The organism is Bradyrhizobium sp. BR 1432, from assembly GCF_051547705.1.
In the GTDB taxonomy this organism is placed as follows: domain Bacteria; phylum Pseudomonadota; class Alphaproteobacteria; order Rhizobiales; family Xanthobacteraceae; genus Bradyrhizobium; species Bradyrhizobium zhanjiangense.
On record NZ_JBPUGF010000003.1, the window covers coordinates 980,415 to 1,092,551 of the forward strand.

Annotated in this window: 110 protein-coding genes, 1 tRNA gene and 11 pseudogenes; 42 read left to right on the top strand and 80 right to left on the bottom strand. The window is 58.4% G+C overall.

All coding sequences use genetic code 11. The features are described 5' to 3' along the window. Positions 1-453: 453 nt before the first annotated feature. The 6 genes and pseudogenes from ACSKB8_RS04660 to ACSKB8_RS04685 form a co-directional block, all read right to left on the bottom strand. Complete coding sequence (locus ACSKB8_RS04660; RefSeq protein WP_438102839.1) at positions 454-1,179, bottom strand: FkbM family methyltransferase; 726 nt, start codon at positions 1,177-1,179, stop codon at positions 454-456. Between the two features lie 631 nt (positions 1,180-1,810). After that, positions 1,811-3,427: a hypothetical protein gene (locus ACSKB8_RS04665; RefSeq protein ID WP_438102841.1), complete on the bottom strand. Its 1,617-nt coding sequence runs from the start codon at positions 3,425-3,427 to the stop codon at positions 1,811-1,813. Positions 3,428-4,435: 1,008 nt separating this feature from the next. Continuing rightward, positions 4,436-6,496 (bottom strand): NEL-type E3 ubiquitin ligase domain-containing protein, encoded by a 2,061-nt coding sequence (locus tag ACSKB8_RS04670; RefSeq protein ID WP_438102843.1) that lies wholly within the window; start codon positions 6,494-6,496, stop codon positions 4,436-4,438. 310 nt (positions 6,497-6,806) lie between these two features. Beyond that, positions 6,807-7,061, bottom strand: a complete 255-nt coding sequence (locus tag ACSKB8_RS04675) for a hypothetical protein (RefSeq protein WP_438102845.1) — start codon at positions 7,059-7,061, stop codon at positions 6,807-6,809. A gap of 295 nt (positions 7,062-7,356) precedes the next feature. Beyond that, a pseudogene (locus ACSKB8_RS04680) lies at positions 7,357-7,663 on the bottom strand (DUF302 domain-containing protein); the annotation flags it as partial. A 120-nt stretch (positions 7,664-7,783) separates the two neighbouring features. Then, a pseudogene (locus ACSKB8_RS04685) lies at positions 7,784-8,005 on the bottom strand (alpha/beta fold hydrolase); the annotation flags it as partial. Positions 8,006-9,713: 1,708 nt separating this feature from the next. Here ACSKB8_RS04685 and ACSKB8_RS04690 point away from each other — a divergent pair. The 3 genes from ACSKB8_RS04690 (at position 9,714) to ACSKB8_RS04700 (ending at position 16,858) form a co-directional block, all read left to right on the top strand. Beyond that, entirely contained in the window at positions 9,714-11,045 is a 1,332-nt protein-coding gene (locus tag ACSKB8_RS04690; protein WP_438102847.1) for a hypothetical protein, read from the top strand. Next, positions 11,035-15,840: a XopAD/skwp family type III secretion system effector gene (xopAD, locus tag ACSKB8_RS04695; RefSeq protein ID WP_438110397.1), complete on the top strand. Its 4,806-nt coding sequence runs from the start codon at positions 11,035-11,037 to the stop codon at positions 15,838-15,840. Before ACSKB8_RS04690 ends, xopAD begins: the two co-directional genes overlap by 11 nt. Before the next feature lie 61 nt (positions 15,841-15,901). Next, complete coding sequence (locus tag ACSKB8_RS04700) at positions 15,902-16,858, top strand: shikimate kinase (RefSeq protein WP_438102849.1); 957 nt, start codon at positions 15,902-15,904, stop codon at positions 16,856-16,858. Positions 16,859-17,068: 210 nt separating this feature from the next. Here the strand turns inward: ACSKB8_RS04700 and ACSKB8_RS04705 are convergent. From ACSKB8_RS04705 to ACSKB8_RS04720, 4 genes and pseudogenes are all read right to left on the bottom strand, one after another. Next, positions 17,069-17,449 (bottom strand): annotated as a pseudogene (locus tag ACSKB8_RS04705) (transposase); the annotation flags it as partial. Positions 17,450-17,791: 342 nt separating this feature from the next. After that, a pseudogene (locus tag ACSKB8_RS04710) lies at positions 17,792-17,968 on the bottom strand (IS110 family transposase); the annotation flags it as partial. Between the two features lie 377 nt (positions 17,969-18,345). After that, the gene (locus ACSKB8_RS04715) at positions 18,346-19,296 is read right to left on the bottom strand and encodes an ArdC family protein (protein WP_438102851.1); all 951 of its coding nucleotides are present in this window, start codon (positions 19,294-19,296) and stop codon (positions 18,346-18,348) included. A 651-nt stretch (positions 19,297-19,947) separates the two neighbouring features. Continuing rightward, positions 19,948-21,378 (bottom strand): MATE family efflux transporter, encoded by a 1,431-nt coding sequence (locus ACSKB8_RS04720; protein ID WP_438102853.1) that lies wholly within the window; start codon positions 21,376-21,378, stop codon positions 19,948-19,950. A 1,898-nt stretch (positions 21,379-23,276) separates the two neighbouring features. Here ACSKB8_RS04720 and ACSKB8_RS04725 point away from each other — a divergent pair. Both ACSKB8_RS04725 and ACSKB8_RS04730 read left to right on the top strand, forming a co-directional pair. Continuing rightward, on the top strand, positions 23,277-23,948 hold the full coding sequence (locus tag ACSKB8_RS04725) for a response regulator transcription factor (protein ID WP_438102855.1): 672 nt from the start codon (positions 23,277-23,279) through the stop codon (positions 23,946-23,948). 88 nt (positions 23,949-24,036) lie between these two features. Continuing rightward, complete coding sequence (locus ACSKB8_RS04730) at positions 24,037-24,423, top strand: response regulator transcription factor (RefSeq protein WP_438102856.1); 387 nt, start codon at positions 24,037-24,039, stop codon at positions 24,421-24,423. Positions 24,424-24,582: 159 nt separating this feature from the next. Here the strand turns inward: ACSKB8_RS04730 and ACSKB8_RS04735 are convergent, their stop codons facing one another. Both ACSKB8_RS04735 and ACSKB8_RS04740 read right to left on the bottom strand, forming a co-directional pair. Further along, positions 24,583-24,873 carry a cytochrome P450 gene (locus ACSKB8_RS04735; protein ID WP_438110399.1) on the bottom strand — a complete coding sequence of 97 codons (291 nt, stop codon included), beginning with the start codon at positions 24,871-24,873 and terminating at the stop codon, positions 24,583-24,585. Between the two features lie 280 nt (positions 24,874-25,153). Beyond that, entirely contained in the window at positions 25,154-25,825 is a 672-nt protein-coding gene (locus ACSKB8_RS04740; RefSeq protein WP_438102858.1) for a hypothetical protein, read from the bottom strand. A 1,919-nt stretch (positions 25,826-27,744) separates the two neighbouring features. Here ACSKB8_RS04740 and ACSKB8_RS04745 point away from each other — a divergent pair. The 3 genes from ACSKB8_RS04745 to groL all read left to right on the top strand — a co-directional run bounded on the left by ACSKB8_RS04745 (position 27,745) and on the right by groL (position 30,113). Next, positions 27,745-27,939, top strand: coding sequence for a hypothetical protein (locus ACSKB8_RS04745; protein ID WP_438110401.1), 195 nt, complete (start codon positions 27,745-27,747; stop codon positions 27,937-27,939). A 133-nt stretch (positions 27,940-28,072) separates the two neighbouring features. Beyond that, positions 28,073-28,387, top strand: a complete 315-nt coding sequence (locus ACSKB8_RS04750; RefSeq protein WP_438102860.1) for a co-chaperone GroES — start codon at positions 28,073-28,075, stop codon at positions 28,385-28,387. Positions 28,388-28,472: 85 nt separating this feature from the next. Beyond that, a complete protein-coding gene (gene groL / locus ACSKB8_RS04755) occupies positions 28,473-30,113 on the top strand; it encodes a chaperonin GroEL (protein ID WP_438102862.1) in 1,641 nt (546 codons plus the stop codon). Here groL and ACSKB8_RS04760 read toward each other — a convergent pair. The 4 genes from ACSKB8_RS04760 to ACSKB8_RS04775 form a co-directional block, all read right to left on the bottom strand. Further along, entirely contained in the window at positions 30,110-30,253 is a 144-nt protein-coding gene (locus tag ACSKB8_RS04760; RefSeq protein WP_438102864.1) for a hypothetical protein, read from the bottom strand. The two genes, groL and ACSKB8_RS04760, sit on opposite strands and share 4 nt — an antisense overlap. Positions 30,254-30,390: 137 nt before the next feature. Beyond that, positions 30,391-31,983 carry an RNA polymerase factor sigma-54 gene (gene rpoN, locus ACSKB8_RS04765; protein ID WP_438102866.1) on the bottom strand — a complete coding sequence of 531 codons (1,593 nt, stop codon included), beginning with the start codon at positions 31,981-31,983 and terminating at the stop codon, positions 30,391-30,393. 436 nt (positions 31,984-32,419) lie between these two features. Then, complete coding sequence (locus tag ACSKB8_RS04770) at positions 32,420-32,659, bottom strand: hypothetical protein (protein ID WP_438102867.1); 240 nt, start codon at positions 32,657-32,659, stop codon at positions 32,420-32,422. Between the two features lie 713 nt (positions 32,660-33,372). Further along, positions 33,373-33,900, bottom strand: a complete 528-nt coding sequence (locus tag ACSKB8_RS04775) for a hypothetical protein (RefSeq protein WP_438102869.1) — start codon at positions 33,898-33,900, stop codon at positions 33,373-33,375. A gap of 1,134 nt (positions 33,901-35,034) precedes the next feature. On the opposite strand from ACSKB8_RS04775, the gene ACSKB8_RS04780 reads away from it, so the two are divergent. Both ACSKB8_RS04780 and ACSKB8_RS04785 read left to right on the top strand, forming a co-directional pair. Beyond that, the gene (locus tag ACSKB8_RS04780) at positions 35,035-35,490 is read left to right on the top strand and encodes a hypothetical protein (protein WP_438102871.1); all 456 of its coding nucleotides are present in this window, start codon (positions 35,035-35,037) and stop codon (positions 35,488-35,490) included. Between the two features lie 61 nt (positions 35,491-35,551). Beyond that, positions 35,552-35,715 (top strand): annotated as a pseudogene (locus ACSKB8_RS04785) (CopG family transcriptional regulator); the annotation flags it as partial. Positions 35,716-38,987: 3,272 nt separating this feature from the next. Here ACSKB8_RS04785 and ACSKB8_RS04790 read toward each other — a convergent pair. After that, positions 38,988-39,236: a hypothetical protein gene (locus ACSKB8_RS04790; protein ID WP_438102873.1), complete on the bottom strand. Its 249-nt coding sequence runs from the start codon at positions 39,234-39,236 to the stop codon at positions 38,988-38,990. A gap of 389 nt (positions 39,237-39,625) precedes the next feature. Here ACSKB8_RS04790 and ACSKB8_RS04795 point away from each other — a divergent pair. Further along, positions 39,626-39,702 (top strand) — tRNA-Ile (locus ACSKB8_RS04795). A gap of 191 nt (positions 39,703-39,893) precedes the next feature. On the opposite strand, the pseudogene ACSKB8_RS04800 reads toward ACSKB8_RS04795, so the two are convergent. Both ACSKB8_RS04800 and ACSKB8_RS04805 read right to left on the bottom strand, forming a co-directional pair. Then, positions 39,894-40,394: pseudogene (locus ACSKB8_RS04800) on the bottom strand (tyrosine-type recombinase/integrase); the annotation flags it as partial. A gap of 3 nt (positions 40,395-40,397) precedes the next feature. Beyond that, positions 40,398-40,574: a hypothetical protein gene (locus tag ACSKB8_RS04805; protein WP_438102874.1), complete on the bottom strand. Its 177-nt coding sequence runs from the start codon at positions 40,572-40,574 to the stop codon at positions 40,398-40,400. 214 nt (positions 40,575-40,788) lie between these two features. On the opposite strand from ACSKB8_RS04805, the gene ACSKB8_RS04810 reads away from it, so the two are divergent. Further along, on the top strand, positions 40,789-40,959 hold the full coding sequence (locus ACSKB8_RS04810) for a P63C domain-containing protein (RefSeq protein WP_438110403.1): 171 nt from the start codon (positions 40,789-40,791) through the stop codon (positions 40,957-40,959). Positions 40,960-41,167: 208 nt separating this feature from the next. On the opposite strand, the gene ACSKB8_RS04815 is transcribed toward ACSKB8_RS04810, so the two are convergent. The 9 genes and pseudogenes from ACSKB8_RS04815 to ACSKB8_RS04855 form a co-directional block, all read right to left on the bottom strand. After that, positions 41,168-41,404: a hypothetical protein gene (locus ACSKB8_RS04815; protein WP_438102875.1), complete on the bottom strand. Its 237-nt coding sequence runs from the start codon at positions 41,402-41,404 to the stop codon at positions 41,168-41,170. 486 nt (positions 41,405-41,890) lie between these two features. Further along, positions 41,891-42,049 (bottom strand): hypothetical protein, encoded by a 159-nt coding sequence (locus ACSKB8_RS04820; RefSeq protein WP_438102877.1) that lies wholly within the window; start codon positions 42,047-42,049, stop codon positions 41,891-41,893. A gap of 156 nt (positions 42,050-42,205) precedes the next feature. Continuing rightward, positions 42,206-42,838 carry a hypothetical protein gene (locus ACSKB8_RS04825; RefSeq protein WP_438102878.1) on the bottom strand — a complete coding sequence of 211 codons (633 nt, stop codon included), beginning with the start codon at positions 42,836-42,838 and terminating at the stop codon, positions 42,206-42,208. Then, positions 42,838-43,005, bottom strand: a complete 168-nt coding sequence (locus tag ACSKB8_RS04830) for a hypothetical protein (RefSeq protein ID WP_438102880.1) — start codon at positions 43,003-43,005, stop codon at positions 42,838-42,840. Before ACSKB8_RS04830 ends, ACSKB8_RS04825 begins: the two co-directional genes overlap by 1 nt. Positions 43,006-43,036: 31 nt before the next feature. Next, positions 43,037-43,772, bottom strand: a pseudogene (locus ACSKB8_RS04835) (IS5 family transposase). A gap of 28 nt (positions 43,773-43,800) precedes the next feature. Then, positions 43,801-44,076, bottom strand: coding sequence for a hypothetical protein (locus ACSKB8_RS04840; RefSeq protein ID WP_438102882.1), 276 nt, complete (start codon positions 44,074-44,076; stop codon positions 43,801-43,803). Positions 44,077-44,085: 9 nt separating this feature from the next. Beyond that, the gene (locus ACSKB8_RS04845) at positions 44,086-45,138 is read right to left on the bottom strand and encodes a hypothetical protein (RefSeq protein WP_438102884.1); all 1,053 of its coding nucleotides are present in this window, start codon (positions 45,136-45,138) and stop codon (positions 44,086-44,088) included. 264 nt (positions 45,139-45,402) lie between these two features. Continuing rightward, positions 45,403-45,993, bottom strand: a complete 591-nt coding sequence (locus tag ACSKB8_RS04850) for a hypothetical protein (protein WP_438102886.1) — start codon at positions 45,991-45,993, stop codon at positions 45,403-45,405. Between the two features lie 270 nt (positions 45,994-46,263). Then, on the bottom strand, positions 46,264-46,611 hold the full coding sequence (locus tag ACSKB8_RS04855; protein WP_438102888.1) for a lipocalin-like domain-containing protein: 348 nt from the start codon (positions 46,609-46,611) through the stop codon (positions 46,264-46,266). A gap of 422 nt (positions 46,612-47,033) precedes the next feature. Between ACSKB8_RS04855 and ACSKB8_RS04860 the strand changes: the two genes are divergently transcribed. Then, the gene (locus ACSKB8_RS04860) at positions 47,034-47,345 is read left to right on the top strand and encodes a LysR family transcriptional regulator (protein WP_438102890.1); all 312 of its coding nucleotides are present in this window, start codon (positions 47,034-47,036) and stop codon (positions 47,343-47,345) included. Between the two features lie 11 nt (positions 47,346-47,356). Further along, on the top strand, positions 47,357-47,980 hold the full coding sequence (locus tag ACSKB8_RS04865) for a LysR substrate-binding domain-containing protein (RefSeq protein WP_438110405.1): 624 nt from the start codon (positions 47,357-47,359) through the stop codon (positions 47,978-47,980). Here ACSKB8_RS04865 and ACSKB8_RS04870 read toward each other — a convergent pair. The 17 genes from ACSKB8_RS04870 to ACSKB8_RS04950 all read right to left on the bottom strand — a co-directional run bounded on the left by ACSKB8_RS04870 (position 47,965) and on the right by ACSKB8_RS04950 (position 65,980). After that, positions 47,965-48,696, bottom strand: coding sequence for an ABC transporter ATP-binding protein (locus ACSKB8_RS04870; protein WP_438102892.1), 732 nt, complete (start codon positions 48,694-48,696; stop codon positions 47,965-47,967). The genes ACSKB8_RS04865 and ACSKB8_RS04870 overlap by 16 nt on opposite strands. Continuing rightward, entirely contained in the window at positions 48,686-49,417 is a 732-nt protein-coding gene (locus tag ACSKB8_RS04875; protein ID WP_438102894.1) for an ABC transporter ATP-binding protein, read from the bottom strand. Before ACSKB8_RS04875 ends, ACSKB8_RS04870 begins: the two co-directional genes overlap by 11 nt. Before the next feature lie 144 nt (positions 49,418-49,561). After that, positions 49,562-50,404 (bottom strand): branched-chain amino acid ABC transporter permease, encoded by an 843-nt coding sequence (locus ACSKB8_RS04880; RefSeq protein WP_438102896.1) that lies wholly within the window; start codon positions 50,402-50,404, stop codon positions 49,562-49,564. Continuing rightward, the gene (locus ACSKB8_RS04885; protein ID WP_438102898.1) at positions 50,401-51,273 is read right to left on the bottom strand and encodes a branched-chain amino acid ABC transporter permease; all 873 of its coding nucleotides are present in this window, start codon (positions 51,271-51,273) and stop codon (positions 50,401-50,403) included. The genes ACSKB8_RS04880 and ACSKB8_RS04885 overlap by 4 nt, the downstream gene beginning before the upstream one ends. Positions 51,274-51,338: 65 nt before the next feature. Continuing rightward, positions 51,339-52,568 carry an amino acid ABC transporter substrate-binding protein gene (locus ACSKB8_RS04890; RefSeq protein ID WP_438102900.1) on the bottom strand — a complete coding sequence of 410 codons (1,230 nt, stop codon included), beginning with the start codon at positions 52,566-52,568 and terminating at the stop codon, positions 51,339-51,341. A gap of 78 nt (positions 52,569-52,646) precedes the next feature. Beyond that, positions 52,647-55,013 (bottom strand): xanthine dehydrogenase family protein molybdopterin-binding subunit, encoded by a 2,367-nt coding sequence (locus ACSKB8_RS04895; RefSeq protein WP_438102902.1) that lies wholly within the window; start codon positions 55,011-55,013, stop codon positions 52,647-52,649. After that, on the bottom strand, positions 55,006-55,488 hold the full coding sequence (locus ACSKB8_RS04900; RefSeq protein ID WP_438102904.1) for a (2Fe-2S)-binding protein: 483 nt from the start codon (positions 55,486-55,488) through the stop codon (positions 55,006-55,008). The genes ACSKB8_RS04895 and ACSKB8_RS04900 overlap by 8 nt, the downstream gene beginning before the upstream one ends. An 11-nt stretch (positions 55,489-55,499) precedes the next feature. Beyond that, the gene (locus ACSKB8_RS04905) at positions 55,500-56,375 is read right to left on the bottom strand and encodes an FAD binding domain-containing protein (RefSeq protein WP_438102906.1); all 876 of its coding nucleotides are present in this window, start codon (positions 56,373-56,375) and stop codon (positions 55,500-55,502) included. A 15-nt stretch (positions 56,376-56,390) separates the two neighbouring features. Then, the gene (locus ACSKB8_RS04910) at positions 56,391-57,323 is read right to left on the bottom strand and encodes an alpha/beta hydrolase (RefSeq protein WP_438102908.1); all 933 of its coding nucleotides are present in this window, start codon (positions 57,321-57,323) and stop codon (positions 56,391-56,393) included. Positions 57,324-57,349: 26 nt separating this feature from the next. Next, positions 57,350-57,811 (bottom strand): SRPBCC family protein, encoded by a 462-nt coding sequence (locus tag ACSKB8_RS04915; protein ID WP_438102909.1) that lies wholly within the window; start codon positions 57,809-57,811, stop codon positions 57,350-57,352. Between the two features lie 39 nt (positions 57,812-57,850). Then, positions 57,851-58,624, bottom strand: coding sequence for an SDR family NAD(P)-dependent oxidoreductase (locus tag ACSKB8_RS04920; RefSeq protein ID WP_438102911.1), 774 nt, complete (start codon positions 58,622-58,624; stop codon positions 57,851-57,853). Then, positions 58,621-59,928 carry a histidinol dehydrogenase gene (gene hisD / locus ACSKB8_RS04925; RefSeq protein WP_438102913.1) on the bottom strand — a complete coding sequence of 436 codons (1,308 nt, stop codon included), beginning with the start codon at positions 59,926-59,928 and terminating at the stop codon, positions 58,621-58,623. Before hisD ends, ACSKB8_RS04920 begins: the two co-directional genes overlap by 4 nt. A gap of 70 nt (positions 59,929-59,998) precedes the next feature. Continuing rightward, a complete protein-coding gene (locus ACSKB8_RS04930; protein ID WP_438102915.1) occupies positions 59,999-60,988 on the bottom strand; it encodes a cyclase family protein in 990 nt (329 codons plus the stop codon). A 314-nt stretch (positions 60,989-61,302) separates the two neighbouring features. Next, on the bottom strand, positions 61,303-61,608 hold the full coding sequence (locus ACSKB8_RS04935) for a YdhR family protein (RefSeq protein WP_438102916.1): 306 nt from the start codon (positions 61,606-61,608) through the stop codon (positions 61,303-61,305). 1,143 nt (positions 61,609-62,751) lie between these two features. Next, positions 62,752-64,317 (bottom strand): ATP-binding protein, encoded by a 1,566-nt coding sequence (locus tag ACSKB8_RS04940; protein ID WP_438102918.1) that lies wholly within the window; start codon positions 64,315-64,317, stop codon positions 62,752-62,754. Between the two features lie 627 nt (positions 64,318-64,944). Then, positions 64,945-65,574, bottom strand: a complete 630-nt coding sequence (locus tag ACSKB8_RS04945) for a YbhB/YbcL family Raf kinase inhibitor-like protein (protein ID WP_438102920.1) — start codon at positions 65,572-65,574, stop codon at positions 64,945-64,947. Positions 65,575-65,626: 52 nt separating this feature from the next. After that, complete coding sequence (locus ACSKB8_RS04950) at positions 65,627-65,980, bottom strand: putative quinol monooxygenase (protein ID WP_438102922.1); 354 nt, start codon at positions 65,978-65,980, stop codon at positions 65,627-65,629. Between the two features lie 74 nt (positions 65,981-66,054). Here ACSKB8_RS04950 and ACSKB8_RS04955 point away from each other — a divergent pair, with 74 nt between their 5' ends. The 3 genes from ACSKB8_RS04955 to ACSKB8_RS04965 all read left to right on the top strand — a co-directional run bounded on the left by ACSKB8_RS04955 (position 66,055) and on the right by ACSKB8_RS04965 (position 67,884). Continuing rightward, positions 66,055-66,426, top strand: coding sequence for a hypothetical protein (locus ACSKB8_RS04955; RefSeq protein WP_438102923.1), 372 nt, complete (start codon positions 66,055-66,057; stop codon positions 66,424-66,426). Then, positions 66,420-67,007 carry a GlxA family transcriptional regulator gene (locus ACSKB8_RS04960; RefSeq protein WP_438102925.1) on the top strand — a complete coding sequence of 196 codons (588 nt, stop codon included), beginning with the start codon at positions 66,420-66,422 and terminating at the stop codon, positions 67,005-67,007. Before ACSKB8_RS04955 ends, ACSKB8_RS04960 begins: the two co-directional genes overlap by 7 nt. 454 nt (positions 67,008-67,461) lie before the next feature. After that, complete coding sequence (locus ACSKB8_RS04965) at positions 67,462-67,884, top strand: hypothetical protein (protein ID WP_438102927.1); 423 nt, start codon at positions 67,462-67,464, stop codon at positions 67,882-67,884. Positions 67,885-68,036: 152 nt separating this feature from the next. Here ACSKB8_RS04965 and ACSKB8_RS04970 read toward each other — a convergent pair whose 3' ends face one another. The 5 genes and pseudogenes from ACSKB8_RS04970 to ACSKB8_RS04990 all read right to left on the bottom strand — a co-directional run bounded on the left by ACSKB8_RS04970 (position 68,037) and on the right by ACSKB8_RS04990 (position 70,911). Then, on the bottom strand, positions 68,037-68,357 hold the full coding sequence (locus tag ACSKB8_RS04970) for a hypothetical protein (RefSeq protein WP_438102929.1): 321 nt from the start codon (positions 68,355-68,357) through the stop codon (positions 68,037-68,039). Between the two features lie 84 nt (positions 68,358-68,441). Then, positions 68,442-68,894, bottom strand: coding sequence for an Hsp20 family protein (locus tag ACSKB8_RS04975; RefSeq protein ID WP_438102930.1), 453 nt, complete (start codon positions 68,892-68,894; stop codon positions 68,442-68,444). 203 nt (positions 68,895-69,097) lie between these two features. Beyond that, a pseudogene (locus ACSKB8_RS04980) lies at positions 69,098-69,714 on the bottom strand (cell envelope biogenesis protein TolA). Between the two features lie 25 nt (positions 69,715-69,739). Then, on the bottom strand, positions 69,740-69,964 hold the full coding sequence (locus tag ACSKB8_RS04985) for a hypothetical protein (protein ID WP_438102932.1): 225 nt from the start codon (positions 69,962-69,964) through the stop codon (positions 69,740-69,742). Positions 69,965-69,981: 17 nt separating this feature from the next. After that, positions 69,982-70,911 carry a Ku protein gene (locus ACSKB8_RS04990; protein WP_438102934.1) on the bottom strand — a complete coding sequence of 310 codons (930 nt, stop codon included), beginning with the start codon at positions 70,909-70,911 and terminating at the stop codon, positions 69,982-69,984. 165 nt (positions 70,912-71,076) lie between these two features. Between ACSKB8_RS04990 and ACSKB8_RS04995 the strand changes: the two genes are divergently transcribed. The 4 genes from ACSKB8_RS04995 (at position 71,077) to ACSKB8_RS05010 (ending at position 73,190) form a co-directional block, all read left to right on the top strand. Next, the gene (locus ACSKB8_RS04995; protein ID WP_438102936.1) at positions 71,077-71,289 is read left to right on the top strand and encodes a hypothetical protein; all 213 of its coding nucleotides are present in this window, start codon (positions 71,077-71,079) and stop codon (positions 71,287-71,289) included. A 1-nt stretch (position 71,290) separates the two neighbouring features. Next, positions 71,291-71,569: a hypothetical protein gene (locus ACSKB8_RS05000; RefSeq protein ID WP_438102938.1), complete on the top strand. Its 279-nt coding sequence runs from the start codon at positions 71,291-71,293 to the stop codon at positions 71,567-71,569. 118 nt (positions 71,570-71,687) lie between these two features. After that, positions 71,688-72,326: a hydrolase gene (locus ACSKB8_RS05005; protein WP_438102939.1), complete on the top strand. Its 639-nt coding sequence runs from the start codon at positions 71,688-71,690 to the stop codon at positions 72,324-72,326. Positions 72,327-72,770: 444 nt separating this feature from the next. Continuing rightward, a complete protein-coding gene (locus ACSKB8_RS05010; protein WP_438102941.1) occupies positions 72,771-73,190 on the top strand; it encodes a response regulator transcription factor in 420 nt (139 codons plus the stop codon). A gap of 205 nt (positions 73,191-73,395) precedes the next feature. Here the strand turns inward: ACSKB8_RS05010 and ACSKB8_RS05015 are convergent, their stop codons facing one another. Continuing rightward, a complete protein-coding gene (locus tag ACSKB8_RS05015) occupies positions 73,396-73,713 on the bottom strand; it encodes a hypothetical protein (RefSeq protein WP_438110406.1) in 318 nt (105 codons plus the stop codon). Between the two features lie 25 nt (positions 73,714-73,738). Further along, positions 73,739-74,851, bottom strand: a complete 1,113-nt coding sequence (locus ACSKB8_RS05020) for a DUF1236 domain-containing protein (protein WP_438102943.1) — start codon at positions 74,849-74,851, stop codon at positions 73,739-73,741. Positions 74,852-75,063: 212 nt separating this feature from the next. Here ACSKB8_RS05020 and ACSKB8_RS05025 point away from each other — a divergent pair, with 212 nt between their 5' ends. Next, a complete protein-coding gene (locus ACSKB8_RS05025; protein ID WP_038383553.1) occupies positions 75,064-75,291 on the top strand; it encodes a hypothetical protein in 228 nt (75 codons plus the stop codon). Between the two features lie 268 nt (positions 75,292-75,559). Here the strand turns inward: ACSKB8_RS05025 and ACSKB8_RS05030 are convergent, their stop codons facing one another. The 9 genes and pseudogenes from ACSKB8_RS05030 to ACSKB8_RS05070 form a co-directional block, all read right to left on the bottom strand. Next, positions 75,560-76,075, bottom strand: a complete 516-nt coding sequence (locus tag ACSKB8_RS05030) for a PRC-barrel domain-containing protein (RefSeq protein ID WP_438102945.1) — start codon at positions 76,073-76,075, stop codon at positions 75,560-75,562. A gap of 137 nt (positions 76,076-76,212) precedes the next feature. Next, positions 76,213-76,413 carry a hypothetical protein gene (locus tag ACSKB8_RS05035; protein ID WP_438102947.1) on the bottom strand — a complete coding sequence of 67 codons (201 nt, stop codon included), beginning with the start codon at positions 76,411-76,413 and terminating at the stop codon, positions 76,213-76,215. A gap of 101 nt (positions 76,414-76,514) precedes the next feature. Continuing rightward, positions 76,515-77,556, bottom strand: a pseudogene (locus ACSKB8_RS05040) (glycosyltransferase family 4 protein). Positions 77,557-77,687: 131 nt separating this feature from the next. Next, positions 77,688-77,897, bottom strand: a complete 210-nt coding sequence (locus ACSKB8_RS05045; RefSeq protein ID WP_438102949.1) for a hypothetical protein — start codon at positions 77,895-77,897, stop codon at positions 77,688-77,690. A 166-nt stretch (positions 77,898-78,063) separates the two neighbouring features. After that, positions 78,064-78,455: pseudogene (locus ACSKB8_RS05050) on the bottom strand (hypothetical protein). Between the two features lie 16 nt (positions 78,456-78,471). Beyond that, positions 78,472-78,672 (bottom strand): hypothetical protein, encoded by a 201-nt coding sequence (locus tag ACSKB8_RS05055; protein ID WP_438102951.1) that lies wholly within the window; start codon positions 78,670-78,672, stop codon positions 78,472-78,474. Positions 78,673-78,683: 11 nt separating this feature from the next. Continuing rightward, positions 78,684-79,130 (bottom strand): YybH family protein, encoded by a 447-nt coding sequence (locus ACSKB8_RS05060; protein ID WP_438102953.1) that lies wholly within the window; start codon positions 79,128-79,130, stop codon positions 78,684-78,686. A 242-nt stretch (positions 79,131-79,372) separates the two neighbouring features. Beyond that, positions 79,373-79,618, bottom strand: a complete 246-nt coding sequence (locus tag ACSKB8_RS05065; protein WP_438102955.1) for a hypothetical protein — start codon at positions 79,616-79,618, stop codon at positions 79,373-79,375. Then, positions 79,618-79,800, bottom strand: coding sequence for a hypothetical protein (locus ACSKB8_RS05070; RefSeq protein ID WP_438102957.1), 183 nt, complete (start codon positions 79,798-79,800; stop codon positions 79,618-79,620). Before ACSKB8_RS05070 ends, ACSKB8_RS05065 begins: the two co-directional genes overlap by 1 nt. Positions 79,801-79,993: 193 nt before the next feature. Here ACSKB8_RS05070 and ACSKB8_RS05075 point away from each other — a divergent pair, with 193 nt between their 5' ends. Next, positions 79,994-80,209 (top strand): hypothetical protein, encoded by a 216-nt coding sequence (locus tag ACSKB8_RS05075; protein ID WP_438102959.1) that lies wholly within the window; start codon positions 79,994-79,996, stop codon positions 80,207-80,209. Between the two features lie 691 nt (positions 80,210-80,900). On the opposite strand, the gene ACSKB8_RS05080 is transcribed toward ACSKB8_RS05075, so the two are convergent. Then, a complete protein-coding gene (locus ACSKB8_RS05080) occupies positions 80,901-81,152 on the bottom strand; it encodes a hypothetical protein (protein ID WP_438102961.1) in 252 nt (83 codons plus the stop codon). Between the two features lie 1,751 nt (positions 81,153-82,903). On the opposite strand from ACSKB8_RS05080, the gene ACSKB8_RS05085 reads away from it, so the two are divergent. Beyond that, entirely contained in the window at positions 82,904-83,095 is a 192-nt protein-coding gene (locus ACSKB8_RS05085) for a hypothetical protein (RefSeq protein WP_438102963.1), read from the top strand. 50 nt (positions 83,096-83,145) lie between these two features. On the opposite strand, the gene ACSKB8_RS05090 is transcribed toward ACSKB8_RS05085, so the two are convergent. From ACSKB8_RS05090 to ACSKB8_RS05115, 6 genes are all read right to left on the bottom strand, one after another. After that, positions 83,146-84,033, bottom strand: a complete 888-nt coding sequence (locus ACSKB8_RS05090; RefSeq protein ID WP_438102965.1) for a hypothetical protein — start codon at positions 84,031-84,033, stop codon at positions 83,146-83,148. A gap of 87 nt (positions 84,034-84,120) precedes the next feature. Then, positions 84,121-84,462 carry a hypothetical protein gene (locus tag ACSKB8_RS05095; protein ID WP_438102967.1) on the bottom strand — a complete coding sequence of 114 codons (342 nt, stop codon included), beginning with the start codon at positions 84,460-84,462 and terminating at the stop codon, positions 84,121-84,123. A gap of 29 nt (positions 84,463-84,491) precedes the next feature. Continuing rightward, positions 84,492-84,827: a hypothetical protein gene (locus ACSKB8_RS05100; RefSeq protein WP_438102969.1), complete on the bottom strand. Its 336-nt coding sequence runs from the start codon at positions 84,825-84,827 to the stop codon at positions 84,492-84,494. A 141-nt stretch (positions 84,828-84,968) separates the two neighbouring features. Next, positions 84,969-85,880, bottom strand: coding sequence for a restriction endonuclease (locus ACSKB8_RS05105; protein ID WP_438102970.1), 912 nt, complete (start codon positions 85,878-85,880; stop codon positions 84,969-84,971). 39 nt (positions 85,881-85,919) lie between these two features. Beyond that, entirely contained in the window at positions 85,920-86,504 is a 585-nt protein-coding gene (locus ACSKB8_RS05110) for a hypothetical protein (protein WP_438102972.1), read from the bottom strand. A gap of 976 nt (positions 86,505-87,480) precedes the next feature. Continuing rightward, positions 87,481-87,861, bottom strand: a complete 381-nt coding sequence (locus tag ACSKB8_RS05115) for a hypothetical protein (protein WP_438102974.1) — start codon at positions 87,859-87,861, stop codon at positions 87,481-87,483. Between the two features lie 443 nt (positions 87,862-88,304). Here ACSKB8_RS05115 and ACSKB8_RS05120 point away from each other — a divergent pair, with 443 nt between their 5' ends. Both ACSKB8_RS05120 and ACSKB8_RS05125 read left to right on the top strand, forming a co-directional pair. Next, positions 88,305-88,769 carry a tyrosine-type recombinase/integrase gene (locus ACSKB8_RS05120; protein ID WP_438110408.1) on the top strand — a complete coding sequence of 155 codons (465 nt, stop codon included), beginning with the start codon at positions 88,305-88,307 and terminating at the stop codon, positions 88,767-88,769. Positions 88,770-89,026: 257 nt separating this feature from the next. Further along, entirely contained in the window at positions 89,027-89,530 is a 504-nt protein-coding gene (locus ACSKB8_RS05125) for a hypothetical protein (protein WP_438102976.1), read from the top strand. Positions 89,531-89,725: 195 nt separating this feature from the next. Here the strand turns inward: ACSKB8_RS05125 and ACSKB8_RS05130 are convergent, their stop codons facing one another. Then, on the bottom strand, positions 89,726-90,337 hold the full coding sequence (locus ACSKB8_RS05130) for a hypothetical protein (RefSeq protein ID WP_438102978.1): 612 nt from the start codon (positions 90,335-90,337) through the stop codon (positions 89,726-89,728). A 58-nt stretch (positions 90,338-90,395) separates the two neighbouring features. On the opposite strand from ACSKB8_RS05130, the gene ACSKB8_RS05135 reads away from it, so the two are divergent. The 8 genes from ACSKB8_RS05135 to ACSKB8_RS05170 all read left to right on the top strand — a co-directional run bounded on the left by ACSKB8_RS05135 (position 90,396) and on the right by ACSKB8_RS05170 (position 96,163). After that, positions 90,396-90,635, top strand: coding sequence for a hypothetical protein (locus ACSKB8_RS05135; RefSeq protein ID WP_438102979.1), 240 nt, complete (start codon positions 90,396-90,398; stop codon positions 90,633-90,635). 140 nt (positions 90,636-90,775) lie between these two features. Beyond that, a complete protein-coding gene (locus ACSKB8_RS05140; protein WP_438102981.1) occupies positions 90,776-91,336 on the top strand; it encodes a hypothetical protein in 561 nt (186 codons plus the stop codon). A gap of 171 nt (positions 91,337-91,507) precedes the next feature. After that, on the top strand, positions 91,508-91,885 hold the full coding sequence (locus ACSKB8_RS05145) for a hypothetical protein (protein ID WP_438102983.1): 378 nt from the start codon (positions 91,508-91,510) through the stop codon (positions 91,883-91,885). Between the two features lie 452 nt (positions 91,886-92,337). Continuing rightward, entirely contained in the window at positions 92,338-92,895 is a 558-nt protein-coding gene (locus ACSKB8_RS05150) for a hypothetical protein (RefSeq protein ID WP_438102985.1), read from the top strand. An 11-nt stretch (positions 92,896-92,906) separates the two neighbouring features. Then, the gene (locus tag ACSKB8_RS05155) at positions 92,907-93,791 is read left to right on the top strand and encodes a DUF2971 domain-containing protein (RefSeq protein WP_438102987.1); all 885 of its coding nucleotides are present in this window, start codon (positions 92,907-92,909) and stop codon (positions 93,789-93,791) included. Then, positions 93,788-94,738, top strand: a complete 951-nt coding sequence (locus ACSKB8_RS05160) for a hypothetical protein (protein WP_438102989.1) — start codon at positions 93,788-93,790, stop codon at positions 94,736-94,738. Before ACSKB8_RS05155 ends, ACSKB8_RS05160 begins: the two co-directional genes overlap by 4 nt. 244 nt (positions 94,739-94,982) lie before the next feature. Continuing rightward, the gene (locus ACSKB8_RS05165; protein ID WP_438102991.1) at positions 94,983-95,387 is read left to right on the top strand and encodes a hypothetical protein; all 405 of its coding nucleotides are present in this window, start codon (positions 94,983-94,985) and stop codon (positions 95,385-95,387) included. A 107-nt stretch (positions 95,388-95,494) separates the two neighbouring features. Continuing rightward, positions 95,495-96,163: a hypothetical protein gene (locus ACSKB8_RS05170; protein ID WP_438102993.1), complete on the top strand. Its 669-nt coding sequence runs from the start codon at positions 95,495-95,497 to the stop codon at positions 96,161-96,163. Positions 96,164-96,440: 277 nt separating this feature from the next. Here the strand turns inward: ACSKB8_RS05170 and ACSKB8_RS05175 are convergent, their stop codons facing one another. Beyond that, on the bottom strand, positions 96,441-96,632 hold the full coding sequence (locus tag ACSKB8_RS05175; RefSeq protein ID WP_438102994.1) for a hypothetical protein: 192 nt from the start codon (positions 96,630-96,632) through the stop codon (positions 96,441-96,443). 513 nt (positions 96,633-97,145) lie between these two features. Here ACSKB8_RS05175 and ACSKB8_RS05180 point away from each other — a divergent pair. Beyond that, complete coding sequence (locus ACSKB8_RS05180) at positions 97,146-97,700, top strand: hypothetical protein (RefSeq protein WP_438102995.1); 555 nt, start codon at positions 97,146-97,148, stop codon at positions 97,698-97,700. 259 nt (positions 97,701-97,959) lie between these two features. Here ACSKB8_RS05180 and ACSKB8_RS05185 read toward each other — a convergent pair. Further along, a protein-coding gene (locus tag ACSKB8_RS05185; RefSeq protein ID WP_438101750.1) for an IS630 family transposase occupies positions 97,960-98,902 on the bottom strand; the annotation gives its coding sequence in 2 pieces (ribosomal slippage) (positions 97,960-98,565 and positions 98,567-98,902; 942 coding nt in all). 221 nt (positions 98,903-99,123) lie between these two features. Between ACSKB8_RS05185 and ACSKB8_RS05190 the strand changes: the two genes are divergently transcribed. Then, the gene (locus ACSKB8_RS05190) at positions 99,124-99,438 is read left to right on the top strand and encodes a hypothetical protein (protein ID WP_438102997.1); all 315 of its coding nucleotides are present in this window, start codon (positions 99,124-99,126) and stop codon (positions 99,436-99,438) included. Here the strand turns inward: ACSKB8_RS05190 and ACSKB8_RS05195 are convergent. The 5 genes and pseudogenes from ACSKB8_RS05195 to ACSKB8_RS05215 all read right to left on the bottom strand — a co-directional run bounded on the left by ACSKB8_RS05195 (position 99,425) and on the right by ACSKB8_RS05215 (position 106,171). Next, positions 99,425-100,267, bottom strand: coding sequence for a Wadjet anti-phage system protein JetD domain-containing protein (locus ACSKB8_RS05195; RefSeq protein WP_438102998.1), 843 nt, complete (start codon positions 100,265-100,267; stop codon positions 99,425-99,427). The genes ACSKB8_RS05190 and ACSKB8_RS05195 overlap by 14 nt on opposite strands. 55 nt (positions 100,268-100,322) lie before the next feature. Further along, positions 100,323-100,631: pseudogene (locus ACSKB8_RS05200) on the bottom strand (Wadjet anti-phage system protein JetD domain-containing protein); the annotation flags it as partial. Beyond that, positions 100,628-104,128 carry an SbcC/MukB-like Walker B domain-containing protein gene (locus ACSKB8_RS05205; RefSeq protein ID WP_438103000.1) on the bottom strand — a complete coding sequence of 1,167 codons (3,501 nt, stop codon included), beginning with the start codon at positions 104,126-104,128 and terminating at the stop codon, positions 100,628-100,630. The gene ACSKB8_RS05205 and the pseudogene ACSKB8_RS05200, both read right to left, overlap by 4 nt. After that, a complete protein-coding gene (locus ACSKB8_RS05210; RefSeq protein ID WP_438103001.1) occupies positions 104,125-104,766 on the bottom strand; it encodes a DUF4194 domain-containing protein in 642 nt (213 codons plus the stop codon). The genes ACSKB8_RS05205 and ACSKB8_RS05210 overlap by 4 nt, the downstream gene beginning before the upstream one ends. Next, positions 104,756-106,171: a Wadjet anti-phage system protein JetA family protein gene (locus ACSKB8_RS05215; protein ID WP_438103003.1), complete on the bottom strand. Its 1,416-nt coding sequence runs from the start codon at positions 106,169-106,171 to the stop codon at positions 104,756-104,758. The genes ACSKB8_RS05210 and ACSKB8_RS05215 overlap by 11 nt, the downstream gene beginning before the upstream one ends. Positions 106,172-106,404: 233 nt before the next feature. Here ACSKB8_RS05215 and ACSKB8_RS05220 point away from each other — a divergent pair, with 233 nt between their 5' ends. The 4 genes from ACSKB8_RS05220 to ACSKB8_RS05235 are packed head-to-tail and all read left to right on the top strand — an operon-like array spanning position 106,405 to position 108,683. After that, a complete protein-coding gene (locus ACSKB8_RS05220; RefSeq protein WP_438103004.1) occupies positions 106,405-106,809 on the top strand; it encodes a hypothetical protein in 405 nt (134 codons plus the stop codon). Between the two features lie 10 nt (positions 106,810-106,819). Beyond that, positions 106,820-107,269 carry a hypothetical protein gene (locus tag ACSKB8_RS05225; RefSeq protein WP_438103006.1) on the top strand — a complete coding sequence of 150 codons (450 nt, stop codon included), beginning with the start codon at positions 106,820-106,822 and terminating at the stop codon, positions 107,267-107,269. A 28-nt stretch (positions 107,270-107,297) separates the two neighbouring features. After that, a complete protein-coding gene (locus tag ACSKB8_RS05230; RefSeq protein ID WP_438103008.1) occupies positions 107,298-107,942 on the top strand; it encodes a hypothetical protein in 645 nt (214 codons plus the stop codon). A 12-nt stretch (positions 107,943-107,954) separates the two neighbouring features. Continuing rightward, positions 107,955-108,683, top strand: coding sequence for an SOS response-associated peptidase (locus tag ACSKB8_RS05235; protein ID WP_438103010.1), 729 nt, complete (start codon positions 107,955-107,957; stop codon positions 108,681-108,683). Here ACSKB8_RS05235 and ACSKB8_RS05240 read toward each other — a convergent pair. Beyond that, on the bottom strand, positions 108,680-108,988 hold the full coding sequence (locus ACSKB8_RS05240; RefSeq protein ID WP_438103012.1) for a HigA family addiction module antitoxin: 309 nt from the start codon (positions 108,986-108,988) through the stop codon (positions 108,680-108,682). The two genes, ACSKB8_RS05235 and ACSKB8_RS05240, sit on opposite strands and share 4 nt — an antisense overlap. A 16-nt stretch (positions 108,989-109,004) precedes the next feature. Then, entirely contained in the window at positions 109,005-109,283 is a 279-nt protein-coding gene (locus tag ACSKB8_RS05245; protein ID WP_049831776.1) for a hypothetical protein, read from the bottom strand. A 103-nt stretch (positions 109,284-109,386) separates the two neighbouring features. Between ACSKB8_RS05245 and ACSKB8_RS05250 the strand changes: the two genes are divergently transcribed. After that, positions 109,387-110,034: a hypothetical protein gene (locus ACSKB8_RS05250; protein WP_438103014.1), complete on the top strand. Its 648-nt coding sequence runs from the start codon at positions 109,387-109,389 to the stop codon at positions 110,032-110,034. 552 nt (positions 110,035-110,586) lie between these two features. Continuing rightward, positions 110,587-110,841 carry a hypothetical protein gene (locus tag ACSKB8_RS05255; RefSeq protein WP_438110410.1) on the top strand — a complete coding sequence of 85 codons (255 nt, stop codon included), beginning with the start codon at positions 110,587-110,589 and terminating at the stop codon, positions 110,839-110,841. A gap of 8 nt (positions 110,842-110,849) precedes the next feature. Here ACSKB8_RS05255 and ACSKB8_RS05260 read toward each other — a convergent pair whose 3' ends face one another. After that, positions 110,850-111,101, bottom strand: coding sequence for a hypothetical protein (locus ACSKB8_RS05260; RefSeq protein WP_438103016.1), 252 nt, complete (start codon positions 111,099-111,101; stop codon positions 110,850-110,852). Positions 111,102-111,116: 15 nt separating this feature from the next. Further along, complete coding sequence (locus tag ACSKB8_RS05265; RefSeq protein ID WP_438103017.1) at positions 111,117-112,046, bottom strand: Ku protein; 930 nt, start codon at positions 112,044-112,046, stop codon at positions 111,117-111,119. Positions 112,047-112,137 lie beyond the last annotated feature (91 nt).

Sequence of the window (112,137 nt, forward strand, 5' to 3'; positions counted from 1 at the left end):
CCTCGAAACTCCAGTAGACGAGCAACATCAAGGGAGTGGCTCTGAACTCATTGCTGCACCTCGCATAGACCGCATACGCGAGCTGCGAAGAAGCAAAATCAGCGTTCCTCCAGGCACAGATACAAGCATCTTGACCAAAGTCAGAAATTGCGTCTTGGCGGCGCCGCCGAGGGACGCCCAACGATATTGCCAGAGTGTCGACCACTCTAAGATTCATGACCGCTCCGAGTGGGCCAGATGGGAACAGACCCGGTCAACCGACCGCGTTAACAAGAGTATCATCGCAATGGATGCGCATCTGTCGAAAGCGCCCCTCTTCGGCGGCGGACAGTCATCGCGATCCTGCTCAGCAAATACAGCAATCACTACCAGTTATCCGTGCATAATGCTCGGCAAGCTGGATGTTACGGCGACGCTATCCGTGAGGAGTTGGGGTTTGGCGATACGGCTACGTCACTGCAATCGCTCGAAGATTACGTTGATGTCGGTCATTGCAGCAAGTCGGTATGATCTGCATTCCATCAGATTGATGATCCGTGCCCTGTTGCCTTTTAGAAAATGCTCGCTTGGCTCGCACTGAATGACAGCGGGTCTGATGCGTTCGTAGTCAATGGCTTTGAGCAGATCGTGATCCAGTCCTTCGCAATCGATCGACAAGAAGTCGACGTCGTCGGCATAAGGTCGCACTAGCTCGTTTATGCCGATAGCGCTCACCTCGATGCGGTCTCGTACACCTCCTAAGCCGTCGAAGTCGCCGAAACTTTTAACATGTGCCTCATTTACAGAGGAAAGCTCATGGGCGTTTCCGATGAAGAGCGTGGCAAACGCCTGCGGAGCGGGCAAGACCACGGACGAAATGAGGGTGTCTCTCGGTCGCGCCGTTCGGATCAGTGCCCCCAATTCAGGATTGGGTTCAACCAGAACACCTCGCGCGCCTCTTTGGTACATAAGATAGGTACTCGAGGTAGAGATGGGGTGATTGGCGCCAATCTCGACGTAGAAAACACTGTCCCAAGATCTTTGACTCTTGCAGAGTCTCGCAGCAAAAATTCCTTCCAGAATGACGTCTTCTCCGGCTTGCGCATAGCTAGCCGGGGCATAGTGCTTGATCCGAGAGTGCGGAAGACTAAGCCTATCGATCTCCTGGAGTATGGACTGGTTTTCAAAGTCGGAAAACATGGGCTCGCTCTCCACTGCAGCTGCTATCTTGGGACCCGCAGCTACGACCAGCTTGCACCCGGCAACTCTTTCACATCCCAGCAATCGCTGTGCCACGTTCGGAATATGACGTAGCTTGCTAGGCCTAAGAGAAACGCGCACGCCTGCCGGTATACTCGCTGCAATGGGCCGCGAAACTTGTCGGCTCGCAACGTTGGGGGATCAACCGGCATGCAGGGCACAAGCAAAGTGCGAGCTTCAGATGTGTCCGCCCTCTAAGGAAGTCGAACGTCTGATATGATGAAGTGCGGGCGATCGGCGTCTATGTGTCAAGCCAATACAGTTAAGATCCTATCCAAAACCAGCTGAGGCAACAATGCGGCAGATCGCGAGAAATGCGTTGCATGAAACAGGAATCCTCCGACCTAGAGTTGCGGGATGACCCCGCCTTCACAGACGCACGCCCGCGCTGTTATGAACAGAGCCGATCTCGCTTTGTGGGCCTGGAAGTGCGGGTGCGACAATCCGACGTAATTTATGCGAAGAACGCGGGTTGCCGCAAAGCGGCGTCTGTGGCTCTCGCCGATTCAACTAGCGGCCGTCGGTCCTGACCGCCTCGGGCGCCGCGTGCCACGCAGCGTCGAGGCCACTATCAAAGACTGAGAACGGCTTTCATCGTCTGGTCACAGGCGGGCATTGATTCGGAGCACCGAACATCAGCCAATAATTCGCGCAAGCTCCTCTCGGCTCGCTTTTGGCCAGCAGGGGTTGGCATCTCAAACGTAAAGGGTGACAAATCGAATCCGCTTTGCATCCGAGGCAGCATCGATCTTAGGAGCCGAAACGGCATATACGTTATCGAGGCTGCGCTGATAGATGCCGCAATACTACTTTCGATGGTCTTGAGAACTTCGGGCTCCATTCTATGAAAGCGAAGTCCTTTCTTGCGCTGTTCGGGCGACAATTCTTTCCATATCCGCCAGAATACCAACTCATCTAGTGTTTCGATACCCATGCCGTAGTAGTTCGGAGCCACTATAGGGGGTGAACCGAACGCCCAATGTACGGCTTTGGCACCCGCCGCCAGCAGCATACTCGTGACAGCCTGACTTGTGTCGCCGCGAATGAGGGCCTCATCGACTATTATTATCGTGCTATTCGCAAGTCTATCGCCCGAGGCGCGGTACTTTTGAGCAATACGTGACCTTCGCTCGCTGAATGTACCAATGAGAGTTCGCTGAAGAGATTGCGTTGCGACGACTTCCTCACGTTGGGCGAACACGCCGTGGTCGGCGAGAGATGCAAACAGACCGTCGGCGTACGGACCCCCAGTTCGCGGCATGGAGGAAACGATAGTGGGTGCGGAGCCTGGTTCTGCTTGCAGCCGCGTCGCAACAAGGCCACCAAGGGCAAACCCGATGTTGTAACGCGTCTTGAAAAGTGATTGGCCTTCGATCGATGTGTTCGGATGTCCTAAGTAGAGAGTTTCGTAGGCGCAAAGTTTGGCCCTGTATCGGCGATTGCTCACGGAACGTTCAACCAAACGCCCTGTTTTCCCGTCTACATACTTGATGTGGCCTGGCAAGATTTGCTGATTCCTACCGTCTAGGCCGGCAAAGGCACAATTTTCCGAGGCAAAGAGCACAAAACCATCATCTGTTTGCATTCCTTCCAAGGGTCGCAAACCACATCGATTACGGTACGCAATTAGATTCCCTTCTCCGTCTAGAACAAGGGCGCTAATACCGCCATCAAACCGATTATCAATGTCGCGAAAGACTTTTTCGTAGTTGACGGGAAGACCGGGCCGCCAAAACTCCTTCTCACAAGAGCATTCAATCCACTTGAGCAAGAGCTCAGCATCTGTGTTGCCGCTTAACCTGTGGCCCTGGGCCAACAATTCTGCCCTGAGTTCATGGCCGTTGGCCAATGCTCCATCCATAGAGATTGACAAATGGCGGCTGGTGCCCGCATTTTTGTGAATTGGCTGAAGGTCGCCGCTGATGCCGCGACTTCGGCTATGAATATGCGCGATGGCAACATGTGGTCTAAAATTCAAATCGTCTTCGGGTTCCTCAATGAACACCGAATCGCCCGATGACTGAAGGGCGCTCGCGCATCGAACACCGTCTTTGTGCATAAACGTTGCGACACCGATTCCTCCCTGCCCACGAAGGGCAAGTTTCGGGACCATGTGCTTGAGCTGATGATAAACCGTCATCCGTGAATTGCTTGAAGAGCATAGAAACGCAGCAGCAATACCGGACATGTTTTCAGCCCCTCTTGAGGAACCGATGTTCTTGGGTCCATCACAGGCGAATGTATTTGATCGCCAGCACGTGAAGACGTGGCTCCGTCTCTTGTTAAGCAAGCGCCATACCAGCCATGAGATGACTCGGGTCGCCCCGCCAGAACGACGAGATTAAAGAAAATTTGGCCGTTTTGATCGCAACGATGATTTCGCATGGTTCAATCCTGACACGTTGTCTGAAGCGCGACGCGTTAGTACGAAAAGCTAAGTTCTGGCTGTCGGTCTCGTGCTCCTATGGTCCCGCGGAAAATGTTCGTGATCCAGTTCGCGTGCGACGCGGCCCCTCACACAGCGAGCATGACCGTTGCTGCTCCCATAAGAGTTTCTGATCTGTTGACCGGGTCCTGATCGAGCAGCCGCTTCAAGCCTGCCGGCATTTCAGAGAGGGCCAGGATCGGGATTAGGTGTCCTGGCGGGTGGCAAGCAGTTTTGAACACCGTCGCCTATACCTTCAATTCTGACCGGGAGGCTCCGCGCCAAACTTGCCTATCTCGGTAGGAGCAGAACAAATGATATTGCTGTCCATCGGCGAAGTGTCGTAGCTTTTCGCACCGAAGATCCGGTTTGCATCGCTATCTGTTTTGCCCGGGGCTGGTTTTTTACAGCGATAATCACGACTGCGTCTTCGTCCAGCATCTTGACTGAGGCATCCGCACGTGCACTTGACGGTGCTGTCATTCGGACATGACGGCAAGCGCCTTAACCCCGCAAGGCGGATCTACACGCCTGGCGTGAACGATTTGCTGGCCAACTCCGGCTTCGCGGGGTCGCGGCGGTGCAGAACACTGACGTATGATCTACTGACGTCTGCCAATTTGGCTCGCAAGCGACGTTCAAGGAAGCAGTGCCAGCCTTCTCACTCGAACTCGGCGTTTCCTCGACGCATGGCGGCTATGACACCCTGGGAGCCTTCATGGAGCCGTCAAAATCGGTCCGTGCGGAGGCCTTTGCAACTGGATAGCCGCTTCACAGCTCAACCCCGTGGTCCTCGAGAATCTGACGCGTCAGGGGGCCCTTGATCTCGCGGGCGATCTCATCGCGTATTTGGGCTCCGAGTTGCCGCTCGGCATCGCTGTTGCCGATCAGGTCATGATCGACGAGCCGCTGCTGGAGGCGGTTGTCGAATTGCTCGGCCATCGCGTCCACGAGTCGATCCTGCATCTGCTCATGAGCCTGGGGAGCGATCCGGCGCAACACCGTCTCCCAGGGGTGCCATCGCGTTGCCAGATAATCAGCGAATCCCCTCGTCTCGCCGTCGCGCACCCGCCTCTCGGCCGTGCTGAGGTCATACTCCGTGACCCAGGAGACGCCGAAGAAGCGCATGTCCGGGGCGATGTGCCGCAGCTCCAACCGCTCGCGCAGCTTGACCTGATAGGCGAGATAGACCTCGATCTCATCCACAAAGCGCAAAGAGCTGACCTTCTCGCGGGCGATCTGCTCGAGCGCGTCCAAGCGGAACAAAACGCGGCCCTGTTCGACGAGATCACCGAGCCGATTGTCATAGGCGCCGTCCTCGACGTCAGCGTTCAGACGTGCGGTCTGCATGGCGTTCCAGGTTAAAGTGATGCGATCCTCGCAGCGCTCGCTCGCCCCAAAGGCCAACTGAAAGTACTGCTGGCGCAATTGCGGCCTGCTCGCCGCCTGCCGCAGATCCTCGACCACCGCCTGCCGGAACTGGGGATTGCCATAATTCACGGTGTTTCGCAGCCTGTCGAGGAAGCGCGCGTATTCCGGGGCACCCTCCTCATTGGTGAAATTCTGCCAGTCGGCCAATGACTCGGGTACCTCGTCGAGCCAGTCCGCTACCACTTCAGGCAGCGGCCGCGCGTGAGTTTCCGCCATTCCCTCGTCCATCGAAAAGAAGACCTGAGGACCGACATAGCCTGGAGTATTCAGGGCCGTAGCAAGATTCATCCGCACCCTCTCGGGCAGCGGATTAATCTCCAGATAAGCAATACATCCGGAACCCAGCTGGGTTAGCAGGGACTCCGGCAGGCTGGCCAGCCGGTTGTCGGATGCTTCGAGTACCTGGAGCTCTGCCGGGAGGCTCTCGGGCAAGCTGGTCAGCCTGTTGCCGTGGGCGTTAAGTCTCTGAAGTTCAGGCGGGAGCGTTTCAGGCAGATCAGTCAGCCGATTTTCGCGGACGGAGAGCAACCGCAGCTCGGTGGGGAGGCTCTCAGGCAGGCTAATCAGCCGGTTGCCGTCGGCTTCGAGCCCTTCGAGTTCGGGCGGGAGGGTGTCAGGCAGACTAGTCAGTTGGTTGCGGCTGACGGCAAGTATCTGAAGGCGAGCCGGAAGAGTCTCAGGCAGGCTTGTCAGCCGGTTACCGCTAACATGGAGCTCCTGGAGGTCGGCGGGCAGGGTTTCTGGTAGGCTGGTCAGGTGATTGGCGCCGACCGCGAGGGTCTGAAGGCCCTCCGGAAGTGTTGCGGGCAGGCCGGTCAGCTGGTTGCCGCCAACGTAAAGTATCTGAAGTCGCGCCGGAAGAGTGTCGGGCAGGCTGGTCAGTCGGTTGCCGCGAACATCCAAATCCCGCAGCCCGGCCGGCAAGGTATCTGGTAGGCTGGTCAGGTGATTGAAGCCGACGGCGAGGGTCTGGAGGCGCTCCGGGAGTGTTGCGGGCAGGCTGGTCAGCTGGTTGCGGCCGATGGTGAGATATTGAAGTGCTGGCGGCAGGGTGTCGGGCAGGCTGGTCAGGCGATTGTTGTCTACGTCGAGCGTCCGGAGTTCGGCCGGGAGCGTGTCGGGCAGGTACGTCAACGCGTTGCCGCTGACGTCGAGGGCCCCGAGATCTGGCGGAAGGGCGGGGGGCAAGGTCGTCAGGCGCAGGTCTGATAGCTTCAGCCGCGCATAGAACTCGCCGGCCCAAGCTTTAATTCGTCTTACCGCCTCGTGCCGGTCCTCACCCTCTGTTTGCTCCTCCTCGCCAGCCCAACTGTTCAGGAGCTGGTCAAGCTGCGATTGCCGGAGGACGGGATGTTCAACGTTCGTCGGATTGCCGGCAGGGGAAGCCTGCCGATCACTCAAAACTTCGCCCCACCGCGCGGGGGCCGGCGTGAGCCAGTGCCCTTCTTCTGAAGTATTGCTATCGCCCCCTCGAGGCTCTCGATCGAGGCTCAATGCCCCGGGATTATCCTCCCAAGACAGGCCAGGAGTCGTTGGCCACTCATCATCTGCTTGCTCCCACGAACACTCCTCCTGATCGAGACTATGCGTCGGCAAGTGGACAGCTGAATCCATGCCGTGCCGATAGCCCGTGACATTGAAAGTGCCATCTGGCAACAGTCCACGGCGATTCGCCGCCGCAAAAACCCCATGCTGCTGATTGCGGCCCTGTTCAGAACTCGGCGGGCGGACTTGAGGGCAGCTGCGAGGCGCGCTCCTCGACGAGGTTTAAGCGCTCCGCATCTATGTTCGACACTGCACAAGGGTCGTCGGGGCGGCGTGGACTGCGGGCCGGGAGCTCGCGCAGGTGCAAGTCGTTCAGCTGCTGCTCAAACCCCATTTGGTTCGCTTGGCGGCGCACCTCATCGCGGTCTGTCCGGACGAAATCCGGCGCCTCAAATGGGTGGTCATGGTTCAACCGATCCATCCCATTCTCCTCTGGTCAGATCCGAACAGCTAGGCCGGATCCAGATCGAAAGATTCTGGCTAAGAGACGTAGCTTTCGAGAAGCTGACGAGAAATCAGATTGGGTTTCCGCTGGTCTTTTACCCCGCGGAGACAACCAGTATGTGTGTGGAACTAACCAGGAGACCCGGATCAGTTGCGTCCCAGACGAGAATAACCCATCCACCAGGAAGTCTTGAGGCAAACTCCAGATCGGATCGTGCAATCCTCGATTGTTGAGGATGTCTTTTGCTTGATTCTGATCGCCCGTGGCGGTTGACCATTTCTTCCATGATGAGTGGATTGCCGACTACAAACCGGATGATCTTGGGCGTCTTGGATCCGGATTCGCGACGTAGAATGTCGCCCAGGTCGAATTGCCCGAAGAGCATAAGGTCCGTTCGGACGAGGCCACGTTGCACAACGCGTTGCAAATCCTGGAAGGAATTTGTCGCCCTGGTCTCCTTGAAAAATTCGACAATGTCCGGCTGCCCGACCGCGGCCTTGAAAGCCGGCCACAACAGCGTCGAATGGCTTTGAGCTCGTGAGGCTGCATGGTTAGACCTCGACTTTAGCGATTGTCATTTTGTCCTCTGTAACAACTCTCCTTGGTCCGAGTGCGTCCGATGGCGTCGTAACGCGCCGGGATCATGTAGTCGCGGGCTGCGCTTCCAGGAAGGTCCGGACGTGGCTGACGAACATCTCCTAGTGCTGAAACAGGGCGCCGTGACCTGAATCGAGATAAAGGACGAACTGAGCGTCGCTGAGCTCCTTGAACATCGCGTAGGCATTATTCGCAGGCAGCATGGTGTCTTGACTGCCGCTGACCACAAGAGCGGGCTGACTGATGGCGCGCAGAATGGCGTGTCCGGGATCAGGTGTGGCACACCAGCTAATCAACGCCTTGGCCTGCGGATCGGTGAGGCTGCAGAATTTGTGAAAGCTGCGACGTGTGATGCCCTGACGCCTGATCACACTGTAAAACGTTTCTTCTCTCGCTCCCATGTCCTTCCACGGTCTGCTATCGGCTAATCGCGAATTGCGGTTAGGACAGCAAAAAGCAGCCGATGTGAAGCGGTTGCCATAGGGAATGCTGGAACTGAGCACTCGAGCTTGGCACATGCAAGTGTAACGACAAGCAAGGAGGAGGATTCAACATCAGGCCGCCAAGCGAACTTCCGCCTAAACCTAAGCCAAGTTTGAGCTCTACACGCGAGACTTACTCGAACGAACGCAGCATCAGCCCGCAACCCCGGCGCGGGCATGATTGCTAGTGTCACCGCCTGCTGAACGCCGGCGCCAACAGACCGCGAGAGCGCATTCCTGTTGGGGCAGAGAGGAGACACAACGAAACGAATTCATTTGATGCCGACTTTCGTGAAAAAGCCGGACGGATTTCAGACATAGGCGAGTTTGCTTTCGGACAGAAGCGCGCCCGAGGGTAAGGTGATTTTCTAGTTCGAGCTTTCGCCCTCTGGAGCACTAGCTCAATTTGGGCCGATCCGAGTTGCGCCCAAGCGGGACCTGCTAGTGACGCGATAGCTGGCGGGCTTGAAATCCAGAGTGCCGGCCGGAAGTTCTTCCTACGCCCACGTGTCGCTGACGGCCGCTTCGAAAGCTGCAAGCTCTTCGGCATCCCGCAAGGACCATGGTCGAGCGAACGGGGCCTTCAAACAACCGAAGAAGGTCTTGATTGAGCGCGCGCTGGTTGGTGATTTAGGGGCGGCGTCGGCGGATTCGATCAAAGCGTGGGAGCCGTCCCGTTCTGGCGGGATCAACAACGCCGCCTTGCCGCCAAGCCGAGCTTTTGAACTATGTCGATGTTTTCAGATGTGATGACGCCCGAACGGGCCGGAGGGGTTTCGGGGCGTACACGCGCGCTCAGGGCGATCAGTGTACGTTCGGTCCGACCGCTGCGATCGAGGTTGGTAATGCAATGCAACTACCCCGATCAACCCGAGTGGGGCTGTGCGCTAGTCAGCTTTACGTCAGTTGCAGCGGATATGTCGGATATGTTCGGCACTAGAATGCACAATGTACAAAAATGGCTCGCACGTCAGGATTGTGGCGCTTGACGGCTTGTCGACGCAGCGAAGGGGCTCCGCTCTGGGGTGTCGAAACAAAGCCGTTGAGCCTCCCGCGGGGCCCTCTGTGCCAGCGTGGTAACCGGCGCATTCTTGCTCGCATGGGAGATTGATCTTGACGAGAGCTGACTGGAGAGCGAACGCAGCCGGCGGATCAGACACGCACTGGTCCAGCGCTGAATCAGATCGCGGCGCTGGAAACGATGACTCGACGTTCGGTTCTGTCCTGCAGGGCTTGCGCTCTGACAATCCAGAGTTCGCGGCGGGCTCCGCGCAAAGACCACCTTCGGCCAGCGATGCCCGACGCCGCACGTCAGCCGGTCCTTGCGTGAATACGCATGTCGATGAGCCCGGTTTGCGGTATTTGGCGCATCGCGGCGCGCCAAATTGGGAAGAGAGTTCGTCGCGTTCCGATGTCGAGAGCCGCCGTCCCGATCAGTCCAGGAGTTCACGACAAGGTGCCTCTTCCTCGCACAGGCAACCTGTATCCGACCTGGATCCCGAGCCAAAAAGGCGGCGCGTGGATGTTGTCGCCCCGCAGGGCACGCGGAATGCGATCTCAGAACACCGAATCCAACGCCGCGCTGGACGCGATTTATTTCGCTCGCGGCATTGTTGAATTCTCACGTGCAGTGGTGGAGCACGACAAGCGGCTACAGCAGGCGGGCGAGAGGGGCCATGCGGCCTTCATGCAAAAGGCTGCCGCCCAGTTCAGAAGCCAATTTGTCACCCACTTCGAGGACGATATCCGCCGCGGGAGATCCTGGGGCTACGCCACGGCATGCAACGCTGTAAGTCGCCAGGCCGGCGGTCAGGAAGGCGTCGAAGCTTGCAAGGCGGTGGCAGCTCGCGTGTCGCAGCTCCCTAGTGCGTCAATGCGCGAACTTAAGCCCGATGCTCTTGCGCTGTTCGCGACATCATTCGGTCGGCATCAGCAGTCGAGCACATGCCGCAATGGAACCATCAGAATCGCTGAATTTTGTCGCGATGACGCCAAGGTACTTCGCTCGGCGAATAGTCAAAATCTGTCGCTGCTGGTGAACGGTTTCAGCAAGTGGACGCAGGAGGCGGAAACTCGTGAGGGCACGGAAGCTGTTGCCCGCGTGGTCCGTGGTGCCGGCCGTAGCTGCGAGCTCTCTGATTTTAATCAGAAACACTTGGCCATGCTTGTGAACGGGTTCAGCAAATGGCCGGACGCGCCCGACTGTCGCGACGGCACGTTTGCGATCGCGTCTGAGGTTCTTCGCCGCGCCGCGCGCCGTGAGTTCGGGCTGTCCGATTTTGCCCCGCAGACGCTGGCGAATCTGGTGAACGGCTTCAGCAAGTGGCCGGAAGAGGCGGACTCGCGCGAGGCCACCTTGGCGATCGCGAATGATGTCCTTCGCCGCGACCGCCATGCTCGGCTCTCGGAATTCAATCACCAGAATCTGGCTAACCTGGTGAACGGCTTCAGCAAGTGGCGGGACGCGCCGGAGTGTCGCGATGCCACGTTTGCGATCGCGCGCGAGGTCCTTCGCCGCGCCGAGCTCTTCCATTTTAACCCGCAGGAACTGGCGAATCTGGTGAACGGTTTCACCAAGTGGTCGGACGGGCGGAACTCGCGCGACGCGACGTTTGCGATCGCGGGTGAGGTCCTTCGCCGCGGCGCCCGGCATTTTGAGAACCAGCACTTGGCGATGCTTGTGAACGGCTTCAGCAAATGGCCGGACGCGCGGGATTGTCGTGACGCTACGCTTGCGATCGCGGGTGAGGTCCTTCGCCGCGACCGCTATGCCCGGCTCTCTGAGCTCACTCACCAGCAAGTGGCCAACCTGGTGAACGGCTTTAGCAAGTGGCCGGACGAGGCGGAACTCGCGCGACGCCACTTTTGCGATCGCGGGTGAGGTCCTTCGCCGCGACCGTCATGTCCGACTCTCTGAATTCACCCACCAGGAACTGGCTAACCTGGTGAACGGGCTCAGCAAGTGGGTGGATGCGCCGGACTGTCGCGAGGCCACGTTGGCGATCGCGCGTGAGGTCCTTCGCCGCGGCGCCCGGCTCTCTCATTTTACTCCACAGGAGCTGGGGAACCTGGTGAACGGCTTCAGCAAGTGGCCGGACGCGCCAGACTGTCGCGAGGCCACGTTGGCGATCGCGCATGAGGTCCGCGGCGCCCGGCTCTCTCATTTTACTCCGCAGGAGCTTGGCAACCTGGTGAACGGCTTCAGCAAGTGGCCGGACGCGCCGGACTGTCGCGAGGCCACGTTGGCGATCGCGCATGAAGTCCGCGGCGCCCGGCTCTCTCATTTTACTCCGCAGGAGCTGGCGAACCTCGTGAACGGCTTCAGCAAGTGGCCGGACGCGCTGGACTGTCGCGAGGCCACGTTGGCGATCGCGCATGAGGTTCTTCGCCGCACCGCGCGCGGTGAGTTCGGACTCTCTGGTTTCAATCGTCAGGACTTTGCGAACCTCGTGAACGGTTTCAGCAAATGGCCGGATGCGCCGGACTGTCGAGAGGCCACGTTTGCGATCGCGGGTGAGGTCCTTCGCCGCGGCGCCCGGCATTTTAGCCACCAGCACCTGGCGAATCTGGTGAACGGCTTCAGCAAATTGCCGGATGCGCCGGACTGTCGCGAGGCCACGTTTGCGATCGCGCGTGAGGTCCTTCGCCGCGGCGCCCGGCTCTCTCATTTTACTCCACAGGCACTGGCAAACCTGGTAAACGGGCTCAGCAAGTGGCCGGACGCTCCGGACTGTCGCGACGCCACGTGTGCGATTGCGCATGAGGTCCTTCGCCGCGCCGAACTCTCCGATTTTACCCCGCAGGCATTGGCAAACCTGGTGAACGGCTTCAGCAAATGGCCGGATGCGCCGGACTGTCGCGACGCCACGTTTGCGATCGCGGGCGAGGTCCTTCGCCGCGGCGTCCGGCTCTCCCATCTTACTGAGCAGGGCTTGGCGCACCTGGTAAACGGCTTCAGCAAATGGCCGGAGGGTGAGGATTGTCGCAAAGCCACGATAGCAATCGCCGAGGAAGCCCGTCAGCATCAGCTCTCTAGTTTCCTTCCGCAGGCAGTGGCGAACCTGGTGAACGGATTCAGCAAGTGGCCTGAGGAGGCGATCTGCTGGCAGTCCACCATGGATATCGCGCGCGAATTGGGGGCTGGAGCACAACGATTCGGTGTGTTCACCACGCCTGAGCTGAGTATGCTCGCCAACGCTCTGTCGCGAACGATCATGAGGGCAGAGGAGAGTGGGGAGATTACGGATGCCGCTCTGCCGAAGGATCGGTTGCACAAGCTCGCCCACTATCTGCACTATGATAATGATCGCCTGTTGAAGGCTGACGTTCTGAGCATCACGACCATTTTCAAGGCGCTGGGTAAGGCTGGGCTATTCGATGATCTCGGTTTGCTCGCGCCGACAGGCTTGAATCGGCTCTCTGAACTACGTCCCGCCCCTGGTTTTTCCGCCGAGAACAACCTCGAAACCATGGGCAATCTGTCTGCTGCTCTGCTGCCGCTCGCGCGCAGCCCACAGAAGCCGCTGCGCTGGCACCGCAGGCAGGCCCTCAATGTGCTCAACGATCTTCAGCCGTTGCTCGAGCAAAAGATCAAGGCGCATCTGAACGCGAGCGATGCCGAGCGGAGCCGTGGGCCGCTTGCGAGCCGCCGCCCCGCTCTATCGATCTATCAGACGCTCAAGGCTCGTGCGGCGCTGGAGAGATTGTTCAGGCCCCCCTATGTCGAGGGCAACCGGGCAAATTTACGGACCAGGCAGAAAGAGCTACAGCTTGGCACGAGAGAGGTCCTAACTGGCGCTCGCGACCTGATTCAAGGCGATCTGTCCAGCATGAGCTGGAATCTGATTGCGCAGATCGAGGCGGACAGTCCAGTGGATGCGCTGGACCTATTCATGGAGCAGGATGCGGCGGCGATCCAGGCGCAACATCCTGCGTCGGTGTTCGACGTGCATCACGTATTGCGAGCCATGGACCACGCCCCGAGGTCTCCGCAGGGTGAGGCGGGACTGATGCAGTTGCCGGTCGTGGACATAAATGGGCGGCCGTTGGCCACGGAGCCGGAGACGCGGTATTCGATTTTCCATCGCATGACCTCGGGGGTCCTGCCCGTCGTCGCGGTACAACTGCCCGCAGCCCCGAGCGCCTTCATGCTGGCGCGTACGGTAAATGTGAACGGTGTCCCATACCGGATGGACCTGTTCGGCGGCAGCAAGTTAAAGCCGCCGCGAATGACCGTGTCTCAGATTGCGGCCCGTGCTCCAGGCGAGCAAGCAAAGGTTTCCGGGGGAAAGCTGCTGGCAATTCCCTATGCCGAAACCGCACCGGGCACTGCATTCGAGCAGCTGTCGCGCGCTTGGGCCCCTTTCAAAGAGGCCTACTATTACACTCAGCGCAGGGGTTTTGCGGCGCCTCCGGCGATCAAAGGTCTATCACCCCACGACTGCGCGCTGGAAGGCGCCTTCAAGCTGGCGCTGCTGCCGGACCGTCCTGCCAACGAGGAGCATCCCTTCCGGCTGAGGGGGCCGGACGGACCTATTGCATTGCGACCGCATGACGGCTGCGGCTTCATCCGGGCCTCGCTGGCTAAGCTTATGCCAGCTGTTCGCCGGGCGGGCGAGGAGGAAGGTCCTGACCGGCTGCTTGCCTTTGGTGAGGGAAGGAGAGCATCCTTACCAGCGTCGGCCTTGCAACATTATCCGCGCAGCGAGCAAGTAGCGGATGAGGCCCGGCAGAAGGCGATGAGCTGGCTTGAGAGTCGGGTAAAGCAAGAGCTGACGTCGGAGGAGCTGTTTCGCACCGTAACAGCGGCAAACATCAATGGTCCGGGCGCCGTCGCTATCCCATCTGCTGATGGCTGTCTGCATGTGCCGAGGCTCAAGAGCGAAACATTGAGCGCTGGTGGCGTGCTGATCGGGCGATCGCCTTACGACAAGCCCAACCTGCGCCCGTTCGCTCCCGACCGGGTCAGGTCGGCCGCTGATGGGGACCCGACTGCGGCGTTTCTCGATCAGTGCGTGACCATACAATACAGCTTCAATGTCGCCCAGAAGTCGGGGGAGGAGTTGGCAGCCGACGATCCGACTTTCTTTGCCAAAGGGCTTCTGATCGTGGTGCCCGACGAAATGTGGCCGGCCGACTTCGCCGACCGTGGGCTGGTGATGTCCGCCGAGGACGTCAAGTGCCATTCGAGCTGGACCAAGAGCAAGGACCGCGCAACGGGAGACACGCCGGTCGACTGCGTCGGCATCCTTCAGGCAACCGAGGTGTTTGCCCCAGGCTCGATAGTTGCCGTGCCGCCTAATGAACAGGAGAAGCTGGACGGTGACTTCGACGGAGATACTCTCATCATTATCGGCGACCGGCCGCAGCTTTACGAGCACGTTAGGCAATTCGACCAAGAGGAGCAAGCTCGTGGAAGTCGCTCCCTCAAGCCGCCAAAATCGCATACCCCGGCGATTGAGAAGGATCGCTACAATTTCGGTCGCGCCAGCCAGATTCTCGCCGCCACGCGGAACGTTCTAGAAACCTATACCGGCCTGCAGCGAGGCTTTCTGGCTCAATCACATGAAGCCCGGCAGTGGTTTGCCGAACGTGCCATATTCGGCACGTACGAAGGCATTGACCGAGAGCTCAAGCGAGATATCCGCGGCCTGTTGGAGCAGGAACAGGTTAGTGCTCACGACGTCCGGGACAAGCTCGAGAAGGCGCGGCACGACATCGAGCTGGCACACCATCCGGTCGCGCTCGAGACGGCCGAGTTGCTCCTCACCGAACTCGAGGCGTGGGCGGCAAGTCTGGACGAGCAAGTGCCGCCCGAACTACTCCTGCCCGAAACAGCCGCCACTGCGAGTGAGAGACAGCTCGCAATGAGCCAAGCGCTTTGCGAGCTGTTTCCGCAGCTAGCCGAGACCTATCCGGCAACGGCTCACCCACGGGACCGCGTCCAGCTCCTGGTCGATCGTTACCCTGCGCGCATCGACCCGCGACCGGATGGTTACATTCCGCACGAGGTCGTGCAAAGTGCAAAAAATCTGCTGAGCATCGGCATCAAGGTCGGAACTGACGCCTATAAATCCGACACTGGCGCTTACTCCTTTTTGATCAAGAGCAAGCAGCTCCAGCGCCTGCTGCAACAGACGCCGGGGTTGAAGTCGGTTCCTTACACCAAGAGCTTAGCGGCTACCCTCAACCAAGGTCGGTTCGATGTCGATGCGAGCTTGGAGGATCTTAAGGACAATCCGACACTAGCGGCTTCGGTCATGCAAGCCTCGATCAAGCTTGCTGCCGAGCTGGGCATCCTGCGCGAACCCTCGGCTCCAACGCTTGCTGCTGAGGATGTCGCCACGACAATCACATTGACTCGCGAGGAGGCGGCACAGCGCGCCCGGATGGAGGTTTCCCGCGCTCAAGCCGAAGAGAAGGACATCACCCGGACGGCAATCTCGGTTGCCGAAGCCCTTAGGGCATCCGGCATCGAGGTGAAGATGCCCCATTTGGCTAAGCGTCTGAGATCGGAAAACTCGCTGACAGACGAGCTCACCGGAATGCAGGCTAGCTCTGAGGCCGGCGCCCAGCTGTTCAACAACGCTGTACGCCACGTCTTCGAATTCTCTGATAGGGATTTTACACGTGCCTTCAAGAAGGCCATTCTCAGCGTTCGACGAGAGCGGCTATAGCGAGGTCAGCACGACCAACTGGTTCAGGACGCGATCCCGGACCTTCGCTGGCATCAAGACTGTGCTCGCCACGCAGGGCGGTTACCGTTTTGAGCTGGAGTTTCACACGGCAGACAGCTACAAGGCCAAGCTCGACAATCATGGGACGTACAAGGAGCTGCAGAAGCTCAAACGGCTGCAGCAAGGGAGCGAAGAGCCCCTGGATAAGTCTATAGTCGAGCAACTCCTGGAGCGCGTGCGACGGGCGTGCAACAAGGTTGACATTCCCGAGGGGGCCATAGAGATCCCCCATTGGGAAGCCGAAGCCGGCAGTAGAGTTGGCGCTAGCCCTGCTCGTGTGTTGAACGTGGCCCGGCCGACACGTGCGCCGCGGTCCGCAAGCGCAACAGAGATTGTTGGCGCCCTCGGCAACCGACCGATCGTGCTCGTTGGCATGATGGGGGCCGGGAAATCCGGTGTGGGACCTGCACTTGCAAAGCAGCTGGGGCTGACGTTCGTCGACTCCGATAAAGAGATCGAGGCGAAGGCTGGCAAGTCTATAACCAGGATTTTCGCAGAGGACGGCGAGGCGCACTTCAGGAATCTCGAGGTGAAGGAGATCAGCCGGTTGCTCGATCGGGGGCCGCTGGTGCTCGCAACCGGTGGTGGAGCGTTCATGACCGAAGAAATCCGGCATCGTATCGGCGAGAAAGCGGTCTCGATCTGGCTCAATACCAACGAGGACGTGATCAGGCGCAACCTCCGACACGACACCAACCGTCCAAAAATACAAACCGCAGACCGGGACGAGATGATTACAAACCTGATGAAGCAGCGCAATCCGGTGTATGAGCTTGCCGATCTCATGATTGCCCCACAGGACCGGCGGGAACTCAAGAGCGCGGATGCTTGTGTGAACGAGCTGCACGACTATCTCTGCGCCGGTGACCGGCCAAGCGCTGGGCAATCTGGCTCGGTTCAGGAGGAGCCCGCTGCCTCAAGCGCCCTGAGGGCGCGAGCTTCGGTTGCGCCCAAGTAGCAGATGCCATGACTCGCGTCACTATCGACTGCTACGGCTCGCTGGTCAGATATCCATCGCAGTGTTGGATATGTGCTCGATTTGCGGTCCACACCGCACGATTCGTGATGTTAAACATTTCAATCGGGGCTTTGTACCCGAGAGCCTCAGCCGATGCCGGCTTGTTGCACGGTACCTCCTCGACGACCTCTGGCCGGGCGGACTAAGCGATTAAGCCGCCGCGACCGGAGCTATGTAGACCCCACCGTTGACCATCAAAGCCAAAACGGTGCGAGCCATCTTGTTGGCAAAAGCGACCGCGACAAGCATGGGCGGCCTACGAGCGAGCATGCGCTCCAGCCATGTCCCTTGCGATGCACCGCGTCGGCGAGCCAGCTTCACCACCGCACTCGCCCCCATGATGAGGAGACGCCGTAGCGTTCGCTCACCCATTTTCGATATTTGGCCGAGCTTCTGTTTTCCACCAGTGGAACGTTGTAGCGGCGTTAACCCCAACCCCGCAGCGAAATCCCGGCCACGTTTGAAGTTCTCAGGCTCAGGCGCTAGCGCCATCAGAGCTGTCGTCGTGATTGGGCCGATGACAGGAACGGGTCTTGGCCGTGTAAAAACGGGGCCTTGAACTTGCTCCCATCGATGGCGACGCTCGCCGTCGTGAGAAGACCCATCCCGCGGCAGAGCTCGACAAAACGCGCACAGACCTTACGAAGCCCGACGCTGTTGTCCTTGCGGAAGGATAAGCCGTCGGGCAACTTCCTCTTCTCGGGCTCGTTGCGCGATCTCAATATCGAGCTCCTTGATTTGCGCTTCGAGCACCCGCGGCATCTTGACCAGGATATCGAGCGCTGGGTGCGCCGCCGTTGGCACGCTGCTCCCGGAAGCTTGCGCGTGCTCAACCAGTCCGGCGACATTGGACGACCCCTTTGTGACCTCGCAATGGGCGCTGGCGCAGGCTTCCATCGCTACCAGGCACGCAGGCTGCTGGGCAAAGAAAGCTAGCACTTTGTCACGACGCAGCTGCTTGCGGAAAACAACATCGCCGCCGGCGTCCGCGCCATGTGCCTGAAATACATGTTTCGCCAGGTCTAGCCCAATCGTGCTAACTTCTTTCACGGACGCCTCCTCTTTTGTGACGGTTCAAGACCCTTCACTTTGGCATATCGATGCCGTCAAGGGGCGTCCACCCCATCACAGCAACCGCAACAGAAACAGAAGGGGTTCAAGCCGCGATTCCAGGTTGACCACGCGGCTCGTCCAATGCCAGAGAACCCACACCGGCCAGAACGCCTCGCGGGGCGAGATCAAATCGGAAAGGTGGGCGACATCGTTTCGGAATCCCCGGGCGACTTCGTCGGAATCCGCACCAGTTTGAAGGGAATGCCGCACGACACGATTGAGCGATCTATTGAGCTGTTCAATTCTTCCCAACGGACGTCTGCTTCCAACCGCCAATCCTTCTTACTCGGTTTGCGAAGTCTGAAACAAATAGTTCACGCGGCCTCAGTCCCCTCCGTCGTTGCGGCGATCACCTCATCGGGCAAATAGCCTAGGATGTAGTGCGCTGCCTTGCTGGCCTGGCTTGCGGCGCGAACGATCGCTCGATTGTCCTCACGCATAACTTCTAACCATGAGGCGATGTAGTCTGCGTGTCGTACTGTCGGAACGATGCCGAGCGAAGCACAGGAGAATGCGGCGGACAGCTCCGCTATCAACTCCTCAAAGGCGTACTTCCTGGTACCAAAAGAGCCACTGAGATCGCGGTTGAGCCGTGAAGAATGACCGCTTGCGTGGCCAAGCTCGTGGAGCGCGGTGCGATGCCAATTGATCGGCTCGAAGTAAGCTTGCGGCGGCGGCACCTGTACATAGTCTTCTGTCGGTACATAGAAGGCACGGTCACCTCCAATGCGGAAGTCAATGCCAGTCGCCTTGATCAGGGCTTCGACAGCTGGCTCGACCAATCCCTGCTGCCGAGGAGGCGCAGTAGCCGCGATTTCCGCAGGTAAGCCGTCGCACTGATCCCCATTGAACACTGTAAAGCGCTTCAGGAAGGGAATCGCCAGCGCTTCTTCACCGGCTTCTGCAGCTCGGCGCTTTTCATCGTTCGGTACAAAGCGGTCCGCATAGAGCACTGTCGTACCACGCTCGCCCTTGCGCACATGACCGCCGAGCGATAGCGCCTGGCGGAAGGTCAGCCAGCTCTGACCAGCGAAGCCACGCTCGATAACTGCACCCCAAAGGATCAGGACGTTGATGCCGCTGTAATGCCGTTTGGTCGCGGCGTTGTTTGGCATGGCAAGCGGCGCCTTTGCCGCCACCGTTCCCCAGGGCTGCACCCATGGCACACGGCCGGCCTCGAGCTCGGCAATGATCTTATCGGTAATTTCGTCATAAAGGCCTGGCCGGTTCTGGCCGGTGCCGATGCGAGGATGGCGTTTGGACATCGCGATTCTCCGAGGACGGGCGCCGGCGAGACTCTCTCGCGGCTATGAACCCGTCACCTCGGAGGGACTGCCCTTTCACTCTCGGAACCCCTGCTGAAGAAGTCGCAGATCTGATCGGCTGCGACGTCAGCCCCACAGCCGGCGCACGTGGTTGGTCTATCTGCAAGGCAGCTCAAGAATGACTTCGGCGTCCTATAAACGAAGGCGCTCGATGCGCGGCGGGCGCACCAAAGCTAACCGTAGGAGTCCGCATAACTCCGCCGCCTTGGCGACGCCGGACGTCCCAAGAGAAACGAACGCGCGCCTGCAGCAGTGACCGGATCCGGATCAAAGCAGTTGGCGCGTCATTGACTGCGAGGGATCAAAGTCGCCGACCGGGAGGCGACGGCGCGCGTGCTCGGTTGCCAAGACCTGCCGGCCGACCGGCCAAACTGGGCGGAGGGTTGCCTCGGTGCTTCGATGTGCCACTGTCCGATTGATATATCGAATGTCGGTTTGACAAGGGCCGTTCCGTGTGAACGACACTAGCCCAATGGACGAGATTGTCAGAAAGCAAAACAATCTTTCTGACCGGAGGGCGCGTTTGGGTAAGGGCTTAAGCCAAAACGCGTTGGTAGTCCTGGGGTCTCTGCCTGACCAATATTTCCTAACTTACGAGGTTGCCGGACACCTTCGCACAGCAAACCTGCTCGCCAGCAGCAGGAAACGCGTCACGAGAAAACACGCGTAGATGGTCGTCCCAATTGACAAGCCAATCCAAATACCAATCGCACCAAGTCCGATCTTCAAACCAAGCACGTAGCTAAGGGTAAAACCGAGCCAATTGGCTACGCACGCGAAAAGGAGCGGGATGCGGGTGTCCTTCAGTCCACGCAAGCTGCCCGCCGCAATGTGCTGAGCGGCATCACTGACAAAGAAGCTCGCGCCGACCAAAAGGAGATTGGCCGCCAAGTCTGTCGTCGCGCCGGCACCCTCAGTCGTATCGTCGACAAACAGGCCGGCGATTTCAAAGCGCACGGCGACAACCGCGATAGTTAGTATCGCAGCAGCCATAATGCCAAGCAGTATAGCAATCATCCCTGCTCTTTTGACCCCCGGACCGTCCCGGCGGCCTACCGCGTGACCGACGCGCACCGCCGCCGCCGTGCTGATGCCTATTGGAACCACGAATAGGATCAAGGCGACCTGAAGGGCGATCTGATGGGCAGTAAGCGCTCTGATGCTGACGAGGCCCGCCAGGAGCCCCGCGGCCGAAGAAAGCCCGTATTCCAGCAAAACAATGAGTGAGATCGGAATTCCCATCGCGATCAATCGTCTCATGAACGGCCAATCGAATTGCCACACATGTGCAAGCACTTGATAGTCACGGAAGGGAGGGCGCATTGTGGCGAACCACAACACGGCCAAGAACATCGTAAGGTTCACGAGGCTGCTCGCAAGGCCGGCCCCGAAAAGCCCAAGCGGCAGCAGGCCGAGCTTCCCATTAATAAGCAAATAAGCCATGAGCGCATTGAGAGGGATCGATCCAATCGTAATCCAGAGTACTGGCTGCGGCCGGTGGACCGCAGCCATGAAGTTGCGAAAAACGTGAAAACCTAGTGCCGGCGCCACACCAAAGGCTAGTCCGAACAGGTATTGCTGCGCGAGGCGCGCCACCTCAGGGGCTTGACCGAAAGCGAGCAGTGTTCGTTCTCCCTGGAGCGCAAAGGCAATGATCGGGAGCGATATCAACAGCGCCGCCCAGAGCCCCATGCGCACCGTGCGTCTAACCGCGGCAAGGTTTTTCGCTCCGAACGCCTGCGCTGCCAGCGGCGCGATCGAGGCCAGCAAACCAACGCCGAGGATGAAGCCAACGATGTAGATCACGACACCCAGTGCTGTCGCAGCAAGCGCTTCGAGACCGAGCCCTCCTATCAAGGCAAGATCCGTCGTCATCATCACGACTTGTCCAAGCTGCGTCAGCACCATTGGCCATGCGAGCTTTGCAAGTTCGGCAAGTTCGATAACGAGCTGATGATAATCGCGCGGCGTCGTCCGCTTCTGCTCGAAGACCAGAACTGCTTTTTCTACTCGTTTGCCCATACAACACCGCTGTCCGGTTTTACTTCGCCGACCCCATCATCTCTGCTTTATGGAGAGGAGTATCCGCTTGCCTCGATCCCGGACGGCTGCCGAACCACGCAACGTCAGATCTTGCTCAGTCCAGTTTATGAACAGCTCGCGTGAGCGCGACTGATGCGCTCGGTGCTTGTCCGCAGCTCTCGACTGACGAGAGCAACTAAGTCAACTGCACCAGCGCTCCATCTCTCTTTGTAAGTATGCGGTTGATGGCCCGCACAGAGAGACCGGGATCCCTGGATCCTCATGGAGCGAACTCGGTTGCGACGTGCTCAATCTTGCTGGCAAAATCCCGCAGGAGCGTCGGGCCAGGTGGTGCTGACGTTGAGGATCCCGAAGTTGCGGTCCACGCATACAGCTATCTGATATCGTCGTCACAACTCGGAATCCTCGAGCGGCTGTCCTCAATAAGTCCTGCTATTCAAAGCTCATGCCAACCAAGAGCCTTGAATCGCAAGGCGATCTGCTGCACCGGACGTGTTCTGGGCCTGACAGCAGGTCGCAAATGTGACAGTCAGCATCCGCAACGCTTGTTCTCGACCTAGAAAATCGTTTGGGGCAATCGTTCATGCGCACCTCGAATGCTCGCGGCATCGATCGCTCGGATTCTTAGGTTTTCAAAGATCGCTGCTCGATGCTCGAAGAGATTGAAGCGCTGGCCTTCATGCGTCGGATCTTGGACTAGCTCAGTACACGAAGACTGATGAGATTGGGATGGATCCTCATCGCTCATTTGCTTCGGGTGATCCCCCCGCAATCGCGTCGCGTTTTTCGCGAGGAAGATCCGTGTCACACTCTGTGCTAGCGCGATACTACGGGTCCGGACGCTCTATCTAGCACCTTGCAAGGCAATATCGATCCGTTGAGAATAGAAGATCGACAGCTTCGGTCGTTCGATTCTCCGCGATAAGCGGCCGGGACTTACGCCAGGCCTTCAGCCCCTTGCGGAAATCCACCACTCAGTCTCATTCCGCCCTCAAGCCACGAAGGAGATCATGCAGGATTGCGGGTCCCTACCTTCTGCGGCTCCGTGCGCGCATCCAGCAAAGAGCGAAATGTAATCTGCCGCCTTGCTCGGTTGACACGTGGAGCTGCATGTAGCCAAGAGAATGATGCCCGAGAAGAGGCGCGGCGCTCGGCAACCCACACGGGAGCGCCGCATTCCCCGCCGCGCACCCAGGGGCCGACTGCATCTTTAAGGCGAAAAATGGTCCCCGACGGGACGCGCGCGAAGGCGGACCTCGTCTGGCCTTTGTAGAGCATCATAAATTCTGAGACCTGAAGCATGAGAAAGGCTGCTTTGGCTCCTGTGCTCCGGTAAGAGTACCCTCTTTGGCCGCAAATTCGGCTCTGAATCGGGCATCTACTTCGAGAGTAAAACCGAAGCGGAGTTTTTAAGTGCCCGCGACCATTTCATTCCTTTAACATGCTGGCTGGATCGGGACGGCCGTTAAGCTCTCGAAGCTTTGACCAGCTAGTCGCGCGGGCGACCAGCATCTCTTCCAAAGAGTCAATATCCGCCACGCTTTCCCGCCCTCTTAGAGTCCCGGCTGGTATTACGGATTGGCGCCTCCAAACCGCGGGCGCAATGAGGTCCTGGGGCTTGGGCAGAGCAGCGAGGGCTTCGATCGCCCACAAAACGGGTCGATTCCCGGCCTGCGTCGTCCTTTTGCTGCAAACGAATCGCCCATATAGTCGCAAAATGGGCAGTTTTGCGATCAACACTGACATAGATAATGAAATTTGGAGAATTCGGCCGCATATAAACGTTCTTGGCGGCCTCTCACGGCTTCGTGGGCTTTTAAAAGGGGATGCGGCGTGACATTTCATATGAACCTGCGCGTGCAACAGGAGGGTGCATCATGAGCGAGCCTTCGCAAGCGCCGCAGTCGCGCACAGATACCGATGAACCGATCGTCTTGGTTGTCGACGACGACATTTCGATGCGCAAAGCTCTTACAAATCTATTTGGATCAGTGGGGCTTAGGGTCAAGGTTTTTGGCTCTGCGGCGGAGGTTTTGCAGGCGAACCCGCCCGAGGTACCGAGCTGCCTCGTGCTCGACATCCGCCTACCAGGATCGAGCGGCCTCGATCTGCAGTCCGATCTTGCTGAGGCCAACATCCACACGCCGATCATCTTTATCACAGGTTACGGCGATATTCCCATGACGGTCCAGGCTATGAAGAGCGGTGCGGTCGACTTCCTGACCAAGCCCGTACGCGAGCAGGATCTGCTCGACGCGGTGCGGGCCGCGATTGAACGAGACCGCAAGCGGCGCGAGCTCGAAAAAACAGTTTCTGAACTGCGATCCCGGCTCGAAAGTCTGACCCCGCGTGAGCGCAATGTTCTGGCTCTGGTCGCCTCCGGCCTGTTGAACAAGCAGGTGGCGGGCGAGCTCGGCCTGGCAGAGATTACCGTCAAGATCTATCGCGGGCAGGTCATGCGCAAAATGGGCGCAAAGTCCCTGGCCGACCTCATAAGAATGAGTGAAGCTCTCGGAATTTCTCGACCAAAGGGGAACATACAAACCTAAGTATACCTTTCAATCCTGCTTCGCGCCCCCACCTTCCAATGTCGGCCGCAACCGCTGCGAGCAGTTTCCCGGATTACGAGCGATCAGTTTGTCAAAGCCTTCGGTCATTTCGGTCATCGACGATGATCCATCCGTTCGCGCCGCAACGAGCAACCTTTTGGCATCGTACGGATACTTGGTCTATGCCTTTGCCTCCGCCGAGGAGTTCCTGCGCGCTGCTGCATTGGTCGAGACGTCCTGCGTGATTACCGACGTCCAAATGTCGATGATGAGCGGAATTGACCTGCTGATGCATATGCGAAGCCTCGGTCATCGCATGCCGTTCATCTTCGTCACGGCCTTCCCCGACGATGGGGTGCGCGCTCGAGCGATCAAGGCTGGCGGGATCTGCTTTCTTGCCAAACCCTTTGCCACGGCTGCGTTAATCAAGTGTTTGACCATTGCGCTGTCGGGATCAGGCGGCACACACGCGTAAGGGCCTTGGCTCGCTCCCCACGGCATTCAGTCCCAAAGGATGCTTTGCGAGATTCTCGCAGGTTGCGCAGTCATTTCGCCGTTCCTTTGAAGTGACAAGTAGCCTGATCGCTGACGGCGGCGTGCTCATGAAAATCCGCACCAAAGCTCCACATACCGCTCATGCTGATTGCCATTGTCGGGGCCTCAGCTTGAGCCAAAGACCTGGATGCAATCTCAGCCCAATTAGCCCGCGAGGCTTACACGCGGTCCCATGCACCGAGAAGCGAAACCTCCGGATCATGTAAGCAATCATCATTTGTAAGATTGGAATTGACAGTCCAGATGCGGGACAGATGTGGGGTCCTCCACCGAACGGCACATAGCATCGGGTGTCGTAGGCCGAGCGTTCATCGAACCTTTCCGGCAGAAACTCGCCAGGACGATTCCAATATTTTGCATTACGATGCAGGCGAGTATGCGCAAACCATGACTGCGCTACCCTGAGGAATGTTCATCTCGCCCACGATGTGATTCTTCCGTACGTGTCTGCCTTGCATCCACGCGGGAGGATAGAGTTCGCAAGCTTTCCATCAAGGCTGTCCGGAGCTTGGGAGCTGATTTCAAACTCCGAAAATCACACTCGGGGCCGGCTGCCGCCGCTTCTTCAAACAGGGCCTCCTCGACACGGCTTCCCGCAATAAGCATCAAGGTCCAGGCTATTGAGGTTGCGGATGCGTGGAAGGCATTTATCAGCGTACGAATGATCGTGTACGCGACCAGATCTTCCGGCATTTTGGGCTTCTCGGCGCAACGAGAGAGCTTGATATCCGCGATTTCAAACGCAACGTCCTGAAAAAATTTCTCGCTCTCTTGAATCGCGCTGTCAATTCTATTTCTCTAGGCCAAGAATGGGCATGTTCTACATTCGCTAGCCACTCCTCTATAAAATTTCCTCTCGCGATGAACTCGTCGGCATGGCGGGAGATATCGAAATTGTAAAGCAATTTGGCCATCAGGATCAGCATCCAGCGTTTGATCTCATGTGAGATCTCAACTGTGCTTTGATCTCCGACGAATGGCGCAATACGCTCTTGAAAGCCAGCTGCGCTCTTACTTAGCTCAGCTCGAATTGCATCGTACGGTTTCATAGGACCAGCGGAAATTGCTTTCAGTTTCAACAGTGGGAACGCCGATGGAGCATATGCATTCACAATGTTTCTGTAGTGGTGCTCGCTTATTTCGTAACAATCTGTGTCTTCAAAAAAGCGCTGAACCAATTCAGGAGAGTTGAAAACGAAGAACTGGCGACCGCCTGTTTCGTACCGGTAAAGATCGGTGTGGCTTACTCCCAACATAAAGGCAGCAAAGTCTACCTGATCCTGTATTTTGGGGAACTCCATTTTGTCGTAGAGGACGGTCAATTGCCACAACCCATTTATTCTAGAGCAACCGCGGTTGCCAGCTCCCATAAATGCAAGGCATTGCGGCGCTTCCTCGCCCTGCCGTCAAGGGGCAGGGCGAGGTCAGCGGTACCGCACTTTCGGCCCTGCATAGCCGGGCAGTCGTGCGCCCGATTTCGTCAGCGGCCCTTAGCTGTTTTTGCCGCAGCTTTTGCATCCTGGGGCATAGCCCCAAGACCGCCGCGGCTCGAAGAGCCTCGAACTTCTTTCGTCTTGGTCTGTTCTTGGCTTGGCATCGGCGCTTTCTCTCCGTAAGCCCAAGATCCTGTCGTGCTGCTCATGTTCAGCTCCTTCTGGCCTCGATTGGCCTACTGTGAGAAGGAGCAAGGGCCATGCCAGCGTCCGTCGCGAGCGCTCAGCGCCTGATCGCGCTTCGCAAAGGGTTCGAGAAGGTGCAATAGCACGCGAGTGTTTTGAATCTCACACACTTGTGCGCCCTGTCAGACGTCGAACAAAGATCGAGCGGCTGGCGCAGTCGGATCTTGCCCGCACAGACAAGAACCAGAACTAGATTCGCTCCCGCCTGAACCTTGCTCCGCCCCGCACTCAAGCTAAGAGCTCGGTCACGAGCTCAGGCCAGCGACGAGGGCTCCGGCGCGAAACGCAACCGCGTTTCGGAAGGTTTGGGGTCTCGATCGCCTGACCAGTCTGCCGCAGTCATTTCGATTGGCCAACATGGATAAATCTATGCAACGAGCAGAGAACACCTAGGAGTGCAAAAAGAGGTCAGCTGACGCACTATCGAGATTGACGACCGCATTGAGCGGGGCGGACGAACGGCGAAAATCGAGTCATCGTTGCTGATCGATGGGCTTCGCACCACATCTTTCGCCTTGCCTGCAATTCTCTTTGCCCGTCACTTGCGCCCGTTGTCATGACAGTCGGCATTTCTTCCCTGCGCACGGCCGGAGCACCCGATGACCCGACAGCATACAACCTAACGCTACGGCCGATTCAACCCTCATGCGGGCCATCCTGGTGTGAGATAGTTGCAGTAGCTGCATTATCGGATTGTTTGCTACCTTCAAACTCGCATCACCGACCTCCCAGGGTGATGCGGGGGCGGACTCGGCGTTTGATCCGATCCAGTCGTCGGTGCCGCCCCTCACTCCACTCTTTGTGACCCGTCTTAAGAAGGTGCGGTGAAACCGGGGGCGGCCGCATCTCGCTGCCTCCCGAAGGCCGATCTAATCGCAATGTGGGACACGAAACGCATGCGTATACGATTATCGGCATCACCGCAGAAGAACAGTAGATGAAGCGCGATAGATTTTTGAGTGAGTGCTGATGTCGTCTGATTCAGCTCCCCCGCTCGGCCGAGGCATGAGGCACGGGACGTGCCGATCAGCTTTTACCAGGATTTTGCACCACCTTCCGAGTCCGGAATAACGCGGCCAGGATCACTCAGGCGAGCGCCGTTGCCGCTTTGCGAACTGACAAGCCATAGCGCAAGGCTGTGCACGTGAGGACTTGCTCGTGGTCCCACGATTTACCTTCACCAGCAGAGGCGGCCAGAACCTGTACGATGCTGAAAGCATTGCTTCATTGAGCGACGGTCCGATCGTTGGTTGGTCTCCTGCCACTGAATGCGTTCGAGCCGCGCGTTTGGTTCACTCCTTGAAGAGGTCGCCGCCGGCTCCTGACCGTCAGCTCCAGTCAACTACCAAGGTTAGCGATTGAGCGAGATGAAACGAGGCTCTTATTTTTCACGATCGGCTTGCTTAGAATGAGAGGGCATCACCGAACTTGTTCACGCTCCCTCGCTGTTGCGGACAAGTCGCGGTAACTCGATGAGAATACGATCCAATGAAGCAAGCCCGGCGAACGCCTGTTACGCAGCGCCTTAATCCGCGCTAGGGTTCGCTTCGGCCGGAGCCGGTATCTGCGCAGTCAATGAGACCAAGCTGAGTGGCTTTAGCAGCACTAAGGTTCTCGAGCGTACCAATCTCTGGGCGTTCTTCCAGGCCGAGAGCATCCGCTGCGAAGTCGTTCAGACCTCGGCCGAGCACGGCAATCTCACACTGCGGGCGGATCAGTTAGCTTCGATAAATGATTCTGGCGGAGACGACTTCTGAGTGTGATTTTTTGCTGGCACCTCTTGCTCCCGTAGAAGCCCGTCCTATTTCAGCTGCGCCTGCGCTAGTACTCGCAGGCATCGATTGCTAACAAGATTGAAATCTCAACTCGTGCAAATGTTAGGAGGACTGCATGCACTTCCGTCCGCTTCATGACCGCGTCGTGGTCAAGCGCATCGACGCAGAAGAGAAGACCGCTGGCGGCATCATCATTCCCGATACGGCCAAGGAAAAGCCCTCCCAGGGCGAAGTCATCGCCGTTGGCCCAGGTGGCCGCGACGAGAGCGGCAAGCTGATCCCGATCGATCTCCAGGTCGGTGATCGTGTGCTGTTCGGCAAGTGGTCGGGCACCGAGGTCAAGATCGACGGCCAGGAGCTGTTGATCATGAAGGAAAGCGACGTCATGGGCGTGCTCACCGACGTGTCGGCCAAGAAGAAGGTCGCTTAATCCAACCGCTCGCACTGCTCACCCCTGAGGAGCGCCTGCCGGGCGCCTCGCCAAGGGTGAGATAAGACAACTCAGGGAAATCAATATGTCAGCTAAAGAAGTGAAATTCGGCGTTGACGCCCGCGATCGCATGCTGCGCGGCGTCGACATCCTCGCCAATGCCGTGAACGTCACGCTCGGCCCGAAGGGTCGTAATGTCGTGCTCGACAAGTCGTTCGGCGCGCCCCGCATCACCAAGGACGGCGTCACTGTCGCCAAGGAGATCGAGCTCGACGACAAGTTCGAGAACATGGGCGCCCAGATGGTACGCGAAGTGGCCTCCAAGTCCGCTGATGCTGCCGGCGACGGTACCACCACCGCGACCGTGCTCGCGGCTGCGATCGTCCGTGAAGGCGCCAAGGCCGTTGCCGCTGGCATGAACCCGATGGATCTCAAGCGCGGTATCGACCTCGCCGTAGACGCCGTCGTTGCGGACCTCCAGAATAACTCCAAGAAGGTCACCTCGAACGAGGAGATCGCCCAGGTCGCCACGATTTCGGCCAATGGCGACGCCGAGATCGGCAAGTTCCTCGCCGACGCCATGAAGAAGGTCGGCAACGAGGGTGTCATCACCGTCGAGGAAGCCAAGTCGCTCGAGACCGAGCTCGACGTCGTCGAGGGCATGCAGTTCGACCGCGGCTACATCTCGCCCTACTTCGTCACCAATGCCGACAAGATGCGCGTTGAGATGGACGACGCCTACATTCTCATCAACGAGAAGAAGCTCTCTTCGCTGAACGAGCTGCTGCCGCTGCTCGAGGCCGTGGTGCAGACCGGCAAGCCGCTGGTCATCGTCGCCGAGGACGTCGAAGGCGAAGCCCTTGCGACCCTGGTCGTGAACCGCCTGCGCGGCGGCCTGAAGGTCGCGGCCGTCAAGGCTCCGGGCTTCGGCGATCGCCGCAAGGCCATGCTGCAGGACATCGCGATCCTGACCGGCGGCCAGGCGATCTCGGAAGATCTCGGCATCAAGCTCGAGAACGTCACGCTCAACATGCTTGGTCGCGCCAAGAAGGTGATGATCGACAAGGAGAACACCACGATCGTCAACGGCGCCGGCAAGAAGGCCGACATCGAGGCGCGCGTGGCCCAGATCAAGGCGCAGATCGAGGAGACCACCTCGGACTACGACCGTGAGAAGCTCCAGGAGCGTTTGGCCAAGCTCGCCGGCGGCGTCGCGGTGATCCGCGTCGGCGGCGCGACCGAGGTCGAGGTGAAGGAGCGCAAGGATCGCGTTGATGACGCGATGCATGCGACCCGCGCGGCCGTGGAAGAAGGCATCCTGCCGGGCGGCGGCGTCGCCCTGCTCCGTGCCTCCGAGCAGCTCAAGGGCCTGCGCACCAAGAACGACGACCAGAAGACGGGCGTCGAGATCGTGCGCAAGGCGCTGTCCTGGCCGGCCCGCCAGATCGTGATCAACGCCGGTGAAGACGGCTCGGTGATCGTCGGCAAGATTCTCGAGAAGGATCAGTACGCCTACGGCTTCGACTCGCAGGCCGGCGAGTACGGCAACCTCGTCACCAAGGGCATCATCGACCCGACCAAGGTCGTGCGCACCGCGATCCAGAACGCCTCCTCCGTGGCGGCGCTCTTGATCACCACCGAGGCCATGGTCGCCGAGCTGCCGAAGAAGGCCCCTGCCGGCCCCGCAATGCCCCCGGGCGGCGGCATGGGCGGCATGGATTTTTAAAGTCCGACGCTCTCAATGAAATGCGAAACCCCGGCAGCGATGCCGGGGTTTTGCTTTTCAGCTCGCTTCCTGTGGGTCATTGACCAGAGGATGCGACTGACGCGCCCGATGAGGTTGTCCATGGACACCTCGCCGATCATGGAGCTGTCCGGCGAGTTTGTCCCTATTGTTTACGAATGCTGGCTGGCCGGTGAGACGAGCGTGTTATCGCAATAACCCGTCTCCCAGCTAACTCAACGGCTCGCTTGGTTGATGCCTAGCGTTGAGACGCGCGCAATCAGGCCGGCTGGGTGTTGCGGGAACGATCGGACAAGGCGGTGGAGAGGACGTTGCCAAGAGCGCTCTGCTTGTCGCGGCGGCGTTGTACTGAGGAGGGTATGCGCATGGCTTCGCGGTACTTCGCGACCGTGCGGCGGGCAATATCAATGCCGGAGGCGCGCAACCGTTCCACGATCGCGTCGTCCGACAGGATTGCGGACAGCTCCTCCGAATCGATCAGCTGTCTGATGTGGTGACGGACGGCTTCGGCGGAATGCGCCTCGCCGCCGTCGGCCGAGGCGATCGAAGTCGTGAAGAAATATTTCAGCTCGAACATCCCGCGATTGGTCGCCATGTATTTGTTGGCGGTGACGCGCGACACCGTGGATTCATGCATCTGGATGGCGTCGGCGACGGCCTTGAGACTGAGCGGTCTCAAGTGCGCGACACCATGGGTGAAGAAGCCGTCCTGCTGGCGGACGATCTCGGTAGCGACCTTCAGGATGGTGCGGGCGCGCTGGTCGAGCGCGCGCACCAGCCAGGTCGCGTTCTGGAGCGCATCGGTGAAGTAGGATTTATCGACGTCTTTGCCCATCTTCTTCGACAGCTCGGAGTAATAGGTCTGGTTCACGAGCACGCGCGGCAAGGTGTCGCTGTTGAGCTCCACATGCCAGCCGCCGTCGGGACCCGGGCGGACATAGACCTCCGGCATCATGGTCTGGACGCGCGCAGGGCCAAACCTCATGCCGGGCTTGGGATTAAGGCGGCGGATCTCGCGGATCATGTCGGCGATGTCTTCGTCATCGACGCCGCAAACGTTACGCAAGGCTACGATGTCGCGCTTGGCGAGGAGATCGAGATTCTCGACCAGCGCCTGCATGGCCGGATCGTAGCGGTCGAGTTCACGGAGTTGGATCGCCAGGCATTCGCTCAAATTGCGCGCGCAGATGCCGGGCGGATCGAATTTTTGCAGCACGGCAAGGACGTCCTCGACATCCTGTTGCGATGCGCCGAGACGCTCGGCGGCCTGGCCGAGATCCGGCGGCAGGTAGCCGGCCTCGTCGACGAGGTCGATCAGGTACTGGCCGATCATGCGCGGCGCCGGCGCGGTGAAGGCGACCGAGAGCTGCTCGGCAAGGTGGTCGGCGAGCGTCATCTCGGCGGCGACGAAGGCCTCGAGATTGTAGTCTTCATCTCCGGAGGCGCCGCCGCCCCATTCGGTGTAGACGCTCGCCGCGGCATCCTGGGTATTGCGAACGCCCTCCTCGGCAGCCTCTTCGGAAACAACGTCGTGTTCGATATCGATACGGCTGCCGAGATCAGAGTTGGGCCGTTCTTCCTGGCCGAGCTCAAGCGTTTCGGCGGCCACGCCTAAGGACTCATGGTCTTGGCCTCCGGGTTCCTCGCGCTCCCTGAACCTGGTTTCGTCAGAAACATCACCGGTGGCGAGCTCATTGTGGCCAGCGGGCTCGAGCAGCGGATTGCGTTCAAGCTCTTCCTCGACGAAGGTCGTGAGATCGAGATTAGACAATTGCAGCAGCTTGATCGCCTGCATCAACTGCGGCGTTATTACCAGCGACTGCCGAAACTCAAATCTCTGCGTCAGACTCATAACGCAATCCTTTCAACACTGGTCCAATTCTTGCTTATCATAGAGCGGAAGTAGACGACAAGAACTTCGGTACAGCGGCACGGCCCTCATCACTCTCGGCGCAAGCAGGCTCGCTCGCGGGCGCGCCGTCCGCCAGATCAACCGGGTCCACCGACAATGTGAGGAAGGACTCGCCGTCCGCAAGTGGCGCCGCAAGCTGTGCGAATCCGAGCTTTGATCCCGGTGGGACCGGGCCAACAAGCGCTGGTCGCTTCACTTTCGTCCACGCCGGTTCGGCAGCGGCCGGTACTTCCGCGTCTCAGATTGTCGACAACCTCACCAAGGAATGTCTGGAATCATCCAGTCCGGACGGGCCAAGAACTCACGACGCGTCGTATGGCGTCGCAGGCCAGAAATCATCGAGTCCAACTGTCGCACCGAGGAAGAGCTCCATGGACTAGCGCTTCGTCGAGCTCGACACGTCGATGCAGAACGGCTTCGAGAGTTCAACGGTCCCGCGTGCAGTTGGCTGCCCAATAAGATCCTGTTCTTCGATGTCGAAATCGACCGTGCCACGCTCGCCGAAGGCCTGAGGTTTAGCTAAAGCGAGCACAGATGCGCGCATAAGCGGGGTCACGAAGCCGAACCACACAACGCGTTGCAGGGGAACGCGCCCGCGCGCATTAGCTGCCGCCATTAGGGGCGCGCTTCCCGAACGAACTGCTGCAAAGCTGTTTAGTTTGCATGAAACCCGACGGCTTCGTCTCGTTCGCTCGCGGAGCTGGTCGGAAGCGTACAACGCGAAACATATGCGTATACGATGATCAGCATTTCCGCAGGAGAGTGAGTGGATGAACCGTGATCGAGTTTTCCGCTATGGGCTGGCTCCCGACTTGATTCAACTCCACAGCGTCTGGGCCGAGACACGAATCTTGGCACGGCACGTGCAAACCCGCTCTTGACCGGGATTTTGCATCATCCTCCCGAGTCCGCAAGTAACGCCGTCCGCGACCATTTCAAGCGGGCGGCGTTGCTGCTTCACCAGCCCACCAGCCACAGCGCGAGCGCTACGCACATGAGTATGCTACCACGACAGCAATTCCGAGAAACACGAATTGCTTGTGGTCCATCCCAATTCCCTTGCCGCCCGTTCAATGCCCGAAACGGACAAGCGTCCCTTTATGCGTAGACGCTTCGCCCGAATTGGAACAGAACGGCTTGCGAATGAAAACCGTAATCTCGCAGCCTCCTCTGCGCATCCCCAAAACCCGGCCATTTAACGGCCGAATGCTGCGGTGGCGTCTGCTTCCGGCCGGGAGGCTATGCGCGCCCCTCAGCGAAACGTCCTCGTCGAGGACATGAACGTGTGGCGCTTGCCAAGCGGCGGCTGCAAAAGCTCTCGTCGGCACCTCACCAGCTCTTCCTAAAGTTTGCTGTCAGACTCATGTTCGCCATGCCTTGTGCGGTCTGCCCGATGGCGCTGGAAATCGTGACGCCGTTGAACAGCGTCTGCTCGGCGCCGAACCTACGCAGCCATTTGTCGTCGGTGGTCGACATGCTCTGGCCAACGACAAGGCTCGTGCCGATGCCGGTGATTGTCACTTTGGCCGAGTGATGGGTCGCATAGTTCCGCGTCACCTGCCCGAGCATGCCGAGGAGCGGCATCTGGCCCTTCTGGATCAGGTCGCATTCGATCTGCAATGCCAGCAAATCATCGCTCTGCAGGGGCATCGACTTGATGAGCGAGGCTCCGATCTTGCTACTCTGCTCGCCCGGATCAAAGCGCGCGTCCACCACGGTTTTGTCCCAAATGGAGCCGAGCCCGGGACCGGTGCCTGCAGCCCAGGCGACGCCAGAGGATTGGGGCACGTTACCGCCATTAGCAGCTTTCTCCGCCAGCAAATCTAACGATGTGGTGGGCTCGTGCGCCACGGTCATGTCGGCTCCGATCCAAGTGTCCCAAAACGGAGGGATCGACTTTTTGACGGCGACTGCGGAGGCGCCGTTTGATCTCGTGCTGGACGACCAATTCAGACTCTCGCTGGCAGGCCCAGCTTGCGCGGCGTGTGACTCGGCGACAACTGTCGACGCGAAAACGAACGCGGCCGCCCGGAGCGGCGACTTGGCTCGGGCAACTCCTGTCGTAAGTTCTACAATGTTGCCAGCAGAGGATTCCGCAAGATGCAGAGCGAGAAACTGATTTGTCATTTTTAAGATCTCGTGGCCGGCGTTCTCGCATCTTGTTTACAACCTGACGCCACGCTCGATTCAACCCCTTTCGAATAGGTGCTTTAAATAAACGAGGACCAGAAATCGCTCCATTGAAAGACGGACACAGTTACGTGGTTTAGAGAATCCGTGCGGAGGCCGTCTTGGTTTGACAGAGGTTGGCAGCTTGCTTGACAGCCTTCCTTTCGGCGTAAGTTAGAGTTTCGCAGCCTCCACACAGAGAGCCAGCGAATTGTCCAGACAGAATGGGAGCAGGCTGTATCGCCCGGCCGCCGCCGCAATCAGTGCGGCAAAGTTTAGAACGCTCGCGGCAGGCTGGGTGTGCGAGCTGGGGTGAGATGATCGTAAACGACTTCGCGCTCACATGCCGCTGGGAAGCAATTCGCTCACCGGGCATATTATGGCAAGGCAGCCCAGGACGGCACCTGAAGCGAAAATGGCTAACCGAGGCGTCGCAATTTGTGGAGCGGTCTCCGTACATAGGCCATGCGCGCAACGCCAACCTTGATGCTGCCTACGACTGACTATTTCTTGAATAATTCAAGTTCGATGTACCAGCAAGTTCTGTCGTTCTCCGTTCGGCATAGCGCTTGCTTCATGCACAATACCATTACGGAGCCGTCGCCGTGATGTAGGGGCGGACCCCGCTGTCTGTCTAAACGGCATGGAGTCCGCCCAACCATTTCCGCCTGATTGACGCGAATTTTGAGACCACTGCGGTTGGGCTAGGCTTGTCATCATGCCCTATCTCTCAGTGGTTGTGACTCCTGCCTAGGGGTTCGTCACGAATGGCGACCGCCTCCGGCGCACACATACCCTGAACCCTACGAGCGAGTGTATTCGATGAAGCTATCTCAACCGTTCGCAATGATCGGTTGTCTCATCAACCGGCAAACGATCCCGCGGATCATGGTGATCACCGCATTGGAATGGGTGTTCATGCAGGCCGGCCTGGTCTCGAGCTGGCCTCGACCAGCACATGCCAGCGCTCCGTCGACTGGGATTCTCGGCGATCCGGTCCGGGCTGATGACCTGGATGCAAATTACAGGTCTGTTAACGCTCGGTCATTCCCAGCCGGGCATTGCCACGTCACGGAGCTAGAGCTCGGTGCTATACAGTTCGGCTCACACTACGCAGACGTCGTTTCGGTATTCGGTTGTGCAGGCACTCTCACGGCACGCGAGAATGCGGGGGATATCAAGTTACACCTATTTGCTTGGAACGACGGGCAGGTTTTGGCGATGTTCGCAAACGGCCGGCTATTGATCGCATCGCCGATCTTTTGCAAGGATCCATGATCTTGGTTTGTGAACAGACGTGCTTGCAGCCCAGGTCTCAGCCTATCTCGATCCACTAGTCATGAAGACCTGTCGGCCGATGCCGCCCGGCGTGAACAGCCGATGTCACTCATCGCCATAGCCGCAATCGCGTCCTTTCGCCGCGCGGCTATACTAGGCGTCTCGATCCGCATTGCACGGCTCGGCATCGGGATCTCGGTTGAGACCTTGGCGTTGTTCGTTCGGTGTTGCTCTACCTTCCAGCGCGGAGCGCTTTTGTCGGCGATTAACTTCTGAGCCGAGAGCCATCGTACCCGCCAGTCGGAGCCGCATCCCCAGTACGCCGCAGACTCCACCAGGGACATCTGCCTGGAGGATGAACCAGTTCGTCGTTACCGGCGGCTCGCCGACCCACAGTGCGGCCCGAGGCCACGACGCAGAGGATGGAACACTGAAAACAATCGGGTGAGATTCCCAAGCCTTGTCCCGTAGCCTTAGGATCGCCTCCTTCATGGTCCAGATACGAAAAAAGCTCGTCCGCCACATCCATCGCGGCGCGCACGCGGTTCTGCATTGAGCCGACCGTCAGCTCTATACTTCGTCAATTGGTCACGCCACAATGACGTCGGTTTCGATTGTCTTGTCCCTGAAATCATGACTACCGCTTTGCCCCACCGAAAAACAGATCTTCCGCGAAGCTGAGGATACGATGCTCTTGCTCGCTGGCACACCTCTCAAATGAGGGCGAGAGAGCATTCCGATGCAGGATGTCTTGGTCAACTTCTCTTTCGCCGCCGCTGGGCTACCACTCGTTGGCCCTTGTCGGATTCGAGACGTCGATGTCCGAAGCGTGGCAAGGAGGCCCAGCGATCAACCAGCGCTGCGAGAGGGGCATTGTTTCTCTTCAGAGGAGTTCGGTCTGCCGTGATTGGCACATCGGTTCCTTGAAACGCGGAGGGCCCCGTTTAGGACCATGCCGGTCTTGTGGGAAACCTGTGTGAGAGTTCCGATGCCTTCCGCGATTGATCCAAGTGAGCGCCACGCTGATGCTCACGCATCGGAGGCACGCACATACGTGACGACGGATCTCTTCACCCGATGACCTCTCAATTTCCCGGCGACGGCGGGACTGCTCTGCACCGGCGACACGTCAAAGGAGTTACCCCAAGATATAGCGTGCGATGGCGTGTGCCGCGGCTCGCTCCAGCAGACTGATCTACTCAGCCTAAGCCTGGAGCTGACGCGCAACGATGTGACACCAGCAGCAACAACGGGTGCGGAGCTCTCAAAGTTAAGAGGCAGCGGCACTGCCGTTTGCTCAATTTAGGCAAATACCTGATGCACCTCGAGAGACATTGGCGCAACGAGAAGATCTCAATGCCAAGCTGTTCGGCGGCCTTTTGGCTCGAGCCGTTTCGATTGCCTTAAGCAGCTCGGCGAAAACACGGCGGCAGCCGCTCCTATCCAGCGGCTGATGTCGGGTTGCCCGGGTAAGGTTCGGCCTCTCAAACTCGTCGAGGGCAGTCGCCTCTAGAAGCGCAACCTTCCGTTCGGCATGCCACTTGCTCGGTGCTGACCAGCATCACCGCTCCTCTCGCGGCGATGTAGGGCGGACCCATGGAAGCAATGGCACTCATCGCGCCGGGTCCGCCCGCTCACGATCCATGCCGGTGTGTCGCACAATGAACTCTATATTCGGGCTGATGCGTCGTATTTGCGCATGCCGTCCCGTGACCACGTCTACGATGCAGGAAGCCCACTGTTACACGAGAACCAGTACTTCAGCGGAAGCGGGCGAATGGATACGATTATGACGTCGAGTGTGGCATCAGTTTGCTACCGTGTCGACGGGAACGGGGCGGCGCCGCTTCCAGTTAAGACCGAAGCGCCCTAAGAGGCAATTCGGATTGGATCACGACACCACATCCTACTTCCTGTTGGGAATCAGCTGCGATCTTACACTTCCTCGACACTCTTGTTGTTTTGATCAACGATAAACGTCATTGCCACTTCCGTGGATGCTCCTCAGGCGAAACTATATTCGTATCACGCACCGCGCAGCGATCAACGAGTTCACAATTGTTTCTCTGATGTTTGGAGATAGTATCCACAACGTGTGTCGACTAGATGACAAACTCACACGGCATCGCTCACCTTCTCGAAGATACCTTGTGCTGGCCGTATGCAGTCGCTCGATTTTTGTTCGGCATGATGCTTGCTTTGTCATGGCAATCATCACCGTCCCTCCCAATCACCCGGTGATGTAGGGCGGCCCCGAAGCTTTGGGCTCATCGCGGAGGGGCCGCCCGCCCAATAATGTCTACAGGTGGATGGTAGCTTGAAAGTCATGTTTAGGGCTTCCCCGTGAGCGAACTTAGGGTTTTGTGGCTACTGCCTACAACAAAACAACTCTATCCATGTGCGAGAGGAGCACGATTAAGGGAGCGCAGCCTATTTCGAACTCGATCTTTGAATTTGACTCTCATGTCTACCCGAAAAAGCATCACACGACCGACAAACTACACGTGCGACAGACGAAATGCGTCAGCCGACAATCTCGACGGAGGGTTCGATATCCTTGTGTTAGTCGAGTCAGAAACTCAGTATCGCCGCGCAAGATCGATTCTCAAGGAGGCATTCACTGACGGAGCGGACTTAGAAGGTGACGACAAACTGGACGAGCGATTTCACAGACCTGGCATCGCGCCCTATTTCTTGCTCGTTCGCGGGCAACCCGCAACTGGGGCTGGTTTGATACCGCGAAATGCGATGATGCCACAGTCGATACATGTTCTATACATTGCCATCCGCGCAACCGACCGGGAAGACTAACCTACCCGGACGATGAAGCAATCAATCGCCAAATTGCCGCGGAAAATGGGCGCCCGCAGAATTCTGATGGGGGCAGAAAACCCGAATTGCATGCCACTCGATGATCCCCATCGAAAAGAGCTCATCCGACGTTCGGCTAGGGGAATGTATCTGCTGCAACGGGCTAGGCGCGAGTTTTATCGACGATCCGGCCCGAGCTGCCGTATATACAAGGCCTGCTTTCGATGATGGGCAAAAGGTGAGAACCTCACTTCTCTTGGGCTTTGTGCCTATCGAGCCAGAGCCGGCAAGCTTCTTTAATCCCGATGGCGCTATCGGCAACTTTATCTCGAGCTGATGCAACTTGATTACGAGGCCGAAACGCTCGTATCTCGTCGAGTCAGTTGGCGGCTAGATGATGTCCTGCAATTCGCGATTTGGACGAATGCTTGTCGCGAGGAACGTCGTTAGGTGTCGCTTCATCCCTCGGGATTGCCCAATTAATTATGCGCAAACTTGAGCGACGTGGATCCGACGTCGTTCAACGGAATACGAGTCCGCCCCTTTCACCAATACTCGACAATGATGCTTGCACAAAGAAGCAAGCAGCGTGGCAAACAACGCGGAGCCGGCCGTTCCAAATATCTACCGACCCGCTCGGTCTTTCAAACGACAATTGACCTTGCTCGAAAACCGCCAAAGTTGGTTCAGCATTTACGCGCGCGATCGAAGGTTTGGTCACCTTGCACTTTCTGGAAGTCGGCCGGGTCTTTCGGAAGTGAAAATGTGAGCGGGAAGGTCTCGGCAGAAAGAGAGCTGAGCGCGGCCTGTTCCTCTACAAGGCGTTTCTCGATGAGTTGGCGTTCTACGTCTGACATTTTTGTCGCTATTAGTCGTCGATACCGATGTATGTTGTTGCGGTGAGCACGAATGCGAGCCAAATCTTCATCGAGCATCGTCGTAAATCCTGAAGAGCCAAGCAGCAGAAAAGATTTCGCACCGCGAGACTCTGGCGTCGTTGAGAGTGCACAGTGGGCCGGATCATTGTCTTTTGTGATAGAGTTTGCCGATAGCCTCAGGCCTTAAAATGACTCTCCTCGTCCAAGTCACTTTCGCCGGGGGAGCGCTTGCTTGATACCTGGCTGCTGACGCGATACATAAACTATATCGGGTATCGAATATCACCATGACTTGGGGTCATGGCGCTCGAAACAGGCATTTGAGCCCTTTCCTTGAAGGATTCCTTCATGATAGGTGAGCAGTGGACCGTTGCCGGATATTTGATAAAACAGCCCGTGAAGGCAAGGTGGGGCCCGCTCCACCAGGTTGGGAGCCACTCCCGAGTGGGCCTGTAGCTCAATGGTTAGAGCCGACCGCTCATAACGGTCTGGTTGCAGGTTCGAGTTCCTGCCGGGCCCACCAATATTTTCAAGGGCTTGACCCGGCTTCGCGCGCTTCGTCCTTTCATCAACCAACGAAACAACCAAACCTACGTTCTTGCTCGGTGCCGAGTGCGTTCCGATAGCGTTCGCAGCCCCGCGCAGGTGGTCGGGATGGTGATGGCCGTAGGTTTCTCGTAGCGTCTTCTCACTCATCCCGAGGAAACCGGCGGCTTCCCACATTGGCGCTCCCTGCTGCATCAACCACGTCGCTGCGGTGTGTCGCAGCGTATGCGGCGTCACGTTGCCGATGGAGACGTCCAGCTTGGCAAGATCGACAGCCGAAGCAAACCCCGTCTTCACCGACGCAACAGGCTTGCCGTTCCACTCCACAAAGTGGCTCTTAGCAATACCCCGCCGTGACCACCGACGCAGATGGGCCAGCAATCGGTTTGGCAACGGTGCAGGTGTCTGACGTTTGGTCGTCGCTCGTTTGCCAATAGCCAGCCGATAAAAGATGCCGCTGTCCAAGTCGACGAACGACCTTCCGGGCTCGCGGAAGGGGGATGCACTAGCAATCGCGCCTGCCCTAGTTCCTGTGTAAAGGCCGATCAAAATGAACCGTGCCACGTGCCGCAACGGCCTCTTGTCGGTTTCGATCTTCTGTCCCTTCAGCGCTCCCACGTGGACGGTCTGTGTTTCTCGATATCGCCAGCACATCCAAAGAAGCTTCATCACCTACTCTGACTCCGGCCTTCCGGTGACTTTTTGCGCCGACAAACTAAGTTCGATGTCGTTGATCTGCTCCACAAGCCGCTCAACGATTTGTTCATAGTCCGTTGGCGCCAATACATCCGCGCCCCGCGCCGCCAGCTCATCCTGATGAATCCTTGCCAAGAGAAGCTTGACGCTCATCTGAAAATCCATTCGCGATGAAACAGCTGGCAAAAGCGCAGAAGGCTGAAATCCTAACGCGGGCCCTTGCTCACAGCTGAACGACGAAGCAACTGGCTACGAGAAAATTCGTCCGCAAAACGCGCTTCAAGAATACCTCGCTATCATCGTCCGAAAGGAGCTTGCGGCGTGGGTGAAGAAATTCCCGGATGAGTTCTACGAGAATATCTAGAAACTGAAGGGGTGGGCGTGGCCCGGAATGTCAAAGAACAGATACAGCGTCGTTGGGCATTACACCAATAATCTAGTGTTTGAGCGACTCGCGCCGGGGCTGTTGAGGGACTTGCGTCTAAGACGCCAAGGAAGGAAAACGGGCATAGGCCGAATAAGCTGCATCAGTGGTTGACTGAAGATGTTGGCGATCCACTGCTCGCCCAGCATCTTCACAGCTTAATGATGTTTCAGCGGCTAGCGATAGCTAATGGCTACGGAGGGCAGCGATTCCTACACGTGGTCGATCAGGTATTGCCTAGAAGGGGAGATACTCTGCAACTTCCGTTTGACGATCCAAACTTGGACAAAGAGGCCGCCAACTGAGGCGGCCTCTCCGCTCGTTATTCTACCGTGATTTTTCTGCACCAAACATTTACCCAGCGCTGGCCGTCCGGATCGCGACCTAGTTGGATTCCAGAGACCACTTCGCCAGGGGCATCACAGTGAACTTGTGCGCCGCCGCCGTTGTCTTTTGGTTCCTTACTTTGAATGGGCCCCCTGACTGGGCCCATCTTCACTTCGAAAGCAAAGGCAGCCGTCGATACCATGACAAGCAAGATGGCTAACGCTACACGCATGTAGTCCTCCCCTTTTTGAGGGCGTTCATTCACCGCCCAAATCAGAAGATGGTCAAGTGTATTCGGCTTCCGACGCAACGCCGGAGAGCGCCACATGCAAACTAGGCCACTGCATAGTTCAAAGTAGGCCATTGGGCATTAAAGCAGGCAGAAGCCCGATAAGAACATATTGCGAACAAGAACAAAGATGATACAGTAAAGCCAATGCCAGCTTCCGTCCCAAACCAGCCGAGTGATCCCGACCGCCTCGAAGCGGCGGCCGATCAGGTCATAGAGGCTTGCGGCGGTGATGCGCGGGAAGCAGTCAAGGCTCTGATCGTCGCCAATGAGTTCTTGGAACGGCGATTGGAGGAGCTTGCTTCACCCGGTTACGCGCGCGGGCGAGTCCTGCCGCGCGATAGGCGGGATTGGTACGATTGAGGATAGACAATGATTACTTGCCCAATCTGCGGTTCTGAAGCCGAACCGCTTCCAAAGACAGGAGACTCAGAAGGCTTCGATTGCATCCGGCACGGTAAGTTCAAAGTAGCCGGTACCGTTTTTGCTATCGATACCGGGGGACGATGGGAAAATGCATTGGCCAAAGCGAAGGGTCGGGCCGCCTTTGGCGAACTGCCTTTGATAATGACCTACGATTTCTAACATGATCTGAATTCATGACCCCTTGCGCGTGGAGCGAGGAAGCGACGGCATAGCCGCACTGCTTTCCGCCGAACGGGCCTAGTGAAGCCGCTAAGGCGTTGCGCTGTCCGGTCGGGTTTAGTGTTGAATTCTGGTCAAGCCGAACGATGCCGAGCAGCCTCAGCCGATGTCTTCTGGCTTAAAATACAAGTTGATGGGGGTGTGTCGCACTCGAAAGGGTAGACCGGAGCCTTTGTGGACGTGATGCGTGTTCAAGATCAGCGGATTCGCCGCGCACTGGGAAATCTCTACATCCGGCCTAGCTTCAGATAGCCGCTCGCACCACTTTTTCATCATGCCCAATAGATTCTGGCCGAAGAAGTAAATAATCATCCCACCTGCATCTTGACCGGGCAGCCCCGTGGAATAGCGCGTATCAAGTTGCTGGAACCCTTTCAAAAGCCAATCGTAGGAGTCGTGAATCTTTGCCTCCCCTATCCAGAGGAAGCCATCTCTAGCTTCGATGATGATATCGCAATGTCCGCCATACTGCGTGTCATGGCTTGCCTGAAAGCCAAGAGCCTTCAAGTCGGTTACTATATCAATCGAAAGAGCATCCTCACCCCTACCTTGTCGATGTTGACGGGTCTTGGAGTGTTCAAGCACGATCCAATCAATGGCGCGATTCACCGCAGAAAGCCGGTCGGCATGGGAGGCAGCAAACATCGCGCGAAACCGGATTTGGTCGGGCTCAGAGTTGCCGAAGAGACCATTGAGTTCGGCAAATGATATGCGCCCGTCGTTTTCCATCATCAGGCAGCCTTAAAATTGGCCGATGGCACAAAGAACGGAAATATCTTTGACTCGAAGTCTTCGACGGGCTCCCCCGTTTCCGGGTGAATAAACTCGCCTGCAGAGCGAGCAGAGTTTAGATATTCAAGGGAAATCTCATGTTCCGTGTGATCATCATCCACCAGCATGGCATGCGCATCTAAGGCCTGTTTACAGTCGCTAGTTTGCGAGGAAAGCCGCGACGAGATTGAGGAGGCCGGCAAAGCAGGCGTCTGTCTTTTCGTAGCGAGTTGCGATGCGGCGGAATGCCTTGAGCTGGCAGAAGAAGTTCTCGACCAGGTGGCGCCATTTGTACATTTCGGCGTCGTGCGGGATGCGCCCGGCGCGGTCGGCCTTGGACGGGATGACCGCTGCGGCGCCGCGTTGGTTCAGATTGGCGCGCAGCCAGTTATTATCGAAGGCCTTGTCGCCGATCAGCGCTTCAAAATCGAGGCCAGTGATCAAAGGCTCGACGCCAATGCTGTCGTGACGCTGGCCGGGCAGCAGGACGAAGCGAATGAGATTGCCGAGTGCGTCGACCAGAGCCATGATTTTGGTAGTCAGGCCACCACGCGAGCGGCCTATGGCCTGATTTTGAGTCCCCCTTTGCCCCGGTGCCATGTTGGTGGACCCGGACGAGTGTGCCGTCGATCAGGACATATTCGAAATCGGGATCGTCACAGAGAGCTTTGAAGACCCGCTCCCAGACCCCCTTCTGCGCCCAGCGCCAGAAGCGCGTATACACTGTGAACCACTTGCCGAACGCTTCCGGCAGATCTCGCCACGGCGAGCCCGTGCGCGCAATCCAAAGAACTGCTTCGATAAAGAGCCGGTTGTTACGCCCGGTGCCGCCGGGATCACCGGCTTTGCCAGACAATTCCGGCGCAATCCGCTCCCACTGCGCATCGCTCAACATCAATCGAATCAAGGCTGATCTCCAATTTTCAGCCTTGAATCAATTTTCTACTGATTTGGGAATCCTGTCTGTAAACAGGCCTTAGTGCAGCAACCTTGGAGTTGACGAGAATCGTTATCGCATTGAGCAATTCAGAATCTACGCTTTCCTTCTTTGCAGCGTGCCTGAGGCTCGTAAATGTTAGCAGTTGCAGCTCATTTAGCGGACGCTGCTCCATGTATTCGATAATCGCAAAGCAAGTACTGATGGTTGGCTCATCGCCCCACCCTTTAGCAAGCTCCTCTTTTATTTTCATAATACTCATTGTTTCCATTTAGTTCTTCGGAAGAAAGTGCTCCATTCTCGATTTGACGTAGTCGAAGTCGTCACATCCCATGCAATTCCTAACTACAGCATCGATCAACTCGGGATGCGAATCTGCCGATGCGCGACCGCTGCTGTGCAGGCTCAGTTCTGGTACCGAGTATTTGTCTCTACCAATCTTTCTTCGCCAATGTACGCTTAGCCTATAGGGTTCAATAGGCGTACTTAACGCGGCCTTCCCACCCTTGTGATACGCCTCTTCGCGAAGGCAATGGGCCTTTCTTCGCATCTTCTCATGTTTCGTAGATGCGGTCGTTGTTCCAAACGCCAACTCAACCACCGTGCCTTCCTTCGAAGCGCGATAAATCGCATTGATCAAAGGAAAGAGGTTCACCGCAACGCCCAAGCTATCTTCGAAGTCGATCAGCTTGAAGAACGCATAACGCACGGCGGCTTGGGCAGCTTCGCCAACGTCTCGGTGCATGCCCTGAGGAAAGTCTATACGAATATCGATGACGTTGCCGCTTGAAGGTATCCAGACGACGTCCATTGCTTGATGACGAACGTGCTTGAGACCATATACTTCTTCGTATTCATCGTACAGGCCGTCTCGCAGGTCGTTAGCATCCAATGGCTCGCGCGTGGTCACAATCCGCGCGGATGCCATGACGACCGCAGTTCCGTTTTCTGCCCGCTCGACTGCAACGAGGGTTGGCTTATTTGGCGCGTCGGCTAGTGCGTCTTCATCAAGATAGAGCGGATAGACGTCGCCGAAAACGCTTTCGGGTACCTCAAGACGTTTTACCTTCGCCCGAATTGCGTCTGCCTTGGTAGAGCCGACCTTAAAAACACGAACCAGCTTTTCGCCGCATAGGTGATGCTCCACTAGGGATACGGCGGCAACGTCGAGCTTTTCGGAAAAGTCCATATCTTGGTCGGATAAGGCGGCAATTGTCTTTTCCCATCCCTGTCGCCGTGGTAGTTCAGCTACACTCAAAATACGTTGCGCAACCGGCCATGGCATCCGCTTGCTCATCGTGCGCGCAATTTCAGACATTTCCATCGGACCCCCCAGCAAAAGCATCTTCCTATATCGCCGGAGCAACTGCAACTAGCGAAAAGTTCGGTGGACAACCGCTGAATCGTGAATTGGACGGGAAGACGGCCGAAACGACCGCCCTCCCTTCCCTAGATGATTAAAGTGCTCGCATTTTCTTCGCAGTAGTAACCGTCTTTACAATTGTTCGCGACGCCTTCAGGTCTGCAATCTGTTGCTGAACCCTCGCCAACCCCGCAGCGTCAGCACCACGCGCATCAATGGTGACGTTCACGGGCGCGCTAACGCCGTGTCAGGAACGACACCGTTAGGGTAAATCTTCGAACCCTTTTCGATGTATCGAAGCTGCGGCCCTTTCTCGCCAACGATTGACCAGCCGCCCGGAGCGTTGTCCGGGCCGTCTGCAAACATTGGGAACGAAAGACCGCCAGTACCGGCGCCAAGTCCGCTAGACCATGTCGGGGACGAACTACCTAACCCGAGCAGTCCGAGAAATCCGCTTCCTGTCGTGCCGACGAATGCCTTGCTCCACAAGGAATCCACAGCCATAGACATCAGCTTGTCGGCAATCTTGTTCAGTGCGTTCACACCCGCCTGCTGGAACGAAGACCAAAACGAGTTGCCCGCCTGCATAGCGTGCGTTAGGTCTGTCGCGAATTCGGTAATGTCCTGTCTGGCTTCGTTGCTAAACTCCCTCAGAGCGTTGTTCATCCGCATTTGCGCAGCTTCCGCACTGTTAAGAGCGGTTGTGACGTCCGGGTCGATGTTCTTTAGCGCTGTAGCAATCTGAACGTCTTGCGGCGTCAAGAACGCCGTCTGATTAGAGAAGTTGATTTGGTTCGCAACTTTCGCTTTCTCCAACGCCAAAGCTGCATCACCGGCACTTTGGGCTAACTTCTCGCATCCGGCCCGCCGCTGATCCGTGGTTGCAATCCCCTCGCGCTCCGCAGCCGCCTCTAGTGAGCCATGGCTCTAAGATGCTCGATATTGTCTGCAGTCGTACCCACAGAGTCGGCAGCGGCTTGCTGCGTTTTGATGTGCTTATTGAGCGACTCCGTTGCCCGATCCAGTGAATCATTACTGCCGTTCTTATCTCTACCGGCTACCCGCGATGGAATTGGATTCTCATAATCACTCGCCGTTATCCACCGTCGTGATGAAACGGCCATCTTCCAGGCGATATTTTCCAGAGTACGCATACATGGTGCGGAACGCGGCACTCTGCCCATCGGGCCCTTCGGGCGCCCTGCGATCCTCAGCAGTAATCAGGACAAAGAGACGGTACGACGAGGTGAAAAGAACATAGCCTGCGGGCCGCTCACCGAAGGGCGAGGCCTTTTGTTCCTTTGTATCGTCTCGTGCAGCACCCAGCGTTTCAGCTTCCACGTGCCCACTAGCTTGCTGCTGTCGGCGAAAGCAGGATGAACGATAGAGAGTGCGATCACCATCGCGAGAAACGTGCGCATTGTTAAACTCCATCGCGTGCTTCGGCTCGGCAGACTGGTGTGCAACGGGGCTTCGTCATGCCAGATCGCGCTTCTTGCTCCACCCAATATCAATTTCATCCGTCGCCATGCCGAAAGTGTATGATCGAAGGCGTCAGCAAGATTTTTGGCAGGTCAACTATCGGCCACGATCTAAGTGAATTCGCCCACTCGGCTGCGTCCCGACCGTCATTTCATCTCGGACGACTGTGGGCACAGGTTACTTGGCTCATTTCCCTTGCGCCAACTTGCCGCTATCGCACTGATTTTACAGTAAAAATTATCGTCTAGCCGCATCTAGATCAGCTGCTCAATTTTTTTGCACTTACCGGCCGTCCATCCCTTATCCTGCGGCGAAGGGCGAACCTGAACCAAGGCCCGATTGCAAGGGGAGAAAGCCTTCCAGGTGAGTGAGAAATGAACCTTAGACAGATACGATACTTCCTCAAAATTGCCGAGCTTCGCAGCTTCACGCGCGCGTCCGAAGTCCTCAACATTGCGCAGCCCGCGCTGTCCCGGCAGATCCGCATGCTCGAAGAAGACTTGGGCGAAGCTCTCTTCTCGCGCTCAGGCAAGGGCCTCGCGTTGACCGAGACGGGGCGAGCACTACGAGAGAAGGCGACAGCACTCGTAAATCAGTTTGATAAGCTCCGCGATGAGGTCGTAGACCAATCCGTACCGCGCGGCCATCTGACCGTCGGGCTCCCCCCGCCCTTGGACAGTTCCTGAGCATCGAACTCATCGACGAGTACTGCCGTCGCTATGCCGACGTTCATTTGCATATTCGCGAGGGAATCAGCATCGATCTGATAGGAAATATCCAGGAGAGCAAGCTCGACTGCGCGATAGTGGTATTGGATGATACACCCGGTGTTGACGTTGAGCCTTTGCTCCGGGAAGCCTTGTTTCTGGTCGGTCCGCCCTCGGCAAAGCTTGCACTAGACACACTAGTAAGCCTGCGTGAAGCCGAGAGCCGGCCCCTGATCCTGACAAACAGAATGAACAACTTTCGTATCGCGATCGAAAACGCGTTTGCGCGCGACGGAATCCCGATGCGCATTCTTGCAGACAGTAATTCCACCAGCATGATATCGGGATTAGTGGCGCAAGGAATGGCCTACAGCATCCTGCCGTATTGCGCGATTTGTTCCGCGCTGAGTGAAGGCAGGATCTCCGCGAGTCCGATCAAGGATCTCTACGTCGACTGGGCCTTCATCCATCCTTCGCATGGAGAACTCACCACTCCTGGCAGATTGTTCCGCGATTTGCTATTCGACATGATCCAGCGAAAAGTCGAGAGCGGGAATTGGACCGGTGCGAACACCGCGCCGGTTACTTCGCCGCTCCGTCACGCACCGAGATAGAGTTGTTTGATTAGTTCGCTGTTCCTTAGCTCCGCCGCGTCGTCGGCTGCAAAGGCGACAGCGCCGTGTACCAGAACGTATCCGCGATCGGCTATGCGCATAGCTTCCTGAAAGTTCTGTTCAGCCATGAGCACGGTCAGACCCAGCCGCTGCTTCAACTCGCCGATTTTGGTGATCGCCTGAGTGACCATTATCGGCGCGAGCCCGACGGAAGGCTCATCCACCAGAAGTATCCGAGGCGACGACATTAAAGCGCGAGCCAACGCGAGCATCTGCTGTTGGCCGCCGGACATCGAGCCCGACAGCTGACGGCGTCTTTCCTTCAGAATGGGAAAGGCATCGTAGCAGTATTCCATATTCGTCTCGATTTTTCCTCGTGCGGCCTTCCGGTAGGCGCCTAAGAGGAGATTTTCCTCGACAGTCAGTTGGGGAAACAGGCGGCGGCCCTCCGGCACGATGCTGATCCCCTGATCGACAATCTGTTCGGTGCTCAACTGCGACAAGTCCAGAACCCGACCGTCGATCTCAAGTGTGAGCTTCCCACGCGCGGGACGAACGTCGCCGATGAGGCACTTCATCAGCGTGCTCTTCCCATTACCGTTGGTGCCCAGAAGCGCCACCGTTTCGCCTTCACGGACCTCGATCGACATTCCGTGAAGAACCTGCACCGCGCCATAGCCGGCGTGCAAATCACGGACTGAAATTCTAATTGCCAAGATAGGCCCTCCGTACTTCCGGATTCGACATCGTCTCCTCCGGCAAGCCGTCGCATATGATCCGGCCAGCACTTAGGCATACGATGCGTTGCGAGAATCGCATCACCGCCTGCATGATGTGTTCGACCATGATGATGGTGATGCCTGTCGAATTCAGCTCCAACAGAATATCGAGGATTTCGCTAACTTCCTTAGCCGCCAATCCCGCCATCGCTTCGTCGCAAACAAGTAGTTTCGGTCTCGCCGAAATCGCTCGCGCAAGCTCCAACTTGCGCAATTCGACCTGTGACAGGTCTCCCGCTCGCGCATTCATTCTGTCCGCCAGACGAACGCGACGGAGCGACTCGTGCGCCTCGCTGTAGACGGATTCTACGTTCGCCATATCTATCAGGCCGTGAACGATATATTCGAGCGGAACCATCAAATTGTCGACGACGGACATCGATCGAAAAGGCATCGGTATCTGAAACGTCCGGGCCATGCCTGCCTTCGCTCGGCGATGCGAAGCCAACGCGGAAATATTCTCGCCCTGGAACAAAATAGCCCCGGTGTCGATCTTCAGAACGCCCGAGATGCAGTTGATCAGGGTTGTCTTGCCAGACCCGTTTGGACCGATCAGCCCGATACGTTCCCCGACGGCCACATCTAGACTCACATTGGACAGGGCCGTAAAGCCAAAGAAGCGCTTCGTGACATCCTCGACCTGCAACAGAGATGCCATCAGGTTCTCCACCTTGGCTTGACGTTTTGTATCCCCTTCGCCCACGCAGCCAATCTACGGGCTCGCTGCAACAGGCCCACAAGCCCGTCCGGGGCGGCGATCACGAAACACACCAGAAGCGCTCCGACAATGAACAGATGAAGTTCAGGAACTCGCCGAAGCTGCGAATTGCTGGCTGGTAGCAATCAAGATGGCCCCAAGCACAGGCCCCAGCCAACTCGACATCCCACCGACAACTGCCATAGCCAAGGCCATCACTGAATAGTTCAGGCTGAAGACCGAGTGCGGCTCGACGAAGCTTGAATACAGCGGAAGAGGCGCTCCCGCCGCAGCCATCAGAGCTCCTGATATTGCGCAGGCGACAAGCTTCAGCTTCAAAGTTGGAACTCCAGAACATTCCGCCGCCATTTCTGCGTCACGCACCGCTCGCAGGCCGCGCCCAAGCCAAGATTTTTCAACGAAGCGCGCAACAATGATCGACAGAACGGCCAGGATCGTCATCACGACCAGCAGCATCCGGGTGTAGGTCTCGAATCCAAACGGAACCGCCGGACGAATGATCTGCATACCACTTGCTCCACCGACATAGCGCCAATTCAAAACGAATGTCTCGATGATGATCGCCGCAGCAACCGTCGCGATCGAAAAGAAGATGCCTTTCAAGCGTAACGTTAGAAGTCCGGCTCCCAGTCCCAAAAGTGCGCCGATGGCAGCTGCACCGGCAACCTGCACTGGAAGCGGCGCGTTGAACTTCATGAAGAGCAGCAGCGCCGCGTAGGCACCTACACCAAAGAACGCTCCGGTACCAAAATTTACGTAACCAGCGTAGCCACCCAAAATGTTCCACGCCGTCGCAAGAACAATGTACTGAAGGACAACGTAGCCTACATAGAGGTAGTACTCGTTGAGGCCCCACGCCGGCAGGAAGTAGGCGCACGCGGGAAGCAAGATCGCTGCAGCCCAAGAGGGGACCGAATTAATTTTCATCGCCCGAACAATCCCTGTGGCCGTATGCCGAGCACGAGAAGCAGCAAACCGAGCGCCACCGCGGGCGCCCAGGACGCTCCGAACATGGTGAGCACGATTGACTCGGTGACCCCTAGGATGATGCCGGCCGCCAACGTTCCGCTCATGCTTCCGAGGCCGGCCAGAACCACGACACAAAACGTCCTGCCGATATAGACTCGGTCTAGGCTTGGTTCGATGGGACTAATGATTGCAAGTAGTGCTCCCCCGATCGCAGTTGCCGCAGTGGCAATTCCAAAAGCCCACTGTTTGGTACGAACCGGATCAGCCCCGATTATTCGAAGGGCCCATGCGTCGTGGGCCACCGCGCGAATCGCGCGTCCCTGAAAGGTCCGCAGCAGATACAGCCTCAATCCGACCGTTAGACCGACCGCAACGCAAAGGGCTACGATCAGGCGCCACGGAATTCGCATTTCACCGATACCGAGACTGCTGCCGATGTAAGGAGCGCTGACGTTGCGCTGGTCCAGACCGAATGTCATTGACAGGAAGACCTGCACCATGAAGGCCACGCCGAAAAAGAAGGCGATACCTCGCACCCCCGTCTCCGCGCCGCGCTTCTCGAAGACCTCGTAGTAGAATCGATAGACGATCGCTCCAAGAAAGAAAAACGGCACAAGAATAAGAAGGGCAGCCACCAGCGGATCAAACCCATAGGTGCCGAGGAGATAAGTCATATACGCGGCGAGCACGAGGAACGCGGCATGTGCGATATGAGGAACGTCCAACAAGCCGAAGGCTATAGACAAGCCGATGCTGACGGCTGCATAAAAGCAGCCGACAAGCGCACCGAAGACCAGCGCTTCCAATAACAGCTCAATAGAATGCATCGTTCTCCTCCCTGCTCGAACAGACGGTCGGAGCTGCGGCGCTTCCTCTCGCCGCAGCTCCGAGGCTATCGAGCACGAGCCTTGCTCAGCGGAGCGGTCAAGTCGCCGGTTCGGAAGCGCTCGGGCTCCACGATCACCTGCTTGCCCTCTTGGCGGAACTGTTCGACATTGCCATCCTTGATGTCCTTGAACTGGATCATCACCACTCGGGGCTCAGCCCATTCTCCGTCGGCGCCCCACCGGATCGGCCCCACAATCGTATTGACCTCGTTTTTGCGCAGGTAGTCGGCTAAGACATCATCCTTGAGACTCTTTGTTGCATTCACTGCCTGCTCGAGGATTTGACCGGACGCATAGGAAAATGGCGCGACGTAGTAACCAAGCGTTTCCACATTCGCCGCCACGGCGCGCTTGGCGAAGCGATCGAGGAACTCGTGGATGCCCGGGAATGCCATCGTCTTCTCCGGCACATAAGTGTGGTAGTTGACCACTCCGTTTAGCTGTGAGCCGAGCGCCTGCATGACCGACGCATATTGCAGGCCTACCATGCCACCGCCGAACAGTTTCACGGACGAGCCGATACCAATCTCGTTGACCGCGCGGATGATCCCCGTCGAGTCGGCTGGATAGGAAGCGACGAAAACCATGTCTGGAGACGCTGCTCGGATCGAGCGCACCATCGAAGAGAAGTCCACCGTTGTCGGCGGATAGGTTTGTTCGTAGACCGTCTCGAAACCGGCGTTCTGCGCCAGCTTCTTTGCCCCCGCCAGGATGTTCTGCGCGAACTCCTGATCTGAAGCCAGAAACGCAACCCTCTTCACGCCGACGGATTGTCCGAGCCGGAAATAGCCACCCACCCAGCTCTCGGCGTCGCTCCAAGGCGAGTTGTTGAACCACATGTCGTGCTTCGCCTTGGAATTGATCTGATAGCCGATTTGGCCGACCAGCAGCAGCCGGCGCTCCTTCGCAAGGGGCATTACGGCGGCTGCCGGGACAGTGCCGTAGGGAGCAATCAAGAGATTGACTTTATCCAGATCGACCAGTTTGGAAAATATTCCCGGTGTCTGGGCTGGACTGGCCTGATCGTCGTACGTGACCAGCTCAACCTTGCGCCCCAGCATGCCGCCCCGGGCATTTACGTCTTCCGCCCACATCTGAAGAGCGAGTTGGGATTGCCGTCCTCCACCGGCAAGCGGGCCGGAAAGAGCCATGCTCGTGCCAATCTTGATCGGCGGCTCCTGCGTCCAACCTGTCTGTGGCAAGACCAGCCCCAGGCCGAGGACGATACCGCGCAAGACGTCTCGCTTCGTATGATTCCACATAGCTGCTCCTTCCTACCCTTTGGAAACCTTCTTGCACGCTACTGGCTCTGATCAGATCTCAGCCTGTTCGAGCGCCTCTAAGACACGCTCGGGCGTCATGGGCATATGCCGTACACGGACGCCAACAGCATCGAAAATCGCGTTCGCGATTGCCGGCGCCGTCGGCGATACGGTCGCCTCGGAAAATCCCTTTGCTTGGTACGGGCCGTCGAACTGAGGAATCTCCACAATGTGCGTGGAGACGTGATCGTTGGACGGAACATCCTTCGCTGTGAGAAAGCGATAGGAAGAGAAGTCCGCGTTTCGGATGCTGCCTTCGCTGAGCTGGAACTCTTCGGAAAGCGCCTGCCCCAAACCCATCGAAAGCGCCGCGTGCATCTGTCCTTCGCAGGACATCGGATTGATCGCGCGACCCACGTCGTTTGCGATGGCGATCTTCTCAAGCCTGACCTGGCCGGTCTCGATGTTCACTGCAACCTCAACTGCCTGCGCAGCTCTCGTGCAAAACGAGAAAATCTTCCTAATCCCGTCGTCGGCAGCATGCCCCGTATCCGGATCGATCTTGCTCGACGGAACGGTGAACGTTGCCTTTCCCAGCAATTCGCCACCGCTTGGCAGGAACGAGCCCGTAAAGAACACAGTTCTGAAGAGGTCGCGGACCGCCATGAACCGATCGGGGTTCGCCTTCACGAAGACTCTCATTCCGGCGAGATCGAGTTCTTCGGGATCTGCCTGCATTACTTCCGCGGCCATCTTCAAGATCTGGCCTTTGACGTCCTCGCAAGCCATCAAGACGGCATTGCCCGCGGCAAAGGTGATGCGGCTTGAGCCTGTCAATTGGTCATACGGCGTGACCCATGTATCGACCTCAGCGGTTTTCACTCGCTCCGGATTCACCTTGAAAAATTCAGCTGCAATCTGAATGAGCGTTGTCGAGCTGCCTTGGCCGATATTACCAGCGCTATGGCGGATCTCGACCGTCTCGTCGTTGTGCACCTTGACGATTGCCGAGGAAGCGGAGGGCGCAACACTGTCCTTGTTCGCGAAAGCAATTCCCCGCCCTCGGCGCCACGGACCGTCTACTCGCTCCAGCGGACCATGACGCTCGAGACCTTTCTTAATTTCGTCGAGCAACTCCGCTCCAGCAACTGAATGCTGGACCTCGCCCGCCGCGTTAATCTCGCCCTCGCGAAGAACATTTCTCCTGCGAATTTCGTACGGATCCATGCCAATTTCTCGCGCGAGTTCATCAATGTGGGACTCGAGCGCAAAATGAATCTGCGTGTTGCCAAATCCGCGGTATGCAACGCCTGGTGGCTGATTGGTATAAACAACGTAGTTGTCGAGCTTGAAGTTCGGAAAACGATAGGACCCAAGCGGCCCGTAACTAGCCTGCCGCGTAACCAGGAAGCCGTGTTGCGCGTAAGCCCCGCCATTGACGAGAACGAACATCTCGCATGACGTAATCGTTCCGTCCCTTCGCACACCCGATTTGATCTTCATCTCGAACGGATGCTGAACACCCGCCCAGCATAAAGACTCCTCACGTGTATAGACGACCTTGATCGGGCGATGCCCTGCCGCACGAGAAAGTACTGCACAAAGGCCTTCAGCTTTCATCTCGATCTTGCCACCGAATCCGCCGCCGACGTACTTTGGAATAATCACACGAATGCGCGAATGCGGAACATCGAGCGCCTCACTGATCTGATTGAGCAACGGATATGCGGCTTGGGACGACGACCAGACTGTAACGTTTCCATCGGCGTCCCACCGAGAGATGGAATTGTGCCTCTCCATGGGCGCATGCGCCATCATCGCATTGCTATAAGTTTTCTCGACAACGACGTCCGCTTCACCAAATCCCTTCTCGACATCTCCTGTACGAATTCGATAATAGCCAAATGCGTTCGGATGCTTGGGATTGTACTGCACCGGACCGATGGGAACGCGACGATACTTGGCCTGATCTTCATGAACGACGACAGGAGGATCTGCCTTGAACGCTTCATGAACGTCGAAGACTGCAGGCAACTCCTCGTAATCGACTTCGATGAGGTCACACGCCTGCTCTGCTATGGCTTCGCTTTCGGCAGCGACTGCCGCTACTGGCTCGCCGATGTAGCGGACTTTGCCTCTGGCGAGCAACGGCTCGTCGTAACACCCGAATCCAAAGAGGGTCTGCGGACAGTCCTTGTCAACTATCACTGCATGAACGCCGGGCAGGCTCTGCGCACGACTGATGTCGACATTGATTATCTTGGCATGGGGGCGCGTGCTTCGTTTGATCTTTGCCCAAAGCATGCGCGGCATTTCGAGATCAATCGCATACTTACCGAGTCCGGTTACTTTGCCGTAGCCCTCCTCGCGGATAACATTTTTGCCAAGAACGTTGAACTCGGATTCTTCCTTATGCATTGGCTCCACTCCGCAGTTCTGCCGCAGCCGCAAGAATGGCTTCAATGATCTTCACGTAGCCGGTGCAGCGACAAAAATTTCCTCGGATTGCGTCTCTTACCTCCGCCTCCGACGGATCCGGATTGCTCTCTAGCAGCGCTTTGGCCGTGATGATGAGTCCGGGCGAGCAGAAGCCACACTGAACGGCGCCGTACTCCAAAAATTTTCGCTGCAAGGGGTGCAGCGTCGTCCCGTCTGCCAGCCCTTCAATCGTTGTCACGGACTTGCCGTCAACCTGCATCGCCAGGGTGAGACATGATCGGACGAGTTCATTGCCGACCATCACTGTGCAGGAGCCGCAAATCCCCTCCCCGCACCCCTCCTTCGTGCCGGTCAAGCCGACTTCCATTCTCAACAGATCGAGGAGAAGCGTGTTCGCCTCAATCTCAAGCGCCTGCTTCTTGCCATTGACTTCGAGATTTACCGTTTTGCGCATTGTCATCTCGTTCACTTAGCCCCGCCAACGCGATTTGCCGCGGCACGAAGCGCGTCGCGCACGTAGACGCCGACAAGCCGGCGACGATATTCCGCCGAGGCATAGACATCGCTGTCAGGAGCACAATCTTCCGCGGCAATCGAAGCCGCGTTCTGTATCGCCCGTTCATCCAGCCTGCAGTCGACCAGAGCCTGCTCAGCGCGGCTCAGACGAACCGGCGTTTCCGCCGCTCCAGCCAGAGCGATGCTTGCACCTGTGCACTTGCTCTCACTGCCGGTAAGCGCAACGCCGACGGCAATCAGCGGGGTCTCCATGGCCGCGCGTCCAGCATGCGCGAGATAGGACATCCCGGTCGGCTCCTTTCGTCGCGGGACTCTGATTTCACGTACAAGCTCAGCCTCTTCCAAAGCGGTAGACATATGTCCGGTGAAGAATTCGGCGATTGGAAGGACGCGTTCGCCCGACGGACTTGCGATGACCAATTCGGCGTCAAGCGCGAGCAAGGCAGCGGATGGATCGCTTGCTGTGTGCCCGACACAAATATTGCCGACAACCGTCGCCCAGTTGCGCACCGCTGCGGTAGCGATCCGAGCGATTGCGTGAGAGAGCAAGGGACACTCGCTCGCCACATCCGGTGACTTCAAGACATCGCTCGATGTAGCGGTTGCGCCGATGCGCAACACATCATGGTCGCAAGCGATATAGCGCAAGCCCGGAATCGACTTGACGTCGACCAGAACGTCCGGCGACATGATGCGGAACTTCATGACACGCAGAAGCGACACGCCGCCGGCGATCAGCTTCCCACCGTCGGGATTCGATGCGAGGGCTGAACAGGCTTCGTCGATCGACTTCGCAGCGATGTAGTCAAACTTGGGCAACGCCATGAAGCCCTCCTTTCGCTAGGCAACCTTGGCCGCCACAGCTTTTGCTCCCGTGCGGCTTAGGTGAGCATCGTACCACGCGACGGTCTCACGCATGACGATCTCGAACACGGGCGGGTTGACGAATTCATAGACGTCGTAGTGATCCGCGTCGGGGATCGTGACGAGCTTCTTCGGCTCGTTGGCCCTGGCGAACATTGCGTAACATTCGTCGATGGGAACCAATCCATCCCGCTCAGTGTGGATGAAGAGAATTGGCCTTGGTGAAATTGCGTGAACGTAATCTTCCGGAATGTGACGCATCGTCGCTTCAGCGTTCTCAAGCGGATACCCTTCCGTGTATTTCTCGGCGGCTTTGACCTTCTCCTGGATGACTTGGCGGGAATGGGGATCTCCCGGCATGAGTTCAGTAACGTCAACGCGGCGCGACTTGCCGGTAAGCACGCGCTCGATCCGATCCTCTGCAAGAACCTTCTGGAATTTCAGCCATTCCCAATGCTTTCTGAGGCTCTTCATCCAACGTAGGCCATTGGCGACCGGCACAACCGAGACTACACAGCAGACACGATCATCGGTGGCAGCAGCCACTACCACGTTACCACCGCCGAAGGACGTGCCGTATAGCGCGATTTGGTCCGTATCAACGGAAGGTACGGTCGTCATGAAGGTTATTGCATTGCGAATATCTTCGACTTGTTCTGTCGGCATTAGCCGAGCAACAACGCCTTCGCTCTTGCCAAAGCCGCGGTGATCGAACGTAAGAGCCACATATCCATGCTTTGCAAGGCGTTCGGGAACGGGAAGCAGGTAGACATCCTTCATCCCCGTGTAGCCATGGCAGCAAACAACCGTCGGGCGCTTCTCACCTGGTTTAAGATCATGGGGTTCATAGAGAAGGCCGCTAAGCTTAAGACCTTCGCTGTAAAAGGACACTTCCGTTACTTTGGCCATGGACATACCTTTCCAATTGTTTCCGATTAAGCCCGATTGTCTTCCCGAAGACTTGCCTGCAGGTTCTCGAAAAATCGGTCTGCAATCTTCTTGCTCGTACTGGCGATGAGCCGTTGACCTAATTGCGCGATCTTGCCGTTCACGTTTGCATCGGCCTCGTAAGAAAGCAGCGTCCCTCCATCCTCATTTGAAGCCAGCTTCACGAAGGCTCCACCTCTCGCAAATCCGGCAATACCTCCGTCACCTTCGCCGCTGATTCGATAACCATTCGGCGGATCCTGATCCTCCAGCTTCACCTTTCCGCGGAAGCGGGTCTTCAGTGGACCGAGCTCAAGTCGCACGATAGCGGCGAAAATTCCGTCGTCTCGCTGCTCTAAGTCCTCGCAACCCGGAATGCATTTGCGAAGTATCTGAGGATCATTAAGCGCGGCATAAACGTCCTCGCGTTTCATCGGCAGCGTGTATTGCCCTGATAGTATGATCGCCATGTTGGTTCTCCGTTCCTCGCTGGCTGGCGCCTTCTATCCCTAGTCGGCGGTCCAACCGCCATCCAGCATCAGCGACGATCCAGTCATAAGGCTCGATGCATCGCTCGCGAGATACACAAAGCCGCCCATCACATCATCCAGCCGGCCCAAACGCCTTAGCTTGATCTTATCCAGAACCTGCCTTCTGAATTCGACATCGCTTAGGAAGCCTCGTGTCATTGGGGTTTCGATAAAGGTCGGACAGATGGTGTTAACCCGAATACGTCGCGAACCGAATTCGACGGCCATCGCCTTCGTCATTCCCTCGATCGACCATTTCGACGCGCAGTAGAGCGTCCGATTGGCAGCCCCGACGTGCCCCATCTGAGACGACACGTTGATGATCGAACCAGCTCGATTATCAGAAATGAGCCTTTTGACGAACGCCTGGGCTACAAAGAACGTCGACTTGACGTTCAATCCCATCACCGCATCATAGTCCTTCTCTGTGAGCTCAACCATCGGCTTGGGACGATTTATCCCGGCATTGTTGACGAGGACATCGCAAATCGGCTGCGACTCGATTGCGCTGTTAAACTGGTCGATATCGGTTACATCGACCGTGAGCGCGTCTGCGGAGCCACCTGCACGCCGGATAGCATTTACCGCATCCTCCAGTTCGCTGGCGGTGCGGGCCATGAGCGTGACGTGAGCGCCAGCTGCAGCAAGCGCCGCGGCCGCAGCCAATCCAATTCCCCGACTAGCGCCCGTAACCAAGGCCCTCTTGTTATCGAGACGTAACGATGGCGTAACTGGTAGGAGTGGCGTAATCATTCTGCGGCTGTCGCGTAGGGAATGTTTCGGCCGCCATAGCGACGAACGCGGACGTTGGCCTGCTCGGCATGTCCAACGAACCCCTCAAGCATGCAAAGTCGCGAGCAATACTCGCCGATCATTGCGGATGCCTGATCCGATTCAACCCGCTGATACGTGCAGGTTTTAAGAAACTTGCCGACCCATAATCCGCCCGTGTAACGCGCAGCCTTCATTGTCGGAAGCGTGTGATTGGTACCAATGACCTTATCGCCATACGCGACGTTGGTACGCGGCCCGATAAATAGCGCACCGTAGTTCGTCATATTCTTGAAAAAGTAGCTGGGATCGACAGTCATCACCTGCACGTGCTCCGAGGCGATGCGATCGGCTTCGCGGAGCATTTCTTCATCATCTTCACAGACGATGACTTCGCCGTAGTCGTGCCAGGCGCGGCCCGCGATCTCGGCAGTTGGAAGAATACTGAGCAACCGCTCGATCTCGCTCATTGTCTCGTTGGCCAGCTTTTCGGAGGTCGTCAGAAGAATGGCTGGAGAATTGAGTCCGTGCTCCGCCTGACCAAGCAAATCTGTAGCGCACATCTCGCCGTCGACGGCTTCGTCCGCGATGACCAAGGTTTCGGTAGGACCCGCGAACAAGTCGATTCCGACCCGACCGAAGAGCTGTCGCTTTGCCTCGGCCACAAAGGCGTTTCCAGGGCCGACGAGCATGTCGACGGCTTTGATTGCTTCCGTTCCGAGAGCGATCGCACCTACCGCTTGGACACCGCCAAGGGCGTAGATTTCATCGGCACCCGCAAGATGTTGTGCAGCGACGATCGCAGGTGAAGGCTTACCTTGGAATGGAGGAGCGCAGGTAACTATCCGATCGACTCCTGCAACACGGGCGGTGATAATCGACATATGGGCGGACGCAAGCAGCGGATATTTGCCGCCGGGCACGTAACAACCAACGGAATTGACAGGGATGTTCTTGTGACCCAGCCAGATCCCCGGCAGCGTTTCGACTTCGAGATCGCGAATCGTTTTTCGTTGATGTTGTGCGAAGTTGCGCACCTGCTCCTGAGCGAAACGAATGTCGTCGAGATCGCGATTTGAGAGCTGGGAAACGCAGTCTTCAATTTCATTATCAGTCAGCCGGTAATCGTCGCGGACCCAGCCATCGAACTTTTCGGACAGCTCGCGTACGGCGACATCGCCTCTGCGCGAGATATCATTTAAGATCGTCTCGACGGTTTGCCTGACACGAGCATCGTCCTCGGCGCGCGCATCGGCATCCCGACCTTTTTTCAAGAGCTTTGCCATTGTGATCTATAACCCTTTTGCTCCGGTGGCCATCGTGCGGTGAACCTGCACGTGGGCGCCGGCATATCCTCTACTTGATTGCCTGGGGATTGATCGGCGAACCCGCGCCACCGGGCAAATGCAGGGGCGGCGCACAGAAGAAGAACTCGTAAACCCGATCGCTTGCACAATCTTCAGCGAGCTCCTTTAGGTAGAAGATCTCGCCCATTGTAATGCCGATCGCCGGAATCACCACCCAATGCCAGGGCTGGTTGGCCTCGTTCGTCTCATTCGGCCGGACTTCGCAGCCCCAAGTGTCGCTGCAGACTGCAGCGACATCCTTGTCGCGCAGCCAATAGCATGTTTCGAACCCCATGCCGGGCGCATTGCCGCCCGCATAGCCGCTCCAGTCGTGGCTGGCCAGGCATCGCTCCTGATGCCCGGTGCGCACCAACACGAAATCGCCCTTTCGTACTTGGACGCCCTGAGCGGCAGCGCATTTGTCGAGATCATCGTTGGTAATCGCATATCCGTCCGCCAGGCAGTCCAGCTCCTTCCAGCGAGCAATATCCAAGAGAACACCGCGTCCGACCATCTTGTCGCGCGTGTGCTCTATGCCGAGCTTCTTTGCACCCTTGGCGTCTACCAGGCCAGCGCTGTAGCCGTTGTACATCTTGTCGTCCAAGAAGATGTGGCAGAGCGCGTCCCACTGCGTAGAAGCTTGGCAAGGCATGTTGATCGCGTCATCCGCATATCGAAGATAGGGATACGGCTCGTCCTGATGGCCAGCCGTAGCGTCGGTTCCGGTAGCTAGCATGGTGTGAATCGGATTCCATCGTCCGCCGAATAAACCGGATTGAATTGGCTCCTTAAGCGACAATCCTAGGGAAAACACCTTTCCTCTGCGGATGAGCCGTCCCGCGTTCACGATATCGTCTGGCGATATGTTGTTAAGCGTTCCGATCTGGTCATCGCTGCCCCAGCGACCCCAGTTGGAGAGTTTCTCAGCGGCTTCTAGAATGCCTTTGCGGTTCAATTGGCTCTTCACGCTACATCTCCCTGCATACCCGCTCTCGCGCATGACGTTGTGCGGCCGCCGATTCCGGTGCCTCTGGGCCGTGGCACTCATATTCCCGGGCCACAGATCAGAACTGCGCCACCAGCTCCGAAGCACCGAACTTCATCTTCCAATCAGCACTACTATTGTAGCGATCAACATTGCGACTCCGATTGCAGGAACAGCAATTCAGAAAGCCTCATTTCTCAGCTCGAAACATTCACAGGCGATACGCCCTTTCGACAGCAACACGGCTCGATACCTTCCGCACTGGCCCATCAACGGCGAGGCTCCGATCGGAACAATCTCTGCTCAACCACATGATACCGACGCCGACCTTATGAATACACGCCCGCGTCGCCGTTCGTTACTGTCACCGGTACTTCAAAAATCGAGAGACTAGGCGGAGCGCCATATCGCCGCGTGAGAGATTGACGCCATTGCTCGTCGAAGAATGCATTTGCCTGGTCGCGCGACGACCAAAGATAAAACGCACCGCCGCGGCCACTGCTGTCAAACAGGTAGTACTTGCTGATTAGGCCCGGTACGCCCGAAAATTCCGGCGCGCTTTTCTTGAATGCGGCAGCCATCTCGGCGGAGGCCGTTCCTGCCAACACAGGAAATAGCACCAGAGCTGCTATCACGAGCGCCTCCCTGAAAACGTATGCTTTAGTCGCCGCAGGCCCGCACGCACCATTATCTCGCGCCACCAGTCCTGCACCAACATGCTTAGATAACATTTAGACGAGAAGGGCTTCTTAGAGCCAATATCATTTTGCGAAGCATCGATAGCGGCGCGGCATCGGCCGACGAAGGCACTTTCGTTGGAGATCCGCCCTTAAGCTCCCCTTTCGAGAGAGCATGATCAAAAAGTCCGGGTCGTTCGCACCAAGGGCAGATTGTCAATATGAATGGTCAGGGGGACGTCGATAACCATAATAAGTTGTCGATCGGAAGAAGTCCGGCGGACTGGCGCAGGAGTTGCGATCAAGCTATCCGCCGCTTACGCGTCTATTCCACGAGGCTCTCGCGGACGAGAATGGATTCCAGCAGCCGATGCGCCGATCGATTATATCCAGAGCGATATCTTCGCCGTTGTGCATCATCCAACGAAACGAAGACATGCGGAGACCGAAATGAGATTTCGGGCGCCGGTGGGTGGACTCCGCGCAGCGTCCTTGGCCATTGGACCTTCACGCGCAGTTCAAATCGCTGATCGTAGGGACGTAGTAGCACCGCTTGTGCCGACGCTGAATAAGGGGATTGTGCAGTGAGTAAAATTGAATGAGCGCGTTGCTCAGATTGTGCTGGAGCAGAAAAGCCGGATCATCATAATTGCGGGGCAGATGGAAGTTCTGCGGTCCATTGAGGGAAAGCCGGTAGTGAAAGCTTGCACTTCAAAGCCAATTCCTGGACGGCAAGTCCGAAAAGACGGGAAACCGGTGACTTGAGCTAACGTCGAACCGCGGCATCCCGGGTCAGCTCTCGATAAAACCGATGGGCCGTCGATTAACGGGCGTGGAAGTTCTGTGAACGATGGCTTGCCGAGCACGTTGTCGTCAGACCCCTATTCAGTGCGAAGCTGTGGAGAGCTGCCGTCCCAGACTTGAGAACGCGGGCTGCGTCGATATTGGTCACCGCCAACGCACGAGGCGTAAAAACGTAGCCAAGCGGCTTGTTACCCACTGGAGGGTCACCGTACTTGACCGCCGGTATAATTATGACCTCTGCTAACCTTTGCGCTTGGTGACGACGATTCGACGGCGGACCGTCTTGACCGCGCCTATTCAACTGGCATGATCTTGTTCATCGCGTCTCATCGGCATGTTGAACTGAAATATAGCTCCGCGCGATCCATTCGGCGTGGCCCACAACCGCCCTCCATGCGCCTCGATGATCGAACGGCAGATGGTCAACCCCATTCCCATCCCTTCAGGCTTAGTGGTGTAAAATGCTTCAAAAAGGCGGTCCATTGCGTTCGTTGGCAGCCCCGGTCCCGTATCCTGCACAGACACAAGCACGCGGTTTGACTCCTCCCGAGAGGTGCTAATTCTGAGCTCCCCCGTGCCCTCGGCGTAGCCACTCATGGCATCCACAGCGTTCATTACTAGATTAAGAACAACTTGTTGCAGCTGAACGCGATCACCTTCGACGGGCGGTAAACCCGCCGAGAGATCCGCTTGCAAGGAAAGGCCACGCCTTAATACCTCACCTCGGACTAACGCGATGACATCAACGATTGCGTTGTTGATGTCGATGGTGTCCTTCCGAGGTGGAACATTCTTTGCCAGACCACGAATTCGGCCAATAATCTCTGCGGCTCGTATTCCATTGTCGACGATCATATCTAGGGAATCACGGACCTTCTGAAGACGAGGCGACTCTGCATCGAGCCAGCGTATGGCGGCTTGGGCGTTCATTACGGCCGCCGCGATTGGCTGATTGACCTCATGGGCAATCGAGGCCGTCAACTGCCCCATGGTCGCGACGCGGTTGGAGTGAGCGAGTTCTGCTTGTGCCGCGCGCGATGCTTCGGACGCTAGTACATGATCTGTGAGGTCGCGAGTCATCATAAGGATCGCTTCAACTCGGTCCGACCTGGGTCGCAAGGGCGAATAAGTCACCGAAACGTACCGACGACCCTGATGGTATGTGAACCAATCCGTCAATCCGACTTCCTCTCCCTCGAAGCAACGGTCGTACTGGGGTTTGAGCTTTTGCTCAAAGAATGCAGATCCAACGACATCAGCCAAGTGCGTTCCCACGAGGTCCTTGGCGGACAATCCCAACATATTTTCGTAAGCCGGATTAACGCGTTGGTACCGGTAGTCCTGCCCCATGATGCAAATTCCATCATGGGAGCGCTCAAAGACTAGTTGCGTGAAGCGTTCGGCCCGCTTGCGATCGGTGATATCTTGCACCACCCCGAACGCGCTGACGGGCCGACCTGAGGCCCCCCTTATCAGATCGCCTTGGCAGTGGACAAAGCGGATCTCTCCGTCTGGACGAACTACGCGACAATCTAGATTACAGGGGGAGCCGCAGTCCAATACCTCGGCTGCCACCGAGCGCCAGATTGTCCGATCTTCGAGGTGTAATCGCTCAGTCGCCTCGTCGAGCGTAATTGCACCTTGACGCGACACTAGCCCAAGGATGCGATAGGCTTCGTCTGATAGGGTGATCAATCCTGTTTTAAGGTCGCTCTCCCAATAACCAACGCGGGCAATGCTTTGCGTCTTTTTGAATTTTAATCGAGTCAGGCGCAGATCTGTCAGCATCTCGTTGGCTTGTTTGTTCGCTAGCGGAGGCAGACTGACGTTTTTCTTCAAGTACACACGAGCCAGCTTGCGCATTTTATCCCTCCAGACGCTAGAGTATCTTGCCTCCGTGGTGAATCATTGCTCGCTTTCTGCCGCCGACGCGGTGCTTAAGCCCGAGGGAGTTCCTCTCGCACCATCCCAGAACATATTTCTGATATCTCCTCTGATAGGTTAGACGACCATCGCTGCTCTGCGCCAATATCATTTCGCTGGGTCGCCATAGCGTGGCGGCATCAACGCCGACCCAGGGGCACCGAACCGCCGTGTCTTATTATCGAAGTCACCCGGTCCGGCTTCACACTTGAGTTCGAAAACCAGAATAGGCTGCAGCAGCCTGCAGGGCCTCGAGATGCCGGCCACGGCTCTGCGTCCGGACGCATCGACGAGAAAGGAAAAGACGCAATAGAGCTGAATTCCGCGTTGATGACGGTCAGCGCGATTCTCCACTCTTGCTCCGAACTCAACATCTCTCATGATTTAGCACTACTGGAATGATCAGTTGGGCAGCCGCTGATAAATGTCGGCCGGCGCACATATTGCGCAGGTTTTCCGCCTTGATTTCCGAGGTGGGACCGACGAGACCTTCGTGCGCCTAAGCGCTTTCGGACTCGACGGCGCCCACCCGAGGGAACGAGACGCTGAATGGCGTAGAGCGTTCGATCATTGACCATAGAGAGCGGTGAACGAGGCCTTGCCAAGCATCTTATCGCCCAAGCCCTTGTTCAACGCGAAACCATGTAGGCCTGCGGTACCGGTCTTCAGAATGCCGGCGGCAGCATCGATGTCTTCGACTGCCAACGCATATAGCGTGAAAACATAATGGTGTGGCTTGTCGCCCACCGGCGGGCATGGACCGCCATAATTGCCATTGACGCCAATAGCGCCGGTGTCGTGGAAATCGTTGACGCCACCATAGGCGCCTGCTGGCAAATTCGCGGGAGTATTGCCCACACCTTGAGCGAGCTGGGTCACGGAGGATGGGATATTGTAAACCGTCCAGTGCCAGAAACCACTTCCCGTTGGGGCATCCGGATCGTACACTTGAAGAACGAATGACTTCGTTCCAGCTGGCGCATTTCTCCACTGCAGCGCAGGCGATACGTTCCCTCCTTTGCAGCCAAAACCGTTCAAGACAAATTTGTTATCAATCTTGCTGCCTGGCGCGATGTCGACGCTAGAGAGTGTAAACTTCTCCGGCGATTGGGCAGCAGTCGGCCCTGATGCAAGAGGGATAGCGCCGACAATGACCGTGACAAGTGGCAAAAGACAGGTGAACGCTTTCAGGCTCATGGTATATTCTCTTCGAAGGAGCTGGGAAAATCGTCAGTGATCGCGGCGAGAGTCAGTTTTCCGACCACTCGTTCTTCATTCCCAGCACCTCGATCAGTTCGATCTTGGGCGGAACGGAGAACAAATCGGATGCATTCGCTTTCAGGGCTTCAGCAATCGGACCACTGAGGTGTCCCTGCCGTCCTTGCTCGTCATGAAAAGCGTCGAAGATACCGAAAGTTGTCTCCGACAGGCGCAATGCGAACCAAATCGGCGTGCAATTCTCCTCCCGCGCCATGGCGAGCGCAGACCGGAGGAATTGCGCAACTTCGTCTTCCTTGCCGAGTCTAGCTTCAAGACGGGCAAACAGCGCGAGCTCAATCACGGTGATAGTCTCCTTACGTTTGATCGAAATCTGATCCGGCATTCATAGACCAGCTTCATTCATGGCCTATTGGCATAAATGACTATTTTGGTATCATTTGCGCCATGAGAATAGCAGTGCTCGCCGTCGATGGTGTATTCGACACAGGCCTCGCCGCGGTGTTGGACACACTTGCCACTGCCAACGAATTGGCCATGGCTCAGAACATGCTCTCGTCCAGATTCGACGTTCGCGTCGTCGGAACGAGAAGAAACATCCGCACCTCTCTGGGGCTGCTTGTACCGGCAGAGAGGGTATCGAGTGTGGATCGGCCGGACTGGGTGGTGGTTCCAGCTTTGGGGACAAAAATGCCCGAGCCGCTAGTCCAGGCGCTCGCGCGGGGGAGATCTCTGACGCCGCCCATCAATTGCGCTATTGGCATGATGGAGGTGCGCGCATCGCTTCAGCTTGCATTGGGGGCTTTCTGCTCGCTGAATCCGGGTTGCTGAACGGTCATGAGGCGACCACCGCGTGGTGGCTCGGCCCGCTGTTTCGGCAACGCTACCCCAATGTGCATTTGGATGAGCAACGGATGCTAGTGTCCTCCGGCAACTTCGTCACAGCTGGAGCTGCAATGGGACATCTGGAGGTAGCCCTTTGGCTCGTGCGTAGCGCCAGTCCTGCTTTGGCTGACATGACTGCCCGCTATCTCCTTGTGGATGTGCGACCATCGCAGGCGCCTTACATGATACCCGTACATCTTGCCCAGGCCGACCCGCTAGTCCAGCGCTTTGAGCGCTGGGCGAGGGAGCGCTTGCACGAAAGGTTTTCGCTCGAAGCCGCAGCTGAAGCTATGCACACAAGCAAGCGGACCTTGCAAAGACGAATTGAGAGCGTGCTCGGAAAATCTCCGCTCTCCTATTATCAGGATCTACGCGTCGAGCACGCAGTGCACTTGTTACGAACCAGCGCGCAAAGCGTGGAAGTGATTGCCAGCCAAGTGGGCTATTCGGATGGTGTCACGCTGCGAACACTTTTGCGCAAACGGCTAGGGCGAGGAGTAAAGGAGCTGCGACGACTCGATACATGAGAATGCGCAGGAAACGACATTGTGACCAGAGGCTGCTCATAGTTAATATCAGGATGGCTATAAGCGTTGCGATGTTTCGTTCATGGTGCATGCAGACGCCAAGTTAGATGCGCTCTTCAATCGGCTTCCTAGTGCTGAGCTCGATAAATGCGCGGGCTTACTAACGATCGCAGCCTTGGCGAACCACCGAGATCAGTTCTGCGCCATCACACTAATGGAATGGGCCGCGGAAGTCCGGCTCAGCGACCCTCAAGGTCTCGACGCAAAATCCGCACCGCGATATCTTTCGGGGTGCGCGCAGTAGATCGTAGGCTGGCTTCTGGAGCCCACCGCACGACTGAATGACATCCGGCCGATACTGGAGAAAGCCGAGACGCTCGTGCCCGGCCTTGCCAAACCGGGGCAACGCCTCCGCTGCTCGCGCTCTATTACATCTTCTACGCTCCCAGAGGAAATGCGCACCAAGCAATACCCGATGCTCATCGAAACGTACGAGGCGGACTCCAAGGAGCCCTCCTTCGTGAGCCTGGCAGCGCAGTTGGCAACGGCCGAAAACCCTGATTGGACCCTGTCCCAAATGGAAGAGCTTCACGCACGATACTTCCGCCAGCGCCATCACGCAGAAACGCTGCAGCTCGACCGGGTTCTCGAGGCGGCCTTCACTTTGCGATTGGCAGAACAGAACCGGATAGCCGGCGACAACGCCCGCATCCGAGAATTGATTGCGTTCGCGGTCGAGGTTTGCCCGGAACATGCCGGCTTGCGAAGCTTCGAAGCCTCCATTCCGCCGGACGAAGTCGCAGAAATCGATTGGCAGGCTATATTGCTGCCGACGACTGCGGAGCCGCCAAATGAGCAGCAACCGCCCGCCGCCTGAACCGCCTCTCGACCTGCACGCCACTGGACGTGCGGGTGCGCGCCGGCGAGCGCATCGTCCTCCACTCGTCGACCTGCTGCAGCAGCTTGCGCGCGAGATCGCGATCCGAAGCTTCGGCGCCGTCTCTCGATGTGATCTGCAACGTTTCTCTCCTAAGCCACAGCACGTTCGACCGGCCGCAGGCGCATCGGCTTGCCGCCCGGCGGATCCCGGGGGCCTTCATCCAACGCGCAAAGCGGCTCCAGGATTTCGTCGATCGTGACAGGCGCCTTGAGGCCTTCCAGGGCACGCAACGAAGGGCACGACGCGATCGCGGACGCATCGGACGCCCACGAGGCCAAGATGGCGCGCTTTTCGGAGAGGCTTAGACCCGGATGGGACACGACGTCCCGGGGATGCTCGAAAGCGGTGCCGGGGTGCAGGAGAGCGTTGATATCGATGACGTTGTCGTGCAGAGCGGTCGTCGGCCGCATGACTGCCTCCATTCTAAGACGAGGTGACGATGGCCGCGCGGAACGATCCCGCGCGGCCTGGTGATGAGGACACGTGGTCCCGTATTAGGCAGCCTTGGCTTCGATCTGGGTCACGTTGCTCGGGCCGGCACCATTGATCGCGATGCGACGCGGCTTCATCGCCTCGGGAATCTCCCGCTGCAGGTCGATGAAGAGCAGGCCATTCTCGAAGCGGGCACCCTTGACCTCGACGTAATCGGCGAGCGTGAACTGGCGCTTGAAGCTGCGGGTCGAGATGCCCCGGTGCAGGAAGGTCTTGCCCTCCTTGTCCGCCTTGCGGCCCTCGAGGGTCAGAACGTTCTGTTCGCTGGTCAGCGAAACCTCGTCAAGCGTGAAGCCGGCGAGCGCCACCGTGATCTGGAAGCGGTTCTCGTCGAGACGTTCGATGTTGTAGGGGGGATAGGTCTCTTCGGCGGTCCGCTGGACCTCGTCAAGAGCGTCGAAAAGGCGGTCGAATCCGATGGTCGACCTCCAGAGGGGAGTCCAATCATACCTCATATCCAAGTCCTCCTAAGAGCAAGATGGGTACGAGCAGGCTCCGGACACCGTCCGGGCGCCCGTCTCAAGTCGCGGGACCCCGAAGGCGTCCCGATCGCCGCAGCGGCGACGCCAAAAAAATTTAGAAGGCCGGGAAAAGTTTCAAGACCCCGGCGCAAATTTTTTGCGGACGGAATCGCCATAGTTAATGCGAACTTGCCGACCTACTCCCGCGCGCGGCGGAGAGCGGCTTGCAGTCGTTCTCTTTCCTTTTCCCACCTAGCGTCCTCGGCCCGCGAACGCTTCTCGAGAGCCTCGACCTCGGCCTGGATGGCCGCGGCGGTTTCCGCGTGCTCACGCTCGGCTTTGTCCAGCGCGGTCTGCGCTTTCGCCGTCGCCTTCTCACGCCGTTCGCGATCCCTTTCTTGGGCGGCCTCCTCGCGGCGGCGCTCGGCTTCGCGCCACTTCTGCTCCTTCTCGAAATCTGCGGCGGCCTTCCGGGCGTCCCGTTCGCTGATCTTGGAAACGGCCTTGGGAGCGGGTCGCTTCGCCGACTTCGCGCGACGCCTGTCGCGCCGAGCCCCGTGATCGCCGGATCCCAGGTCGGACGGCAGATCGGACTGCTCGGCGAAGCGCCCGCTCGATCCCGCCGGCCGCTTGAGCACCACGCCCGGCTTTGACATCGTCTCGGCGACCACGCGTCCGTTTCCGTGGCTACGCCCTGTTGGAAGAGATTGCTGCCGGCGCCCCACACCTCCAGCGCCGCCTTCATCGAAGGCGCCGCGATCGCGAGGTCGTAGAAGCCCAGCGAGGTCTGAAAGGTCCTGAGCTTCCTGGCCATGAAGCGTGCAGGCTCTCCTGGTCTCCTAGCGCGGGCGCGCGACCCAGATTCCCAGCAGGAACGCGACGAACAGCGACTGCAACGGGGCCTTCACCGTCACATTGCGCAGCCGATCGGCCCACCGGATCGCGGCATCCTGCGAGTGCGACTGGAGCGGTCGCTGGCGCGCATCGGACGTTCGCTGGATGTCGCCCTGCTCGTCGACCAGCCCGGAGGCTTCCGTCATCGCCGCGGCTTCTTTCATATCCATGCGGCTCTCCTACTCCGTCAGGCAGATTTCCGATGCGGCCTGGCTGCGGGCTTCTTCGTCGCCGCCTCCTTAGCAGACTTCTTGCCTTGGATCGGCATCAGCATCTCTTTTTGCCCGGCCGCCGCCTTCCTCGCCTTCTTGGCCGGTTTTTTCGGTGCCGCGGTCTCGGCCGCAGGGCCGCCCACGCTCCGACGCAGCGCCTCCATCAGGTCGACGACGTTGCCCGCGGCGGGCCGCTCCTTCGGCGTGATGGGCTTGCCGGCGCGCTTCTGGTTGATGAGATCGATCAACGCGGTCTCGTAGTGATCCTCGAACTTGTCCGGGTCGAACCGGCCCGCCTTCTGGTTTACGATGTGCTTCGCCAGATCGAGCATGTCCTTGGTGACCTTCACGTTCTGGATCTCGTCGAAATATTCCTGCTCGCTGCGCAACTCGTAGGGGTAACGCAGCAGCGTGCCCACGAGGCCCTTGTCCATCGGCTCCAGGCCGATGATGTGCTCGCGGTTGGTCAGCACCACGCGCCCGATCGCGACCTTGTTCATCTCGCGGATCGTCTCGCGGATCACCGCGAAGGCGTCGTGCCCGACCTTGCCGTCGGGCCTGATGTAGTAGGGGCGGATCAGGTAGCGTGGATCGATGTCGGATCGATCGACGAACTCATCGATCTCGATGGTGCGCGTGGACTCGAGCGCGATCTCCTCCAGCTCCTCCTTGGTGACCTCGATAAACTGGTCCTTCTCGAGCTGGTAACCCTTGACGATGTCCTCGGCGGGTACCTCGTCGCCGGTGTCCGCATCGACCTTCAGGTACTTGATGCGGTGGCCGGTCTGCCGGTTGAGCTGGTTGAAGGAGATCTTCTCGCTCTCCGACGTCGCCGGATAGACGGCCACGGGACAGGTGACGAGCGAGAGACGCAGAAACCCCTTCCAATTGGCACGCGGGGCCATGTACGCGGTACTCCGAAAACGAGGGCGGCTCGGATTCAAGACGAACGAGGCCGCCTCGTTCCGACACGCATCGGCCTATCCCCGCAGTTTATGCCGAAGGTGCTGCCGGCGCCGGCGAATTGCGCCATGAGGCCCTTGACTCGAACGAAACGGGAACATAATCGGATGTCCGCCGAGCCCGCGCCATCCGCATCCGCCCCCGAGGACCTGGAGGCAGCCGCCGACCAGGCCATCGCGGCCTGGGACGTAGACCCTCAGGAGGCGGTCACGGCGCTGCTCGTCGCCGTCGATTTTCTCGAGGCCGAGGCCGACGAGCTGCGCGCGGCGATGTCGAAGGCGGTCGGCATGTCGCGCAGCGCGGCCGCAAGGAGTGACTAAGATGGACGTCACCTACTACGTGGCGCTGCCGTTCGTTCTGGCCGACGACGGGGTCACGGCCGGCGAGGCGGTCGAGTGCCTGAGCGCCAACGTCGCCGTCATGCGCGCCGAAGCGCTGTCGCGTAAGCCCGGCCACGCCGGGGCCGTCGCGTTCTCGCGAACCGGGGATCCGTCCAGCGGCGATTTCGGCGATTCCAAGATCATCCGCAAATTCGGCGACGCGCCGACGATCTCAGCGCGCTGTGATGACCCAGCCTCTCAGGTCCCTGCTCCATCATGATCTGGCTGACGCCCGGCTCGTCGGCACAGTGGTGAAGCTCGCGCATCAGCAGATCTTTCTGATATAGACTTAGATCATCAATGACGACCGCTTCACTTCAATTCGAAAGAGAAACAACGTGGCAAAGACCCAGCCCGAACCCGTCCGCGATCCGAAGGCCGATCACCTTCTGACCCCGCAAAACTGCGTTCTGGTCCTGATCGACTACCAGCCTGAGCAGTATTCCAGCGTGATTTCATCCTCCCGTGAGGAGATCACCCTCAATGCGGTTGCGCTATGCAAACTCGCACAAGCCTACGGCATCCCCGTGGTGCTCTCGACGGTCGCGGTTGACATGGGCGTGAACGAGGGCACGATTCCGGAGATCCGCGCGGCTTTGCCGGGAGTGGAAGAGATCGACCGTACGGGCGTCAATGCATGGCAAGACGATGACTTCCGCAAGGCGGTCCAGGACACCGGGCGGCGCAAGGTGGTCATCGGCGCGCTTTGGACCGAGGTCTGCCTGGCCTTTCCGACCCTCGACATGCTGGCCGAAGGCTACGAGGTCTATCCGGTCGCCGACGCGGTGGGCGGCATCTCTTCGGTCGCGCACGAACGCGCGTTCGACCGAATGATTCAGGCCGGGGCAAGACCCATCACGGCGATCTCCTTCGGCTGTGAAATCATGCGCAACTGGGCGCGCGGAGATTCCGACAACCTGCGAGAAGTCATGCGATGGTATTTCCCTCAGCATCGCCATCTGCACAAGCCGGCCTGAGGGATAACGTCGATCCTTTTCGTGGCTGCGGTCGGTGTCCTTCGCTCCGATGTGCGATTGCCCATTGCTCCCTCTTTCGATAGCGCAAGCGGTCCCTGCGCTATGGTGCGCCTGAGCCGCAGCCAACATCGACCGGCGACGCGAGTATAAGGCACGTGACCTCCGAGCCAAACGGCTGTTGAGCAACATGGATACATGTGTCCCGCATGACAGAGGGCTCCGCAGCAGCCCGCGACCGCCCCTGCACCGCAGCCCTCCGCGTCGCAAGCTTCGCCAACGCCGCAACCAGCCCCGAAACCCTGAGGCCTCCGCGAGTCCCGAACTCAAGGGGACTTCCTCAGCCGGTCATAAGGCCAGGCAGAACAGGCTTCCACGTCGGCCGGCTACCCGTCAGGAACGGCCACGCATTTTGGCCGTTCGACGTCCGTAACAAGTGAGCCACCAGTGAGTGTACTTCTCGTCGAGGACGACCCTCTAATCCGCGAATTCGTCGCCGAAGCGCTGCGCGAAGCAGGCTATCACGTGATCCACGTGAGCACCGGGGAGGAAGCGCTGGCCTGGTGCCAGCGCCACGTCGCGGACGTGCTGGTCACTGACGTCAGACTGCCCGGACAGGTCGATGGGTGGCAGATCGCGGAACGCTACCGAGAGCGGGCCGGTCTGACCGATCTCGATGATCTTCTTGGCAATCAGTTCGGTGAGGGGGTCGTTGCGATCCTGTACGCCAATCGTTCGCAGGGCTTGTTCGTAAGCTGTCGAAAGCCGCGTGATCTCTTCAGGCCCCAGAGGCGAGTTTTGAAGTATTCGGTAGATGGCCAATTGTTAGTCTCCCCCGCTGGACACAGCGTAGCACCAGTCCACTGAGGGAGCATTGCGAATTAGCAGCGAATTTTAGCTTCCGCAGACTATGCTATGGCAGCGCCGCGTCGAGGACGAGGTCCCGCTGGCTCGCGCAAGATGTGATCGCCGAGCGACCGACGGGCCGTTGAGGATGCAACCATCTCGGGGCAAGCCGAAGATGCCATCTGGAAATGGGCCGCCCTGGAGGGCGGCCCATCGGCCGTACAGTTTACCAACGGCCGGTGCCGAAGCTGAAGCCGATGCTCGGGCCACCGCCATAGTAGCCATAGCCGCGATCGTAGTAGCCCGGGCCGCCATAGTAGCCGTAGCTGCGGCGGACCACATAGCCGTCGTCTCCACCGTAGTAGCGTTGGACATAGCGGGGACCGCGGGTCCGGTAGCAGCGGCCATACTCGTTGCAGACGAGTCGGACTTGCTCGATGCCCCCGATCTCCGTCGACGCGATGGCCGCGGGTGCAAGAGGGGTAGCACCCGCAGACGACGCCATCAGGGCCGCCGCGAAAGCTCCTAGCGCGATGGTCTTCATTGGGTGTTCTCCTTCCTTGGCGAGGTCAGTCGATCTCTTCGATGATGCGACGTTCATGGGGTTCGACGATGTAGGTGCGGCTGTCCCGGTTGATGTACCGGTACTCGCGAAGGGTCGGAGCATCCCGATAGACCTCTTCCGGGAACGCTTCGATCTCCACGCCTTCCGGCAGGCGCTCGCCGGTGCGGATCTCGGTGCGGACCGTGCTGCCGGTGGTGCGACGCTCGCGCTCGACCGGGCGCGCCTTGGCATGCTTCCGAATGACTTCCCGATCGCGATCGCTGAACGTCGCCTTACGCTGTTCCGTGCGCGCCGGCGCGGCGGCCGTGGAACGACCCGAGTACGGCAGGGTCGCTACGATCTTGTAGCTCGACGGCTCCACGATGACGATCTCGTCCTTGACCAAAACGAAGTCGTAGCCGCGGTACTGCGGCACGATCTCGACGACCTCGGCCGGCAGCGGCTGCAGGCGGACGTCCCGCGGCACGACCGTGCCCACCGAAAGCGAGAAGTTCACGTTGGTGAGCGGCTGCACGTTCAGGTGCGAGATCGAAGAGCTGATACGGGTCCGCTGCTGATCGTTGATGTTCACCGACGCGTTCACGTTGGTGTTCGACGAACGATCGGCCGTGTTCTGCTGATTGTTCGGCTGCTGGGCCGTGTTGGTCGAACCGCTACCCGTCGGCGACTGCGCCTGGTTGATGCCAGAGGCGGGAGGATTGGCGCTCTGCGTCTGGGTATTCGTGTTCGAAGGAGAATTGGTCTGCGCCTGGTTGGAAGGCGTGGTGGTCTGGGTGGAGGGTTGAGTGGTCTGCGCCTGGTTGGTCGAGTTGTTCGAGGATGGCGCCTGCGTGTTGGCGCCAGCACCGGAATTGGACGACTGGCCCGCAGCGGTCTGCCCCGCCGACGATGGAGACTGCGTCTGGGCCGAGTTCGTCGACGGATTGACGTTCTGCGCGGAGCCCGAAGACGGGCTGGACGGTGCCGAAGTCGAAGGAGCCGTGGTGGTCTGGTTGGAATCCTGGTGACGCTGCGCAGCCGACGGATTGGTGTTCGACGTGTTCGGAGCAGACTGCGCGAAAGCCGAAGTCGCGATCGCAACTGCTGCAGTCGTGGCCAAGAATAAACGCTTGTTCATCTGAAACCTCCTAAATGCGGACGTCGATCAAACCCCGGATGCACCGCGCAGTTCCTTTCCGGGAATTGTTGGCAACGCAAATTCCAGCATTTCTTCCGGTACGATTGCTGTGTAGCGAAATGAGACGCACCGGCCGGGGCGGGAACACCGGAACTTCGGTCATGCCTCCTCGTTGGCAGTGACTACTTTCGAAGTCGTATGAGGAGAACATCATGAAGAAGCTGATCGTGTGCGGCGCTCTCGCCGCCTTCGCGCTCGGTACCCAGGCCGCCAGCGCCGCCGAGTTCTACATCGTCCGCGATGCGACCACCAAGAAGTGCACCGTCGTCGACACCAAGCCGACGACGACCACCACGACGGTCGTGGGCGACGGCGTCTACAAGACCAAAACAGAAGCCGAGTCCGCCGTGAAGACCACCAAGGTCTGCACCGAACAGTAAACGGTTGGCGCAGGCCAGGCCGGCTTGGCGGCGTTCTGACAGCAATTGGAGGAGAAGATGCCTGCACTGATTTTATGGGCCGTTCCTGCCGTGCTCGTTGTTGGCGGCGTCGGCTATTGGATAGTTCACATGCACTGAGCGATTAGACGCTCGCACGAACGGCTCGTCCGGCTCCGGGCGGGCCGTTTTGTTTTGAGCCTATCCGCCGGCCGCGCAAACAAGAAGGGCCTCCTGACGGAGGCCCTTCGATCTCTAACGCTTCGTCCTGTCAGTTGTAATCCGAATACTTGAACTGCGGGAGCGCCTTCAATTGCTCCTTATTGCCGCTCATGACGGCGTGATCCGGGACCCAATCGTTCGCGCTTCGGCTCGTCGTGTTCGTCGAAGCCGCGCCGGTGGTCGTATCGCGCGAAGTGGTGGTCGAGGTGCTGGTCGAACTCGTCCGCACCGGCTCTTCGACGAACTTCAGCTTGTCCATCGATACGGCGATGTCGTGTTCGCCCATGCCGAGGAAACCGCCGATACCGATCACCACCGCGTTGATCTTGCCGCTCTTGTCGACCAGCAGTTCGTTGATGTCGCCGAGCTTCTCGTTGGCCTCGTTGTAGACGTTCAGGCCCATGAGCTTCGAGGCGCGCCAATTGCCCTTGAGCGCCATTTTGGCATCCGCCGGCAGGGCGGTGGCAGTCGGCGCGGCGCGATCGGCCGGCTGAGTGGATTGCGCGAACGCAGCGCCGCCGATCACGGCAGTGCCAAGCAAAGCGACGGCAAGAAAGCTTTTCATCGATCATCTCCTCAAAGGTGAGCCGCACCGTTCAGATGCCCGCCCCAACGCGCCGAGTTGCCACTTGTTCCCGATGTCGAACGATGCTCATTGAGGCTTCGACTCAACCAAATCGGTTTGCTATCGACGTTCCGTGGTCACGACCCCGGAAACGCCCTTTCGGAGCGGAGGCAAGCATCGGAGAAATGTGGCCAGACCTGCTTCGAACAGTCTGCCGTTTCTCTCGCAAAGTCGCGGACCTGCTGGATCTTCTGCTGCGAAGAAGGAGGTGCTTCGTCCGCGATAGCCAGCGTCGCCAGAAGGACAGAAGCTGCTATCGCGGAAAGGATCATTTTCATGCCGGCCTCCTGATCAGCGACGACGATTGGAGTTCACAGGCGTTCCGGCGGCGACAGAACGGAGCGCTCCATTCTCGAGTCCTTCGCGCCTTCTACTGACGTCACGCTTGAAGCTGTCCACGAGCGACCAGCTCGCGATATCGGCTTTCGTACTCCCTCGCCATCCGGCTCGCGACGAAACGCTCCTCGAAACGGGCGCGGACCTTTTTCCTATCCAACCGGACGACTTCCTTGATCGCTTCGATCGCCTGCTCCTCGCTGTCCACGATGAAGCCGGTGACGCCGTCATCCACGACTTCGGGCACCGATCCGGAGCGGTAGGCGATCACGGGCGTCCCGCACGCCATCGCCTCGATCATGACGAGGCCGAACGGCTCCGGCCAATCGACCGGAAAGAGCAGCACGGCAGCATCGGCGAGGAACGGCTGCTTGCGGACTTCGTCCACTTCGCCAACGAGCCTGATCTCCTCGCCGTCGATCTCCGGTTCGAGCTTCTTCTTGAAGTAGACCGTCTCCGCCCGTGGTATCTTGGCCGCGATCCGCAGCGGCATCCGGACGGCGCGTGCGATGCGTACGGCATCTTCCGGTCCCTTCTCCGCCGAGAGCCGTCCGAGAAAAGCCAGGTACGATCCACTTTCGAAGGACGGCCGAAACAGGTCCTTGGGCAGTCCGTGCGGAATCGTCGCGAGCCAGTTCGCGTCCGGAAGCGGACGGCGCTGGTTGTCGGAGATGGAGATGAACGGAGCTTCCGCAAAAGCGCCGATCACGTCGGATAGGCCCGGAAGGTCGAGCCGGCCGTGCATGGTCGTCAGAAACGGCACGCCGGTCCGGCCCAGGACCGGCAGCGGCAACCAGTCGACATGGGAGTGGATCACGTCGAAGTCGCGCGCACGCGCGGCGATGGACTCGATCAGCAGTGCGCAGGCGGCGTTCGGATCGACGCCCCTCCGCCCCAGGCGCAGCGCGCGCGGCCACACTGCATGGAGCTTTCCTTTCGTTTTGGAATCCCCGCTTGCGAACAGGGTGACGTCGTGTCCGAGCTGGACCAGTTCGTCGACCAGCCAGGCGATCACCCGCTCGGTACCACCGTAGAGCCTTGGAGGAACGCTCTCGGCCAAAGGGGGAAAGCTGGGCGATCCGCATCGATCAAGCACCGAGGGCGACCCGCAGGCCGATCACGACGACCGCGGAGATGAGAAACGAGATCGCAAGCAGCGTCCAACTGGGCCTTGTGCTTCCACGAGCTACGCGCGCGACAAGCATTTTCATGCTCGTCAACATTCGTCACGGGGAAGCCCGTCCAGGTAGGCGATACCGAAGCTGGCGAGCTCTTCGGTGTCGCTCTCGCGCTCTTCCCGTCTCCTGTGCAGATGGCGCTCCAGCAGGCAGCGCAGGCTGTCGTGAGCGCCGACATCGGGGTGCCGCGCCCGGTACACTGTCCAGGCAGTCTCCGCGGCGTTCCTCAAGACGGCTTCGTCGACCATGCTCACTCTCCTGCGACCGTATCCAGTCGCTGCCAACTCGAGGCATTCCGGAAAGTTTCCGGTTTTTCCCGCCTGTAGACGAAGAGAGGATGAGTCAGGATGCTTTGGCAGGCGCCCGCGGGGTGCCGCTGCAGGCGTTGGCTTCGGCGAGAGGCCTCCCGAGGGGTCAAAAAGATGCGGCCGCCCGCGCACGTTCGCGGGCCGCGCGGCGCCGCTCGCGCCTCCTTTTGGCCCGCTCGGTCGGCTGCCGCAGCGGAGCGCAGCGACCTCTTCCTCTGGATCCAGCGCGAACGGCTTGCCAGGGTCGGGACGTGCCTCCATGAGTTCAAGCACGGCCCGCCCCTTGTCGGTGATTTTCCAGCCGCCGCTTTCGCGCTCGACGAGACCTTGCGAGAAGAGGTCGAGATCCGGCACCCGCGCGCCCAACCGCCTGGTGCGGTCCGCCCAATCCCGGCCACTGGTCGCCAGGATCGCCATGTCGCGCTTGAGATTCTCCATCAGGGCGAAGCCGTCCGGGTAACTCACCAGGATCTTCAGCACCGTCACCTGGAAATTCACGCCGTCCCCGCTCCGATCAGCGCCACATCGTCGGCGCACGAGAGAGCGCGTCACGACCAACCTGCCGCAAGCCCTCGGGCGAAACCTCACCCCTCGTGGCAGCTTCCAGGATCTTCGTGGCGACGTGCGTGCGCGTTCCGGTCTCACCGGTCGAAACGTTCCGGCAGACCTCGTCGAGGATCGCACGCAAAAGCGCGGTAGTGGCCGCGTCGAACATGCTGCGCCCCTCTACTTCTGAGGCGGCGGCTTAGGCATGGCCGACAGCAATCGGATCTTGAGCTTGCCGCCCTCGGTCACGTAGGTCGCGGTCCAGATGCCGCCGGTTTCGATCGGCGCGCCGCTCTGATTCTTGCCGGACAGCCGATAGCCGCCGATCGCGAGGGCCATGTCAGAGCCCAGCGGCCAAGCTTGGTCGACAGTAATCTCCTCGTGGTCGAAACCGGCCTTGAAGGCGCCCTGATAGAACTCCGCGATGTCGGAACGCGGGCCCGCCGGATTCACATGAATTCCGCCCGTCGCGAACAGCGCAGCGATGCCGGCGCCGTCCTGCTTGTTGAAGCTGGCCGCATACTCGGACGCAACCGCTTCGGCCTTCTGCTTGGGGTCGCCTTCGGCCGCGATCGGAGCCAGCGACGAGGTTAACAGGAAAAGACATGAGAAGCCGGCTCGCAGCATCGTAATTCCTCCCCGAAAAATGTGTTGTTCTGAAATCCGTCCCGACCGAGGACTTCATTGATCTCACATCAATTCCGGTGGGACGGCAATCGATTCAGACGCTGCGACGCAAAATCTCTCTCGGCGCGCAGGTTCGCCGGCCGGAATTCGACCGCCCGCCCAGCGCTCTTCCGGCTCGATCAACTTCCAAGGCAAAGAACGTTCCCCCGCGATCAGGGAATAACGTTCGGGGGTCGGGCGATTCAACCTTGCTTCAGCGCGTCCTTGACCTCGCGGACTGGCCAGCTTTCGCCGGCTGGTATGACGCGGACTTCGACGCCGCCGCCGACCAGCGCGTGCGAGGCCACGTCGTCGTCCGCCGTAGCGACCGTCAGATCGGTCTCGGGCTTCCACGCGAGCGTGAGATCCAGATCGCCCGGAAACAACTGCCATCGCGAGCCGTCGTCTAGCTCGACGATGTGACTTTCGGTATGGGCCCGGATCTTCATCAGGCCGCTTCCAGATCCCGCTGCGCGAACGGGCGACGCAGCCGGCCGGCCTCGTCACCGTGGCACTTCGGACATCTGAAGCGGATGTCCGGCTGTGCAGACGACGTCCGGTGCAGGTTCGCGGCCATGGGCCAGGCGCCGCAGCGGGGACATTTCTCCAAAAGCGTATCGGTTTCGATCATCGCCATGGCTCCTTCGAGGCGAGCCCATGGCTGCGAACGGCTTGAACTTGCGGAGGTTCCCGTCCGGCGCCTGCTGCTAGGCCTCGAGGCCGTCGAGTTGGGCCCAGGCCGTATCTGCGTCCGAACCAACGATTGCTCTTCCCGCTGTGTGCTGCATCGAGGCGCCCTCCGCCACGTGCGCCAGAGGAAAACGATGAGGACCGACTGGCCCCAGCATCTCGATCCCGGCAGCGAAGGGGACCCGACCTATCTCGAGTTCCTGATCCGCGAGGATTACGCGCGATGCCATCCCGGAGAGACCTTGGACGATCTCAAGCGGCGCGCGTCCTTTTCGAGAGAGGACAGAGGGCGGCTGCGGGACTGGATGGCCGTAGCGGCCGCTCGCGCAGCCATGGGGCGGCCTCGATGAAGCTGCAGATCGGAACTTCATCATCTACAGCCAGCACACGAACGACATTGCCGCTTCCTGCCCCTTATCCCTCGCGTTGCGCCGTGTGTCGCGTTCGCGCAGACTAGGCCCTTCCGCAAGCTCAGCATGTCCGGACGCTTAAACTTGTTGCGCAGCTTGAGATGGCATACGGCACCTCACACGCCATGAAGTTGTCAAACTGCTCAGGCATTCGGTAGGCGGGCTCCCTCGCAAGGAGGTGCACACGCACTTTCGGAACGAGCCTGACAGGTGGCGCGCCCAGCCGGGTACTAAATGAGTGTGCAGCATTCAGCCTGTCCATTCACGTTCCCGCCCACCTAATACAACGAAGCAAGAATGGCGACGCCTTGCGTACATGCGGATGCTGCCGCCCATATCGCGGCCCATCGATTTCGCGAAGCGGCTTGATCGAGCCAAGGCTTCAAATCGGAGATCCCTTCCCATGTCATCGGGGGCGCAACTCCCTCAGCGGAACGTAACCAATAGTATGATGCAGTGAATGCCAATATCGCTGAGAGAGCTTGCGCAATGAAAGCAATGTAAGGTCCCAAGTGATGCATCGGCCACTCCATCCAAGTTGTAGTAATTTGAACGACTCTCTGTGGCGATTGCGGCTCAACTCGTCTTGCGGGGCAAGCTCGCTCGCGCTGAAGAGCACAGTGTCGGCTAGTCATTTTTGAGGAGGGGACGCGCCGATTCCACAAACGGCACGAACCTCGGCTATGGCATTAACAGCACCCCTCACGTCGAAGTTAATGCTGGACAGGGTCTTCATCTGACTATCTTGAAGCGTCACGCCGAAGCTGGTCTTTGTGAGGGAAAGCAGCTTTGCCAGGACTTCTGGTGGCAGAAATGTTACTTCGTAGTATTGCGCACCATTGCTGCTGCTGAAACCATCGACGTGAATAAGATCGTCATCCATTCGAAATGCGAGCTTGGAGACGCCCCGATCAGTCAGTGTCCGATCCCTTTCAGGTAAACCTAAGAAGGCTGAGAGCCGACCATGCGAGAAGGGACAACCTACGAACAGTTCGGATCCATCGGGCGAATGCGCCGTAGCTCCAGCTAAAGGCTGTTTATCGAAGCTCGAAGAGTATCTAACGGACCATGCGCCAAAACGCGCCTCCGTGGCGTCGCTATTTCTTGAGGGTAAAACGGTCAGAGCCGCTATTAGCGCCAGTATTCTCCGAGCAGCAGAGCTAGTCTTCATTCTTGACCTTCTACCGGCACACGATCCTAACGGCGTTGGGAAGCCAATCGTTCGCTATCTCATCGCCCTTCGCGCAGGCGAACGCCGGAGAGTCGGCAAGTACGCCCGCGTTGAACAACCGCATACCGTGTTGCCTACCTTCGGCGCGCGCTCGCTTCCACGTTGGAGACGCTGTTTTAGAAGAGGCCGATAACGCATCGAATCCTTTTCTTATCCGATCTTCCGACTCCAAAGGAAATCCGGCGCGCTTGCACGCCGTCGGCAAGGGTAACTAGGCTCGACCAACCAGCAATCTCATCGCACGTTTGAGCAGCGGCGCGAGATAGCGAGCATAAGAAGACGGTCGCAGAAATAATAAGCGAGATCGCCGTGTGCCGCACGTTCCTGGAGGACTTGTTCAAAGCTCAAACATCTCCGAGGCCACTATACGACTTTTGCCATTTGCTCTTCCCGTCTACATCGACTCGTATTGTTCTGCTAGTGCTCTGTTCATTTCCTCCCATGGAGACTTCCTTGCCGTGCTCCCTACCTGCTCACGGCGGATCGGTTGTTCGATTTGCACGCTGAGCCGATTAAGTTCGACGAAAGTCGGACGGTGAGCATTGACGGAAGTTGTCGTATCACTGCGAACCCCTTGTCCTGGGGGACTCCTGCTCCAGAAATACTGGTGCTGGGATTTTCCAAAGGTCCGAGTCAGGCTCGCGCACTGAGCAAGTTTCCTCACAATGAAATTCCGTTTCGCAAGGGACGGAAGCAGATTGGTAAGATCCTGCCTCATGTTCGCTTATTCCCCGCGACGGAACTGGACCGGCTCAAGAAACTAGCGAATCACCCGCGGTCGTTTTGGCTGGGGATCGTTGGTCCGATGCACAGTCGAGCGCTTTGACTATCATCGTAAGGAGGGGGCAGTGGCGGCATGATCGATGAGTTTATGGATCACGAATTTGGAAAGACAATTTCTAACGCATGTGCCCAGAGATTCCTGGGTGACTTGCCATCGAAGACGAAGCTAGTGGTTATGTTGGGGCTCGGTGCGAGGCAGAGCTATGCAGCGACTGCCCGAAGTGGCATACACCGACGGGCGTGTAACAGTCGTTCACGTCGAGCATTTCGCCTCACAGGGGCAAAACATACCCAACTGGCTTGGCTTGAACAATCACCCCCGATCTCGTCTTGGACTGATCGCTCGTGAGGCGGCGGTCATCGGTCTAGCGGCGCACGTAACTCTCGACAGGCCAACTCGATAAATTTTCACTATTACAGTCACCGGGACCTGGGCAAACCTGGGAAACGGGCTCAGTTTGGATACCATTTCGTCGGCTCAGGCGGCGAAGGTTGCAGGCTGTGAGGTAGGATTCTCGCGCGTTGAGACCTCATCATTTCGATCATTGTTGGTCCCTGTTCTTTCCGCTGCGCGTTTTCGTGGTAACAACCGGCCTTCTTCATAAAAAGGAGCGATTGACTTGAAGAAAGCTAAGGCAGCTAAGATGACGGGCAAGCGCCGCGAATGGACGAAGGCCGATCTGAAAGAACTCAAGGATCACTCAAAGGCGCGAACGCCAGTCGTCAAAATATCAAAGCTGACTAAGCGTTCGGTCGGAGCCCTTCGCCAGAAAGCGTTGCACCTAGGAATAGGACTGGGCCACCGACGGTAACCACTGGTGCATCGCGCGGCACGACGAAGAGAACGTGCCGCGCGGCGCGATCAAGGAGCCAATTTCTTGGTCGTCAAGGCAGGGGGAAGAATTGGCTTGGCCGACGGGCGGTCTTTTTCGGACCAGCGTTGTGATGCCTCAAACGGAGTGCGGCCGACATCGGCCGTTAGGTAGACCATCTCAGGATGCTGGCCCTGCTTCAAGACCGTTGAGCCTTCTAACGTCACGCGCTGTGCCTCATCGCAGAGAGAGGGCGCTCTGGCAAAAAGAACCATCTCAATCTGGAGAAGGGAAAGACCGCCGACCTTGCGTTTGACCTCGCTGAGCAGCCTCAAATACGTGCCGTAAGTAGTATCGGGCTCAACGAGCGCGAATCCTAGTCGTGCTAGTGAGGCGAGTGATCCGACGTTGTTGCGAAATTCGGTCACCGCACTATTGCGACCGGCAGGGATCGCGAATGCGAGCGAGTTTGACGGATTCAGCTTGTTGCGACTAACGCCCAATAATTGGATGGCGTTGATGCTGGCAGCGACCCGCGCATCAAATATCGCGTACCTGTCGGGGTCCTTGATTGCCAAAACCTTGCTGTAGCTGGAAATGCCGGTGAACGGTGTCGCTGGCCGTTCTGCATCTGCTTGATTCACGTAAGCCAGAATTGTCATCTCAGAATTGCGCCTGATGCCGCCCCAATCGCTGACGATCCAAGTTGCAATTCTGATCCTCTCATCAAGGGGAGCCGAAGCCCAATGCTTGGCAAGATGCCATTTCAGTTCGATGTTCTGCTGAGCGAGGTCATTGGCATATTTCTGGTGTGGGAAACCAGTGCCGAGGCTACGCCACGCGCTGCTGCGGACACCCCAATCAAAGGAAGATACACTATCCCTATGCGCTACGACGTACTCAGTGGCGGCTTCAATCAGGGCCTCCGGAATCGTCATCTCAATTCCTCAATTGTCAAACAAAACGTGCCTGGAAGGTCAATTCGTGCCAGGGGCCAACGCATGGCGCTTGCATTGCAACGGGCCTCACCTAGCCGGAGCACGCATCGCCATTTCCGCATAGATTTTCTCCTTCGCCTTTTCATTCAGCCCTTTCATGCCTCCAGACATTCTGGTCGGTGTTGGCAAAATATAAAACGCTATTTCCCGGCCCTCGATATACTCGGACAAGATCGGTCCCCTAGATTTTTGCGCGATCCGCTCCTCGTCAGATCCCAAACGCTTGCAGATTTCGTTCCGGCGGGATATTGCGGCTCTGTATCGAGCGCCTAGCTGTGTCGCAGAATCGGACAATTTTTGAAAAGTCCAATCTGCTGCTTGCTGGCTGGTAAAAGCGATTTTGTTTATGCGCGGCTTCGCCGCGAACACCAGCCGAAAGTCTGTGAGATCGAATTCTTCTATGTCGGCGTGCTCGCTTCTTTCCCGCTCTTTCGTTTGTATTCCTGCAATACGTCGTACATCCATAGGTCGTTGACGATAAGGAAATTGTGCCAGTTCGCTCGTCTTTGCGTGTTGTCGGATTCTTCCAGCAAGGAAGTGCCAGTGACGCTGCTGAGAAGTCGCCACATCCTGCTATTCTTCGGTCCGTAGTAGAAGCAGGTATCACCCGCGAGTAGGCTCATATCGGGCCGGGAAAAACGCGGCGGCGGTGCTGTACCAACGATAATCGTCGAGGCGTTGTCCGGTATCGCCTCAAGACCATTGTAAGGATGCTTTTCGGTACGGCGCTCCAATTTTGTCCTCGCTGTGTCGGCTCGCGGCAGATGCCTGTCGTCCGTCCAATATCAATTGGTGCCGGTCTCGACTAAGCTGAAATGTCCCCAACGGGCGGATCGAAATCGAACGACGGCGGCTCTAAGTGCCAGCGCACCAGATCATCCATCGCAATAAGTCACGATCCTGTCTGTCAGAGCGGCTGAGTGGATGGCGTCATCGGTGAAACTGGATGTCGTAATGATGAAACCACGGTGAGCGCTTTGTTCTTCAGCGACGCCCTTGAAATGTTGGACGGTTGGACGGCTCACTTTGTTTTCCGTCGAGTTTCGCTTGCATTGCACGATAATCAATCCATGAGGGTGGACGGCAAAACCGTCCACGCCAAAATCGTTCGATTTTCGTGTGGCCCACGCTTCGAGTCCCGCCCTTTGAAAAAAGCTCATGATGTGTCTTTCAAAATTGAACGGATCCATGTCGAGCAAGTGCTGTCGTAGCGCCATCTCCTCCTTCGGCATCGCAAAACAGGTGGGATCCATCAGCTGCTCTTTCATCGCAGCTTTCATTTCGGCACTGGTGCGACGCAAACGTTCATCTGAAATAATCACGTCGATAATTTCCGCAACGTGAGTTCGGGCCTCTGGGCTTGTCACGACAGCTTCAATGATTGAGGTGATGCCCGCGGTCCCGAGAAAAATCAGTAGAAGCACCGGGACGCCGAGAGCGCCGCCAAACGCCGCGATCCCGGCCGCATGACCACCAACCAACGGAATAGCAGCGAGGGTTGCAGGCAACGCTATCTTCATGGACCAAGGCAGGTTCGATTTGCGGTAGTTTGAGACGGACTCTGAGACGCTGTTCGCAACTGCCATGATAGCCGTGCGCGAGTTGATGAGCGCGTTCAGTTGCTTGAATTTGTCGATGGCGCGGATGTCGCTCCCGACCACGTCCCGCGACTGGCTTAGCCATCGTATCGCAACCACTCGATCTTCCGGCCTGGACGTGTGCTTTATGGCCGAGACGAAGACACCAATCAGCCACTTCTTAATGCCGTCAGTTACATTGTCCAACACGGCCCCCTCCCAACAGGCATAGCTGCGATGTAAGTAGTTCTATTTGCAACTGATCTCCAGATCATCGGTATCGCGCGGCAATTCCTCTTTCTCGTTCGGCTTTAGGCTTACGAACTTCATATTGACCCGAGGTGGCACGGCGAAGTCTACATCGAGGTACGCTGTGCCGAACTTCATGGTGCTTTGGATGCGCTTGGCCGCGGCGGCGCTCGTAATGAGAGCAGTGATCAGCACGCCGCTGCTCGTGGCCTTTGCGGCGATGGCGTTTACTTTCTGGATGTCCGCGTTGCCGTTCGACTTCAACCGCAACCTAGCCTTCGGCGGAAGGCCCCACGACACTTTGAAAGTCGTGACTTCGTAACCCATTTGTTCGAGGATCGGTAGTGCATTGCTGACTTGCTGAGTGAAGGTATTAAACTCAGTCATGAGCTTGCCGGTCGTGTCTGAAAAATCCGGCAGCGATAAATCCGGCATCGATGGCATCGAGACGGGCGGCAACGAAGGCATCGCGGGTATCATGTCCCGCGCTGATTTGCTGATGCTGTCGATCCGGCTGGGCGCATCGTCGGCCTGAGCAGGGACCAAACTCGAAATCAGCGCGGCTACCACGAGAAGCGGTCTCATTGCATTTCCTTCAGGCAAGACGGAGTTCTTTCGCCGAAATTGACGCCAAAACGCTAGGTTGTCGAGAGGGATATACCCGACTGGCGGTCGCGCAGGTGGCTAACTCCGCCGACAAGCCCGAAGAAGGACGAACATCTAGACTTCCCAATCAACGACATGCCCGCACTCGCGACAGACGGATGAGCCGAACATTCCGGCTAGGTAATCCGAAGCCTGGCCTTCGCTCATGTCCTCGGTATCTTCATCGATCAGGTCTAAGGAGACTGCGGCGTTGCACGATGGGCAACGGGTAGGTGAATGATGCCCTGGTCCAGGATCAGAATCGTTGGGCATATGCGGTTGCTCAGAAGTGGACCGGCGTTCTCTCCAAAGGGTTCTTGCGCCCTTCCCCTCAGACACCGCATCCTGATACGGTCCCCAATTGATGTCCCATTCCATCTCTGAACGTTGCTGATAAATGGCTAGGGCGCGTTTGGCGCGACGGTCAAAATCGATCTGCTGACACCGGTTAACCCGGCGGAAGTGTCTTCGGAGGGCCATGTGTGTCTTGTGGCTTATCGTTCCACCGAGAATCAGGCGAACCGTATTTCCCCAATGAGCAATGGCATGGCAGGACCAGCAAATGATTTCGACCTGAACCAGTATCACTGTGCCGCGCTTTTCATCTCGTCATACTTCCACACTTCATGACCATGCAGCCTATCACTGGATCCACAAATGGAGCACTTGCCGCCAGCTTCCTTCAATAGGCGGCGGCGAAGAGTCTTCCAACGTTGTGGACCGAGCCCGTGTTCCGACGAGCGAAGATTACGGCCCCACAAGGATCGAGGCACAAACTCAAGCTTTAGAGCAGATCGTTTGGCTATGGAGCGTCCCCCTCACCCGCACTCGCTCTAACTCGCTACCCTTTCAATATTGTGTTCACAGTGAATAACTAGCTGATCGGGCCCGGCAGCGAAGGAGCGCCAAGCTAACCTCAAAAAGCATTCTTGCGCGCGGCTTGATGGCAATACTTGGAGAACAAATAATCAATCGCGTTGCCAACTCTATCCATGTTTAAATTACTGCCTGCGATATCGAACTTGTTAGCGCAGTTGGTCTGAATCATCACCGTTGGAGCAGAGCTGCCGTTTGGCAGATGTTGCATGCAAAACACAGGTTCTTCACCTACTGCCAAAACTACGCTTCGTTGCGCGTCGCCCTCTCCAGAATTCCAACCGACAATGTGGTTGAAATGAACTTGCACAGCGATTTGCTGGTTTGTTTGCAAATTAGGCCCAAATCCCTGCACCACACACCCTTCTTCGCTAGAAATTGACGTCCAAGTTTGCGAAGGGCTCAGGATCAAACCAGACATTGTGGCGTTGAAACTGATCCATCTGGATTCAATTTCATTCTGGATAGATCAACATCTGCAGCTGGGACGATAAAAGCGGCGGTGTGCTCAAACGTTTGCGCCTGTACGGTCGTAATCAAGAAATAACAAGCGGCAAGGCTAAAGAATGCCCTTCTCATACGTCTTTTCCCCTCAAGCAAATGGGAAGCGACACCTGGGTTTCTCCTTCTCGGGCGTCCGGTCCGCCAAATGTACCCTTACTGCCATAGCTTTCACGCCTCGTGCTTTTCAATTCATTGTTGCATTGTCGGCAGCAAAAGCTAGAATCATCACGATGTAAACTCGATTGGTGCAATGCCGGGCAAGCAGGCGAAAATCTTAGCTGCTGACCATATCGACAGCCTCCTACCGTTTGCCGAAACGACTCGCTACCCGCTTCGCGACCGCGTTACGTCTTGCTCTCTGTGAAGGCTGGCCTGCGAGCCGCTGAGATTGCAAACCTCACGTGGGACATGGTTCTTGATGCGAATGGTGCTATTGGCACAGCTTTGGAGTTGAGGGACTGCGCTGCAAAGAACGGTCATGGCCGAATAATCCCTCTCCATGCCGATCTTCGAGAGGCGCTCTCCGAGCTTCAAGGGACATCCAAGCCTTCACGGCCTGTCGTGCTTTCGGAGCGGGGAAGCAAGATGAAAGCGCGCAGCATCGTCATCTGGTTTAGCCGCGCATATCGCGCGCTCAATCTTGATGGCTGCTCCTCACATTCAGGTCGGAGGACATTTATCACTCGGGCGGCTCGACTCGTGCATAAGGCGGGTGGATCCTTGCGCGATGTTCAGTTCCTTGCTGGACATGGCTCGATCCAGATCACGCAGGGGTACATCGACGGCAACGGTGACGCCCAGCGGAGGTTGGTATCCCTGATCTAGGACCCCGCTCGCTTAATCTATGACCGCCCCGAAAGATGGCGGCAAAGGTGACTGCTCCGTGTACCGAGATTCTTGAACCACACGCGCACGCCGACGCTTTGATCCGCGCCGTCTGCACGTTCGCTAGGTCACTATCGTTACTCGATGAGATAGACGACGAGTTTCAGCACGCGTGCCCGGATCAAGCTGTCGCGTCCGGCAATACGCCGCCGATTTTCGATTGGCTCGTAACGGCGTCACCGGCATTTTAGAAAACTGTGGCATTCGGTACGGCCCAGCTTGCTATGCCGGAGGCCTGTGCCGAGATCATCCGAGGTGCCGCAGAGCGGATCATGCCCGCTCCTTCAATCCGAGCTTTCCGCAGTTTTTCCCGCGTGGGCAAAGAAGAACTGCTGAAGGCTCTCGGCAATCCATACACCAGCTGTTTTCACTGGCTGGTGCAGTCCTTGCTCGAACTCCTGAGGCCGAACAAGAAAGAGATCATCAAAAATTGTGCACGAAAAGAACACTATGAGAAAGAGGCCAAAGCGTCATTCGAATTCATCAGCAAGAACGCGAACCCGAACAAGGCGCCGATGAGACTGCTATTTGGCGGCGAGCTTGAGCAGATGCCATTGCAGACGGCGGACATCTGGCCTACGAGGCCTACAAGCGATTTCAGGAACCTGACAAGCCGGAACGAAAACCCTGGCAGATCCTCGGGCCTAAAGTCGCCGCCGTCCATATTGGAAAGCACAATGGACACCTCCCTCGAATCGTGAAGAACATCGCTGAGAGCGGGAGCCGATCGGTTCAAAGGGCCGCGGTGTTTAACAGCCTCTATAATCAAGTTAGTTCTTCGCCAGAAGCAACGACTCCCTGGTCTGCCCAAAGAGTTGGCAGTGACAGGCTGGCCGCATCTCCTGATTCAACTCTCCAACCTGCGCTGCGGTCAGGCTCGCGGACGAAAAGGCGGGCTACTCGTTGGCTTGCGGCAGCAGAAGGGCCGAACGGGTAGAAACGGGATAGTAAAAGCAAAGTTCGGTCGGAGGCCGTATGCCATCGCCGCGCATGCTTATGATGGGTTGATCCCCGGTGATAAAGGGCACGTCGGTATTGTTGTCGATCAGGATCAGCCTTCGTTGCTTCCGCTCACGAAAGAGGCTCATGCCGATGTTGAACCCGAACACGGGCTCATGATGTCCCATATCCGCGTCAGTTCTTTTCGATTGTGGCGCTTGACGCAGCCGATCGTCTTTTCCTTGCCCTTCGTGCACATGATTTGCATGCTGATAAAGTGAAGCGTCCACGATTTCAGGTAATGCTGCCAGACATGATGCTGCCGTCGCTTCTTCATGACCGCACACGCTGAGGGCCCGCCGCGGAGAGCTGGATTCCTGAGTTCTCCACAGGATGTGCCTGTGAATAGCCGGGATAAGCCCGACGATTAACCCTTGCCCGCAGCAAGGCATGGTCAACTTGCAGTTGACGATTCGGGGAGGACCGCCAGCTTGCGACTGGCGGCCCCGAATTGCCCGCGCAATCCAGCCGGACTGCGGGCCAATTGCTGATGTTGACAGCACCAACATTACATTCGGTCAAACCCGACGGGTCAAGTCCGGCTTTCTTCAGTTGAGAGAAAGTCGAATGGCTAGCTACAAGTACGGAACTTATCTGTCACAATCTACGCACGAAGCGTTCGATCAGGACCACGGACCGGGCTCGGGGGCTCCTTATGCAGGAATCTACCGGTGCATGGGCTGTCACCGCGAGATCGGCATTGCATCAGGTCATATCCTGCCCCCGCAAAGCCATCATACGCACACGACGGCGCAGGGCTCGATCCGCTGGCGCCTGATCGTGTACGCGGACCACAATCCGAAGTGAGCACCAAGAAACGAAGTCCGGCGAAGGCCGGACTTCTCGCTCTTGCCCGAGCTCTTCAGTACACGCGGTCGCCCACCCTGGCGAAGTTAGCGCGAGTACCCCAATAGAGAACTCGACTCCTCACCTGATGGAGCCTGGAAGTGGACGAAAACACGCAGGCAGTTCAAGCACTGGCTAACACTCTCGAGCACCTCGGCGCACCCTATTCGCTGCCGGAGGATTGGATCATTCGCTGCGATAACGATGATCTGCGCCATATGCCCCGGACGGCGGCCAAACGGCTACTGGCGAAGGCGAAAAAAGAAACCGCGCGACTGTGGCTGTTTGGTCGTTTCGATCCCGCTGATATGGAGCTGGAACTCTTCGACGAGTCCGAGTGCGACGACGTGAACGAGGTCTTTGACGATAGACTGTTGAAGCAGCGGGCCATCAATTCAATTGACGACGTCGTGTCACCGTCGATGGCTTGCGCGATAGCTAAGCAAGCCGTGTTCATCCCGGACGGGATGTTCATAGGAGCGTCCAAGCGAGTCGAGCTGCTGGTGCGCATAGACAGCAATCCCGCAGAAACCATATTTGTCCAAGCTGGCACGAATGGTCGTGCTTTGTTCATTTCTCCAGCAGCGAAATTTCATGCGGCTGCTGCCAGACAACGGCAAGCTGTTTTTACGAGCAAGCGGATTCCGGAGACGTCAAAGTGACGGCACATTCGCCTTGGCCGACCTTCGGCAGCCCGAGATCGAGTCGCAGAGACGTGCCATTGGTCCACGGCCAAAGTGGACCTTGAGAACGGATACTCAAAGCCAGCAAGGGACCGCCTGAAGGCACTAATCTCACCGGCAGCGAAGTCGAAGTAGTAGAGAGATTGAAGCGTGACCCCAGTCTCAGTTCATAAAGCCGCTGCTACCGGTCTGTTTAGGACATCCGTATTCTTCGTTCTTGCCGTTGCTGCTTTTGCAGAAAGGGATGATCACACGCGCACTTTGCTTCTAGTGGTCGTTTTCCTGCTTGACATTGTCAGTTGGCACCTCTGCCAGGTGGTCAACATCAACGGTAGTTTGGTTTACAATCAGACTTGGTTCAATGTGCTCGCCGACCGTTTCATCTTTGAGAAGCTGCTGGATCGCTTTCGCGATCGAGAACACATCGATTTCCAAGAGATAATAAAGGAAGGTACCAAATCGGCGAGCGCCGATGTGGAGCTGTTTCCTGAAAGACAAGACAATCTGGGCCGAGTGGGGTTGGTTTAAAAAGACGCTCGCCGGTATCGGCTACTTTCTTTGGTTTTGGGTTAGCTATGGCATCTTCTACGGAGTAGCCGCCGTTTTGGGCGCGTTTCTGAGAACCATAGTGTAGCTCCACCAACCGCGCCATTATGGCGGCGCGCGCGGTGCTGGCCTACAGCCGCACCGAACCCCTGGCACCCGTAATTTTCCCAGGTCGCCGGCTTTTACGTGCCCACCCTATTGCTCTCGCGCGGCAGTTGCGCTTGGATGCCGTTTTTCGGGTCGGGGGATCCCTCATGCGTACTCTAAGTATTGCGGCGCTTTGCGCCGTGCTAGGCGGCTGTATGTCGACTGGCGAGACTGTTTCTCTCCGAGCGTCCAATCCTCAGCAGCAGGCGCTAATGCGAGACGGGCAACCCGCCTTGGTCTCTCGGCAAAAGAGTTCTCTCGTCCTAGTGCGACCCGCGGCAAGGCAATTGCAAGCGAATGGCCGGCCGGTCTTCGTCGTCGGCATCAACAATCTAAGCAAGCAGCCGGTCGACTTCCGCGTTGGACAAGTCGAGGCTGTCCAGCACGCTTCCGGCTCTGACTTTGAAATGAAGGTCGTGACCTACGAGATGTTGGTCCAAGAGGAGCGCAATCGGCAAGTCGCCGCCGCCGTTCTCACTGGGTTGGCCGCGGGCGCCAACGCATATAGCGCCTCGCGCGCTGGGCATGGCAGCTACACCACCCCCAGCGGACGCACCGGGACATTCTACAGCCCCACTGCGGCTGTGATCGCTCAGAACAACGCCGCTGCGCAAAACGAGGCGATGATCGCCGCCACTGTCGAGACAGGACAACGCAACATGGCGGCATTGGAGCAAGCGGCCATCAAGGACAACACCTTGATGCCAGGTGAATGGTACGGCGGGCAGCTCCACCTCGCACCGCCCACGGACCAAGGCGGCGGTCCTAAGACTTACACCATCGTGATCACTGTCGGACCCGACCGCCACGTAATTGATGTGGCACAGGGCCCAGCGGGCGCCTGAGACTTGACCGCATGTCAGATTTCGCTTTTGAGAATTGGGCCGACGACCAGATTTCTCGTCTGCAAACCAGCATCAACATCCGTCGGCCTAGTGAGTACCAGCCTCTCTTCAAGTACATCAGCCTAGCATCGGAAGCATCCTGGGAGCATCTCTCGCGGACCCTGCATTCCTCAGAGCTCACCGGTTCTGTTGCTGCAAACTTGAACGACCCCTTTGAAGTGCTGCCATGTGTTTTCGATGATCTGAACCCCGACGTCATAGCCGAAGCCGTTGGCCACAATGCCCTGTTAGAGCGGCTGCAGGGAACTGGACGGACCGTGGGTGAGATATTCGCCGATCGCCAACGGTACGTGCAGCAAGCCGGCGAGTATTTGATCGATATCTCGTCGCGCTATCGCATCGTATCATTCTCTGAGCGTTCTGACTCTGCGCTGCTCTGGGCTCACTACTCAAACAGTTATCAAGGTACTTGCCTCCACTTCCTCCCGAGCGGCTTTGAATGGCACCAAAGGCTAAATTTAGGCTACGTTAGTTATTCCCAATATCGACCCACTTATCCGCTCAGCCTTGCACTGGCACTGTCGTCAAAGCGAAGCGAGAAACACTTTCTCCGCAGAGCGGAGAGTGAAAAGACGCTCTTCTCCACAAAGTCGACCGATTGGTCTTATGAAGCTGAGGTTAGGCTCGTATACGAAAAGAAAGAAACCTCATCAGTGAGATTTAAGCCGTGCTCTCTCGTGTCGATTATCCTCGGACCTCGCTTCTCGGACGAAGGTCGGTCGCGCCTTATGGATCTACTACGCGGGACCACCTACGACCGCATCTCCGTGCGCCGAGCTCGCCTTTCGAAGACCACGTTCTCCGTTGAGATTGATGATCCGCCCCTCGCCCCATGAACGTCACAGCCTTCACTGCTAGGCTCTCCGCCGTCGCCGGCGCTATCCGCTCAAGGTGGAACAGCGCAATATTCCGGACGCTGGAAAATCATCCCGTTGCGAAAGTCCCTTGGTCGGCGGTTCGCCGCATTGGCCAATCGCGACTACTTGCTCTCACGGTAATCGTACCGTTTCTAGGATCGATCATCCTCTTCAATCAAACCGTCGTAGACGCACTTTCTCTCTCTCCGGCGTTGGTTCGCCTCTGGCTCCATCTAGATCGCGATGGAGGCGAGCAGGCTCGTGATGCCGCTCACGCGCTGACTCTGTCTCGCCTGTACTACGTTTATTTCGGTCTCAGCTTTCTTGGATTCGGATCTGCCCTTTTTGGACTCTTCTGCCCTACGACGGTCAAGGATCACTCGTCCCTCACCGCTTATCAGTCCACCGAAGCACCGTTCGCAAGTAGGCCGAGGTTTAAAATCGCCCTACGTCAAATTGCTTACGAAGCGTGTTACTGGGACTGGTTTAATGGGGCTGAACATCAGTTCCTGTTCACGTCGCCGATTTGGTTTCGCAGGGCCGGAGCTCCAACTGATTTTCAGATGCTTTTTCACACCGTTGTTCTCGAAATCTACGGGCCTTGGTGCCGCGCCAACCCGGAGAGCGAGTTGGATGCGGAGGTCTACGAGGATCGCAGCGGACACCCAGACACTTCAAAGTTGGCTTATGCCATGGCTTTTCCTAACCGGATTCGGTCGATATTTGTCGACGAGTTAGCTGACGTTGCGTTCGACGGCGGTACGCGCAGCGACATCTTGGCGCTTTCCTTCATGGCCCACGATAATAGCAAGCCCGCCTTGAGGCTGTTCACCGCTGGTTGCTATGCGATCGGCTTCTTCCTCCTGTTGATTCCGACAGTGCAGACCTTTTATGGCGTTATTCTCAGCCTGGTTGCCTCCAGCTAGAGTGGAGCGACTCGCGGCCTCGCCACACCTAAAGAACGCGGCCACCTTGTTGGGCGCTCAAAGATGAAATGGAAATTCCCGCAAACCGCGACGATCATTTCTTTGATCGCCTTAGGTATTTCCGGCGCGAGCTTTGTGATTTCAAAGCTATCCTATGATCTGAGTGTCGCAAAAGACAAGCGTGAGTTAATGGAGAGAACGCCAGCGGTAGACATACAGTTACGTCCGACCGTCAAGCGCAACAATGACAGTTTCGATCCTCAACCGAGGAGAAATCAACATAACTCCACTGGATATCACGGCTGTGCATTCGATTGAGATCGGGAATCTGTATTTGTCCTCCGCTAGTCAGAGCATCGACCGATTAAAGTCGGCACTGGATTTATCCACCATGGGGACAATCTCGCCCAAGAGCGTCGGCACGGTGAAAGTCCGCGTGTCGGGAGTGACTGATGGAAAAGAAGATTCATTCACACCTGGCATAGAATTGCAGTTTGCGGTTCGAATCCGATTTGCCGATCAAGAAGACAGCATCAAGACCTTTACCGTCGCTCGGCGAATTTTATCCCCGTTGGCAGCCGAGCCATGTCCGCCGTCGTGGACACTCGCACCAGTTCCCGCCGGCTGTTCGCAGGAAGCAAAACAATGAGCCGAGCACGCTGGTTACGCGGACTTCTGCTCGGGGCAGGCCTGGTAATTGTCTCTAGCTTACTCATGGCTAGTGCCCTCACATGGGGACCGCATTCCTGCGGCCTCGTGTTCATTAAGGTGCTCGGCTGTGCCATAGGCAACTACGAAAATCTGGCTGGCGGCCTATTGGCTGCCGACGCCGCGATCTTTGCCGGCTGGCTCGCATGGAGTGCGGTGCAGATGCAAATCACTGCGGACGAGCGGCGTGCGTCCGCCGATCGTGTGGAGGTGGAAGGGCTCCTGCAAACCGAAATGATAGAGATCGCGGAGGTGCTCGCCGCTCTTTGGCGCCTGCTGGAGGTCGCCCACGAGAAGATTGGAGCCGCTGACCCTCAGCATGGCCTACCGGATCTAAAAGCGGAGGAGCAAGCCGTCCGCTATGGAATTGAACAAATCTCACGAGCAACAGATATCGAAACAAAGTACGGCATGGCTTCGATCCTCAACTGGAGTCGGCGAGCCTTATATCAACGAGTGTTCGCTGGGTTGGCCAAACTCCGCGTGCGGCTCGATGATCCTGATTTCGAACCTTGGGATACGCTCGTAGACGTTAAAAATATAAGCGTGCATGTGAGAACCGTTAGACCTGAGACCGAGGAAAGCTTTGAGGGGTTCTTCGAACGGGCTGGTAAGGCGTGGTCCTTGGGTGAAGCTATTCTCTATCAAGCGGGGATGGAGCCCGGCGAAGGTGGCCGTGCGAGCGGCTGGAAGGTGTCTAAAACAGCGCGCCTATAGTCGGCAAGCGGGCCCACCTCGCGGGTCAAGAATGCTTTCGCGCCATGCGCTAGTGCAGAGAGCAAGCTATATTTGCGGTCGCCCGTCGGGTAGCCCACGTTGGCGCAGATATTCCGCAAGACGTACTCTGCCGTTCGATCCGCAAGCCTCCTCGCTGTCGAAGGTCTGCCCCGTATCGAACCGCAAGCCTGCATTTTGGGCCGGGCACGCTCAGTCATCGGCGGGGTTGATTGTGTTGCAATGTTCACGCTGTTCGGAACCAAGACATCGGGCAACTTCATGCTCGGCCCGCCGGCGCGGTCAATAGACGTCGCAGGAAATGCAGTTTCCAGGCGAGCCCGACGAATTTAGAAACAGGCCTGACCACGGGATTGAAGTCCTGCTCGTTGAGGCCGCTTTCGGAAAGGGTGATATTGGCCTTGCTATTTGCGAGCAATTCGGTGCGCTGGTGATCGAGTAACAATTTCATCTGAGGGCTTCCTTTCTTGGTCGTTGTTTTCGGCGCTGGGCGCAAGTCCGCGCTTGAAAAGCAATGGACAGCCCTCTTCGGGGTGGCAATGCAAGCATCGGCGCGGAGGCTCCGCACGAGGGGCCCCATTCAAAAAAACAAAATCAAAAAGCATGGGAAGACGTGGGGATGCCGCGCGGACTTGTCTTCTTGCACCTCGCCAGGGATGTCCCCTCCCAAAAGAAATGCGCGCGATAGCGCGGGGCACGGCGATCGTTACCCGAAGGGCCGAGACGCCTTAGGCGGCTCGGTGAGCGAAGCGAATAGAGCCCGTTTCCGCCGGAGCGAAGCGCAGGCGGATGCCCCCCCAATGCTCGCTATGCGTCGCAGGAATCGCATGTTGCTGTTAGAATGGTGAGATGGATCACGAGAAGATGAACGCCGAATTAGACGTGTTGCGCGAGTTCATCGATTTCGTGAACCGACAGGCGGGCGTTTTATTGCGATTGCTTATCGGGGTTTCAAGGGAACAAGGTGCGCGTCGAGCGGCAGATGCCCCGGGTGCAACGGCCAATCAGCCGCCGTATTGTCGATGGGCAACCCGTCGTCACCTGGGCAAGTGTGGAAGATCCTAGTAGTCCCGATGTTCTTCATCATCGCATCATTCGAGCGGATGAATTCATCAACGTCAATTCGGAAGCGGGTTTCAACGAGCAACAAGTGTGGTGGGCGATTGTGGTGTTCATCTTTGCGACGTGGGATGAAGAGACGCGGCCTCGCATCGCGCGCATTCGCGGCGTCGAGCCGAATACGATCAAGATCGATGAAATGGGCGATCTTCGCACGCTTCGTAAGGCGATCATTCACAACGCCGGGAACGTCACCGCGTCCGAACATGCAAAGCTCAAGGTCATGGCCGACCTGTCTCAACCGGGAAAGCCGCTAACCTTCAACCACGACCAGATGCACGCGCTCTTTGTGCATGTGAAGCGGGCGATTGGCCGGCTTATCCTCGAACATACCAGCCACCTTCCCGGCGCGCCCGACGCGGACTCCATCATAGGCATCGCGATTTGTAACCACAGATGACGGGGTCTGAGTCTTGCGCCTTATCTGCCGGCATATCCAGCACGGCTAAGCACCGCTCTGTAGTTCATTCATATCGAGATCGAGAAGGGCTAAGCGAACCGCGAGAATGGCGTTCTGGTAAGTCCGTCCTCCTTCGCCCAGGTCTGATGCGACGGCATGAGTATTAGAGACGCCGGGACGCCTCTCTGCTTGCTCATGGCACTGAAGATCACGCGGAGTTTGTCTGCGGTTTCTTCAATCTGGTTAGAGCGTGATGTTTTTATACGGAAACATACCCTGAATTTTTGAGATAGTTGGCGCACTCCTCCTTGGAGAAGAGGTCGAGGAGTTCGCCGACCTTGCGCCAAGTCGCTTCGACATCACGTGTCTGGGCGGCTCGCATCAGGTGTTTGAGCTTGGCGAAGACCTGCTCGATCGGGTTGAGGTCGGGGCTGTAGGGCGGCAGGAAGAGCAGATGTGCTCCTGTGGCGCGGATGGCGTTGCGCGCCGCCTTGCCCTTGTGACTGCCGAGATTATCGAGGATGACGAGTTCACCTTTTGCGAGGGTCGGCGCCAGTACCTGTTCGATATAAAGGGTGAAGAGCTCGCCATTGATTGGGCCGTCGATGACCCATGGCGCGCTGATCCGATCGTGGCGCAGCGCCGCGATGAAGGTCATGGTCTTCCAATGGCCGAAAGGCGCAGACGCCTGGAGACGTTGCCCGCTCGGCCCCCAGCCTCGCAGCGGCGCCATGTTGGTTTTGATCCAGGTCTCGTCGATAAAGACCAGGCGCGAAGCGTCGATCCTGCCCTGATGGGTCTTCCAGCGCGTCCGTTTACGGGCGATATCGGGACGATCTTGTTCGGCCGGCAGGACCGTTTTTTTTGAAGCTCAGCCCTTCGGCGTGAACGAACGTCCACACCGCCCGCACGTCTGTCTTGATCCCGCGCGCAGCCAGTTCCTCCGTCAGCTTCCGCAAAGTGAATGGGCCGGAGTGAATGCGTTTGCGCAGCCAGTCGGCATTGGTGCCGGACAGAACCGGCTTCTTGTGACCGCCGATCTTGCCGGGAGAAACGCCTCCGGTCTCCCGCCGCAGATTCTTCCACTTCGTCACACAGGAAGGGCTGATCTGAAGCGCTTCTGCGATCGAACGAACGGTCTCGCCCGCGTCAGCTCGCGCAAGAGCGCGTTCGCGAATGTCTTCCGAAAGCGGTCGCGTCATCCATGCTGGCCTCCGCTTTCCAGCATGGAGCTTGAATCAGAAATCCTCCCCGCAGGGAATCCCGATTCCGGCAAAAAACAACATGCTCTAGAGCGTCGTTCGGAGCGCCGCCAATGTAAGTCTGACGCAACAGCGGCCGATGTGATAGGTGATGGCAAATACTTGGCCATATGGTTTCGGTGTGGCGATTTTTCGCTAAGCCGCCGACGACGGGTCTTCCTTTGGCGATCCGCGGCACCCTATCGGGCAGCGGCCGCCGCAGCGTCAGCGCCTCGTCCGGAGGCGCGGACAGACCGTCGGCTCAGCCCGGCAACTCTACGCCGGAGATCATCTGGATCGAGCTTCATCTTCAGCTTGAAGCTATTGCGCAAGGTCTGGCGGTAGCGGAAGCGCGACCCTCGCATCTCGACGAACCGGAAGCGGCCGCCGATCAGCATCTGCCGGATGGATGGAAGGGCATCCATCGGGATCGACGCCAGTCCTGGAACGAAGGGAAGCCCCTCGAAGACACATATGAACGGTTCATGAGGCGTTGATCCCCGCCGATGGCCGCACCGGATCCAGCGCCTCCTGCTCCAGATGGCGCGCGTCTGAACCGAATGCCAACCATTCGGCCAGATCGCGGACGGCGCTCTCGGACCTTGCGATCGAAGCCAACCCCGGATCCGCATCCGCCGGCTGGCCCGATTTCTCGGCCAGCTCCTTGGTCATCAGATGCGGACGCGGCCCTCGAGGCAAGTTTTCTTCCAGATACCTGAAAATGCGCACACCACCGGCGTCCACATCGCCCCAATGAAGGAACGGTACGTCGATCGATATGATCCGCAGGACCTTGGATAGAAGCTCGATGACTCCCGCTGCTGGAAAGCCGCCGGTGTACACGACCAGGCTGCCATCCTCTATCTCGCGAACCTGACGATTGAAGCTTGCATAGTTCTCGATCGTGAGCACTGCGGTCGGCCGTTCCAGGACCAACATTTGCGAGAGCATCTCCGGATGAACGGAGGCGAACGGCCTGACACGGCCATCGACCAGGCGGCCACTGGCCCCTTCCACGGCAACAGGCCCTTTCAGGTGAACGGGATGACTGAAGCGCTCCAGCCCGATGTGCGCCCAGACCACATCCGCCGGTGCGCGGGGCTGTCCGATCCGGACGCTGAGAACGGCGGCGATTCGCGAAGCGTGCCGATCGAAAGCCTTTGTGTCGTTCGTCGCCTTTTTGGAGAAGGTTCGCGCGTCCAGTCCGCGGGCCTCTTGCCGCGAGATGGACGCAAGCAGCGTGAAGAACTCTTTCGCGGCATCGGTCTGAACAGCCGTCAGGCGATAGGAGGCCTCGCCGCGCGCCCACCTCAGCCGCCATCTCATGCAACAGCGCAGCAACCCAAGGTTCTCCGGTCGCTGCAACCGGAAGCAATTTGTCCCTGACGCGTTGCGCGACCGCCGGCGCGGTCGGGCGACCGAGATGCCTGGCGAGCAGTTCGGGGTCCAGGACACGGACCCGCTCGATCAGGTGACCCCGATCCCTCTTGCCCCACTGCACCTCGACGGCGCCGAACCTCTCCGCAGCGGCCATCAGATCGTGAAACCGGCTCACCCGCTGCGCAGTTGAGAGTCTGTCGTACTCTGGCGCCGCGGAAGCCGGCCGTGAGCGATCTGGGTTGCGCTCGCTCCGGTCCAGCAGCCGCTCGAGGAATTCGACGCCGACATCCGTTGCACGAACGTCGGTCATTCCGCGGCCTCGTCTTGCGGGACGGCCTTAGCCTTCTCGGCGGCGATCAGCTCGGATTTGAACACGTCGAAGCCCTTGCGGTACGGATCGATCGCAACGATCGCGTCGCGGGCCTTCTCCGTCAGGAACTCGGTGTCGATCATCACCTGGTTGCCGAGCCGGTTCACGTTCACCACGGCATCGACCACTTCCATGAACACGTGCCGCTTTTCGTCGGGGCTAGCCAGCATGACCTGGAGCCCGAGATCGCGCATGAACTCCGAGCACTGACCGATGGCCCTGGTGTCCAACCGGTTGAAAGCCTCGTCGAAAATTGCGAGCGACAGTCCGCTCTCGCCGGTCCTGCGGTTCTGGTACGTGGCCGCAAGCGAGGCGCCGATGGCGATGTAGAACGGCAGTTGTCCTTCGCCTCCGGACCCCGTGCCCGCGCGGCTCGTCAGCGACGAACGGATCTTGCCCTCGGCGTCCTGGATGTAGAGCTCGAAATTGAAATACTTGCGCGGGTCCTCGATGTCTTCGGTCCGCGCCTCCGGATTCGACAGGATCTCCTCGATCTGACGGACCGCCCGCATCATGGGAGAGGTCGCGTCCCCGCTGCGGTCCTCAAAGAGTGGCAGATTGAATTCCGGCTTCCTGAACTCCTCGACGAGCTCGATCATGTCGACATGGGTCGGGGCCTCCAGCGCCTTGAACGAGTAGTAGTCCCGCCCGTGGAACTGACGATCTTTTAGGTGCCGGTTGAGCTCGTTCAAGGTGGACTTGATGCCCGTGAACGCGTCGTCCAGGCGGTGCAGAAGGTCGTCTCGGAACGCCGAGGTCATCTCGGTCGCGGCATTCCGGCATTGCTCCTCGTACTGGACCAGTTCGTGAGTATCGAGACGTTGCTTTTCGGCGGCGGCCCACTGCTCGACGGCCGCCGGCGTCGCTTCTTCGGCAGTGAAGGGCGGCACGACATGGAATTCCTGGCCATGCTTGTTCATCGCGCCGGTCATTTCGCGCATGAGGCTGGAGCGCCGCTCGGTCGCACGACGATCCCGATCCGCGACGAATCCAGAGATGACGTTCTGAATGGATTCGGTGGCGATGGCACCGACCTGCACCCGGTAATCCCGTATGGCCGTCGACTGCGAAAAACCTTCGCGTACCTGGCGCGCGCGGCCGCGCCGACCCGATGACAAGACGTCGCGGTTCTCTCGCACGTAGATTTCGTATGCGCCCTCGGCGCGGTCGCGCGCTGTTTGCGCACCCTTGAAGGTCTCTTGCGTCGAATTCTTGACCCTGACAGCCACCGCCGCTTCAGATCGCAGCCGATCCCGCTCCGAAATAAGCTTCGGATCGCGATTGCGCCTGGCGTCCTCGATGTTCTTCTCAACGTCCGAAATCTTGCGATCGAATTCGACCAGGGCGGCGCCGCACGCCAGGCAGCTCAGTCCTGCGGCTTGCACCTTCTGAAATTGAGCAAACATGTCGCTGAAGAGACTGGCGTCCTCTTCCAACCGCACGACCTCACGCGCCTGCTCGGCGAGCCGTAGCGCGAGATCTTTCCGCTCGTTCTCAAGTTGCTGGCGCATCTGAGCCTGCGTGGCGCGTCCGAGCTTCAGGTACTCCGGCTTGGAAAGCCGCCGGACGGTCCGACCGCCCTGCATCATCCGGTCGGGCGTAATGGCATTCTCGGCGGCGACCATCCTATCCATGGTCTCCACCATCATCAGCCGGCCCAGCCGATAGTTGAGGAATGCCCGGGCATGCCGGTTTTCCGTGCTGATGATCTGCGCCAGTGAACCCTTCTCGGCCGGCCGGGTGTAATCGGTCTTGGTCGTGTTGATGACCTCGGCGTGTTGGAACGAATATTCCCCGCCTTCCCTGTAGATTTCCAGCGCGCGGACCGCGCGACCCGGCTCGACGATCAACGCCTCACGGGAGCGACCCAAGACGGCCTCGGCCGCCATCCGCCATTTGTCGTCGCGAATCTCGACCAGATCGCATAGCGGCTCGGCCTCGATGCCGTGCGAGCGAAGCTGATCGATCAGATCCCGAGTGCCCCGCTCGATCGGGCTCAGCCCCTGGTCCATGCGCTTCAAGTTGCTGTCGATCTGATCGATACGATCCTGAAGCTCTTTGGTCGCCATGCGGGCATTGAAATGGACGTCGGAAAACGTCTTGCGGACGGCCGCAAGTCGCTCCTGGTCGACGGCAGCAAGAGCTGCATCGAGATGGGAAGCGCTGTTCTTCCAGTCCTCGGGAAGCGTCTTGTCCCACTCGGAAAGCGGTGCCCTTCCCCGAGCGATGACGACCGCGCTCAGCAGCGCATGCAGCAGATCATCCCGGCGCACAAGCAGATTGCGGTCGACGGCCTTTTTGATCGAAGCGATGAGCCCATCGATCTCCTTGACCGGCGCCATGGCATTTCCGCGCTGGCCCACGGTGAAGTTCTTGTCAGATTCATACATCTGGGCGAGCTGCTCGCCGTCACTGGTATTGATCGACAACTCGACGGCCTTGAGCTCCGTCTCGAGCGTCGAGTGCCGGGTCGACGCGGCGACGGCTTCCACTTCCGCTTTGGCAGCGGCGCTCTTGAGTTGCGCGATATTCTCTTCCTGGCGTCGCGCGTCCCGCCGGAACTTCTCCCACTCCAGGCGGGCGATCTGCCAATTGGTAACCGTGATGACCCGCTCGTTTTCGACGGCGCGAGCCACAATCCGGAGGATCCCGGCGAGGCTCGCGCTCTGGGCCTTCAACTCCTCGATGCGGCGGGTCAGCGAACGCCAGTGCTCGATACCTCGCCGGAGCCTGTCGACCTGGATCGGCTGGACGTCGAGAACGTAGTTCCGGACGAACTCGGTGGGATTGTCCACCGGCTTCAGCAGCAGGGCATTACGGAACGCCCTCTGGAATCGCCTCGGATCGAGCGGGAAGCCCGCCGGCGACAAGACCCTGAGCGCTTCCGCCACGAAGTCGGTCGCGCTCGAGAACGCATCGTCAACCTCGATATTCCGGGCTCGCAACGCGTTGCGCACGGCATGCCACTGCAGCGTCTCGACCTCGTCGTCACCAACCGAAGCGAGGATATCGTCCTTGGTCAGCGCGCCCTTGGCGATGAAGCGCGCCTCGCAGGACTCATCGCTTCTCGACGCCGAGGCCGAAAAGGCCACGCCTAGGCTCACGGCCGAGCCGTCGGCCAGGTCCTCGAAAACCAGGATGACGTAAGTGTAGGCATGCTGGCGCGTCGGCTCCGACCGCTCGCCCTTCTCGTCGAGCGAGACCACGCCGAGGCAATAGTCGCGTAGCGTCCGCTTGCTCCTGACGTTGCTCTGGGCACTCGGATTGAACCGGATGCTGGCCATGCTTGCGCCGGAGAGCACCGTCTGCACGGCGTCGATGATCGCCGATTTTCCCGCGCCGTTCGGCCCGATGATGGCGGTCATGCCGCGCATATCGACCTGCTGCACACGGAACAGGTACCAATCGACAAGGATGATGCGACGGAGTTCGATCACGCCTGCACCTCGCTCGCGGCGTCGGACTTTGCGGTCGCCGCGGTGGAGCGCGACACGAACTCGTCCAGAGAGCCGAGCGTGTCCTTGGAGACGACGATCGGCAACGCAGGTCGCAGGAACAGGGTGAAGTTCCTGTCGTCCCGATCCTCGATCCTGACGAGCCCGCGCTGCCGGAAGCCAGCCAGGATTTCCTTCACCCGCCCGAAGTTGGGCCGCTCCCGATGAGTGCGATCCTCGTAGATCTGCAGTATCTGCTCGCTCTCGACCTCTACCTCGCCGAATTCCCTGGCTTCGAACCGCGTAAACGCCTCCTCGTAGTGCAGCCGCAGCACCAGCAGCAGCAGGCTCTCGTCGAGCTTCATGTTCTGGCGCGGAGGCAGTTCGTTCGCCACCAGGCCGACGTAGCCGTCGTTCGGCCTTCCCACGACCCGGTATCCGAGCGCGTCGAACAGGTTCTCGAAATAGCCCATGTAGCGGCGGAGCACCTCGTAGGAGGTCTTCATGCCCCAGTCGTTCTCGTAGATGAACTGGGCCCGCCAGAGCGCCTGGGCGGCCTGACGCAGCTCCTTCTGCAATTGGTCCCCGTCCTGGCCTTCGGAGTCCGCGTCATCGATGATTTTGGAGAGATCACGCAGCATCGGCCGTGGTCCTCGTTCTCTCGATCCGGAAGGCGGTCACGTCGATCCAGTCGTTGGCGGTACGCCCCTCCTCGAGCATGATCGTGAATTCTCCCAGCTTAACCGAGCGGCCGACCGCCGCCAGGTTCGGCAGCGCGCGGTAGGCGAAGAGATCCGGAATGCTCTCGATCTCGATCTCTCCGGACGACACGGCATCGCGGCCTTGCATCTGCCGACGAGCGAACTCGAGCAGCTTCTGGTCGGACACGCGCACCATCCGATCGAACTCGGTCGTAGCTTGGACATAGGCGCGCAGATAGGGATCCTGCTTTGGCACCTTGAAGCGCGTCCGCTCGGGCGGAGCCTTCGGCGGCGGCGGGGTGTACAGCGCGAGCGACGTGATCGGCAGACCGACATCCGGCGACTTCAGACGAATCTCCACCTCGTCGCTACCGATCTTCGAGAGTTGCTCGATCAGCCGGACGATTCGTTCCGCGGATCCTTCTCCCATGATGTCCATGTAGTGGACGGTGGTACGGATGCGGCGTTCGAGGCGATCGCGGAAATCCTCGATCTTGTCCATGAAGGGACCGACGTCCTCAAAGACGCTCTTGATCTTCCCGAGCTCGGCGATGACGCGCTCCTCGGCCGTGACGATCGTGGCGCCCGCGGCCATGACACCCTGCTCGATGTAGGCGCGCGAGATCTTGCCGACGAGCCCGGCGTCCGCGAGCATGTCGCCCGCCAGGGAGGCGATCGTGCGACGGTGACGGTAGGGATTGTTGGACGTCTTGAGCTGCTTGTAGTCGGCGATCAGCAGTCCGTCGACGAAGTCCTGGAAGAACGTGCGAAGGATGGCCGCCGCGTTCGGATTGCCCAGGATGCGGTCCTCGATCTCGCGCATGCCGGCCAGGATGCGGCGCATGCTGCGGGCGAACCGCGCGGCCGTGTCGTGCGCGTTGGCGAGACCTTGGGCCATGGTCTCCGGCTCCCGGAACGCAGCCTCCAGGTTGTTCTTGACGTCCACCACGGCGCCGGCGACGCGCACGCGGCTGTTGCCGAAGTCGGTGATCGCGCCCAGCACCATGAACGCGTCCGGGTTCATGTCGACGTAGGTGCGCCACTTCTCGGTTTCTTCCGTGAGCCACCCGGTGTCGCGCAGCCGGTAGTAGGCCAGATAGTGGGCCTGGCTCGTCGTCTGGTCCTCCTCCGAATCGCCTTCGGTGAGATCGCCCATCGATCCGATGCCGAAGTCCGAAAGCCCGATCTCGATCTGCTTGACGACCTCTTCCCTGAGCGGCGTTTCCAGGATCCGGGCCGAATAGACCCTCTCGTAGAGGCGCATCAGGAGCCGGGCGTAGACGTGCTTCTTCGGCCCCGACAAGGGCTTGAAAAGCGTCTCCGGAAGATAGCCAAACAGCTTCATCTAGCGGTCCTTCAGCCGATGGATTGAACCGTCACGCTCGCGCAACCGCAAGAATAAACGGAGCAGTTTCAGGGTTTTCTCCGTGATTTCCTCGATTCAGGAGATCTCCGGCCCGCTCCATCACGTGTCTAGGCGGCCGATCGCGGTCCGCTTCGCGCTTTGGTGCCTCCTTTTTCCATCACCGGCCTACCACAAGCTGGACATCCATGTTCTTGTTATGTTCTATTTTGGACATGACCGATCGTCCCGCCAGTTGGCGCATGCCGAGCCCCAAAATGATGGATAAGATGGCTGCTGAGGCTGCCGTCGGCAGAAATGCGCCGCCATCGGATCCGGTTGGTCCCGCCGACGCGATGCCGCCCGAATACTGGAACGCCGTCCTGGACGACGCTTCCGCCGACGCCCGGCCTACCGGCGATCCGGTATGGAAGCAGAAGCTGGCCGACATCCAGCGGCACTTGCTGCGGGTCGCCTGTCACCGCTGCGGCAGGACGGTCGAGATCCAAAAGATCGATGCGGTAAGGCTTTACGGTCCCGAGTCTCTCTGGAAAGACGTCGGTCAGCGATTGCTCGATGACACCTGCCAGCAGCGGACCGGGCGCCACGTAGAGGACGGCTGCTGGCCAAGCTACGAATAGGTGTCAGCGAATGGCGCCGAAGCATCATCCCACGTCGCTGTCGGGAGGCGACCGCAAGGCGCTCCAAAAGGAGGTGCATAGGGCACGGGCGATGACGACCGTGCTGGCGCAGCGGTCAGCGGAGCTCTGGGTCGAAGGCGAGAAGCTGATCCGCCAGGCGGACAAGTTGTCCGCAGAAAGCTGGAACGAGCGGATGTGGGCGGATGGCACGCCCATCGATCCGTCGCCATCGATCGACCAGGCAATAAACGGCGGCTACCCTTGGCTCGAAATCGAATGCTCTCGCTGCAAGACCCGCCGGGACGTCGACCTCGCAGCCCTCTCCGACCCGTCGACGACATTTGTTCACGACTTGGCCGGCCGGCTCCGGTGCAGCAAATGTGCTAATGCCGGGCGCCGCCCATCGACTACGCTGTTACAATTGGCAGTTCGATGTCGATACGATCTTTCGCCGCCGTGAGGCCATGCAACAAGGCAGGTCCACCATCATGTCCGCACCACATCAGGATAAGGCAACCTTGCACGCGGACGCGCGCAGGCGTCGCATCCTGTACTCGCTGAATGACCTGCAGCAGGCCCTGAGTGCGTGCGCGTTCCTTCACGAGTGCGACGAGGATGCGAGCTATTCCAAGGTCGATCTCCGGCGCTTTCGCTGTTTCGAGACCACTCTCGTCGTCGCCTACACCAGGCCGTTTACCCAGTCGCGGGGCGGGACGATGCCACTCTCCATGAAGATGGTGGGCTTGAGGCTTTCCGACGAAAAGCGGGCACTGCATGCGCGACTGGTAGAGATGCGCAATACGATCATGGCCCATTCCGACGAGGAGATGATGCGCATGACGACGGAGCCTTTCGACGTATCGACGGGGGACGGCGAACCACCGATATATCTGATCCAGACCGTCTTCGACGAAGGCATCACTCTGATCGGGAAACTGCTCTTCGAAACCAACGAACTGTTGCACGAAGTCTACCAGGCGATCGCTCATACGCTGTTCAACGAACTGCAAGCGAAGCCGGAATTGTTCGCACTCAGAATCGATAGCGAAGCGGCGAGAGCCGCGCGAAGCATAGCTTCCCGATCCGTCGCAACGCGTGACGATCAGAACGCGCGTAGCGAAGATTCGGAATAGGGCTGCAGGTTCATGTGCAATCTTTACAGCATGACCAAGAACGTTGACGCGATCCGGCGCCTGTTCAATGCGCTCAACAGCAAGGTCGGCAACCTGCCGTCGATGCCCGGCATTTTCCCCGACTATCCTGCACCGATCGTGCGTAATGACGCCGAGGTACGAGAGATCGTCATGGCACGCTGGGGCATGCCCTCGTCACAGCGCGCGCTGATGGACGCGACGAAGAAGCGAGCCGACAAACTGCAGGCCAAGGGCAAGGAGGTCGACTTCAAGGGGCTCCTCCGGATGGAGCTAGATTCCGGAATGACCAACATCCGCAACGTCTCAAGCGCACACTGGAAACGATGGCTCGGTACGGAGCATCGCTGCCTTGTGCCGTTCACCTCGTTCAGCGAGTACGACACCGTGGACGGCAAGAAGGTGCCGGTCTGGTTCGCTCCCGACGAAAGCCGACCCCTGCTCGCCTTTGCGGGCCTCTGGACGAATTGGACCAGTGTGCGGAAGGCCAAGGAAGGCGAAGTCACCGCCGACATCTACGCATTCCTGACGACGGAGCCGAACGAGGAAGTGAAGCGCGTGCATCCGAAGGCGATGCCGGTCATCCTAACGACCGCGGACGAATACGACGTCTGGCTGCGCGCGCCGTGGGACGAGGCCAAGCGGCTGCAGCGGCCGCTGCCGGACGGCGCCTTGAAAATCGTGGCGACCTGCGAGAAGGAGGATCCGGCACCGCTTGCTTAGGCGGGCATTTCCGTAGCCGGGAGAAGACAGCGAACGGCATCGGCCGCGCCCGCGAGCTTCTTCTCGGCGTCGAACAGATCGACCGCCGTCTGCAGGTTCATCCATAGTTTGGCCGACGTGCCGAGCGCCTTGCTCAACAGGATCGCGGTCTCCGCGGTGATCGCCCGTTTGCCGTTGACGATCTCGTTGACGCGAAAGCGCGATACGCCCATCGCCTCGGCAAGTTCGTCCTGAGTGATCACGCAAGGGGTGAGGAACTCCTCGCGGAGCACCTCACCCGGACTGGTCGGTCGTCGTTCCGTCATATTGGCCTCGATCGTCTTAGCCCGTGTCTTCGAGCGCGATGTTGACAGCCTTTTCAAGCTGCCATTGGAAGGTGATCCACCATTGGCCCTCTGTGTTGCAGCAGAAGGTGGGCGGCGCGGTGTTGCGGCGCTTCGCGATACGTCCCCGGCCCGCGATGCGACAGTCCTCCAACCGCGCGGCTGCGAGCAGGATGTCGATCTGCCTGGCGGCTCGACGCGCGACGCTTTCGGGCACATCCGTCCGGTGCCGGCCATGGAAAACGTCTTCGGTTCGCTCGTCGGCGAACGTGTTCATGGTACTTCTCCTCAAGAATTGGAATCGATGCTGGATTGGACGAACACGTCGTCCAGTTCGGCTCGATGCCGGGAGGAGAAATTCCGGTCCTTACTCGGTAGCGATGAATCGCGACGCGCTCCGCGTCGTTGCCGCGCAGGTAGGCGCGGGTCCGCCTGAAGACGAACCTTTGAATGCGGCGGACGCGCTTTTGGATGGCCTGCTTGACCACCGACTCGATGCGCCGGACATCCGTCTCGGACAGGTGCACATGCGCAATCTCATGACACAGATGGAAGAGAAACTCCGGATCCGGATCCGGGAAAGTGTAATCTTGGACATCGTGATTTCCGTCGACGATGACCGGGCCCGGCAAGAGGCTCTTCCAGAGATCAGCGACCTCGTCGCGGATGGCCTCGATCTGCTTTCGCGATATGTATGCTTCGTCGATGCGCGCGCGATCCTGCCAGAACGGCGCGCCCGCAGCGCGGCCGTTCTCGCGGACTTTCGCCTGTTCGGTCAGCAGCAGCGACGCCGGCTTGATGTCGCGATGACTAAGGGTCGACCAGAAGCGCTTCTGCTTGAGGTTCTCGTCTTCGGTGAGCGCCGAGACGAGCCGCGCCACTTCAGCAGCGTGCTGATGGTGGAAGCTGAGGAATACGGCAGCCTTCGTCATCGGCTCGAAGACCTTGGTCTCCGCGCCGAGAACGACTTCTCTCAACTCAGGCTGCAGCTTGAATGCCATGGTTCCAATATGCCACACGACATGTGACATTACAAGGCGGCGTTCTTCGCCACCGCCGCAGCGCCAACGCCTGCGCCTGGTTGTGCAAGAGGCTGGAGTGGATTCGGGGGGATACGATTGCCTCGACTCCGCCGGCCCGCTGCCCTCCTAGGATCGTCCGGCTCGCCGTGTACACGGTGAGCAACTCTTCTTCGATGATCTTGATGCCGTCGAGCCAGACGGCTTGGTCGATCTCGTCCGCGAGGCGAGCCAAGCGCATGCCAAGCGAAGCCCTTGCGGCGATTTGAGCACCGCGCGATCCCAGCAGAGGATTGTCGTCGGATCCATACACGTAGGCGGAGTGGGCGAACGCCTCTCGCTTCAGCGCGGCTACTGTATCGTGCCGGCCGGATACATGTTCCGCTAAGCGTCAACCTGGCGATCCGCGTCGACGCTCTGTTGCGGTGCGCCGACCGGATTTGCAGATGGACGAAACACGTGGAAAAGACAGACACGGCATTTCGGAATCCCTGCCCCGTGCTAACCGCCGGAACGGATGGCGGCCCGGAAGGATTCGGGCTTGCAGGAGACCTGTTCGCGATGCTGATGACGAAGGAAAAGCGGCCACCTATCCGCACGTTGCGCGGCTGGGCCATCTCTGTGCTGAACGAGGCTGGCGCCATCCGGGAGTGCGAGGAGCACGGCTGGATGCAGGACCGGGCCGATCCGCGTGCACGTGAGCTGGCTATCGATCTAGCCTGCTGCGACGCGCCGACTGGCATCCCACCCGATGAAGCTGAAACCGAGGTCCGCAACGTGTTGAATTCGATCGGCGACACCTGCCCGGAGTGCTGAGGCTCGGCCTAGCGCCGGCGCGCGACCCAGACGCCCAACAAGAGCGCGACGAACAACGACTGCAACGGGGCTTTGACGGTGACCTCGCGGAGCTGCTCGGCCCAGCGCATCGCGGCATCCGATGAACGCGACCAGGTCGGGCGAGACTTCCCCGTTCCCGCCGTGGAGCCCGGCTTCGCACCGGCAGCCAACTCCGCGCCATCCTGGTCGTTCACAAGCCCGGAGGCTTCCGTCATCGCAGAGGCTTCCTTCATATCCATGCGACTTTCCTCCTGTTAGGCGGACTTGCGCTGTGGCCTGGCCGCAGGCTTCTTCGCCGCCGCCTCCTTCGCCGGCTTCTTGCCGGCGATCGGCATCAGCATTTCCTTCTGCCCAGCGGCGGCCTTCCTCCCCTTCTTGGCCGGCTTCTTCGGAGCCTCGCTCCCGGCCGAGGCGCCGCCGACGCTCCGGCGCAGCGCCTCCATCAGGTCGACGACATTGCCAGTCGCTGGCCGCTCCTTCGGCGTGATCGGCTTGCCTGCGCGCTTCTGGTTGATGAGGTCGATCAGCGCGGTTTCGTAGTGGTCCTCGAACTTCTCCGGCTCGAAGCGACCCGACTTTTGGTTCACGATGTGCTTGGCCAAGTCCAACATGTCCTTGGTGACCTTCACCTCCTGGATCTCGTCGAAGTATTCCTGCTCGCTCCGCACTTCGTACGGATAGCGCAGCAGCGTGCCGACCAGGCCCTTGTCCATCGGCTCGAGCGCGATGATGTGCTCGCGGTTTGTGAGCACCACGCGCCCGATCGCGACCTTGTCCATCTCGCGGATGGTCTCCCGGATCACGGCGAAGGCGTCGTGGCCGACTTTGCCGTCCGGCCGGAGGTAGTAGGGCCTGATGAGGTAGCGCGCGTCAATGTCGGCCTTGTCGACGAACTCATCGATCTCGATGGTGCGCGTGGATTCCAGCGCGATCTCCTCGAGCTCCTCTTTCGTGACCTCGATGAACTGGTCCTTCTCGAGCTGGTATCCCTTGATGATGTCCTCGTTGGGCACCTCGTCGCCGGTGTCGGCGTCGACCTTCAGGTACTTGATGCGGTGGCCGGTCTGCCGGTTGAGCTGGTTGAAGGAGATCTTCTCGCTCTCGGACGTGGCCGGATAGAGCGCGACGGGGCAGGTGACGAGCGAGAGACGCAGAAAACCCTTCCAATTGGCACGCGGGGCCATACGCAAAACTCCGGGGCAGGACTCGGACTCAAGACGAACGAGGCGGCCTAGTTCCGACATGGCCGCCGCACTCCGGGCGGATTCTCCGCGA

Excerpts from the sequence above, each read along its gene's own strand:
- ACSKB8_RS04860 (WP_438102890.1), top strand. The coding sequence starts at position 47,034 with ATGAACCTTAGACAGATACGATACTTCCTCAAAATTGCCGAGCTTCGC.
- ACSKB8_RS04970 (WP_438102929.1), bottom strand. The coding sequence starts at position 68,357 with ATGCGGCCGACGACCGCTCTGCACGACAACGTCATCGATATCAACGCT.
- ACSKB8_RS04820 (WP_438102877.1), bottom strand. The coding sequence starts at position 42,049 with ATGTTAGAAATCGTAGGTCATTATCAAAGGCAGTTCGCCAAAGGCGGC.
- ACSKB8_RS05160 (WP_438102989.1), top strand. The coding sequence starts at position 93,788 with ATGAACGTCACAGCCTTCACTGCTAGGCTCTCCGCCGTCGCCGGCGCT.
- ACSKB8_RS04815 (WP_438102875.1), bottom strand. The coding sequence starts at position 41,404 with ATGCGTGTAGCGTTAGCCATCTTGCTTGTCATGGTATCGACGGCTGCC.
- ACSKB8_RS04715 (WP_438102851.1), bottom strand. The coding sequence starts at position 19,296 with ATGTCCAAACGCCATCCTCGCATCGGCACCGGCCAGAACCGGCCAGGC.
- ACSKB8_RS05030 (WP_438102945.1), bottom strand. The coding sequence starts at position 76,075 with ATGAAAAGCTTTCTTGCCGTCGCTTTGCTTGGCACTGCCGTGATCGGC.
- ACSKB8_RS04805 (WP_438102874.1), bottom strand. The coding sequence starts at position 40,574 with ATGAGCGTCAAGCTTCTCTTGGCAAGGATTCATCAGGATGAGCTGGCG.
- ACSKB8_RS05245 (WP_049831776.1), bottom strand. The coding sequence starts at position 109,283 with ATGAACACGTTCGCCGACGAGCGAACCGAAGACGTTTTCCATGGCCGG.
- ACSKB8_RS04920 (WP_438102911.1), bottom strand. The coding sequence starts at position 58,624 with ATGATTACGCCACTCCTACCAGTTACGCCATCGTTACGTCTCGATAAC.
- ACSKB8_RS05155 (WP_438102987.1), top strand. The coding sequence starts at position 92,907 with ATGTCAGATTTCGCTTTTGAGAATTGGGCCGACGACCAGATTTCTCGT.
- ACSKB8_RS04675 (WP_438102845.1), bottom strand. The coding sequence starts at position 7,061 with ATGGATCGGTTGAACCATGACCACCCATTTGAGGCGCCGGATTTCGTC.
- ACSKB8_RS04945 (WP_438102920.1), bottom strand. The coding sequence starts at position 65,574 with ATGAGCCTGAAAGCGTTCACCTGTCTTTTGCCACTTGTCACGGTCATT.
- ACSKB8_RS05060 (WP_438102953.1), bottom strand. The coding sequence starts at position 79,130 with ATGCTGCGAGCCGGCTTCTCATGTCTTTTCCTGTTAACCTCGTCGCTG.
- ACSKB8_RS04840 (WP_438102882.1), bottom strand. The coding sequence starts at position 44,076 with ATGAGTATTATGAAAATAAAAGAGGAGCTTGCTAAAGGGTGGGGCGAT.
- ACSKB8_RS04985 (WP_438102932.1), bottom strand. The coding sequence starts at position 69,964 with ATGGATATGAAAGAAGCCGCGGCGATGACGGAAGCCTCCGGGCTGGTC.
- ACSKB8_RS05075 (WP_438102959.1), top strand. The coding sequence starts at position 79,994 with ATGAGGACCGACTGGCCCCAGCATCTCGATCCCGGCAGCGAAGGGGAC.
- ACSKB8_RS05135 (WP_438102979.1), top strand. The coding sequence starts at position 90,396 with ATGGCTAGCTACAAGTACGGAACTTATCTGTCACAATCTACGCACGAA.
- ACSKB8_RS04940 (WP_438102918.1), bottom strand. The coding sequence starts at position 64,317 with ATGCGCAAGCTGGCTCGTGTGTACTTGAAGAAAAACGTCAGTCTGCCT.
- ACSKB8_RS05110 (WP_438102972.1), bottom strand. The coding sequence starts at position 86,504 with ATGAGACCGCTTCTCGTGGTAGCCGCGCTGATTTCGAGTTTGGTCCCT.
- ACSKB8_RS05175 (WP_438102994.1), bottom strand. The coding sequence starts at position 96,632 with ATGAAATTGTTACTCGATCACCAGCGCACCGAATTGCTCGCAAATAGC.
- ACSKB8_RS05065 (WP_438102955.1), bottom strand. The coding sequence starts at position 79,618 with ATGAAGATCCGGGCCCATACCGAAAGTCACATCGTCGAGCTAGACGAC.
- ACSKB8_RS05025 (WP_038383553.1), top strand. The coding sequence starts at position 75,064 with ATGAAGAAGCTGATCGTGTGCGGCGCTCTCGCCGCCTTCGCGCTCGGT.
- ACSKB8_RS04780 (WP_438102871.1), top strand. The coding sequence starts at position 35,035 with ATGAAGCTATCTCAACCGTTCGCAATGATCGGTTGTCTCATCAACCGG.
- ACSKB8_RS04930 (WP_438102915.1), bottom strand. The coding sequence starts at position 60,988 with ATGCGCGAGAGCGGGTATGCAGGGAGATGTAGCGTGAAGAGCCAATTG.
- ACSKB8_RS05080 (WP_438102961.1), bottom strand. The coding sequence starts at position 81,152 with ATGGATGACGATCTTATTCACGTCGATGGTTTCAGCAGCAGCAATGGT.
- ACSKB8_RS04880 (WP_438102896.1), bottom strand. The coding sequence starts at position 50,404 with ATGAAAATTAATTCGGTCCCCTCTTGGGCTGCAGCGATCTTGCTTCCC.
- ACSKB8_RS04660 (WP_438102839.1), bottom strand. The coding sequence starts at position 1,179 with ATGTTTTCCGACTTTGAAAACCAGTCCATACTCCAGGAGATCGATAGG.
- ACSKB8_RS05220 (WP_438103004.1), top strand. The coding sequence starts at position 106,405 with ATGACCGATCGTCCCGCCAGTTGGCGCATGCCGAGCCCCAAAATGATG.
- ACSKB8_RS05210 (WP_438103001.1), bottom strand. The coding sequence starts at position 104,766 with ATGCTGCGTGATCTCTCCAAAATCATCGATGACGCGGACTCCGAAGGC.
- ACSKB8_RS04770 (WP_438102867.1), bottom strand. The coding sequence starts at position 32,659 with ATGGCGGCAGCTAATGCGCGCGGGCGCGTTCCCCTGCAACGCGTTGTG.
- ACSKB8_RS05215 (WP_438103003.1), bottom strand. The coding sequence starts at position 106,171 with ATGAAGCTGTTTGGCTATCTTCCGGAGACGCTTTTCAAGCCCTTGTCG.
- ACSKB8_RS05000 (WP_438102938.1), top strand. The coding sequence starts at position 71,291 with ATGGACGTCACCTACTACGTGGCGCTGCCGTTCGTTCTGGCCGACGAC.
- ACSKB8_RS04905 (WP_438102906.1), bottom strand. The coding sequence starts at position 56,375 with ATGGCGTTGCCCAAGTTTGACTACATCGCTGCGAAGTCGATCGACGAA.
- ACSKB8_RS04990 (WP_438102934.1), bottom strand. The coding sequence starts at position 70,911 with ATGGCCCCGCGTGCCAATTGGAAGGGGTTTCTGCGTCTCTCGCTCGTC.
- ACSKB8_RS05255 (WP_438110410.1), top strand. The coding sequence starts at position 110,587 with ATGCTGATGACGAAGGAAAAGCGGCCACCTATCCGCACGTTGCGCGGC.
- ACSKB8_RS04915 (WP_438102909.1), bottom strand. The coding sequence starts at position 57,811 with ATGGCGATCATACTATCAGGGCAATACACGCTGCCGATGAAACGCGAG.
- ACSKB8_RS05015 (WP_438110406.1), bottom strand. The coding sequence starts at position 73,713 with ATGAAGACCATCGCGCTAGGAGCTTTCGCGGCGGCCCTGATGGCGTCG.
- ACSKB8_RS04900 (WP_438102904.1), bottom strand. The coding sequence starts at position 55,488 with ATGCGCAAAACGGTAAATCTCGAAGTCAATGGCAAGAAGCAGGCGCTT.
- rpoN (WP_438102866.1), bottom strand. The coding sequence starts at position 31,983 with ATGAGTCTGACGCAGAGATTTGAGTTTCGGCAGTCGCTGGTAATAACG.
- ACSKB8_RS04845 (WP_438102884.1), bottom strand. The coding sequence starts at position 45,138 with ATGGAAATGTCTGAAATTGCGCGCACGATGAGCAAGCGGATGCCATGG.
- ACSKB8_RS05070 (WP_438102957.1), bottom strand. The coding sequence starts at position 79,800 with ATGATCGAAACCGATACGCTTTTGGAGAAATGTCCCCGCTGCGGCGCC.
- ACSKB8_RS04690 (WP_438102847.1), top strand. The coding sequence starts at position 9,714 with ATGCGATCTCAGAACACCGAATCCAACGCCGCGCTGGACGCGATTTAT.
- ACSKB8_RS05165 (WP_438102991.1), top strand. The coding sequence starts at position 94,983 with ATGACAGTTTCGATCCTCAACCGAGGAGAAATCAACATAACTCCACTG.
- ACSKB8_RS04885 (WP_438102898.1), bottom strand. The coding sequence starts at position 51,273 with ATGCATTCTATTGAGCTGTTATTGGAAGCGCTGGTCTTCGGTGCGCTT.
- ACSKB8_RS05090 (WP_438102965.1), bottom strand. The coding sequence starts at position 84,033 with ATGACGATTCCGGAGGCCCTGATTGAAGCCGCCACTGAGTACGTCGTA.
- ACSKB8_RS04855 (WP_438102888.1), bottom strand. The coding sequence starts at position 46,611 with ATGGAGTTTAACAATGCGCACGTTTCTCGCGATGGTGATCGCACTCTC.
- ACSKB8_RS04830 (WP_438102880.1), bottom strand. The coding sequence starts at position 43,005 with ATGCTGGTGGATGATGATCACACGGAACATGAGATTTCCCTTGAATAT.
- ACSKB8_RS04825 (WP_438102878.1), bottom strand. The coding sequence starts at position 42,838 with ATGATGGAAAACGACGGGCGCATATCATTTGCCGAACTCAATGGTCTC.
- ACSKB8_RS04910 (WP_438102908.1), bottom strand. The coding sequence starts at position 57,323 with ATGGCCAAAGTAACGGAAGTGTCCTTTTACAGCGAAGGTCTTAAGCTT.
- ACSKB8_RS04750 (WP_438102860.1), top strand. The coding sequence starts at position 28,073 with ATGCACTTCCGTCCGCTTCATGACCGCGTCGTGGTCAAGCGCATCGAC.
- ACSKB8_RS04760 (WP_438102864.1), bottom strand. The coding sequence starts at position 30,253 with ATGATCGGCGAGGTGTCCATGGACAACCTCATCGGGCGCGTCAGTCGC.
- ACSKB8_RS04775 (WP_438102869.1), bottom strand. The coding sequence starts at position 33,900 with ATGACCGTGGCGCACGAGCCCACCACATCGTTAGATTTGCTGGCGGAG.
- ACSKB8_RS05265 (WP_438103017.1), bottom strand. The coding sequence starts at position 112,046 with ATGGCCCCGCGTGCCAATTGGAAGGGTTTTCTGCGTCTCTCGCTCGTC.
- ACSKB8_RS04720 (WP_438102853.1), bottom strand. The coding sequence starts at position 21,378 with ATGGGCAAACGAGTAGAAAAAGCAGTTCTGGTCTTCGAGCAGAAGCGG.
- ACSKB8_RS04875 (WP_438102894.1), bottom strand. The coding sequence starts at position 49,417 with ATGGCATCTCTGTTGCAGGTCGAGGATGTCACGAAGCGCTTCTTTGGC.
- ACSKB8_RS04895 (WP_438102902.1), bottom strand. The coding sequence starts at position 55,013 with ATGCATAAGGAAGAATCCGAGTTCAACGTTCTTGGCAAAAATGTTATC.
- ACSKB8_RS05020 (WP_438102943.1), bottom strand. The coding sequence starts at position 74,851 with ATGAACAAGCGTTTATTCTTGGCCACGACTGCAGCAGTTGCGATCGCG.
- ACSKB8_RS05035 (WP_438102947.1), bottom strand. The coding sequence starts at position 76,413 with ATGAAAATGATCCTTTCCGCGATAGCAGCTTCTGTCCTTCTGGCGACG.
- ACSKB8_RS05115 (WP_438102974.1), bottom strand. The coding sequence starts at position 87,861 with ATGTCTGGTTTGATCCTGAGCCCTTCGCAAACTTGGACGTCAATTTCT.
- ACSKB8_RS04995 (WP_438102936.1), top strand. The coding sequence starts at position 71,077 with ATGTCCGCCGAGCCCGCGCCATCCGCATCCGCCCCCGAGGACCTGGAG.
- ACSKB8_RS05130 (WP_438102978.1), bottom strand. The coding sequence starts at position 90,337 with ATGTTGGTGCTGTCAACATCAGCAATTGGCCCGCAGTCCGGCTGGATT.
- ACSKB8_RS05225 (WP_438103006.1), top strand. The coding sequence starts at position 106,820 with ATGGCGCCGAAGCATCATCCCACGTCGCTGTCGGGAGGCGACCGCAAG.
- ACSKB8_RS04950 (WP_438102922.1), bottom strand. The coding sequence starts at position 65,980 with ATGCCGGATCAGATTTCGATCAAACGTAAGGAGACTATCACCGTGATT.
- ACSKB8_RS04790 (WP_438102873.1), bottom strand. The coding sequence starts at position 39,236 with ATGCTCGATGAAGATTTGGCTCGCATTCGTGCTCACCGCAACAACATA.
- ACSKB8_RS04725 (WP_438102855.1), top strand. The coding sequence starts at position 23,277 with ATGAGCGAGCCTTCGCAAGCGCCGCAGTCGCGCACAGATACCGATGAA.
- ACSKB8_RS05230 (WP_438103008.1), top strand. The coding sequence starts at position 107,298 with ATGTCCGCACCACATCAGGATAAGGCAACCTTGCACGCGGACGCGCGC.
- ACSKB8_RS04975 (WP_438102930.1), bottom strand. The coding sequence starts at position 68,894 with ATGAGGTATGATTGGACTCCCCTCTGGAGGTCGACCATCGGATTCGAC.
- groL (WP_438102862.1), top strand. The coding sequence starts at position 28,473 with ATGTCAGCTAAAGAAGTGAAATTCGGCGTTGACGCCCGCGATCGCATG.
- ACSKB8_RS05260 (WP_438103016.1), bottom strand. The coding sequence starts at position 111,101 with ATGGATATGAAGGAAGCCTCTGCGATGACGGAAGCCTCCGGGCTTGTG.
- ACSKB8_RS04965 (WP_438102927.1), top strand. The coding sequence starts at position 67,462 with ATGCGCACCAAGCAATACCCGATGCTCATCGAAACGTACGAGGCGGAC.
- ACSKB8_RS04665 (WP_438102841.1), bottom strand. The coding sequence starts at position 3,427 with ATGTCCGGTATTGCTGCTGCGTTTCTATGCTCTTCAAGCAATTCACGG.
- ACSKB8_RS05240 (WP_438103012.1), bottom strand. The coding sequence starts at position 108,988 with ATGACGGAACGACGACCGACCAGTCCGGGTGAGGTGCTCCGCGAGGAG.
- ACSKB8_RS05045 (WP_438102949.1), bottom strand. The coding sequence starts at position 77,897 with ATGGTCGACGAAGCCGTCTTGAGGAACGCCGCGGAGACTGCCTGGACA.
- ACSKB8_RS05195 (WP_438102998.1), bottom strand. The coding sequence starts at position 100,267 with ATGAGATGGCGGCTGAGGTGGGCGCGCGGCGAGGCCTCCTATCGCCTG.
- ACSKB8_RS05235 (WP_438103010.1), top strand. The coding sequence starts at position 107,955 with ATGTGCAATCTTTACAGCATGACCAAGAACGTTGACGCGATCCGGCGC.
- hisD (WP_438102913.1), bottom strand. The coding sequence starts at position 59,928 with ATGGCAAAGCTCTTGAAAAAAGGTCGGGATGCCGATGCGCGCGCCGAG.
- ACSKB8_RS05250 (WP_438103014.1), top strand. The coding sequence starts at position 109,387 with ATGAATCGCGACGCGCTCCGCGTCGTTGCCGCGCAGGTAGGCGCGGGT.
- ACSKB8_RS05055 (WP_438102951.1), bottom strand. The coding sequence starts at position 78,672 with ATGTTCGACGCGGCCACTACCGCGCTTTTGCGTGCGATCCTCGACGAG.